General features: G+C 68.7%; 106 protein-coding genes (1 of these 106 running past the window's edge). 42 read left to right on the forward strand and 64 right to left on the reverse strand.

What is annotated here, in order from left to right:
• The first annotated feature begins 148 nt into the window (after nt 1-148).
• The gene (locus ACGFIF_RS29755; protein ID WP_393159022.1) at nt 149-952 is read left to right on the forward strand and encodes an Rv2578c family radical SAM protein; all 804 of its coding nucleotides are present in this window, start codon (nt 149-151) and stop codon (nt 950-952) included.
• 497 nt (nt 953-1,449) lie between these two features.
• On the opposite strand, the gene ACGFIF_RS29760 is transcribed toward ACGFIF_RS29755, so the two are convergent.
• Nucleotides 1,450-2,259, reverse strand: a complete 810-nt coding sequence (locus tag ACGFIF_RS29760; RefSeq protein WP_393159024.1) for an FAD-dependent monooxygenase — start codon at nt 2,257-2,259, stop codon at nt 1,450-1,452.
• The gene (locus ACGFIF_RS29765) at nt 2,165-2,662 is read right to left on the reverse strand and encodes an FAD-dependent monooxygenase (RefSeq protein WP_393159026.1); all 498 of its coding nucleotides are present in this window, start codon (nt 2,660-2,662) and stop codon (nt 2,165-2,167) included. Before ACGFIF_RS29765 ends, ACGFIF_RS29760 begins: the two co-directional genes overlap by 95 nt.
• A gap of 101 nt (nt 2,663-2,763) precedes the next feature.
• Here ACGFIF_RS29765 and ACGFIF_RS29770 point away from each other — a divergent pair, with 101 nt between their 5' ends.
• Complete coding sequence (locus ACGFIF_RS29770) at nt 2,764-3,306, forward strand: TetR/AcrR family transcriptional regulator (protein ID WP_393159027.1); 543 nt, start codon at nt 2,764-2,766, stop codon at nt 3,304-3,306.
• A gap of 120 nt (nt 3,307-3,426) precedes the next feature.
• On the opposite strand, the gene ACGFIF_RS29775 is transcribed toward ACGFIF_RS29770, so the two are convergent.
• Together ACGFIF_RS29775 and map are read right to left on the reverse strand one after the other, a co-directional pair.
• Nucleotides 3,427-4,260 (reverse strand): SAM-dependent methyltransferase, encoded by an 834-nt coding sequence (locus ACGFIF_RS29775; protein WP_393159029.1) that lies wholly within the window; start codon nt 4,258-4,260, stop codon nt 3,427-3,429.
• 167 nt (nt 4,261-4,427) lie between these two features.
• Nucleotides 4,428-5,195 (reverse strand): type I methionyl aminopeptidase, encoded by a 768-nt coding sequence (gene map, locus ACGFIF_RS29780; protein ID WP_393159030.1) that lies wholly within the window; start codon nt 5,193-5,195, stop codon nt 4,428-4,430.
• A gap of 59 nt (nt 5,196-5,254) precedes the next feature.
• On the opposite strand from map, the gene ACGFIF_RS29785 reads away from it, so the two are divergent.
• From ACGFIF_RS29785 to ACGFIF_RS29795, 3 genes are all read left to right on the forward strand, one after another.
• Nucleotides 5,255-5,533, forward strand: coding sequence for a helix-turn-helix domain-containing protein (locus ACGFIF_RS29785; RefSeq protein WP_393159032.1), 279 nt, complete (start codon nt 5,255-5,257; stop codon nt 5,531-5,533).
• A 63-nt stretch (nt 5,534-5,596) separates the two neighbouring features.
• Nucleotides 5,597-6,763, forward strand: coding sequence for a CapA family protein (locus ACGFIF_RS29790; protein WP_393159033.1), 1,167 nt, complete (start codon nt 5,597-5,599; stop codon nt 6,761-6,763).
• 244 nt (nt 6,764-7,007) lie between these two features.
• A complete protein-coding gene (locus ACGFIF_RS29795; RefSeq protein WP_393159034.1) occupies nt 7,008-7,562 on the forward strand; it encodes an rRNA adenine N(6)-methyltransferase family protein in 555 nt (184 codons plus the stop codon).
• Between the two features lie 48 nt (nt 7,563-7,610).
• Here ACGFIF_RS29795 and ACGFIF_RS29800 read toward each other — a convergent pair whose 3' ends face one another.
• Together ACGFIF_RS29800 and ACGFIF_RS29805 are read right to left on the reverse strand one after the other, a co-directional pair.
• Nucleotides 7,611-9,347 (reverse strand): ABC transporter ATP-binding protein, encoded by a 1,737-nt coding sequence (locus tag ACGFIF_RS29800; protein WP_393159036.1) that lies wholly within the window; start codon nt 9,345-9,347, stop codon nt 7,611-7,613.
• Entirely contained in the window at nt 9,344-11,065 is a 1,722-nt protein-coding gene (locus ACGFIF_RS29805) for an ABC transporter ATP-binding protein (RefSeq protein ID WP_393159037.1), read from the reverse strand. Before ACGFIF_RS29805 ends, ACGFIF_RS29800 begins: the two co-directional genes overlap by 4 nt.
• Before the next feature lie 165 nt (nt 11,066-11,230).
• On the opposite strand from ACGFIF_RS29805, the gene ACGFIF_RS29810 reads away from it, so the two are divergent.
• Nucleotides 11,231-12,196 (forward strand): glycerophosphodiester phosphodiesterase, encoded by a 966-nt coding sequence (locus ACGFIF_RS29810; RefSeq protein ID WP_393159039.1) that lies wholly within the window; start codon nt 11,231-11,233, stop codon nt 12,194-12,196.
• Nucleotides 12,197-12,279: 83 nt separating this feature from the next.
• Here ACGFIF_RS29810 and ACGFIF_RS29815 read toward each other — a convergent pair whose 3' ends face one another.
• Nucleotides 12,280-12,624, reverse strand: coding sequence for a PspC domain-containing protein (locus ACGFIF_RS29815; protein WP_393159040.1), 345 nt, complete (start codon nt 12,622-12,624; stop codon nt 12,280-12,282).
• A 143-nt stretch (nt 12,625-12,767) separates the two neighbouring features.
• Here ACGFIF_RS29815 and ACGFIF_RS29820 point away from each other — a divergent pair, with 143 nt between their 5' ends.
• Nucleotides 12,768-13,109 carry an MmcQ/YjbR family DNA-binding protein gene (locus tag ACGFIF_RS29820; protein WP_393159042.1) on the forward strand — a complete coding sequence of 114 codons (342 nt, stop codon included), beginning with the start codon at nt 12,768-12,770 and terminating at the stop codon, nt 13,107-13,109.
• On the opposite strand, the gene ACGFIF_RS29825 is transcribed toward ACGFIF_RS29820, so the two are convergent.
• Nucleotides 13,084-13,656, reverse strand: coding sequence for a DsbA family protein (locus ACGFIF_RS29825; protein WP_393159044.1), 573 nt, complete (start codon nt 13,654-13,656; stop codon nt 13,084-13,086). The two genes, ACGFIF_RS29820 and ACGFIF_RS29825, sit on opposite strands and share 26 nt — an antisense overlap.
• Nucleotides 13,657-13,956: 300 nt before the next feature.
• Entirely contained in the window at nt 13,957-14,517 is a 561-nt protein-coding gene (locus ACGFIF_RS29830) for a GNAT family N-acetyltransferase (RefSeq protein ID WP_393159045.1), read from the reverse strand.
• 231 nt (nt 14,518-14,748) lie between these two features.
• On the opposite strand from ACGFIF_RS29830, the gene groL reads away from it, so the two are divergent.
• Nucleotides 14,749-16,374: a chaperonin GroEL gene (gene groL, locus ACGFIF_RS29835; RefSeq protein ID WP_132212196.1), complete on the forward strand. Its 1,626-nt coding sequence runs from the start codon at nt 14,749-14,751 to the stop codon at nt 16,372-16,374.
• Nucleotides 16,375-16,559: 185 nt separating this feature from the next.
• The gene (locus ACGFIF_RS29840; protein ID WP_393159046.1) at nt 16,560-18,818 is read left to right on the forward strand and encodes an MMPL family transporter; all 2,259 of its coding nucleotides are present in this window, start codon (nt 16,560-16,562) and stop codon (nt 18,816-18,818) included.
• Nucleotides 18,819-18,822: 4 nt separating this feature from the next.
• Here the strand turns inward: ACGFIF_RS29840 and ACGFIF_RS29845 are convergent, their stop codons facing one another.
• Nucleotides 18,823-19,332, reverse strand: a complete 510-nt coding sequence (locus tag ACGFIF_RS29845) for a putative immunity protein (protein ID WP_393159047.1) — start codon at nt 19,330-19,332, stop codon at nt 18,823-18,825.
• A gap of 83 nt (nt 19,333-19,415) precedes the next feature.
• Nucleotides 19,416-20,381, reverse strand: coding sequence for a glycoside hydrolase family 6 protein (locus ACGFIF_RS29850; RefSeq protein ID WP_393159049.1), 966 nt, complete (start codon nt 20,379-20,381; stop codon nt 19,416-19,418).
• 281 nt (nt 20,382-20,662) lie between these two features.
• Between ACGFIF_RS29850 and ACGFIF_RS29855 the strand changes: the two genes are divergently transcribed.
• Nucleotides 20,663-21,595 (forward strand): GNAT family N-acetyltransferase, encoded by a 933-nt coding sequence (locus tag ACGFIF_RS29855; protein WP_393159050.1) that lies wholly within the window; start codon nt 20,663-20,665, stop codon nt 21,593-21,595.
• Nucleotides 21,596-21,723: 128 nt separating this feature from the next.
• Nucleotides 21,724-22,179, forward strand: a complete 456-nt coding sequence (locus tag ACGFIF_RS29860; protein WP_393159052.1) for a hypothetical protein — start codon at nt 21,724-21,726, stop codon at nt 22,177-22,179.
• A 2-nt stretch (nt 22,180-22,181) separates the two neighbouring features.
• Here ACGFIF_RS29860 and ACGFIF_RS29865 read toward each other — a convergent pair whose 3' ends face one another.
• The 13 genes from ACGFIF_RS29865 to ACGFIF_RS29925 all read right to left on the reverse strand — a co-directional run bounded on the left by ACGFIF_RS29865 (nt 22,182) and on the right by ACGFIF_RS29925 (nt 37,069).
• Nucleotides 22,182-23,372: an epoxide hydrolase family protein gene (locus ACGFIF_RS29865; RefSeq protein WP_393159054.1), complete on the reverse strand. Its 1,191-nt coding sequence runs from the start codon at nt 23,370-23,372 to the stop codon at nt 22,182-22,184.
• 46 nt (nt 23,373-23,418) lie between these two features.
• Nucleotides 23,419-24,141, reverse strand: coding sequence for an FHA domain-containing protein (locus ACGFIF_RS29870; RefSeq protein ID WP_393159056.1), 723 nt, complete (start codon nt 24,139-24,141; stop codon nt 23,419-23,421).
• Nucleotides 24,138-25,415: a VWA domain-containing protein gene (locus ACGFIF_RS29875; RefSeq protein ID WP_393159058.1), complete on the reverse strand. Its 1,278-nt coding sequence runs from the start codon at nt 25,413-25,415 to the stop codon at nt 24,138-24,140. The genes ACGFIF_RS29870 and ACGFIF_RS29875 overlap by 4 nt, the downstream gene beginning before the upstream one ends.
• Nucleotides 25,416-25,442: 27 nt before the next feature.
• On the reverse strand, nt 25,443-26,483 hold the full coding sequence (locus tag ACGFIF_RS29880) for a protein phosphatase 2C domain-containing protein (protein ID WP_393159059.1): 1,041 nt from the start codon (nt 26,481-26,483) through the stop codon (nt 25,443-25,445).
• A complete protein-coding gene (locus ACGFIF_RS29885; RefSeq protein WP_393159061.1) occupies nt 26,480-28,840 on the reverse strand; it encodes a tetratricopeptide repeat protein in 2,361 nt (786 codons plus the stop codon). The genes ACGFIF_RS29880 and ACGFIF_RS29885 overlap by 4 nt, the downstream gene beginning before the upstream one ends.
• Nucleotides 28,837-29,961 carry a hypothetical protein gene (locus ACGFIF_RS29890; RefSeq protein WP_393159062.1) on the reverse strand — a complete coding sequence of 375 codons (1,125 nt, stop codon included), beginning with the start codon at nt 29,959-29,961 and terminating at the stop codon, nt 28,837-28,839. Before ACGFIF_RS29890 ends, ACGFIF_RS29885 begins: the two co-directional genes overlap by 4 nt.
• Entirely contained in the window at nt 29,958-30,935 is a 978-nt protein-coding gene (locus ACGFIF_RS29895) for a glutamate ABC transporter substrate-binding protein (protein ID WP_393159064.1), read from the reverse strand. The genes ACGFIF_RS29890 and ACGFIF_RS29895 overlap by 4 nt, the downstream gene beginning before the upstream one ends.
• The gene (locus ACGFIF_RS29900; RefSeq protein WP_393159065.1) at nt 30,932-32,260 is read right to left on the reverse strand and encodes a hypothetical protein; all 1,329 of its coding nucleotides are present in this window, start codon (nt 32,258-32,260) and stop codon (nt 30,932-30,934) included. Before ACGFIF_RS29900 ends, ACGFIF_RS29895 begins: the two co-directional genes overlap by 4 nt.
• A complete protein-coding gene (locus ACGFIF_RS29905) occupies nt 32,257-33,723 on the reverse strand; it encodes an AAA family ATPase (RefSeq protein WP_393159066.1) in 1,467 nt (488 codons plus the stop codon). The genes ACGFIF_RS29900 and ACGFIF_RS29905 overlap by 4 nt, the downstream gene beginning before the upstream one ends.
• Nucleotides 33,720-34,292, reverse strand: a complete 573-nt coding sequence (locus tag ACGFIF_RS29910) for a hypothetical protein (RefSeq protein ID WP_393159067.1) — start codon at nt 34,290-34,292, stop codon at nt 33,720-33,722. Before ACGFIF_RS29910 ends, ACGFIF_RS29905 begins: the two co-directional genes overlap by 4 nt.
• A 30-nt stretch (nt 34,293-34,322) precedes the next feature.
• Nucleotides 34,323-35,597, reverse strand: a complete 1,275-nt coding sequence (locus ACGFIF_RS29915) for a toxic anion resistance protein (protein WP_393159069.1) — start codon at nt 35,595-35,597, stop codon at nt 34,323-34,325.
• 109 nt (nt 35,598-35,706) lie between these two features.
• On the reverse strand, nt 35,707-36,162 hold the full coding sequence (locus ACGFIF_RS29920) for a dihydrofolate reductase (RefSeq protein WP_393159071.1): 456 nt from the start codon (nt 36,160-36,162) through the stop codon (nt 35,707-35,709).
• A 115-nt stretch (nt 36,163-36,277) separates the two neighbouring features.
• Nucleotides 36,278-37,069, reverse strand: coding sequence for a thymidylate synthase (locus ACGFIF_RS29925; protein WP_393159073.1), 792 nt, complete (start codon nt 37,067-37,069; stop codon nt 36,278-36,280).
• Nucleotides 37,070-37,163: 94 nt separating this feature from the next.
• Here ACGFIF_RS29925 and ACGFIF_RS29930 point away from each other — a divergent pair, with 94 nt between their 5' ends.
• Nucleotides 37,164-37,820 carry a peptidyl-tRNA hydrolase gene (locus ACGFIF_RS29930; RefSeq protein ID WP_393159074.1) on the forward strand — a complete coding sequence of 219 codons (657 nt, stop codon included), beginning with the start codon at nt 37,164-37,166 and terminating at the stop codon, nt 37,818-37,820.
• Here ACGFIF_RS29930 and ACGFIF_RS29935 read toward each other — a convergent pair.
• Genes ACGFIF_RS29935 through ACGFIF_RS29950 form a run of 4 tightly spaced genes read right to left on the reverse strand, consistent with a single transcriptional unit; the run spans nt 37,799 to nt 39,809 of the window.
• A complete protein-coding gene (locus ACGFIF_RS29935; RefSeq protein ID WP_393159076.1) occupies nt 37,799-38,389 on the reverse strand; it encodes a dihydrofolate reductase family protein in 591 nt (196 codons plus the stop codon). The genes ACGFIF_RS29930 and ACGFIF_RS29935 overlap by 22 nt on opposite strands.
• A gap of 2 nt (nt 38,390-38,391) precedes the next feature.
• Nucleotides 38,392-39,000 carry a dihydrofolate reductase family protein gene (locus ACGFIF_RS29940; RefSeq protein ID WP_393159077.1) on the reverse strand — a complete coding sequence of 203 codons (609 nt, stop codon included), beginning with the start codon at nt 38,998-39,000 and terminating at the stop codon, nt 38,392-38,394.
• Nucleotides 39,001-39,003: 3 nt separating this feature from the next.
• The gene (locus ACGFIF_RS29945) at nt 39,004-39,474 is read right to left on the reverse strand and encodes an SRPBCC domain-containing protein (RefSeq protein ID WP_393159078.1); all 471 of its coding nucleotides are present in this window, start codon (nt 39,472-39,474) and stop codon (nt 39,004-39,006) included.
• Nucleotides 39,471-39,809 carry an ArsR/SmtB family transcription factor gene (locus tag ACGFIF_RS29950; protein ID WP_393159080.1) on the reverse strand — a complete coding sequence of 113 codons (339 nt, stop codon included), beginning with the start codon at nt 39,807-39,809 and terminating at the stop codon, nt 39,471-39,473. The genes ACGFIF_RS29945 and ACGFIF_RS29950 overlap by 4 nt, the downstream gene beginning before the upstream one ends.
• Nucleotides 39,810-39,933: 124 nt before the next feature.
• On the opposite strand from ACGFIF_RS29950, the gene ACGFIF_RS29955 reads away from it, so the two are divergent.
• Genes ACGFIF_RS29955 through ACGFIF_RS29965 form a run of 3 tightly spaced genes read left to right on the forward strand, consistent with a single transcriptional unit; the run spans nt 39,934 to nt 41,311 of the window.
• On the forward strand, nt 39,934-40,158 hold the full coding sequence (locus tag ACGFIF_RS29955; RefSeq protein WP_132212221.1) for a hypothetical protein: 225 nt from the start codon (nt 39,934-39,936) through the stop codon (nt 40,156-40,158).
• Nucleotides 40,158-40,649 carry a Clp protease N-terminal domain-containing protein gene (locus ACGFIF_RS29960; protein WP_393159082.1) on the forward strand — a complete coding sequence of 164 codons (492 nt, stop codon included), beginning with the start codon at nt 40,158-40,160 and terminating at the stop codon, nt 40,647-40,649. The genes ACGFIF_RS29955 and ACGFIF_RS29960 overlap by 1 nt, the downstream gene beginning before the upstream one ends.
• Nucleotides 40,649-41,311, forward strand: coding sequence for a DUF998 domain-containing protein (locus ACGFIF_RS29965; RefSeq protein ID WP_393159083.1), 663 nt, complete (start codon nt 40,649-40,651; stop codon nt 41,309-41,311). The genes ACGFIF_RS29960 and ACGFIF_RS29965 overlap by 1 nt, the downstream gene beginning before the upstream one ends.
• Here ACGFIF_RS29965 and ACGFIF_RS29970 read toward each other — a convergent pair.
• The 6 genes from ACGFIF_RS29970 to ACGFIF_RS29995 all read right to left on the reverse strand — a co-directional run bounded on the left by ACGFIF_RS29970 (nt 41,308) and on the right by ACGFIF_RS29995 (nt 45,437).
• Entirely contained in the window at nt 41,308-42,831 is a 1,524-nt protein-coding gene (locus ACGFIF_RS29970) for a multicopper oxidase family protein (RefSeq protein WP_393159085.1), read from the reverse strand. The two genes, ACGFIF_RS29965 and ACGFIF_RS29970, sit on opposite strands and share 4 nt — an antisense overlap.
• The gene (locus ACGFIF_RS29975) at nt 42,828-43,235 is read right to left on the reverse strand and encodes a hypothetical protein (RefSeq protein WP_393159086.1); all 408 of its coding nucleotides are present in this window, start codon (nt 43,233-43,235) and stop codon (nt 42,828-42,830) included. The genes ACGFIF_RS29970 and ACGFIF_RS29975 overlap by 4 nt, the downstream gene beginning before the upstream one ends.
• Entirely contained in the window at nt 43,232-43,597 is a 366-nt protein-coding gene (locus ACGFIF_RS29980; protein WP_393159087.1) for a hypothetical protein, read from the reverse strand. Before ACGFIF_RS29980 ends, ACGFIF_RS29975 begins: the two co-directional genes overlap by 4 nt.
• Nucleotides 43,598-43,654: 57 nt before the next feature.
• Nucleotides 43,655-43,999, reverse strand: a complete 345-nt coding sequence (locus ACGFIF_RS29985; protein ID WP_393159089.1) for a hypothetical protein — start codon at nt 43,997-43,999, stop codon at nt 43,655-43,657.
• Nucleotides 44,000-44,068: 69 nt separating this feature from the next.
• A complete protein-coding gene (locus tag ACGFIF_RS29990; protein WP_393159090.1) occupies nt 44,069-44,287 on the reverse strand; it encodes a hypothetical protein in 219 nt (72 codons plus the stop codon).
• A 115-nt stretch (nt 44,288-44,402) separates the two neighbouring features.
• Nucleotides 44,403-45,437 (reverse strand): LacI family DNA-binding transcriptional regulator, encoded by a 1,035-nt coding sequence (locus tag ACGFIF_RS29995; RefSeq protein ID WP_393159091.1) that lies wholly within the window; start codon nt 45,435-45,437, stop codon nt 44,403-44,405.
• 139 nt (nt 45,438-45,576) lie between these two features.
• On the opposite strand from ACGFIF_RS29995, the gene ACGFIF_RS30000 reads away from it, so the two are divergent.
• On the forward strand, nt 45,577-46,290 hold the full coding sequence (locus tag ACGFIF_RS30000; RefSeq protein ID WP_393159093.1) for a copper homeostasis protein CutC: 714 nt from the start codon (nt 45,577-45,579) through the stop codon (nt 46,288-46,290).
• Nucleotides 46,287-46,550 (forward strand): DUF4031 domain-containing protein, encoded by a 264-nt coding sequence (locus ACGFIF_RS30005; protein WP_393159094.1) that lies wholly within the window; start codon nt 46,287-46,289, stop codon nt 46,548-46,550. Before ACGFIF_RS30000 ends, ACGFIF_RS30005 begins: the two co-directional genes overlap by 4 nt.
• Before the next feature lie 46 nt (nt 46,551-46,596).
• Here ACGFIF_RS30005 and tuf read toward each other — a convergent pair whose 3' ends face one another.
• Entirely contained in the window at nt 46,597-47,784 is a 1,188-nt protein-coding gene (tuf, locus tag ACGFIF_RS30010; protein WP_393159095.1) for an elongation factor Tu, read from the reverse strand.
• A 325-nt stretch (nt 47,785-48,109) separates the two neighbouring features.
• On the reverse strand, nt 48,110-50,491 hold the full coding sequence (locus ACGFIF_RS30015) for a hypothetical protein (protein ID WP_393159097.1): 2,382 nt from the start codon (nt 50,489-50,491) through the stop codon (nt 48,110-48,112).
• Nucleotides 50,492-50,688: 197 nt separating this feature from the next.
• On the opposite strand from ACGFIF_RS30015, the gene ACGFIF_RS30020 reads away from it, so the two are divergent.
• A complete protein-coding gene (locus tag ACGFIF_RS30020) occupies nt 50,689-51,573 on the forward strand; it encodes a Gfo/Idh/MocA family protein (protein ID WP_393159099.1) in 885 nt (294 codons plus the stop codon).
• On the opposite strand, the gene ACGFIF_RS30025 is transcribed toward ACGFIF_RS30020, so the two are convergent.
• Entirely contained in the window at nt 51,557-53,818 is a 2,262-nt protein-coding gene (locus ACGFIF_RS30025; protein WP_393159101.1) for a PQQ-binding-like beta-propeller repeat protein, read from the reverse strand. The genes ACGFIF_RS30020 and ACGFIF_RS30025 overlap by 17 nt on opposite strands.
• A gap of 93 nt (nt 53,819-53,911) precedes the next feature.
• Nucleotides 53,912-54,223 carry an ArsR/SmtB family transcription factor gene (locus ACGFIF_RS30030; protein ID WP_393159103.1) on the reverse strand — a complete coding sequence of 104 codons (312 nt, stop codon included), beginning with the start codon at nt 54,221-54,223 and terminating at the stop codon, nt 53,912-53,914.
• 88 nt (nt 54,224-54,311) lie between these two features.
• Between ACGFIF_RS30030 and ACGFIF_RS30035 the strand changes: the two genes are divergently transcribed.
• The 6 genes from ACGFIF_RS30035 (at nt 54,312) to ACGFIF_RS30060 (ending at nt 64,433) form a co-directional block, all read left to right on the forward strand.
• On the forward strand, nt 54,312-55,496 hold the full coding sequence (locus tag ACGFIF_RS30035; protein ID WP_393159105.1) for an MFS transporter: 1,185 nt from the start codon (nt 54,312-54,314) through the stop codon (nt 55,494-55,496).
• 69 nt (nt 55,497-55,565) lie between these two features.
• Complete coding sequence (locus ACGFIF_RS30040) at nt 55,566-56,477, forward strand: MurR/RpiR family transcriptional regulator (RefSeq protein WP_393159107.1); 912 nt, start codon at nt 55,566-55,568, stop codon at nt 56,475-56,477.
• Nucleotides 56,474-59,152, forward strand: coding sequence for a family 20 glycosylhydrolase (locus tag ACGFIF_RS30045; RefSeq protein ID WP_393159109.1), 2,679 nt, complete (start codon nt 56,474-56,476; stop codon nt 59,150-59,152). Before ACGFIF_RS30040 ends, ACGFIF_RS30045 begins: the two co-directional genes overlap by 4 nt.
• A gap of 10 nt (nt 59,153-59,162) precedes the next feature.
• A complete protein-coding gene (locus ACGFIF_RS30050) occupies nt 59,163-61,988 on the forward strand; it encodes an alpha-L-fucosidase (protein ID WP_393159111.1) in 2,826 nt (941 codons plus the stop codon).
• 31 nt (nt 61,989-62,019) lie between these two features.
• Complete coding sequence (locus tag ACGFIF_RS30055) at nt 62,020-63,024, forward strand: hypothetical protein (protein ID WP_393159113.1); 1,005 nt, start codon at nt 62,020-62,022, stop codon at nt 63,022-63,024.
• A complete protein-coding gene (locus tag ACGFIF_RS30060; RefSeq protein WP_393159115.1) occupies nt 63,021-64,433 on the forward strand; it encodes a hypothetical protein in 1,413 nt (470 codons plus the stop codon). Before ACGFIF_RS30055 ends, ACGFIF_RS30060 begins: the two co-directional genes overlap by 4 nt.
• Here ACGFIF_RS30060 and ACGFIF_RS30065 read toward each other — a convergent pair.
• The 5 genes from ACGFIF_RS30065 to ACGFIF_RS30085 form a co-directional block, all read right to left on the reverse strand.
• Nucleotides 64,410-66,449: a HelD family protein gene (locus ACGFIF_RS30065; protein WP_393159117.1), complete on the reverse strand. Its 2,040-nt coding sequence runs from the start codon at nt 66,447-66,449 to the stop codon at nt 64,410-64,412. The two genes, ACGFIF_RS30060 and ACGFIF_RS30065, sit on opposite strands and share 24 nt — an antisense overlap.
• Before the next feature lie 39 nt (nt 66,450-66,488).
• A complete protein-coding gene (locus ACGFIF_RS30070) occupies nt 66,489-67,286 on the reverse strand; it encodes a phosphatase PAP2 family protein (RefSeq protein WP_393159119.1) in 798 nt (265 codons plus the stop codon).
• Nucleotides 67,287-67,427: 141 nt separating this feature from the next.
• The gene (locus ACGFIF_RS30075) at nt 67,428-68,330 is read right to left on the reverse strand and encodes a carbohydrate ABC transporter permease (RefSeq protein WP_393159120.1); all 903 of its coding nucleotides are present in this window, start codon (nt 68,328-68,330) and stop codon (nt 67,428-67,430) included.
• Nucleotides 68,327-69,268: an ABC transporter permease gene (locus tag ACGFIF_RS30080; protein WP_393159121.1), complete on the reverse strand. Its 942-nt coding sequence runs from the start codon at nt 69,266-69,268 to the stop codon at nt 68,327-68,329. Before ACGFIF_RS30080 ends, ACGFIF_RS30075 begins: the two co-directional genes overlap by 4 nt.
• Nucleotides 69,269-70,891: an ABC transporter substrate-binding protein gene (locus tag ACGFIF_RS30085; protein ID WP_393159122.1), complete on the reverse strand. Its 1,623-nt coding sequence runs from the start codon at nt 70,889-70,891 to the stop codon at nt 69,269-69,271.
• A 47-nt stretch (nt 70,892-70,938) separates the two neighbouring features.
• Here ACGFIF_RS30085 and ACGFIF_RS30090 point away from each other — a divergent pair, with 47 nt between their 5' ends.
• The 3 genes from ACGFIF_RS30090 to ACGFIF_RS30100 are packed head-to-tail and all read left to right on the forward strand — an operon-like array spanning nt 70,939 to nt 73,710.
• Entirely contained in the window at nt 70,939-72,012 is a 1,074-nt protein-coding gene (locus ACGFIF_RS30090; RefSeq protein ID WP_393159123.1) for an exo-alpha-sialidase, read from the forward strand.
• Nucleotides 72,009-72,974 (forward strand): dihydrodipicolinate synthase family protein, encoded by a 966-nt coding sequence (locus ACGFIF_RS30095; RefSeq protein WP_393159124.1) that lies wholly within the window; start codon nt 72,009-72,011, stop codon nt 72,972-72,974. The genes ACGFIF_RS30090 and ACGFIF_RS30095 overlap by 4 nt, the downstream gene beginning before the upstream one ends.
• Before the next feature lie 25 nt (nt 72,975-72,999).
• Nucleotides 73,000-73,710, forward strand: coding sequence for a FadR/GntR family transcriptional regulator (locus tag ACGFIF_RS30100; RefSeq protein WP_393159125.1), 711 nt, complete (start codon nt 73,000-73,002; stop codon nt 73,708-73,710).
• On the opposite strand, the gene ACGFIF_RS30105 is transcribed toward ACGFIF_RS30100, so the two are convergent.
• The 3 genes from ACGFIF_RS30105 to ACGFIF_RS30115 are packed head-to-tail and all read right to left on the reverse strand — an operon-like array spanning nt 73,699 to nt 78,531.
• Nucleotides 73,699-75,351: a DNA repair helicase XPB gene (locus tag ACGFIF_RS30105; protein ID WP_393159126.1), complete on the reverse strand. Its 1,653-nt coding sequence runs from the start codon at nt 75,349-75,351 to the stop codon at nt 73,699-73,701. The two genes, ACGFIF_RS30100 and ACGFIF_RS30105, sit on opposite strands and share 12 nt — an antisense overlap.
• Nucleotides 75,352-75,386: 35 nt before the next feature.
• Nucleotides 75,387-77,672: a helicase-associated domain-containing protein gene (locus ACGFIF_RS30110; RefSeq protein ID WP_393159128.1), complete on the reverse strand. Its 2,286-nt coding sequence runs from the start codon at nt 77,670-77,672 to the stop codon at nt 75,387-75,389.
• 34 nt (nt 77,673-77,706) lie between these two features.
• Entirely contained in the window at nt 77,707-78,531 is an 825-nt protein-coding gene (locus tag ACGFIF_RS30115) for a GNAT family N-acetyltransferase (protein ID WP_393159129.1), read from the reverse strand.
• Nucleotides 78,532-78,596: 65 nt separating this feature from the next.
• Here ACGFIF_RS30115 and ACGFIF_RS30120 point away from each other — a divergent pair, with 65 nt between their 5' ends.
• Complete coding sequence (locus tag ACGFIF_RS30120) at nt 78,597-79,370, forward strand: alpha/beta fold hydrolase (RefSeq protein WP_393159130.1); 774 nt, start codon at nt 78,597-78,599, stop codon at nt 79,368-79,370.
• Here ACGFIF_RS30120 and ACGFIF_RS30125 read toward each other — a convergent pair.
• The 4 genes from ACGFIF_RS30125 to ACGFIF_RS30140 form a co-directional block, all read right to left on the reverse strand.
• The gene (locus tag ACGFIF_RS30125) at nt 79,357-79,728 is read right to left on the reverse strand and encodes a DUF427 domain-containing protein (RefSeq protein WP_393159132.1); all 372 of its coding nucleotides are present in this window, start codon (nt 79,726-79,728) and stop codon (nt 79,357-79,359) included. The two genes, ACGFIF_RS30120 and ACGFIF_RS30125, sit on opposite strands and share 14 nt — an antisense overlap.
• 70 nt (nt 79,729-79,798) lie before the next feature.
• The gene (locus ACGFIF_RS30130) at nt 79,799-80,584 is read right to left on the reverse strand and encodes a metallophosphoesterase (protein WP_393159133.1); all 786 of its coding nucleotides are present in this window, start codon (nt 80,582-80,584) and stop codon (nt 79,799-79,801) included.
• 7 nt (nt 80,585-80,591) lie between these two features.
• The gene (locus ACGFIF_RS30135) at nt 80,592-81,827 is read right to left on the reverse strand and encodes an Nramp family divalent metal transporter (RefSeq protein WP_393159135.1); all 1,236 of its coding nucleotides are present in this window, start codon (nt 81,825-81,827) and stop codon (nt 80,592-80,594) included.
• A gap of 98 nt (nt 81,828-81,925) precedes the next feature.
• Nucleotides 81,926-82,543, reverse strand: coding sequence for an SIMPL domain-containing protein (locus tag ACGFIF_RS30140; protein ID WP_393159136.1), 618 nt, complete (start codon nt 82,541-82,543; stop codon nt 81,926-81,928).
• Between the two features lie 16 nt (nt 82,544-82,559).
• On the opposite strand from ACGFIF_RS30140, the gene ACGFIF_RS30145 reads away from it, so the two are divergent.
• A complete protein-coding gene (locus tag ACGFIF_RS30145; RefSeq protein ID WP_393159138.1) occupies nt 82,560-83,468 on the forward strand; it encodes a DUF6454 family protein in 909 nt (302 codons plus the stop codon).
• On the opposite strand, the gene ACGFIF_RS30150 is transcribed toward ACGFIF_RS30145, so the two are convergent.
• Nucleotides 83,461-84,924 (reverse strand): restriction endonuclease, encoded by a 1,464-nt coding sequence (locus ACGFIF_RS30150; protein WP_393159140.1) that lies wholly within the window; start codon nt 84,922-84,924, stop codon nt 83,461-83,463. The two genes, ACGFIF_RS30145 and ACGFIF_RS30150, sit on opposite strands and share 8 nt — an antisense overlap.
• A 153-nt stretch (nt 84,925-85,077) precedes the next feature.
• Between ACGFIF_RS30150 and ACGFIF_RS30155 the strand changes: the two genes are divergently transcribed.
• Nucleotides 85,078-86,697, forward strand: coding sequence for an AMP-binding protein (locus tag ACGFIF_RS30155; RefSeq protein ID WP_393159142.1), 1,620 nt, complete (start codon nt 85,078-85,080; stop codon nt 86,695-86,697).
• 3 nt (nt 86,698-86,700) lie between these two features.
• Here ACGFIF_RS30155 and ACGFIF_RS30160 read toward each other — a convergent pair whose 3' ends face one another.
• A complete protein-coding gene (locus ACGFIF_RS30160) occupies nt 86,701-87,582 on the reverse strand; it encodes a LysR family transcriptional regulator (protein WP_393159143.1) in 882 nt (293 codons plus the stop codon).
• Between the two features lie 87 nt (nt 87,583-87,669).
• Here ACGFIF_RS30160 and ACGFIF_RS30165 point away from each other — a divergent pair, with 87 nt between their 5' ends.
• The gene (locus tag ACGFIF_RS30165; protein WP_393159144.1) at nt 87,670-88,839 is read left to right on the forward strand and encodes an MFS transporter; all 1,170 of its coding nucleotides are present in this window, start codon (nt 87,670-87,672) and stop codon (nt 88,837-88,839) included.
• Here the strand turns inward: ACGFIF_RS30165 and ACGFIF_RS30170 are convergent.
• From ACGFIF_RS30170 to ACGFIF_RS30180, 3 genes are all read right to left on the reverse strand, one after another.
• A complete protein-coding gene (locus ACGFIF_RS30170) occupies nt 88,813-89,769 on the reverse strand; it encodes a R2-like ligand-binding oxidase (protein ID WP_393159146.1) in 957 nt (318 codons plus the stop codon). The two genes, ACGFIF_RS30165 and ACGFIF_RS30170, sit on opposite strands and share 27 nt — an antisense overlap.
• A 118-nt stretch (nt 89,770-89,887) precedes the next feature.
• Nucleotides 89,888-90,478, reverse strand: a complete 591-nt coding sequence (locus tag ACGFIF_RS30175; protein WP_393159148.1) for a TetR family transcriptional regulator — start codon at nt 90,476-90,478, stop codon at nt 89,888-89,890.
• Between the two features lie 55 nt (nt 90,479-90,533).
• The gene (locus tag ACGFIF_RS30180; protein WP_393159150.1) at nt 90,534-91,463 is read right to left on the reverse strand and encodes a TauD/TfdA dioxygenase family protein; all 930 of its coding nucleotides are present in this window, start codon (nt 91,461-91,463) and stop codon (nt 90,534-90,536) included.
• Nucleotides 91,464-91,580: 117 nt separating this feature from the next.
• Between ACGFIF_RS30180 and larE the strand changes: the two genes are divergently transcribed.
• Nucleotides 91,581-93,050 (forward strand): ATP-dependent sacrificial sulfur transferase LarE, encoded by a 1,470-nt coding sequence (gene larE / locus ACGFIF_RS30185; protein ID WP_393159152.1) that lies wholly within the window; start codon nt 91,581-91,583, stop codon nt 93,048-93,050.
• 125 nt (nt 93,051-93,175) lie between these two features.
• A complete protein-coding gene (locus ACGFIF_RS30190) occupies nt 93,176-93,559 on the forward strand; it encodes a cold-shock protein (protein ID WP_393159153.1) in 384 nt (127 codons plus the stop codon).
• Nucleotides 93,560-93,608: 49 nt separating this feature from the next.
• Here the strand turns inward: ACGFIF_RS30190 and ACGFIF_RS30195 are convergent, their stop codons facing one another.
• Nucleotides 93,609-94,346, reverse strand: coding sequence for a TetR/AcrR family transcriptional regulator (locus ACGFIF_RS30195; protein WP_393159154.1), 738 nt, complete (start codon nt 94,344-94,346; stop codon nt 93,609-93,611).
• A 120-nt stretch (nt 94,347-94,466) separates the two neighbouring features.
• Between ACGFIF_RS30195 and ACGFIF_RS30200 the strand changes: the two genes are divergently transcribed.
• Nucleotides 94,467-95,984, forward strand: a complete 1,518-nt coding sequence (locus tag ACGFIF_RS30200) for an MFS transporter (protein WP_393159155.1) — start codon at nt 94,467-94,469, stop codon at nt 95,982-95,984.
• Between the two features lie 7 nt (nt 95,985-95,991).
• Here the strand turns inward: ACGFIF_RS30200 and ACGFIF_RS30205 are convergent, their stop codons facing one another.
• On the reverse strand, nt 95,992-97,902 hold the full coding sequence (locus ACGFIF_RS30205; protein WP_393159157.1) for an MFS transporter: 1,911 nt from the start codon (nt 97,900-97,902) through the stop codon (nt 95,992-95,994).
• An 84-nt stretch (nt 97,903-97,986) separates the two neighbouring features.
• Between ACGFIF_RS30205 and ACGFIF_RS30210 the strand changes: the two genes are divergently transcribed.
• Entirely contained in the window at nt 97,987-98,856 is an 870-nt protein-coding gene (locus ACGFIF_RS30210; RefSeq protein WP_393159159.1) for a DUF3027 domain-containing protein, read from the forward strand.
• Nucleotides 98,857-99,094: 238 nt separating this feature from the next.
• Here the strand turns inward: ACGFIF_RS30210 and ACGFIF_RS30215 are convergent, their stop codons facing one another.
• The gene (locus tag ACGFIF_RS30215) at nt 99,095-99,775 is read right to left on the reverse strand and encodes a TetR/AcrR family transcriptional regulator (RefSeq protein WP_393159160.1); all 681 of its coding nucleotides are present in this window, start codon (nt 99,773-99,775) and stop codon (nt 99,095-99,097) included.
• A gap of 87 nt (nt 99,776-99,862) precedes the next feature.
• On the opposite strand from ACGFIF_RS30215, the gene ACGFIF_RS30220 reads away from it, so the two are divergent.
• Nucleotides 99,863-100,600 (forward strand): NAD(P)-dependent oxidoreductase, encoded by a 738-nt coding sequence (locus tag ACGFIF_RS30220; protein ID WP_393159161.1) that lies wholly within the window; start codon nt 99,863-99,865, stop codon nt 100,598-100,600.
• A gap of 267 nt (nt 100,601-100,867) precedes the next feature.
• Here the strand turns inward: ACGFIF_RS30220 and ACGFIF_RS30225 are convergent, their stop codons facing one another.
• The 4 genes from ACGFIF_RS30225 to ACGFIF_RS30240 form a co-directional block, all read right to left on the reverse strand.
• Entirely contained in the window at nt 100,868-101,773 is a 906-nt protein-coding gene (locus ACGFIF_RS30225) for a nucleotidyl transferase AbiEii/AbiGii toxin family protein (protein ID WP_393159719.1), read from the reverse strand.
• Between the two features lie 2 nt (nt 101,774-101,775).
• On the reverse strand, nt 101,776-102,747 hold the full coding sequence (locus tag ACGFIF_RS30230; RefSeq protein WP_393159163.1) for a type IV toxin-antitoxin system AbiEi family antitoxin domain-containing protein: 972 nt from the start codon (nt 102,745-102,747) through the stop codon (nt 101,776-101,778).
• 164 nt (nt 102,748-102,911) lie between these two features.
• Nucleotides 102,912-103,049, reverse strand: coding sequence for a hypothetical protein (locus tag ACGFIF_RS30235; protein ID WP_393159165.1), 138 nt, complete (start codon nt 103,047-103,049; stop codon nt 102,912-102,914).
• Nucleotides 103,050-103,224: 175 nt separating this feature from the next.
• Entirely contained in the window at nt 103,225-103,530 is a 306-nt protein-coding gene (locus tag ACGFIF_RS30240) for a DUF2530 domain-containing protein (protein ID WP_393159166.1), read from the reverse strand.
• A gap of 80 nt (nt 103,531-103,610) precedes the next feature.
• On the opposite strand from ACGFIF_RS30240, the gene ACGFIF_RS30245 reads away from it, so the two are divergent.
• Complete coding sequence (locus tag ACGFIF_RS30245; protein WP_393159168.1) at nt 103,611-105,083, forward strand: NCS2 family permease; 1,473 nt, start codon at nt 103,611-103,613, stop codon at nt 105,081-105,083.
• Here the strand turns inward: ACGFIF_RS30245 and ACGFIF_RS30250 are convergent.
• A complete protein-coding gene (locus ACGFIF_RS30250) occupies nt 105,076-106,161 on the reverse strand; it encodes a hypothetical protein (protein ID WP_393159170.1) in 1,086 nt (361 codons plus the stop codon). The genes ACGFIF_RS30245 and ACGFIF_RS30250 overlap by 8 nt on opposite strands.
• Nucleotides 106,162-106,268: 107 nt before the next feature.
• Between ACGFIF_RS30250 and ACGFIF_RS30255 the strand changes: the two genes are divergently transcribed.
• Genes ACGFIF_RS30255 through ACGFIF_RS30265 form a run of 3 tightly spaced genes read left to right on the forward strand, consistent with a single transcriptional unit; the run spans nt 106,269 to nt 109,492 of the window.
• Nucleotides 106,269-106,718, forward strand: coding sequence for a MarR family winged helix-turn-helix transcriptional regulator (locus tag ACGFIF_RS30255; protein WP_393159171.1), 450 nt, complete (start codon nt 106,269-106,271; stop codon nt 106,716-106,718).
• A complete protein-coding gene (locus ACGFIF_RS30260; protein ID WP_393159172.1) occupies nt 106,715-108,058 on the forward strand; it encodes an MFS transporter in 1,344 nt (447 codons plus the stop codon). The genes ACGFIF_RS30255 and ACGFIF_RS30260 overlap by 4 nt, the downstream gene beginning before the upstream one ends.
• 30 nt (nt 108,059-108,088) lie before the next feature.
• Nucleotides 108,089-109,492, forward strand: coding sequence for a mycothione reductase (locus ACGFIF_RS30265; protein ID WP_393159173.1), 1,404 nt, complete (start codon nt 108,089-108,091; stop codon nt 109,490-109,492).
• Here the strand turns inward: ACGFIF_RS30265 and ACGFIF_RS30270 are convergent.
• The gene (locus ACGFIF_RS30270) at nt 109,475-110,932 is read right to left on the reverse strand and encodes an LLM class flavin-dependent oxidoreductase (RefSeq protein WP_393159174.1); all 1,458 of its coding nucleotides are present in this window, start codon (nt 110,930-110,932) and stop codon (nt 109,475-109,477) included. The genes ACGFIF_RS30265 and ACGFIF_RS30270 overlap by 18 nt on opposite strands.
• Nucleotides 110,933-110,965: 33 nt before the next feature.
• Between ACGFIF_RS30270 and thpR the strand changes: the two genes are divergently transcribed.
• A complete protein-coding gene (thpR, locus tag ACGFIF_RS30275; RefSeq protein ID WP_393159176.1) occupies nt 110,966-111,529 on the forward strand; it encodes an RNA 2',3'-cyclic phosphodiesterase in 564 nt (187 codons plus the stop codon).
• Between the two features lie 47 nt (nt 111,530-111,576).
• Nucleotides 111,577-112,097, forward strand: partial view of an iron uptake transporter permease EfeU gene (gene efeU / locus ACGFIF_RS30280; protein ID WP_393159177.1) — the 5' portion only. The gene runs 322 nt beyond the window's last position; only the first 521 of its 843 coding nucleotides appear in the window; the start codon lies at nt 111,577-111,579; the stop codon falls past the right edge of the window.

Raw genomic sequence — 112,097 nt, forward strand, 5'->3', positions numbered from 1 at the left:
CGCCAAGACCCCTGAATCGTCACCGATGTCCTGACACATCGAGTGTCACCGATGTCCTGATGCAGAACTGTCACCTATGTCCTGAGACATCACAGTTGTGCACAGGGCCGACTTGAAGATCTGGGGAACATATGTTCGACTGTGCTGCATGAGATGGGCTGGTCAGCAGGTCGATGCGGAGACCCCGGGGACGTTGCCGGGGCTCGGGTCGATCGCGGGTCTGGTCCGGTCGGTGACCACACCGGAGTTCCGCGGGATCACCTTCCACGAAGTGCTGGCCCGCTCCGCGCTGAACTCGGTGCCGGGGACGTCGCTGCCCTTCAACTGGACGATCAATCCCTATCGCGGCTGCACGCATGCCTGCCGCTACTGCTTCGCCCGGCCCTCACACCGCTATCTCGAGCTCGACCAGGGGGAGGACTTCGACCAGCAGATCGTTGTGAAGACGAACGTGGTGGAGGTGTTGCGGCGCGAGTTGGCCCGGCCGTCCTGGGCCGGCGAACAGGTTGCTCTGGGCACCAATACCGATCCCTACCAGCGGGCCGAGGGGCGGTACCGGCTGATGCCGGGGATCATCGAGGCATTGGCCGGTTCGGGGACGCCGCTGTCCGTGCTGACCAAGGGGACGTTGCTCCGGCGCGATCTGGAGCTACTGGTGGCGGCGTCCTCAGAGGTGCCCGTCGGCATCGGTATCTCGCTCGCGCTGGCGGACGAGGAGCTCCGCAAGCTCGTCGAGCCGGGTGTCCCGTCGGTCCGTGGTCGGCTCGACCTGATCCGTGCCGTCCGCGAGGCCGGTCTCACCTGTGGCGTCATGGTCGCGCCGGTCCTCCCGTGGCTCACCGATTCGGCCGAGCAGTTGGATTTCCTCCTCGGTCAGCTAGCCGAAGCCGGTGCAACCGGCGTCACCACACTGGTGCTCCATCTGCGACCCGGGTCAAGGAATGGTTCATGACCTGGCTGGCCGGCGAACGCCCTGACCTGGTCGCCCGCTACCAATCCCTCTACGCCCACGGCGTCAACGCCGCCCCGAGCTACCAAAACGCCTTCGAAGCCAAGGTCCGCCCCCTACTCGACAAACACGGCTTCGCCCAAAGCTCCCGCCACCGCGCAGACCCAATGAACCCCTCGGACCCCACCACCACCCGCGTCCGCACCCCCCGCCGCCGCACCCCGGCCCGCCCTCCCCGCCGCCCCGCCCCGCTCCCACACACCACCCCAGACCTCGACCAACAAACCCTGTTCTAGTCGGCCTGCTCCACCCCCACCTCCGCAACCCGCGCTCATCCCGCAGGTCCGCTCGCACGTCCGCCGGGTCCGCTCTCCCGCACGTCCCCCGGGTTCGCTCGTCCCGTGTGGTCGTGCCGGGTGCTGTGCTCGCGTGTTCGCGGTTGCCTGCTGCTCTTGCGCGTTCGCGCCGCTCGCTCGCCGGATGCTCCCACCCTCGATGGCTTATCGGTTGGTGGCTAGTTCTTCGTAGTCGGGTAGCTGTAGGGCGCCGAGTGCCTTGCCGAGGCCGTTCTGGGACCATGCCAGCTTCTGGATGGGAGTCGGCAGCTTGACCAGGGTTGCTGTTGCCCAGGGCACCAGTCGTACGGCGGTTCGGCTTGCCGGGATCACTGACCTCATCGTCTTCACCGCGGCTGCGCGACTGAGTTCGACGTACCGGCTGATCTTCTGCTCGTAGTTCCGGAGCCCGGCTGGGAGGTCGTCTCGAGTGGACGCGAGTTCGCCTGCCAGCACGTACGCCGTGACCGCGGCCAGGCTTGTCCCGCCGCCGATGGCTGGTCCGGGACTGAAGCCCGCGTCCCCGACGAGCGCGACCCGGCCGCGCTGCCAGCTGTCCAGGGTGATCTGGTTGATGGCGTCGAAGTAGAAGTCGTCGGCCGTCGCGAGGTGCTCGAGCAGCTGCGGCACCCGCCAGCCGTAGTCGCGGAACTCGGCCTCGACGATCCGCCGCTGCTGATCCTGGTCGCGATAGTCGAACCGCAATTCCTCGGGCTTGCGGAACAGGAAGGCCGCGCGGGCCTGCCCGGTCTGGTGGACACCGTAGGTGCTGACGATCCGGTCGAGGTCGACATGGACCAGCATCCGGTTGCCCAGGTCGAAAAGATCGGGCAGTGAGTACACCGCGAGGTAGCCGCCGAGCGGGCGCCGCAATCCTTCCTCAGGGCCGAAGGCGAGCCGGCGGACAGTCGAGTGCAACCCGTCGGCACCGATCACCAGGTCGAACCGGCGCGGTGCCGCGTGCTCGAACGTCACGTCGACGCCCGTGCACGGTCGCGATCGAGTCGCCGAACAGATACTCGATGTCCGCGCGGGTCGCGTCGTACAGGATCTTCGTCAGTTCGCCGCGGAGGATCTCGACGTGCTCGTCCGAGATGCCGGCGCTCAGGCGGTCGACGTTCACGTCGATCGGACGCCCACGGCGCCGCTCCAACGTCATGATCGTGGTCCGGGTACGCGCCTCGTGGATCTGCTCCCACAGGCCCATCCGCCGCACCACCTCGACACCCGAACCAAACAGGTCGACAGCGTGCCCGCCGAGGCCGTGCCGCAGCGCCGGGGTGCGTTCGACCACCGTGGGCTCGAAGCCGAAGCGACGCAGCCAGTACGCAAGCACCGGGCCGGCCACACTTGCGCCCGAGATCAGCACTCTCGCCATGACGGGACCCCTTCCATTTTGTTTACTTAACGGAAGGTAAGCAAACGAGGAGCGGTCTTGTCAATGCCTTACTTAACGGTAGGTCAGTTAAACTTGCCGGCATGCCGAGAGCGCGCAGCGCAGACACCAAGGAGAGGATCCAGCAGGCCGCGCTGGACTTGTTCAGCGCGAAGGGGGTGCAGCACACCAGCCTGAAGGACATCGCGGACCGGCTGGGGATGACCAAGCCGGCGCTCTACTACCACTTCAGCTCGCGCGACGATCTCGTCAGCAGCCTGGCGAAGCCGCTGATCGACGACTTCGACGCGTACGTCGGTGCGATGGAAGCCGATCCGCCGGACGGGCGCCGGGAGCTGCTCGGGTCGTTCTTCGACCTCACCTACCGGCACCGCGGTTTGCTGCTGCTCGCGATCCGCGATCTGTCGGTGCTGCAGGAGATGCATCTGACCGAGCACGTCGAGGGCTGGCGCCGCCGGATCATCGCCCTGCTGATCGGCGAGTCGCCGTCACTGGCCGACCAGGTGCGCGGCATGGTCGCGATCGGTGGACTGTCCGACTGTGCCGTCGCCTTCGAGGGCGTCGACGTCGACGCCCTCCGGACGGCCGCAATCGACGCGGCGTACGACACGTTGCGGAGCGACTGAGTCAGTCAGCCGACGACACCTTGCGGAGTCAGTCAGCGAGTCGCCGCTCCGTCGCGCACTCGTTGGTTCTCTGCGCGGGATGTGAGTCGACCGTCGGTTGCGGTCGACTCACAGCGGCGGCTAGGGCTTCTGGGCGACGCCTACCCACAGGCTGCAGGAGACGTCGGTGAACTCACCGTTCTCGACCAGTCGCTCGGTCTCCGCGTCGGGGTGCCAGCGGAACGGCGCGGACACGCCGGGCTCGACCAGTTCGAGTCCGTCGAAGAAGCGCGCGACCTCGTCCTTGCTGCGGACCTGCGCGTCACCGCCGTCGGCCTTGTAGACCTCGATCGCGCGCTCCCACAGCTCGGGCGCGAAGTCCGGCGTGCAGTGCGAGAAGATCAGGTACGAGCCGGACGCGAGCGGCTCGAGCAACTGCTGGACCAGGTCGTACGGCTTGAGCGCGTCGGGCAGGTAGTGGAAGACGCCGACCAGGCTGAGCGCCACCGGCTTGCTCAGGTCGAGAACGTCCTTGACCTCAGCGGATTCGAGGATCGACTGCGGGTCGGTGACATCGGCTTCGAGGTAGGCGGTCTTGCCCTCCGGGGTGCTCACCAGCAGCGCTCTGGAGTGCGCCAGCACGATGGGGTCGTTGTCTGCGTAGACGACCCGAGCTTCAGGGACCACCTGCTGCACTACCTCGTGCAGGTTGGGGCTGGTCGGGATGCCGGTGCCGACGTCGAGGAACTGGGTGATCCCCCGCTCGGCGACGTACCGGGCGGCGCGGTGCATCCACATCCGGTTCGAGCGGGCGGCGGTACGGAACCCCGGGAACGCCTCCAAGAGGTGCTCGGCCGCCTGCCGGTCGATCGCGAAGTTGTCCTTGCCGCCCAGGAAGTAATCGTAGACACGGGCGCCATGCGGCCGATCGAGGTTCAGTCGGTCGTAGACCTCGGCGTCCTGCGATTCATTCATGAAGCTTCCCATCCCCAGTACAGGTTGGCGTCGAAAAGGCATCGTAACCGGCGAACAACGGTCGGTGACACCAACCGGAAGAAAACTGTCGAACTACTTGATGGAGCAGCAAGCCGGGGGAGCGCACGACGAAGGTGCGCGCGACGTAGGACCGTGCGTACTGGGGACTACAGCAGGGTGAGGATTTGGGGGCCGTCCTTGGTGATGGCGACGGTGTGTTCGGCGTGGGCGCCTCGGGTTTGGTCGGCGGAGCGGAGGGTCCAGCCGTCGTCGTCGATGACGTAGGTGCTGCCGGGGCCGCTCCAGAACCAGGGTTCGATGGCGAAGACGTGACCCGCGCGGAGCTTGAGGCCGCGACCCGGCCGGCCGGCGTTGGGGATGTGGGGGTCCTCGTGCATCCGCCGGCCGATGCCGTGGCCGCCGAAGTCGAGGTTGGTGCCGATCCCGGCCGCCTTGCCGATCCGGCCGATCGCGGCGCCGACGTCACCGAGCCGGTTGCCCGGAACGGCCGCGGCGATCCCGGCGGCGAGCGCCTCCTCGGTGGTGGCGATCAGCTCCAGGTCCTCGGCGCGCGGCGTACCGACGCAGAAGCTGATCGCGGAGTCCGCGCACCACCCGTCGACCGAGGCGCCGCAGTCGATGTTCAGCAGGTCGCCGTCCTGCAGCGTGAGGTCTCCGGGCGGACCATGCAGTACGGCGTCGTTCACCGACGTACAGATGACACCGCTGAACGGGCTGGTCGCGAACCCCGGCTGGTACCCCTCGAACAAGGACACCGCCCCGGCCGACCGCAGGACGTCGCGAGCCACACCGTCGAGTTCGCGCAGCGAAACCCCTACCGCGGCCTCCTTCTTCACCGCGGCGAGCGCACTGGCGACGACGCGGCCTGCCGCGCGCATCTGCTCGATCTCCGCCGCGGTCTTCAACTCGACCATGCCAACTCCTCGACCTCTGCGTCTTCCCGGATAACTATACCGGTACTATTATCACGGTCATGGTTCGACCACCTCTGTCCAGTTGGGACCGCGAGCGGGGCCGGCAACTCGGCCGACTCCTCCGGGAGGCTCGTGGTGAGCGCAGCATGGTCGAGGTGGCGGCGGCCTGTGGCGTCTCCGTCGACACCCTGCGCAAGATCGAGACCGGCCGCATCCCGACCCCGGCTCTGTTCACCGTCGCCGCCGTCGCCGCGACCCTGGAGATCTCGCTCGACACCCTCGTCGAGGCCTGCCAGGACAATCCGGCCACCCAGGACGATTCCAACCTGATCGCCTAGCGAACCAAACGGACGGGCGGGGCGTCTCCAAAGCAACTGGGGGTTGACGCTTGGGGGCACGGAATGGCGGTACGACGACGGGCTGTGCTGGGCGCGATGCTCGCCGGAGCCGGAGCACTCGCAACGACGGGATGTATCGCGGACACAGCCGCGGACACCGGTCGGGGCACTAGCCCGGCAACCGGGCAGAAACCCAACCCGGACAAGGCGAATCAGAATCAGTCCGACGAGCTCACCCTCGTGGCCACCGGCGACGTACTCCTGCACGAACGTCTCTGGACCACCGCGAAACGCGACGGCCGCAACGGCGACTGGGATTTCGCGCCGGTGATGAGCAGCGTGAAGCCGATCGTTCAAGACGCCGACCTCGCGGTGTGTCACCTCGAGACCCCGCTGGCTCCGCTCGGCGGCCCGTACCGCGGCTACCCGCTGTTCCAAGGGCCGCCGCAGATCGCCGCAGCGCTCAAGCAGACTGGGTACGACGTGTGCACCACCGCGAGCAATCACAGCTTCGACGGCGGTGCGGCCGGCGTGGACCGCACACTGAAGACGCTCGAGCGCGCCGGCCTCCGTCACGCCGGCACGGCCCGCACGCCGGCCGAGGCTGAAACTCCAACGATCGTTGACGTTCGCGGCGTGAAGATCGCGTTGCTCAGCTACACGTACGGCTTCAACGGCCTGCCGTATCCCGACGGCGACACGTGGCGCGCCGGCAAGATCGACGTACCGGCGATCAAGGCGATGGCGAAGAAGGCCCGTGACGCCGGCGCGGACGTCGTCGTTGTCAGCTGTCACTGGGGCACCGAGTACTCGAGCAAGCTCAACGACCAGCAACGCGAGGTGGCTCCGCAACTGCTTGCCGACAGCAACATCGATCTGCTGCTCGGTCACCATGCCCACGTCGTCCAGCCGATGGAGCAGCACAACGGCAAGTGGGTCGCGTACGGCCTCGGTAACCTGATCGCCGCCCACCGCGAACCCAGCACACCCAAGGCCGAGGGACTCCTGGTCCGCTTCACCTTCCAGCGATCCGGCGATCGGTGGACCACCTCGAACGCCGAGTACGCACCGCTCCTGATGACGGATGCGCTGCCCGTTCGCGTTCTCGACGTACGACGTGAGCTTGCCAAGACCGGCCTGGCGGCTGCTCGCCGTACCCGGCTGGAACGGGCGGAACGTCGTACGACGGCCACCGTTCTGTCACTCGGAGCTACGCCAAAAGCCCTGTGAAATCAGGATCGAAAGGCTTGTCTGCCCAGCACGCGCTGGAAAAATGAGCGCGGTCTGCGAGGAGGCGCACCGATGGGCATCCGACAGCTCCGCCGATGGTTGGTCCTACTGGTCGTAGTCGCGCTGCTGGGCGGGGTGACGACTGTCCCGGCCAGGGCCCGGTCGCGCGGTGAAAATGCTTTGAGAGCGGGCGGTTCGGGGGCTAGGGTCGGCCGCATGAGTACGTACTTCGTGATGGTCCGTCGTGCCCGCCTACGGGCAGGCGAGGGGTGCCTGGGGATGGCATCCGCTCGATAGTCGTTGGGCCCAACGAGTCGTGGACGCCGCCGGAGTCAGACCCGGTGAACTCGTCCTCGACGTCGGAGCCGGACTCGGTGCGCTGACCGCACCGCTGGTCCGGGCCGGAGCCCAGGTGGTCGCCGTCGAACTCCACCCTGGTCGTGCCGACCGATTGCGTCGGCGGTTCGCGGACGCGCCGGTGACGGTGGTCCGTGCCGATGCCGCCGATCTGCGGTTGCCGTCACGACCGTTCCGGGTGGTGTCGAGTCCGCCGTACAACGTCTCCACCGCCTTGCTGAAGCGCTTGCTGGCACCGGGTTCCCGCCTGGTGTCGGCGGATCTCGTGCTGCAGCGGGCGGTGGCGAACCGGTGGTCTCGCGGTGACGCACCTGGTGCGAACCGGTGGTACCAGCAGTACGACCTGTCGATCGGTCTTCGCCTTCCCCGTAAGGCTTTCACCCCACCGCCCCATGTCGATTCAGCTGTCCTCGTGCTGCGGAAACGCCGTACCCGACCCTAGGAAACGCAGAACCCCCCGACCACTGGGCCGGGGGGTTCTGACGTTCGATCAGCCGTGCCAGGAGTTCCAGAGCGCGGCGTAGGAGCCTTGGCGGGCGACCAGCTCGTCGTGGCTGCCCAGCTCGCTGATCCGGCCGTCCTCCACCACCGCGACCCGGTCGGCGTCGTGGGCGGTGTAGAGGCGGTGGGCGATCGCGATCACCGTCCGGCCCTCCAGTACGGCGGCCAGCGAGCGCTCCATGTGTCGTGCTGCTCGCGGGTCGATCAGCGACGTGGCCTCGTCCAGCACCAGCGTGTGCGGATCGGCCAGCACCAGTCGGGCCAGTGCCAACTGCTGCGCCTGCGCCGGCGACAACGCCAGCTGACCGGACCCGACGCGCGTGTCCAGACCATCCGGCAACGCCTCGGCCCACTCGCGGGCGTCGACTGCCTCGAGTGCGTTGATCAGCTCGTCGTCAGTCGCTGAAGGCCGAGCCATCGACAGGTTGTCCCGCAGGGTGCCGACGAAGACGTGATGCTCCTGCGTCACCAGTGCGACCTGCTTGCGCAACTCGTCCAGCGGCAGCTCGGTCATCCCGACCCCGCCGACCGTCACCGAACCCGTCCGGGGCGGATGGATCCCCGCGACCAGCCGGCCGAGCGTCGACTTGCCCGCGCCGGACGGACCGACCATCGCGACCCGCTCACCCGGCTGGATGGTCAGATCGACGCCGTGCAGGACGTCGCGGCCGTCGACGTACGAGAACCGCACGTCCTTCGCCTCGACGAGCTCGCCCGAAGGCGCCTGACCCGACGGTGTCCGATCGTCCTCCACGTCGCTGATACCCAGCAACCGAGCGAACGCGGCACCACCGGACTGCAGCTCGTCCAGCCAGGACAGCAACCGGTCGACCGGATCGATCAGCTGGTTCACGTACAGCACCGCGGCCGTGACCGCGCCGAGTGAGACGTGCCCGTTGATGTGCAGCCAGCCGCCGAACAGCAGCGTCCCCACCACCGGCACGAGGTAGCCGATCTCGGCGACCGGGAAGTACATGGTCCGGAGGAACAGCGTGTACCGCTCGGCCAGGTAGGAGCCGCGGATGTCGGCATCGGTCCGGCGGACGCGTTCGTCGTACCGCCGCAGGGCCTCGACCGTGCGCGCACCCTCGACCGTCTCGGCCAGCGAGCTCGTCATCTGTGCGTACGCCGCGTTCTCGCGCAGGTACCCGTCCTTCGCGCGCCGCAGGTACCACCGCGTGCTGATCCAGAGCAGCGGGGTCATCGCGAGCAGCGGCACCAGCACCCAGACGCCGACGAGCATCGTCGCGGCGACCGTGAACAGCACGGTGACGAACGCGATGATCGTCTCCGGTACGGCGAACCGCACCGTCCGCGACAGGGTGTCGACGTCACGCGAGGTGCGTGACAGCAGGTCGCCGGTGCCGGCTCGCTCGACGGTGCCGATCGGCAGCGCGAGGGCGTTGTCGACGAAGTCCTCCCGCAGCTCGGCCAGCACCTGCTCGCCGAGCGCGAACGACTTGAACCGGGCCCACCGGGTCAGCAGCGACTGCGCCACGATGAACACCGCGATGACCAGGATCACCTGGTTGACCTTGGCAACGGTCGTGCCGCTCTGGACGTCCTCGACCAGACCGCCGATCAGCCGTGGCGCGGCCAGACCGGTGATCGCGGCCAGCCCGTGCAGCAACAACGCGACGAGCAACGTGCGCGGATGCCGCCGGGCCAGCCGGCGCGCGTGCCGACGGATCTCAGCAGGGCCCGCTACGGGCAGGATCTGCCTCATGTGAGCACCTCCTCCTCTTCCGTCTCACGGGTCACGGTCTTGCGGTAATAGGGCTCGGTCTCGAGCAGCGTGCGGTGTTTGCCGGTGGCAACCACTCGGCCGGCGGCGACGAAGATGACCTCGTCGACCCGGTCCAGCAGCGGCGGGCTCGCGGACAGCACGACGGTGGTGCGACCGGCTCGGTGGTCGCGCAGCCGGTCCGCGATCCGCGCCTCGGTGTGCGCGTCGACCGCGGAGGTCGGCTCGACCAGGACGAGCACGGACGGGTCCGCCAGCAGGGCCCGGACCAGCACCAACCGCTGCCGCTGTCCGCCGGAGAACGAGCGGCCCTTCTCCTCCACCTCGGAGTCGAGTCCGTCGGAAAGTGCGACCAGCACGTCGTCGGCCGACGCTGTACGCATCGCAGCCATCAGTTCGTCATCGGTCCGACGGTTGTCCGGGTCGAGCTCCTGGCGCAGTGTGCCGGTGAACAACTGGGAACCGGTGTCGCTCACCAGGATCCGCGCACGCACGTCCTCGCGCGTGGCGCTGGCCAGAGTCACTCCGCCGTACCGCACCTCGCTGGTGTCGTCGTACCGACCCAGGCGGTCCGCCAGCTCGTTGTAGGTGTCCGGCTCGGCCGCAACGATCGCAGTGAGCCGTCCGTCGCGGGCGCGGATGCCGGAGACCGGGTCGACCAGGTCGCCACCGTCCGGCAGCCGCACCGGCTGGACCGGATCGGTGACGTCGGGCTTCAGCGCCAGCACGCGGATCACCCGGCGCGCCGCGACCAGGCCGCGCATCAACTGGTTGGCGAAGTCAGTGGCTGTGCGCAGCGGCAGCACCAGGAACGTCGCGTAGCCGTAGAAGGCGACGAGCGAACCCGCGCTGAGGTCACCGCGCAGCGCGAAGTGCGCACCCAGACCGACCACCAGCACGACGAAGACGCCAGGCAGCAGCACCTGGGCAGCGTCCAGCACGGACTGGATCCGTGCCACCCGCACACCGGCCTGCCGGACCTGCTGCGACTCGCCGCGGTACCGACGCGAGAACGACTCCTCGCCACCGATGCCCCGCAGCACCCGCAGACCCGCCACGATGTCGGAGCCGAGCGAGTTCAGCTCGCCGACGGCCTCGCGTTGCGCGGACTGCCGCTTGTGCAGCGGCCGCAGCATCGGGCCGAGGCAGAACAGCATCACCGGTACGCCGATCAGCACCACCAGGCCGAGCGTGGTCGACGTGGAGAGCAGGATCGCGGCGACCACGGCGAAGGCGACGATCGAGCCGGCGAACCGGGCCGTGACCTCCATCAGGTTGCCGACGTAGGCCAGGTCGCCGGCGCCGACGCTGACCACCTCGCCGGTGGCCAGATGCTTCGGCAGGGTCGCACCGAGGTCGGCCGACTTCCGCGTCACCACCTGGACCGTGCGATAGGCGGCGGTCAGCCAGTTCGTCACCGCGAACCGGTGCCGCATGATGCCGGCCAGCGCCTGCACGACACCGACCGCGAACAGCGCCGCGGTCCACTGCAGCAGCCGCTCGCCGTCGCGCGCGGCGATCCCCTGGTCGATCGCCAGGCCGAGGATCGCCGGGATGAACGCCTGTGAGCCCATCCACAGGATGCCGAACGCCATTCCGCCGGCGAGCGTGCGCGACTGACCGCGCGCGACCCAGAGCAGATAGCGGGCCGGCGAGCGGTGATCGGGAACGCCGGGATCGGCGAGCGGGAGTTGTCTCATAGCCTTCTCAGGCTAGGTGCGGCCACCGACAGCCGCATGCGAATTAATCGCGCCTGGCCCGGTCACCGGCGGTGCCGCCGCGGTCTCCCCGCGCATCAAAAGACCTTCATCTTGCGTTGGGCAACGAGTCTCCGGCCCGCCATGTGCGCCGCCTGTCCTGGAACCATGCTGGTGATCGCGCATCGGGGAGCGAGTGGCTACCGCCCGGAACACACGCCGGCGGCGTACCGCCTGGCTGCTGACCTTGGAGCCGACTACCTGGAACCGGACCTGGTCGCCACCCTCGACGGCGTCCTGGTCTGCCGGCACGAGAACGAGATCTCCGGTACGACGGACGTCGCGGACCACCCGGTGTTCGCGGACCGGAAGATCACCAAGATCGTGGACGGGACCGCCGTCACCGGCTGGTTCGTCGAGGACTTCACCTACGCCGAGCTGCGGACCTTGCGGGCGCGGGAGCGAATGCCCGCGCTCCGTGCCGGCAACACGGCGTACGACGGGCTGGAGACGATCCCCACCTTCGACGAGGTGGTGGCGCTGGCCCGGCAGGAGTCACAGCGGCTCGGCCGGCCGATCGGCGTACTGCCGGAGATCAAGTACCCGGCGTACTTCCGGCGGGTCGGACTGCCGTTGGAAGAGCTGTTGACCGAGCGGATCCTGACTCTGGGGCTGCGGAACGACGAGATCATGGTGCAGTCGTTCGAGCCGACCAGTCTGCGCCGGTTGTCGGTGATGACGCGGGTGCCGCTGGTGCAGCTGGTGGACTCCGAGAGCGCGCCGAACGACTTTCTGCGGACCGGCGACGGCCGCACCTTCGCCGATCTGATCGAACCGGCCGGGCTGCGCGAGGTCTCGACGTACGCGCACGTACTGGCGCCGCACAAGAACCTGGTCATTCCCCGCCGGTCCGACGGCTCACTGGGCGAACCGACCCGTCTGGTCGACCAGGCGCACCGCGCCGGCCTCGCGGTCCAGGTCTGGACCTTCCGCGCCGAACGGCGCTTCCTCCCGACCGACACGGACTTCGCCACCGAACTCTCGGCCTTCACCCGACTGGGCATCCAAGGCCTCTTCGCCGACCACCCGGACCAGGCCCTGGCGGCAGTCCGCAAGACCGCACTGAACGTGTAGACGTGCGGCAGGGTGCGATGAGCCGGATCACCCTGCCGCACGCCGGCGGTGGTCGCTGCGCCCGGTTGGCGCAGCAGTAGAGGTCACGCCGCCGGGGGCTTGTTGTTGGTGTTGGTGTCGTCGTAGATGCGGGAGGCGATGTCGGCCTCCGGGCTCGCGGGCTGGTTCACCGACTGCTGGACGTTCTGCCAGACGGCCTTGCCGTCGGACTCCGGGATCACGACCCAGGCGACCACGTAGCCGATCAGGGCGGTGCCGCCGGTCAGCAGGGTCAGGCCGACGATGCCGAGGCGGACCAGCGTCACGTCGATGTTCAGGTACTCCGCGATGCCGCCGGAGACACCCGTGAGCATCCGCTGTTCGCGGGAACGACGGAGGACCTTGCCGGACAGGTTGGAGAACGGTGCGTTGGGGTTGGAGTTCGTCATGGCTCCACTCTCCCGCCTGGAGGCCCCCCGCCGCATCAGGATCGGTACCGACCCGACCCTGGCCGGACCCCGGGGCCCTCCGGCCCGGGGCCCTGACGACTTTCGGCCCGCGGAATGTCGGTGGCCGCGCGTACGGTCGGGGGATGGACGTCGATGTGCTGACGAAGGTCGTGCTCGGGCTGCCGGAGGTCGAGGAACACGAGGGCTGGGCGGGTCAGCCGGTCTTCAAGGTGCGGAACAAGAGCTTCGCCTACATGTCCGCGGACGGCGCCAGGCTGCTGCTCAAGGCCCTCCGCGAGGAACAGGAGGCGCTGGTCGCCGAGGACCCGGACGTCTACGCGCCGTCCTGGGCCTCCGGCCGGTTCGCCTGGCTCGACGTCACCATCGAAGCCGCCGACGACCAGGAGCTCCGCGAGCTCGTCACCGAGGCCTGGCGGCTGAGCGCCCCGAAGCGTCTCGTTAGCCAGTTGGACGCAGCACAGTAGTCAGATCCCGGAACCATGCCCGCGGCCGCAGACCACTGACCGACTGACCGAGCACGTTCCACGTCGGCGTGCCCGTGACGCCGTTGGCCCTCGCCTGGCGCTCGGACCGGTCCAGGGCCTCGTACGCCGTACCGTCGGCCAAGGCGGTCCGCAGACGTGCCCCGCTCCCGCCGGCCGCCTCGGCCAGCGTGGCGAGCAGGTCGACGGATGCGACGTCGTGGCCATGGGCGAAGTACGCGGTGAACACCGACTCGGCGAATCGCTGCGCGACCCTGGGCCGGGTGCTGTTGAGCCACTCGTGGGCGGCCAGCGCAGGTCGCGTGGTCGGCCTCCGGGCCGGCCGGCGCAGCGGCAGACCGGCCGCCTCGGCCTCACGCGCCAGGAAGTCGTACGACGGCCCGGCCGGCTTGCCGCCCGGCCGGATCTCGGGGTGGAGGCGGATCGCGTGCGCGACCACCTCCAGCCCGCCCTCCCGCAGGATCCGGTTCCGGTCCTGGGCCACGTAGCTGGAGGGACAGGCGAAGTCGAACCAGTGCTCGACAACCATCAGAACTCCTCGAAATCTCAACTCTGTGCGCGAGTCACGACGCTGTGGAGCCCGCTGTGTGCCGACGTCCGGTAGGCCGAGGATGATGCCGGCATCGCGGTGGAAGGTCTCGCGGAGTCTTCGCGGTGCCGAATCCGGCGCGGCGATCCGCTCGACGGCTCCGCCCGAGCTCACCAGCTACCGCCGCACAGTCAGGACACGCTGCCGCACTGTGATCGGTTCGCAGAGGTGCTCGCGGCCGAACCTCGGCCCGTCCGTCTACATGGTTGAATCTTAATCTTCAACACAAGGCAGCCAGGCCTAGAGGTGCTTGCGGACGAGGACCCAGCGGTCGCTGGTACGGCTGACCTCGGTGAAACCCGCGGTGAGGAACGCCGAGAGCGGGCCGCGGTAGAGGTCCGCCGAGGAGGCGCGGCCGGCGGTCGAGGTGTCGACCGCGCAGCCCTCGATCACCGCGGCGCCCTGCGACCGGGCGAACTCGACCGCGCCGAGCGCGAGCTCCCCGGCCAGGCCTTGGCGGCGGTGGCCCACCGGCACGACGAAGCACGTGATCACCCAGGCATCCGGGTGGTCGGTCCGCCAGTTGGGCGACACCTCCACTCGCGGGTACGCCGTCCGCGGCGCGACCGCGCACCAGCCGACCGGCGTCGTGCCGTCGTACGCGAGGACACCGGGCGGGACATCGGCCGTGCAGACCTGCTCGCGGAGGTCGCGGCGGTTGCTCTCGCGGGTGGCGGTGTCCCACTGCCGTCCGCGCAGGCGGAAGTACTGACAGAAGCAGCGGGCCGGATCGCCGCGCTCACCCATCACCGCGGCGACGTCCTGCCATGCGTCCGGACCGGCTGCTCGCACGTCCACCATGGGCCTACGGTAGCGAGGGGCTGGCTTGCACTCGTTTGGGGCGAGTGCTAATACTTGGTTAGCACTCCATGGGTGAGAGTGATAAGACTCGCTGCCCCGGAGTGTGCAAGAAGACGGCCTCGATGAGGTGCCGGAGCGTGGCGGGACGTGACCGCCGCGGTGTGGCGCCGTCCGTCGCGGGCATCCGGCCGGCTGAACCACAAATACTCGACGCGGGAGGACTCGCGGAGAATGCCCAAGCTGATTTCTTTCAATGAAGAGGCGCGCCGCGGCCTCGAGCGGGGTATGAACACCCTCGCCGACGCCGTCAAGGTGACGCTTGGCCCGAAGGGCCGCAACGTCGTCCTGGAGAAGAAGTGGGGCGCCCCCACGATCACCAACGACGGTGTCTCCATCGCCAAGGAGATCGAGCTCGAGGACCCGTACGAGAAGATCGGGGCCGAGCTCGTCAAGGAAGTTGCGAAGAAGACCGACGACGTCGCTGGTGACGGCACCACCACCGCCACCGTGCTGGCTCAGGCTCTCGTCCGCGAGGGTCTGCGCAACGTCGCGGCCGGTGCCAACCCGATGAGCCTGAAGAAGGGCATCGAGAAGGCGACCGAGGCCGTCAGCGAGCAGCTGCTGGCGCTGGCCAAGCCGGTGGAGACCCGGGAGCAGATCGCCGCGACCGCGTCGATCTCGGCTGCCGACAACCAGGTCGGCCAGATCATCGCCGAGGCGATGGACAAGGTCGGCAAGGAAGGCGTCATCACCGTCGAGGAGAGCAACACCTTCGGCCTCGAGCTCGAGCTCACCGAGGGTATGCGCTTCGACAAGGGCTACATCTCGCCGTACTTCGTGACTGACACGGAGCGGATGGAAGCGGTCCTCGACGACCCGTACATCCTGATCGTGAACAGCAAGATCTCCAGCATCAAGGACCTGGTCCCGGTGCTGGAGAAGGTGATGCAGACCGGCAAGCCGCTGGCCATCATCGCCGAGGACATCGAGGGCGAGGCCCTGGCCACCCTGGTCGTCAACAAGATCAAGGGCACCTTCAAGGCCGTCGCCGTCAAGGCGCCGGGCTTCGGTGACCGCCGCAAGGCCATGCTGGTCGACATCGCCGTCCTCACCGGCGGCGAGGTGATCTCCGAGGAGGTCGGCCTCAAGCTCGACTCCGTCGACCTGGAACTGCTCGGCCAGGCCCGCAAGATCGTCGTCACCAAGGACGAGACGACCATCGTCGAGGGCGAGGGCGACGCGGACCAGATCGCCGGCCGGGTGAACCAGATCCGCGCCGAGATCGAGAAGTCGGACTCCGACTACGACCGCGAGAAGCTGCAGGAGCGGCTGGCCAAGCTGGCCGGTGGCGTTGCGGTGATCAAGGTCGGCGCGGCCACCGAGGTCGAGCTGAAGGAGCGCAAGCACCGCATCGAGGACGCCGTTCGCAACGCAAAGGCGGCCGTCGAGGAGGGCATCGTCGCCGGCGGCGGCGTGGCCCTGCTGCAGGCGTCCGTGATCGCGTTCGAGAAGCTGGAGCTCGACGGTGACGAGGCCACCGGTGCCGCCATCGTGCGGTCCGCGGTCGAGGCGCCGTTGAAGCAGATCGCCGTGAACGCCGGCCTCGAGGGCGGCGTCGTGGTGGAGAAGGTCCGCAACCTCGAGCCGGGCTGGGGCCTCAACGCCGCCACCGGCGAGTACGTCGACCTGATCGCCACCGGCATCATCGACCCGGCCAAGGTGACCCGCTCGGCACTGCAGAACGCGGCCTCGATCGCGGCCCTGTTCCTCACCACCGAGGCGGTCATCGCCGACAAGCCGGAGAAGGCCTCGGCCGCTCCGGGTGGCGCGCCCGACATGGGCGGCATGGACTTCTGATCCACTGAGGTCCAAGAACACAGCATCACAAGCGGTCCCGGGCAAACGCCCGGGACCGCTTGCTGTTGTCCGTTTGAACACCTTCCGTGACTGAACGTGCCCGGTCGTGACGGGTTGTCAGGGCCTCCGAGGGCGCCGTACTGTCGAATCTGGGTGTCCGGGGGTGGGCGCCCGGGGGGTACGACATGCACGCGTTTCTGGAAGGTCTCGGCCGGGGGGCCGCTCGCCACCACTGGCCGGTGATCGGTGCCTGGCTGGTCATCGTCGTCGGGCTGTTCGTGCTCCGGGCGTTCTTCGGCGGCACCTATGTCAACAACTACACCGTGCCCGGGAGCGAGTCCTCGGCCGGTCTGAACGTGCTGAACAGCGACTTCGCGAAGCAGGGCGGGTACTCCGGCTCGATCGTGTTCCACTCGTCGTCGGGGAAGGTGTCCGACCAGGCCGCCGCGGTCAAAACGGCGATGACGAACGTCGGCGGTCTCCCTGATGTGGTTGCCGCGACCGATCCGTTGGCGACTGAGCCATCGCCGTACGTCTCCAAGGACGGCACCGTCGTCAACGCGCCGGTCTCGTTCTCCGTGGTGCCGGCGTCCCTCGACACCGACTACCTCACCGAACTGGACACGGCGGTCAAGCCGGCCCGCGACGCCGGGCTCGAGGTGGAGTACGGCGGCGGCGCCGGGCAGATCGGGAAGCAGGCCGACGACCAGCTCTCGGAGGCGATCGGTCTCGCCCTGGCCCTCATCCTGCTGTTCCTGATGTTCCGGTCGATCGTGGCCGCCGCGCTGCCGCTGGTGTCGGCGGTCTTCAGTGTGGGCGGCGGTCTCGCGATCCTGGGGCTGCTCGCGGCGGTGAAGGAGTTCCCGGTCTCGGCCCCGACCGTTGCGACTCTGCTCGGCTTGGGTGTCGCGATCGACTACGGGCTCTTCCTGGTCTCGCGGCATCGCGAGCAACTCGACAACGGCATGGAGGTCGAGGAGTCGATCGGCCGGGCCGAATCGACCTCCGGCGCGGCCATCCTGGTCGCCGGTGGCACGGTGGTCATCGCGATCCTCGGCCTGTACGTCTCCGGTGTACCGTTCGTCGGCGCGCTCGGACTCTCGTCGGCCATCCTGGTCGCGGTCACCGTCCTGGCTGCCCTGACGCTGATCCCGGCACTCCTCGGTCTGGCCGGGCTGCTGGTGCTGAACCGCGCCGATCGGAAGCACGTCGTCGAGGAACGTGCGCTCGAGGCCGAACTGGAGCCCGAGGCCGCGGCAGCACATCGCGCCGAGGAGCGGGCCATCCGCGACGCGAAGCACGAGCAGAGCGCCTTCGCTCGTTGGGGACGCCGGGTGAGCGATCGCCCGTGGTCGTACGGCACCGTCGCGACCCTGTTGCTGCTGATCCTGACCATTCCGTTGCTCTCGCTCAACCTGGGCCAGTTGGATGCCGGCACCGACCCGGCCGAGGACTCGAGCCGGAAGGCGTACGATCTGATCGCGCAAGGCTTCGGCCCGGGCGCCAACGGGCCGCTGACGGTCGTCGTCTCGCTGCCGTCCCAGGACGCGGCCGCCGACCAGACGCTGCTGACGAACCTCGCCGGCGACCTGCAGAAGACGCAGGGCGTCGCCGCGGTCCAGCCGCCGACGACGAACCCGGCCGGTACGACGGCTGCCATCAACGTCGTCCCGACGACCTCACCCTCGTCGGCCGAGACCGAGGACCTGGTGAACCGGATCCGGAGCGATGTGCTGCCCGGTGTGGGCGGGACGACCTACGTCGTCGGCACTGTCGCCGGGTACGTCGACTTCACCGAGAAGGTCGCCGGGCGGATGCTGTGGCTGATCGGGGCCGTGGTCCTGCTGGCCCTCATCCTGCTCACGGTCGCGTTCCGCTCCGTCGTGATCGGGCTGAAGGCCGCGATCCTGAACCTGCTGTCGGTCGGAGCGGCGTACGGCGTCATCGTCGCGGTCTTCCAGTGGGGCTGGGGATCGTCGCTGGTGGGGATCGAGGAGACGGTCCCGATTCCGTCGTTCGTGCCGATGCTGATGTTCGCGATCGTCTTCGGCCTGTCGATGGACTACGAGGTCTTCCTGCTGTCCCGGGTCCATGAGGCCTGGGTCGCGACCAACGACAGCCACCGTGCGGTCGCGATCGGGATCGGCGCGACCGCCCGGGTGATCACCACCGCGGCGGCGATCATGATCGTCGTCTTCCTGAGCTTCGTCCTCGACGACGACCCGACCGTGAAGATGCTGGCCGTCGGCATGGCCGTCGCCGTCCTGATCGATGCCAGTGTGGTGCGGATGGTGCTCGTTCCGTCGGTGATGACGCTGCTCGGCGACAAGGCCTGGTGGCTGCCCCGCTGGATGGACCGGATCATCCCCGACATCCAGCTCGAAGGCGCTCCGGAACCGCCGCCGCAGCCGCGCGAGACCACCGGTGTCCCACCGGCGCCCTGAGCCGTCAGTCGCGAAGTCCCTTGTCCAGTTGGTGATTGAGCGTGCTCAGCCGGGTGCGACCGGGGTCACGCGCGGGCCACCGCCGTACGACCTTGCGAACGAGCGGCGACGCGTGCTCGATCGCCCAGCGGATCTCCTCGTCGCCGAGGGCAGGGTCGTCGGTCGCGAGCTCACGGGCCTGCGCCATGGAGACTGCCGGACCGAGGACGTGATTGAGCTGGTGCGGGGATTCCAGGTCGTGGATGTAGGGAGCGCCGGCCGCACCGACCGCGGCGCGGGCAGCGGCTTTGGCCGCCGGATCGCCTACTTCGCCTGCGGCCTTCTGAGCCGCCCACGCACATGAGCGCAGCTGAGCTGTCCGTTGGCCTCCGAGCGCATAGGCGCGGGCCGCTTCGATCGCCTCGCGCGGGCGGGTGTCGGTGGGAGCCTTCGCCTCGAACAGCGGCAGCGCCCGCTCCGCGCAGTCGACGGCGAACTGGGTGACCGCACAGCGGCCTTCATCGGTCAGCTTCATGCGTATCAATCGTATCTTTGAAGCCAGGGGTGGAGACTTCTCCAGCACTGGCTGCCAGGGCGTGCTGGAGAAGTCTCAAACCATCATGTGCCGGAGATCAGGCGCTTGGCCAGCGCGGCCGAGAACGTTCCGGCCGGGATGCCCTTGCCGATCCCGCAGTCGCCGTCGGAGTCACCGGGGACCTTGAGCCAGAGCAGCAGGTCCGCGCCGCCGCCGACCTGGGACGGGACGCCGAGCTTGCGGCCGGCCGGGTTGCACCACTCGCCGTTCGAGCCGTTGCCGTTCCGGCTGGTGTCGACGACGAACTGGGTGCCGCCGCCGAGTGCGGTCCTGATCGCGTTGCCCTTCGTCACCGACTGCTCGGTGGTGTAGTAGTTCGACACGTTCAGCGCGAAGCCGCGGATCTTGCCGACGTCGACCAGCCGCAGCCGCCGGGCCATCTCACCGGCCTCGATCCAGTTGGTGTTGCCGCCGTCCATGTAGGCCCAGGTGTTCGGGTTCTTGTTCGCGATCTGGTTGGCGGCGTACTTCAGCAGCTCGATGCGGACCCGCCGCTGGTTCTCCGGCATGCAGTCGAGCTGGGCCAGTGCGTCCGGCTCGATCACGACCACAGCCGGCCGGTTGCCGATCCCGTCGGCGAACTTGGCGATCCAGTCCCGGTACGCCGCCGGCGAACCGGCACCGCCACCGGAGTGACCGCCGCAGTCGCGGCCGGGGATGTTGTAGGCGACCAGGATCGGCAACTTGTCGGCCCGGTCCGCGGCGGTGGTGTACGACGTCACCGCCGCCGTGATGTCGCCGCTCCCGTTGCCGAACCAGCGGCCGCCGGCCTGGTCGGCGATCTTGGCCTTGATCTCGGTCTCGCCCGGGTGCTGCTTCACGTAGGCGGCCGGGTTGGAGTTCGGGTCGACGTAGAAACCGCTGGTGAGCTCGACCGGATTGCCGGTGGCCGGCCGAGGTTCGGCGGCCAGCCCGGGCGCGGGCTGGCCGCCAAGAGTGAAGAGTCCGGCGGTGAGCAGGCCGAGTGCGGCCGTGCGGATGGGGGACATTGCGGTAGGTCCTTCCGTCAGAGGCGGCGGTGACTACTCAACGTGTCCATGACGTTACCTCGGGAGACGGCTAGCTGTTCGCGTCGACCTCACAGAACACATCCCAGGTGTGAAATAACGGTTGGACCATGACCCCGGTCAGGCCCTAGTGTCTGGCGCGGCGAGAATGATCCTGAGTGGAAGGAGTGACCGATGAACACACTGACTTGTTTCCCGGCGCGCCCGTCCCGCTCGCACAGCTCGCACTGAGCGGAGCAGTCGCGCCTCCTGTTGGAGGATTCGTGAACATCCGCACCACTGTCGAGGCCGACCTCGACACCATCCTGGCCCTGATCGAGCGGCAGTCGGTCAACACCGTCACGCTCGATCGCTACCGCGACATGATTGCCGACCGCACCTACCGGCACGACTGGACCTGGGTCGTCGAGGAGGCCGGCAAGATCGTTGCCCTCGCCATCTGGTGGGGCCCGCCCGAGCACGACCACCCGTTCAGCATCGACGGCCTGTACTACGCCGGCGACGGCGACCCGGTGCCGGCCTGGACGGCGCTGATCGAGCACACCATCGAGTCCCGTCCGGCGGATGCCGAGCCGCCGGAGTACCACTTCTTCCTGCCCGGCGACTGGAAGGACCAGCCGGATGTCGTCGCCGAGCTCGCCGTACGTCGGCAAGCCGCCGAGGCGGCCGGGCTGACCGGGGTCACCGAGCGGCTGCGGTACGAGTGGAAGCCGGAGTACGGGCTGCCGTCACGGTCCACCAGGCTGCGGTTCGAACCGGCTGACGACGAGGCCTTCGTGGACGTGTTCCGCCAGGTGTCCGAAGGCAGCCTCGACGCCGCCACCGCGCGGGAGATCGCCCGGCTCGGTGCCGACGGCGCGGCCCGGGAGGAACTCGAGCTGTACAAGTCGATGCGGGGCGACCGGGCCTGGTGGCGACTTGCGTACGACGCCGATGGGAAGCTGATCGGGTTCGCGATCCCGTCGGCGAACCAGGGCGGGATGACGGTCGGATACCTCGGCGTACTGGCCGAGCATCGCGGTCACCGGTACAGCGACGACCTGCTCGCCGAGATCACGCACATCCTCGCGGAGCTCGGTGCCGAGCGCATCGCGGCGGACACCGACTTCGGCAACGTCCCGATGGCCCGGAGTTTCGAACGCCTTCATTACCGGAACTTCGCAGTCCGCGTGGTGTTGCACTTCCCGGCGAACTGACGCCGGCTCTCGGCGCGCCCAACTCGGGCGCGCCGAGGGGAAGACGGTAACGGCTCTGACCCCTATGCTCCCTGACATGTCAGAGAGCTCCGGCGGATGCCGGGGACGGGGTCCGGGGAGGACCGGCGATGCGTGACATCGCGCTCATCCTGCATGTCGCGGCAGGGATTGTGGCGGTGCTGTTCGGCCCGTTGGCGATCGTGATCACGTTGCGCCGCCGCGGACTGAACTGGGCCGGCGAGATCTATCACTGGGCGATCGCGATCGTCTGCCTGACCGCCCTCGTGATGGTCCCGTACGACTGGGCCGGGCTCTGGTTCTTCTGGCCGATCTCGATCGCGTCGTACCTGTTCGTCTATCTCGGTCAGCGGGCCGCGGAGGCGCCCGGCGGGCTCTGGTACCGCGGGGTGCTGCGCGGGTACGGCGGCGGCTGGATCGCCTTGTGGACAGCGATTCTGGTGGTCAGCGCACCCCGGCAGCCGTGGTCGTGGGTGATTCCGATCGTGGTCGGCTCCGTGCTGATCGAGTGGATGTGCTTCAAGCCGATGCCGGACTGGACCAAGGAGGTCCAGCCCGGCAACTGAGGTCAGCGCAGCGGACCGAAGAACAACCGGAGGTCGGCGGCCAGCAGGTCCGGCACCTCCATCGCGGCGAAGTGACCGCCGCGGTCGTACTCCGTCCAGTGGCTCATCTTCCCGGCCGGGTCCGCCAGACTCTTGATCGCCGTCTCGGCCCCGAACACCGCAACCCCGGTGGGCGGTCCCGCAACGTCACCCCACCCCTCGGAATCGCCTTCGGCCTGATGAGCGGCGTACGCCTTCCAGGCCTGCATCCCCTCGTACACCGCATGCGCCGACGAAGCGCCGGACCCGGTGAACCAGTACAGGCTGACGTTCGTGAGCAGCTGATCCCGGTCGACCGCCTCTTCGGGCAGCTTGTGGATCGGGTCGGTCCACTCGGCGAACTTCTCCACGATCCACGCGAGCTGCCCGATCGGCGAGTCGTTCAGCGAGTAGGCCAACGTTTGCGGCCGGGTCGACTGCAGCACCAGGTAGCCGAAGCCCTCATCCATCATCTGGTTGAACCGCTCGGCCCGCGCCCGGTCCGACTCCGACAATCCTTCCAGCGGCAGCGGATCCCCGAACGGCGCACCCGCACTCACCCCGGCCAGATGTACGCCGACAACGTGAGCCGGATCCACCATCGGCAGCATCCCCGCGACCCCGGACCCGGCGTCCGTCCCGTGCGCGGCGTACCGCTCGTACCCGAGCCGGCTCATCAGCTCGGCCCACATCTGCGCCACCCCGAACAGGTTGAACCCACCCGGCCCGAGCGGCGTCGAGAACCCGTACCCGGGCAGCGACGGTACGACGACATGGAACGCGTCGGCCGCATCGCCGCCGTACGCCACCGGATCGGTCAGCCGGCCGATCATCTGCTGGAACTCCACCGGCGAACCCGGCCAGCCGTGGGTCAGGATCAATGGCAGCGCATCCGGCTCGGCCGACCGCTGGTGGAAGAAGTGGATCCGCTGCCCGTTGAGCTCGGTGATGAACTGCGGGATCTCGTTCAGCGCCGCCTCCGCGGCGCGCCAGTCGTAGCCGTCGGCCCAGTACGCCGCCAGCTCCTTCAGGTAGCCGACCGGAACGCCTCGGCTCCAGTCGTCCACCGCGGGCGTGGCCGGCCAGCGAGCGCCGGCCAGCCGCGCCGTGAGGTCGTCCACCTCAGCCTGCGGAATCTCGACCCGGAAGGGCCTGATCTCTGCTGTGTTCGTCATACCCTCACGCTAGAAACAATTGCGGCGAGGACTCTTCCGCAATAGCTCAGGCTTGGCCGGCTTTTTCCTCCGGGGTGGCCTTGCGGACGACCAGACGGGTCCAGGCGCCGACGTAGACGCGGTCGTCGGAGTTCAGTTCGCGACGCTGGCCCGGGACGATCGGGTCCTCGGGGAGAGGACCGGAGGCCGGCGCCACGTAGGTGCCGTTGGAGGACTGGAGGTCCTCGACCCACCAGCGGGTGCCGTCGGTGGTGAGCTGGGCCTGGCGGCGGCTGACCCCGGTGTCGTCGCCGCAGTCGATCTCCGGATGGATGTTCCGGCTCTTCGACGGGCGGCCGATCAGCACGCTCTTCTCGGTCAGCGGGATCACCACCGGCAGGCCGGGCGACGGACACGGGTCGTCACTCTGCTGGACCTCGTACCAGTCGGGGTCGACCCAGCGTTCGACGACCCAGTCGGCGGTCGCCACCGGTGCCGGCGGCACCGCGGGCGGCGTTCCGAGGTCGAGCGACGACGTCGGCCGCGGCATGGTGCCGGTGGTGAAGTCGTAGCCGCAGCTCTCGCAGAACAAGGCGTCCACGGCGGCAGACTCCGAGCAGTTCGGGCAGGTCTGGGTCGTCGGCGCCGCCGCCGGTGCCGGAGCCGCGACGGCCGGTGCCGGGACGGAGGCCGCGGCCGGGGTGGCCGCGGCGCCGATCGGCAGACCGCAGACGTCGCAGTAGTCGGTCGAGGTGGACGGGTGCCCGCTCGGACAGCTGACCGTGGTCATTTCTTCACCCGGGTGGTCTTGGTGGAGGCGGTATCGAGCGCCATCTCGTCGGCCTTCTCGACGGTCCGCTTGAGTCGCACGGTGCCGGTGTCCTGGTCCTCGATGTCGACCACCTTGCGCAGCCGCGTGGTCGCCTCCTCGTTGCCGGTCTGGGCGGCCAGCTGGACCGCACGTCCGAGCTTGGTCGTCGCGGTCGCGGTGTCACCCGCGGCCTTCGCGGCCAGGCCTTCCTGGATCGCCTCGGCCAGCTCGGTCTGCCCGGTGTAGTGCGCGACCTCCGGGCTGATCCGCGTGGTCAGCGCCTCGTCCGCGGACCACAGCGCCTTGACCAGGCCCTGCGCGACCACGTCGTCGCCGAGCGCCAGCTGCACCCGTGCGGCCAGCTGCTCCTGCCCGATCGCCTTGGCCGCCAGGCGGATCGCCACGTGGTAGTCACGCGACTCGTCACCCCACGAGCCGGTCGGGTACGAACTGGTGAGCGCGTTGACCGCCGTACGACGTGAGGTCAGGTCCTCGACCGTGGGGGCGACCTGGCGGACGAACAGCACCTGTGCGCCCTGCGGAGCCCAGACCCGCAGATCGGCCTGCGCGACACCGCGGCTCATCGCGTTCTGGATCAGTTTGGAGAACTCGGCCGCCAGCTGGTCCGGGGCCGGGATGATGTCGACCGTCCCGAGCAGCGCGGTCGCGATCCGCCGTACCTCGTCGACCTGCCAGGCGACGCCGACGCCGCGGCAGTCGCACTGGAACTGGCCGGTGACCGCCTCGATGGTCTGGGTCAGCACCGCGGGCGTCTCGTGCTGGTTCTCGCCGTCGGTGAGCAGGATGGCGTGCTTCTGGGTCAGCGACGGCACGGTCGCGAACACCCGGGACGCCAGCCGCAGCCAGGTGCCCATCGCGGTCCCGCCGTCGGCGTAGAACCGGGACACGGCGTCCTTCGCCGCCTGCCGGGTGAACTGGTCCATCTTCACCATCACCGGCTCCGGCGACGGCGGGAACGCCAGCTGGGCCCGGTCGTTACCGGAGATCACCGCGAACCAGACCCCGTCCAGGATCTGGTCGAGCGCGGTCTGTGCGGCGTGCGCGGCGGCCCGGACGCCGTCGGCGCCCATCGAGCCGGAGGTGTCGACGATGATGATCTCGCCCGCGTCACCGCTGCCGGACTGCCCGGCCGCACCGGCGCCGCTGCAGTCCACCGTGACGATGGCGTGCACGTCGGTTCCGCCGTCGGGCAGGAACTCGTTCTGGTAGACGGATGCGGTGAACTCGGCCATCTGTCGGCGTCCTTTCTGCAAACCTGATTAGAGCCGCGCCAGGGCGACGGTGATGTTGTCCTGACCGCCCTGGGCGTTGGCCCAGTCGACCAGGGCGGACGCGGTGGCCAAGGGCTCGCCACCGTGCGCCGCAGCGGTCTGACGTACGAGGTCGGCCAGCGGTGCCGCCTCCGAGCAGTAGTTCCACAGCCCGTCCGAGCAGACCACGAGCCATCCCGGCCCGGCCACTTGGAGGGTCGTCGTCCGGGGTGTGTGGTCGGGGGCGTCCTTGCCCAGCCAGCGGGTGATCGCGTGTGCGTGCGGACCGGACTCGGCTTCGGCCCGCGGGATGCCGGTCGCGATGAGTTCGGCGGCCCACGAGTCGTCCACGGTCAGTGCCACCGCCTCGGCGTTGTCCGGGAACCAGTACGCGCGGCTGTCCCCAACCACGCCGGCCACCAGCAGACCGTCCTCCAGCACAGTCGCCACGAACGTGCACGACGCCGGGTTCGGACTGTCCGGACTCGTGTTGTCGAGTACGGCGTCATTGGCCGCATCGGCAGCCGCCTTGAGCCGGGCCGCGATCGCACCGCTCCGGGACGACTCGGTGCCGATGCCCTGCGCGTGACCGGCCTCCAGTACGTCGCGAGCGGCACGCGCGGCGGCCAGACTGGCGACGTCCGAGTCGAGTGACGAGCTGACACCGTCGCAGACGACCAGGAGAGCCCTGCTGCCCGGCTCGGCGTCGGCCGCGAGAGCCATGGCGTCCTCGTTCCGGCTGTGCCGGATACCTCGGTCACAGACCCCGGCCACCCACGGTGCGGGCTGCTCGTCGAAGTGGTCGCGCGGCTTGGCGGCCTTGGTGCCGCAGGTCTCGCAGTAGCCGTCGGCACCGACCACACCCCCACAGGACTGGCACGGGCTGACCGGGGTCGTGTTGATCTCGACCGTCGGCTCGGTGTCCGTGTCCAGGGCCGGTGTGCTGGGCGCGGTCGGCTGGAGCTCGGCCCCACAGGCCTCGCAGAAGCGGTCGGCCTCGGACACCGGGCCACCACAGCTGGGGCAGACCGTCTGGGTCGTACTCGTCATCGCAACGTCCATCCTCGAACTTCGTTGGCCTGGTCGACCAGGGCGATCCGTTCCGGCCGGCTCTGCGCATGGTCCGCCAGCTGACGGTAGGTGGCCTCGAGCCCGTCCCGCAGGGCCGGCTCGGTCGCCTCCTGTCCGTCGATCCGCAGCCCTTCCTGCGGACCGGACTGCTGAACCTCCGCCAGCGCGGACCGGAACACGTTCGCGGCCAGGGTGGCCCGGTCGACCGGGTCGATGGTCAGCGACTCGATGCTGTCCATCGCCTCGGCCAGCGCGGGCAGGCCACGCCCTGATCCTGCCAGCAGACCGGCTCGCTGGCGACGAGCCCGGACATACGCGCCGCTGGTCCGGGGCACCAGGTCGAGTGCCGCGATGGCACCGTCCAGGTCGGAGCGCTTGGTGCGGATGTCGGCCAGCCCGAACGCCGACGGTGCGATGTAGTTGGCATCGGTCCGGGCACAGGTGAGGTAGAGGCCTTCGGCAACGTCGTACTCCCCGCTGAGCTGGCAGGCGATCGCCAGGGCGAGTTTCGGCCCGAGCTCACCCGGCACCTGGCCGTAGACGGCGTTGAAGGCCGACTGGGCTCCGGGGGCGTCACCACGGGCCAGCGCGACCAGTCCGGCCATCCAGACGGCACGCCACTCCCAGGGGTCCTCGGCCAGCAGGTCGGAGACCGCTGTGTCGACCATGTCGTAGCGGTACTCGCCCACCTCGAGTGCGGCCTCGGCGATCTCCAGCAGGACCTGCGGTGAGGATTCCGGTGCGTCCACAAGCAGCTCGAGCCGCTTGGAGGAGTCCGGCACGCTAACCGTCTTCAGCCAGCCTGCCTGCTTGTCGCTGTCGTCCGCTGCCAGCGACGGCAGCTGCTGCCACGGCAAGGCCTTCTCGCCCAGTCCGGCCGTCTTGTCGCCGGGCGTGCCGAACAGCAGCGACGACGCCGAGTGCTGCGCTGCCTTGTTGCCCTGCTTGTCCGCGACGACCTCACGCAGTACGCCGAGCAGCTGCACCCGGAACTCGTCCGCGGTCTGGAAGCGGTCCGCCGGGTCCTTGGCGCAGGCCTTCAAGAGCAGCCGGTAGACCGAGTCGTACTTCTGGAACAGGGGTACGTCGCTCACCGGCGGCAGCGACGTGACGAACCGGGACTGGTAGCCGCGGAACTCCATCGCCAGCACGCACAGGGTCCGGCCCAGCGTGTAGATGTCGGAGGCGATGGACGGGCCGACCTCGGCGACCTCGGGGGCCTGGAAGCCGACCGTGCCGTAGATCGCGGAGTCCAGGTCGTCGATCCGCCGGACGCCGCCCAGGTCGATCAGCTTGACCGCGTCACCGACCTGGATGATGTTGTCCGGCTTGAAGTCGCAGTACACCAGGCCGAGGTCGTGCAGGTACGAGAAGGCCGGCAGGATCTCCAGGATGTACGCGATCGCCTGGTCGATCGGCAGCGCGTCGTACTCGCCCTTGTTGGCCGCCATCCGCTGCTTGAGCAACGTCTTCAGCGAGGTGCCGCCGACGTACTCCATCACGATGTAGCCGGCACCCTCGTGGGTGACGAAGTTGTAGATCTCCACGATCAGCGGGTGCTCGACCCGGGCCAGGAACTGCTGCTCGGCGATCGCGGCCGCGACGGCGTCGGGGTCCTCGGAGTTGAGCAGGCCCTTCAGTACCACCCAGCGGTCGGACACGTTCTTGTCCCGGGCCATGTAGATCCAGCCGAAACCACCGTGGGCCAGGCAGCCGGCCACCTCGTACTGGCCGCCGACCAGGTCGCCCGGGTGCAGCTTGGGCGAGAACGAGAACGGGCTGCGGCACTTGGGGCAGAACCCGTCGGTGCGGCCCGGCTGGTCGCCACGGGACCGGCCGACCGGGTTGCCGCAGTTGGGGCAGTTCCGGCGGTCCTCCGGGACCATCGGGTTGACCAGGATCGCCTTGCTCGCGTCGATCGCGGGGATCGACGGGACGTGGGTCAGGCCCGCGCCGAGGCGTGCACCGCGCAGCCGGGTGGACGACGTACCGAGCCGGCGGGTCAGCTTCGAGCCGGCCGCCTGTGCGCGCGCAGAGCCGAGTGGTGTCGAGGCGAGCCGGTTGGACGCGCGGGAGACCGTCGACGGGCTGCTGATCGGGTCCGGAGCCGTCGAGCCGTCGGGAGCGGGCGACCCGCAGACATCGCAGTACCCGTCGACGAAGGTGCCGGTGCAGCCGGGCTGCGTGCAGGCACCGGACGCCGGACTCGGACTCGAGCCCCCCGTCGCCGTCGCCGTCGCAGTGCCGGACGACGCGGGCGAGCCGCAGACGTCGCAGTACCCGTCCAGGATCGTGCCTGTGCAGCCAGGCTGCGTGCAGGCGGTGGTCGTCGTCATCTGGTCCCTCCGGTGCTCTCCAGGTAAGCCTGGTACGCCGTGACGAGTGCACCGAGCCTGGCCAGGTCCACTGGCTCCGACTCGATCGCTGCCCGTCCACGCCGGTACAACTCGGCAAGATCCTCATTCGCTGGTGCGACCTTGGCCGCCTTCACCTGGTACGCGTCCAGCCGGGCGGCAAGCTCGTCACGCCGGTCCAGCGCCGAACCGTACGCCGACTGGGCCTGACTCAGCGCACGTCGTACGGCGTCCAGCCGGGTCAGGTACTTCTCCAGCTCGGCCGGGGTGTTCGGCACCGCCCCGATCGCAGTCACATCCGGTACGGCGAGACGTGGGGCCGGCGTGACCGCGGCGACGGCCCGATCGGCGATCGCCCGTACCGCGATGCCCTGCGCTTCCAGCTCGCTGCGCAGCGACCGGGCCCGAGCGACATCGGCCGCACGCTCCTTGCGGGTCGCCGCGCCGACGATCAGGTCGCGCTCGGTCCGGGCCGCGTCGATCTCCAGCGGACCGATCAACCCGCCGATGTCCGCGCCGCGTTTGTTGCGCTCGGCAAGGTCGGTGAGGCGTCGGTCGAGATCGTGGTGTTCGGCGATGGCCGCGTTCCGGGTGCCGGCCGGCTCGCGGGTGACCAGGTCGTTGATCCGCTCGACCTGCGCCCGCAGCTGGCGCAGATGCGCGGCGAGATCGGCGTCACCCGGCTCCAGTGCGAGCTTGGCCCGCAGGCTGGAGGCCAGCGCGTCCGACAATTTGCATGCCTCAGGCAATGAAACGGCGAGTGACCCGCCGGCGCCGCCGGTGTCCAGACCGCCCCAGATCAAGGTGGAGATCCGCTCGGTCTCAGTCGCTCCGACCCGTCCGGAGTCCCACGTGATCAGGATCAGCTCGTACCGGTCCGACACCGCCTTCCACACCGCCATGCTGAGTACGACGTCCGCACTCAGCGCATCCGCGTCGGGGGAGTGCAGCGCGGCCTGGTCCAACTCGTCCAGCTCCGCCTTCCGGCGGTCCCGCCACGTCCCCAGCGCGTCGAGGAACGACAGCAGCTCCGTCGCCGGAATGCTGCTCCCGATCCTGCCCGGCGGCGCCGGTGCCGAGGCCGTCGGCGTACGAACCGTCATTGCCCGGGGATCCGGCCGTAGACGGACGGGGGCGGCGACGTCAGCTCGCCGAGGGCGGGCATCAGCCACTTGTTGTACGACTGCATCCAGGTGCCGTCGGCCTTGATCTGTGCGAGCACCTGGTTCACGAACCTCACGAAGTCCTGGTGCTTCAGCGACATGCCGAGACCGTACGGCTCGTCGCTGATCCTGTCGTCGAGCACCTTGGCGTAGGGGTCCTGCGCGACATCACCGGCGAGCACCGTGTCGTCACCGCTGATGCCGTACGCCTTGCCCGACTGGAACAGTGCGAGACAGCCGGTATCGGTGTCGGCGGTGATCGGCACCACCTGCGGGTTCTCCTTCTTCAGGTTGTCGAGACTGGTCGAGCCGGCCGGAGCGCAGATCGTCTTACCGTTCAGGTCCTTCAGTCTTTTCGCCGTCGAGTCGCGCGGCACCAGCGTCTTCTGCCCCGAGTGGTAGTACTCGGCGGAGAAGGCGATCTGCTGCCAGCGCGAGCAGTTGATCGTCATGTTCCGCGCGACGATGTCGACCTGTTCCTTCTGCAGCACCGGGATCCGCTGCGGGCTGGAGATCACCCGCAGTTCGACCGTGCCCTGGTCGGTGCCGAAGATCGCCCGCGCGACGGCCTTGATCATGTCGATGTCGAAACCCTCGATCTGACCGGTGACCGGGTTGCGTGAACCGAGGTTGAAGCTGTCCGCGGACACCCCTGCGATCAGTCGGCCGCGGGCCTTGATCTTCGCCATGTAGGAGTTGGGCGGCATGGCACCAGGCGGCGGCATGGCGCCTTCGGGCGTGTACGACGCCACCGGGACTCCGCAGTCCGGCTGAGTGGCCGGCGGTGCGGGTGCCGCCTCGGAGGGTTGCACCTTCGGTGGGATCTCCGTGGCGGCGTAGTCACCGGAACCGCAGGCGGTGGCGGCGAGCAGGATCGCGAGCGAGGCCGCGACCGGGGCGAGCAGCTTCTTCATCGGTACTCCTCCAGTCGCTGCGACATCCCCCAGGCCACCAGCAGCGCGGCCGCGATCCCGATCGGCAGACCCAGCCAGCCGATCGGCGGCAGACCGTTGCGGGCGTTGGTCAGCGCGGTGCTGACGTCGCTGCTCGTCGTCTTCAACCGGCTGCTCGAGCTGTCGTCGAACTCGGTGAACGCGAGCACGGAGTTCGCGTCCGGCGTCTTGCCGACGGCCAGCGCGACGGCCGCGTCCCATTCACCCTTCGTGTCGTGGCTCCGGACCGACTTGTGCACGTCGTTGTAGTCGTTCCACTGCGATCGCAGTCCCGCGTCGTTGAGTTTGCCCAACTGCTCCGCGACGACCGCGGCCGAGGCGTTGTAGGCCTTGTCGAAGGCGTCGCCGGAGCCGCGGGCGATCAGCGTGAGGCTCTCGTTGGACCTGGCGTCGTACGCGGCGATCCTGGCCCGGGACAGCGCGAGCGTGCGGTCGTAGGAACCCGAGCGGGTCTCGTCGGCGTTGCTGGACGCGTTCGCGAGCGCGAATCCGCCGATGACCGTGGTGAGCAGGACAAGGACGGCACCCGCCGCGATCGGGACGTTGACATAGCGATGGGTACGACGGGCCAGCCAGCGCAGCGTGACGCCGAAGACCACCAGCGTCAGCAGACCGCCGACCAGGACCCAGATGTTGGCCTGCCCGATCCCGTCGAACTCGGTGTCGACGCGTTCCTCGTTGGCCTGGACCAGAGCCTTCACCAGCGGCAGCGAGTCGTCCTGCAGTACGGCGTTCGCGTCCCGCAGGTACTGCGATCCGATCGGCAGGCCCTGGCGGTTGTTGGCCCGGGCCTGCTCGATCAGGCCGCCGTACGTGAGCAGGGTCTGGTTGAGCGCGCCGAGCGCGTCCTTGTCGGCGGGCTGCGCGGTCGCGGCGTCGGCGATCAGCCGGGCGGCTTCGTTCAGCGACTCGACGAAGTGCTCGCGCTGCGCGGGCGGCTCGAGACCGCCGACCAGGAAGGCGTTGGTGGCGTCGGCGTTCGCGCTCACCAGGTTGGTGTGGATCGCCTGGATCCGGACCAGTTGAGCGGCGTTGGCCTCGGCGCGGCTGAGGGCGCCGTCGGCCTGGCGGAAGCCTTGGGCGGCGGCCAGGCCGAAGACCACGCTCATGGCCGCGGCCAGGATCAGGAACGCACGCATCCGGCCCGGCGTGCCGTCGAACCACTGGGCGATCGGGCCGCGGGGGCTGGGGGCCTGGGCAGCCGGCTGTTGCACCGCCGGCGGGGCCGACTGCTGGGCCGGCGGGGACCAGGCCGCGGGCGGCGGCGCACTCTGGGTCTGGGTCACGCCTGTTCTCCTTGCTCGGACTGATCCTGCTGCGCTGCCGCCGCCTGCTCCGGTTCCGCTGCTTCCGTCGGGTCGGCGGTCTGCACGGGCACGGTGCGATCAGGCTCGGTGTCTTCGGCCTCGGTGTGCTCGGGATCGGTGTGCTCGGCCTCGGTGTGTTCGGGCTCGTCGGTGAGGTCTTCGGCGAGGATCTGACGCAGCTGGTCCCTGGTGGGTGCCGTGACGTCGCGGAGTCGCCAGGCGTGCCGGCCGATCGCGGCCTCCAGCACGTTCCGGGCGAACCGGCCGTTGCCGAACGACCGGTCCCGCGGGGTCGCGGCGAGGATTTCCCGGAACTTCGCCAGCGCCTCCGGGATCAGCTCGTAGTCGGCCCCCTCGGCCAGGCCGGTCAGGATGTCGGTCAGCTCGTCGTCGGTGTAGTCCTCGAACCCGATCGTGGTCCGGAACCGGCTGGCCAGCCCCGGGTTCGCCGCGATGAACGTCGCCATCGGCTCCGGATAACCGGCCACGATCACGACCAGGTCGTCGCGCCGGTCCTCCATCTCCTTGACCAGGGTGTCGACCGCCTCCCGGCCGTACTGGTCGGCGCCGAAGTCACCCGCGGTCAGGCTGTACGCCTCGTCGATGAACAGCACCCCGCCCGCCGCGGACGCGACCACGTCAGCGGTCTTCGTCGCGGTCTGGCCGAGATACCCGGCGACCAGCTCGGAGCGGTCGACCTCGACCAGCTGCCCCTTGGACAACAGACCGAGTGCCTTGTAGATCCCGCTCACCAGCCGGGCCACGGTCGTCTTGCCCGTCCCGGGATTGCCCACGAACACCAGGTGCCTGGTGATCGTCGGACTCTTCAGTCCCGCCTCGGTCCGCAGCTTCTCCACCCGCAGTACGGCGACCTGCCGGTGAACCTCCCGCTTCACCTTGGCCAGCCCGGTCAACTCATCCAGCTCAGCCAGCAGCTCTTCCACCGTCTTCACCGGCTCTTGCTCGACGGCGGGCTCGGCCGCGGTCGCCTTCTTGCTTTCTACAGCCGGCTTCTCCGGGGCACCTACCTGAAGTGGTCGCGCGCCGGCCGCCTGCAACTGAGCTGCTGCAGCAACAGAAGCATTCCCAACCACTCGCATGGTCGGCTCACCAAGCGTGCAAGCCGCGGACGCGACCTCCGCCAAAGCCTCTGCGTAGGCAACCTTCTCGGCCGATCCCGCAGTGACCAGCTCAGTCAGCACCGCAGTGGGCGCACCACGCCAGCGCCTGCCTCGCACAGCCGCGTCGAAGAAGTCCTGTGTCGTCGCACCAGGGGTCACCTTCGCCCAGTCCGCGGGCGCACCCGGAGCGGACTCCGCCAGCGCCGCGGCCAACGACAGCGCCTCGGCGCGAACCTGATCCTCCGAGACCCCGGCACGAGCAGCTACCGCCAGCAGTCCGGTGACTGCTTGCTGGAGTGACTTGCCCCCCTCGCCGCTCATGCTCCTCCTCGTCCTGCCGGTGGTTCCAGTGGTCCTGCGTCGGGCGGTGGTGTCGACGGAGTCGGGCCGAGAGCCAGGCCGCCGCCGGTCGAGCCGGTGCCGAACTTCTCCTGCAGGAACCGGCCGTGGGCGATCAGCGCCGCCGCGTCGGCCCGGTTCACCGCGTCGAACACCTTGTCCATCGTGGAGCCCAAGAGGTCCAACTGATCGATCAGGATCATCAGCGACGTCTTGCCCTTGTCGACCGGCCGGGTGTCCGCCCACTGCCGCGGCAGCCGCAGATACCCGCCGATCGCCTCCGGCAGGTAGTCGGTCGCGGTCGCCATCACGGAGTACGCCTGCGCGCTGCCGCCGAGGTTGCCGAGCCGCGGGATCGTCTCCCGGACGACTCGGACCACCCGCGCGACGCGCGATGCCACCACGGCCGGTACGGCGCCGTCGGCAACCAACTGCTCGACGCGCGTCAGTGACGCGAGCAGATCGTCGGTGGTCGGTGGACGGGGGACCGGGGCAGGCTCGGGCTCCACCTTGCGGCCGGTCAGCCGCGCGAAGAAGTCACCGAGTGCCATTCAACTCCCGTCCCCCGCTCCCCGTTGGTCTCAGCGACCGAGGTCGAGATCGAGGCTGCCGTGGACGACCCGCTGGTCCTGCTGCGCGACCCGGTCCAGGTACGCGCGGGACTTGGTCACCTCGGACTCCAGCGTCCCGATGGTGGCCGCCATGTTGTCCAGCGCCTCCACCTTGAACGTGTCGATCGCGTCCATGGTCGCGTAGATATTCGCGAAGGCGGCCTGCAGTTGCGGCAGCCCGATCGTCGCCGACGCGGCCTGCTGCTGGATCGCCACCGAGTTGTCCCGCAACATCTGCGAGGTCCGCTCGATCATCCCGCTGGTGGTCGTGTTCAGCGCGCTGATCTGGTCCAGCACCAGCTTCTGGTTGCCCAGCGCCTGCGCCACGATGACCGCCGTACGCAGGGCCGAGACCGTGGTCGTCGACGCGCGGTCGACACCCTTGATCAGCTCGATGTTGTTCTTGATCACGATGTCGATGGCCAGGTAGTTCTGGATCGACACGGCCAGCTGGGTGAGCAGGTCCTGATGCTTCTGCCGGACGTAGAACAGCACGTCCTCGCGGAACGCCTTCGCTTTGTCCGGGTTGGTGGCCTCCAGCTCGGCGATGGCCGCGGACAGGCGGGCGTCGAGCCGCTCGGCGACGTACACGTACTGGTTCAGCCGGCCCATCGCGTCCCAGAGCTGCTGCTTCTCCAGGTTCAGCGCGGCGTTGTCCTTGCCGAGCTCGTCCTGGCCGTTGCGCAGCGCGTGCAGGATGCCCTCGAGGTGGCTCTGCGCGCTCTGGTACTTGCGGAAGTAGTCCTCGATCTTGTCCCCGAACGGGATCATCCCGAGCAGCTTCTTCGGGCCGGTGGCTTCCTTCGGGTCCAGGTCCTCGACCGTACGGCGAAGCTCCAGCAGCGTCTTGCCGACGGTCGAACCCTCGGACAGACCGCCTTCCTGCAGGGCCCGGACCGGTGACTTGAGCAGCCGGTTCGAGCTGTCCGCGGCGGCCCGGATGTCGACGTCGCCCATGCTCCGGACGTCACTGGCCTTGGCGGCGAACTCCGGCGAGCGTGGCTCGGCCGTCATCAGCGCGGACAGAAAGGTGTCCACCTTGGCGTCCAGCCCGGGCAGCGCGGCCGGGTCGACCGCGGGCGCCATGGTCGGCGCGGCCGTCGCGGCAACCGGCTGTGACGGTGGCGGCGCGGTCAGTATCAGACCGGGCGCGGTCGCCGTCGGCGGCTGCAGCGGCTGAGCCTGCGCCGCCGGTGCCGCGGCAGCGGCTCCAGGTGTGGCTGGTGTGTTGTCGGCTTCGGTCATCGTCGTTCCCCTCCGCTGCGTCCCCCGGCAGTTGCGCTGTCACCTCCGTGACGCGCACACAATCTACGCGGTTCCAGGTCCCCCTGGCGCCCCCGTTGCCTACTCGTTGTTAGCGACGCCGGTAGCTGACGAAGGTGAAGCCGTCGTGGGGCTCGCGGGTGGTTTCGGTCCAGAGGGTGGGGTCGACGGTGGGGAAGCTGACGTCGCCGGCGGGGGACTGGGCTACTTCGGTCAGCTCGAGGCGGTCGGCGTACGGGAGGGCCTGGCGGTAGATCTGGCCGCCGCCTGCCACGTAAATATCGCCGTCAGCCTTGAGCGCCTCCTCGACACTGTGCACGACCTCGACGCCGTCGGCGGACCAGTCGGGTTGCCGGGTGACGACGACGGTACGGCGGCCGGGCAGCGGGCGGCCGATCGAGTCGTACGTCTTGCGGCCCATCACCAGCGTGTGGCCGAGCGTGAGCTGCTTGAAGTGCTGCAGGTCCTCGCGGATCCGCCAGGGCAGGTCGTTGTCCCGCCCGATCACGCCGTTGGCGCCGACCGCGGCGATCAGGATCACGGTCATGGGGCCTCCCGGCCTGGACTGAGGAGCGCAGGGAGCGAAGCGACTGGAGCGACGAGGGAAGGCCGGGAGCCAAAGCCCCATGACCGGCCGCGCGGCAGCGCGGCATTCAATGCCGTCATACGGCGATGGGCGCCTTGATCCCGGGGTGCGGGTCGTACCCGACCAGTTCGACGTCCGCGATCTCGTAGGCGTCGAACTGGTCGCGTGGTGTCAGCTTCAGCGTCGGCAGCGGCCGGGGCTCCCGGGTGAGCTGGAGCCGGGCCTGGTCGAGGTGGTTCAGGTACAGATGCGCGTCGCCGAGCGTGTGGACGAAGTCGCCGACCTCGAGCCCGGTCTGCTGCGCCACCATGTGCGTCAGCAGCGCGTACGACGCGATGTTGAACGGCACCCCGAGGAAGATGTCGGCCGACCGCTGGTACAGCTGACACGACAGCCGCCCGTCGGCGACGTAGAACTGGAACATCGTGTGGCAGGGCGGCAACGCCATGTCGTCCACATCCGCCACGTTCCAGGCGTTCACGATGTGCCGGCGGGAGTCGGGGTTGGTCTTGATCGACTCGATCACGCCCGCGATCTGGTCCACGTGCCGGCCGTCCGGCGTCGGCCAGGACCGCCACTGGTAGCCGTACACCGGTCCGAGCTCACCGTCGGCGTCGGCCCACTCGTCCCAGATGGAGATGTTGTTCTCGTGCAGCCACTTGATGTTGGTCGAACCGCTGAGGAACCAGATCAGCTCGCCGATCACCGAGCGCAGATGCAGCTTCTTCGTCGTCACCGCCGGGAAGCCGGCACGGAGGTCGTACCGCGACTGGTGCCCGAACACACTCAGAGTGCCCGTCCCGGTCCGGTCGCCCTTCTGCACCCCGTGGTCCAGCACATGCCGAAGAAGCTCGAGATACTGCTGCATGCCGGTCACGCTACAACCCGCCGCGGACAGTTCAGACCGAGGCACGACCGACGGGCGGGGAGATGTCCGCTAGGCGGACTGACAGACTCGGCGCGTGGACGAGGAGTACGTGCTGACGCTGGTGGTGCGGGTCGAGAAGGCTGCGCGGCCGGGGCAGACGGATGCGTTGGAGACGGCGGCGCGGGCAGTGCTCGCGATCCTGGCGGACGAGCGGTCGGCCGGTGAGGGGGAGTGGGCCGAGGCGATGCGGGCCTGGCAGGACGCCAGGATCCGGAAGGTGGTACGACGGGCGCGTGGTGCCGAGTGGCGTCGCGCCGAGGCCTTGCCGGGGATCACCGTGACAGGCGAAACAGCTGAGGTGCGGGTGTTTCCGCCGGTGCCGCTGGACGCCGTACCGAAGGATCTCGCCAAGCTTCAGGTGACGGGCACCGACTTCGAGGACCCGGACGGCCTGGCGGCGCCGGAGCCGGAGATCCCGATCCTGTGGATCAATCCGGGGCTGACGATGTCCAGTGGGAAGGCGATGGCCCAGTGCGGCCATGCGGCGCACCTCGCCTGGCTCGCGCTGTCAGCGGCGGGCCGGAAGGAGTGGGTGGCGGCGGACTTCGCCTTGGCGGTGCGCACCGCCACCCACGGGCGCTGGCGGGAACTGCTGACCAGCGGTCTGCCTGTGGTCCAGGACGCCGGCTTCACCGAGGTGGCGCCGGGCTCGCGGACCGTCATCGCGGATCATCCCTTGCTGACGCGGTAGTGCAGGTGGGTGACCCGGTCGCCCTCGACGACCTTCGGGTCGTCCAGCAGGACCTGCGCGCCGACGTAGTCGCCGAAGAACCGGACGCCGGTGCCGAAGACCACCGGAGCGATGTTGTACGCGATCTCGTCGACCAGGCCGGCCGCGAGCGCCTGGCCGGTCAGGTTGCCGCCGGTGACCGAGACGTCGCCGTCGCCGGCGTGCTTCCTGGCCTGCGCGATCGCTTCCTCGATCCCGTTGACGAAGGTGAACGGCGCGTCCGGGAACGGCCAGTCGGTCGGGGCCTCGTGGGTGACCACGAAGACGTGGTCACCGACCGCGGGGACCCCGTTCCAGCCGTTGGTGATGTCGAACAGGCGCCGCCCGATCACGCAGGAGCGGATCTTCGGCCAGGTCGCGTTGATGTAGTCGGCACTCGCCTGGCTGACCTGGAACGGGCGGCCCGGGTCGCTGCCGTAGACCTCGACCGGACCGTTGTAGTACCAGTCGAACAGCGGGCCGACACCGTCCTCGGTGTCCGCGACGAAGCCGTCCAGCGATACCACCGCGGAGGCGATGACGTTTCCCATGATCACTTCTCCTTCTTGACTCGATAAGTGAGGTGCTGGGCGGCCGGGGTCGAGATCGACCTGACCAGATCCAGCGAGTACGTCGGTGCCGCATCGGCCGGGAACAGCCGGGTCCCGTCACCCAGGACGACGGGTGCGACGTGCAACTGGACGATGTCGGCCAGCCCGGCCGCGAGCACCTGGTGGCAGATCTGCCCGCCGCCCATCACGTAGACGTCCTTGCCGCCGGCAACCTCGCGGGCCTGGCCGACCGCGCTCTCGACGCCGTCGGTGACGAAGTGGAAGCGGTCCCCGAGCCGGGTCTTGTCCGGTGCCTTGTGAGTGACGACGAAGATCGGCGGATTCACCTCGCCGGTCGGCTTGGCGCCGTACCCCATCTCGTCGCTCCAGCCCTGCGGGGCGTCGATGATGTCGAACAGGATCCGGCCCTGGATGACGGCACCGGTGGCCTCGAAGGCCTCGTCCAGGACGTTGCGGTCCTCGGCGGTGCCGTTGAAGACCCACTCGTGCAGCGCCTCGCCGCCGTCGCCGAGTCCGTTGGCGAGACTGACGTTGGGCCCGGCGACGTAGCCGTCCAGGGAGACCGAGATGTCGACGACAACCTGGGTCATCGCTCAGCCCTCCTTCGCGACCAGCTCGGCGAGCCGGTCCATCGAGTCGCGGATACCGGTCTCCATCCCGTACTCGACGAACGCGTCGCGGCTCTCCACCGACGAGAACACCGAGTGCTGGTGCAGCCGGACGCCGGTCTCGGTCGGCTCGTACGTCGCCTTCTCCAGGCAGACCTCACCCGGAGCGCCCTCCCACTCGAACGTCTGGATGATGAGCTTGTCCTGCTCGACGGTGTGGAAGACACCGCGGAAGGCGTACTCACCGGACTCGTCCTTGTGGATGTAGCGGTAGCTGCCGCCGGCGCGGACGTCGTACTTCTCGACCGTCATGTCGAGGCCGCGCGGGCCGAGCCAATCGGCGACCAGGTTCGGATCGGTGGTCACCTTGAACAGCTGCGCCGGGGTGGCGTCGAACTCGCGGGTGACCTCGACGAACGGGGTGTCGGCGGGTGCGTTGATGGTGGTGGCGTTCATTTCTCCTGCTCCTTCACGGTTCTCAGTACTGCGTCCAGGCGGCGGAACCGCCGTTCGGTCTCCAGCCGGTACTCGTCGATCCAGCTGGTCAGCGCCTCGAGGACGGCCGGCTCCAGGTGACAGGGGCGGCGCTGGCCGTCCCGGGTCCGCGAGATCAGCCCGGCGGCCTCGAGCACCTGGATGTGCCGCGACACCGCCTGCTTCGTGATCGGGAACGGCTCGGCCAATTCGTTGACGGTGGCCGGACCGCGCGACAGCCGCGCGATCATCGCGCGCCGGACCGGGTCACCGAGAGCGGTGAAGGCCCGGTCGAGCTGCTCGTCGTCAACTGCCATCTTTATCAACCATTCCTTTGATCAACCGATGTGTTGACTATAGGAAGGCGATCGGCGGGGCGTCAAGGGGGCCGGTTGAGCAACTTTGGTTGACAAGACGGGTTTGTCAACTTAAGTTGCTTGTATGACCGAGTTGGTGGATCCCGAGGACCCCGCGGCCGGCCTGGCCGCGGTGGTGGCGCTGCGCCGGCTGGCCGACCGGCTGGAGGACAGCCAGGTGGAGCAGGCGATGCGGGCCGGCTGGAGCTGGTCCGACGTGGCCGAGGTGCTGGGGGTCACCCGGCAGGCCGTTCACAAGAAACACGCCAAGCGGCTGATCGCCGCGGGTGTCGCCCTGAGGAGGCGCTGATGTCGTCCGATGCGAAGGACGTTCGCACCATCCTGGTGCGTGGTGCGCGAGAGGTCGCCCGGCGGGACGGGTCGCGGACGGTCGAGGCCGAGCACGTGCTGGTCGCGCTCGCCGCGATGGAGGGCAACCCGGCCGCGCGGCTGCTGGCCGATGCCGGGTTGACCGAGGAGGCGATCCGGGCGGCGCTGGATCGCGAGTGGGAGCAGAGCCTGGCCATCGCCGGGATCGCGGTCCGGATCGGACTGTTGCCACAGGCAACACCTGACCACAGCCGCGATCCGCAGATCGGTGAGTCGGTCCGGCTGCTGCTCAAGCGGGCGCTGGACGCCCACCCGAGGGTCGGCGGGACCAGGATCGGCTCGGTCCGCATCCTGGTCGGCATCCTCGACACCGAACGCGGCCGCGTGGCCCGCGCCCTGGACGCCGCCGGCGTCGACCGCGCCACCCTCCGAGCCCGCGCCACCGAAGCCCTGACCCAAGGCGCCCACTAGTGCCCGCCCCGAACCATTCGCAGGCGTCCGTCGACCTGACAGCGGGCGCGCGGCTGACCACCAATCGCCTTGTTTCGTGCGGTTTGCTCGCCGGTCCGGTTTTCATCACCGCCTTCCTGATCCAGGGTGCCTTCAAGGGATCGGGTTACGACGCTCTGCGGCACCCCGTCAGCTCACTTGCACTCGGGGCAAACGGCTGGATACAAGTAGCCAACTTCCTGGTCTGCGGCGCGTTGACGGTCGCCTTCGCCGTCGGACTCTGGCGCTCCGGCATCCGGGCCGGCGCGGTGCTGATCGGCGTCTGGGGAGTCGGCCTGATCGGCGCCGGGCTGTTCGTCACCGATCCGGTGAGTGGGTTCCCGGTGGGTACGCCGGCCATCATCGACTACACCACGGTCGGCGCACTACACGACGGGTTCTCACTACCCGGCTTCCTCGCCCTGGCCGCGGCCCAGGTCGTCCTGTCCCGCGGCCGGGGCTGGAAGTGGCTCACCTATTCATTGCTCAGCGCAACAGCTTTCATGGTGTGCTTCCTGCTCGCCGGTTCCGGTTTCAGCCAGACGGCGTCACTGGTCGACGTCGCCGGGCTCTTCCAGCGGCTGACGGTGACGATCGGCTGGGCCTGGATGTTCGCGCTGGCGCTCCGCATCCGCCGTACCTAGACCGTCTCGAATCCCGCCATCATCGCCATGTCCTCGTGCTCGAGGTTGTGGCAGTGGATCAGGTACTTGCCCTTGTGGGCGGTGAACTTGACCAGCACCTCGACCACCTCGGCCGGCCGGACGTCCACGGTGTCCTTCCAGCCGGCGTCGTACGGGCCGGGGCTCTTGCCGCGGCGGCTCAGCACCTGGAACGGCGCGAGGTGGACGTGCACCGGGTGGTGGACGTCGGTGACGAACGTCCAGATCTCGTACTGGTCCAGCTTCACCTGGGCCTGCATCACCACCGGGTCGAACGCCTTGCCGTTGATCGTCCAGCCCTTGTGACCGCCGGCGTCACCACGGCTGAACTTCCACTTCCGCCGTACGGCGCCCGTCGGTTTCGGCAGGACGGCGTACGACGAGAGCTTGGCCGGGATGTGGCTGTCGTCGGTGGCCTTCCGGGCGACCTTGAAGCGCAGGACGTTGGCGTTTCCGTCCAGCTTGTTGACCAGCGTGACCTCGTCACCCGGCTTGTACTGGGAGAAGTCCACGATCACGTCGAAGCGTTCGGCCGGCGCGATCACCAGGGTGTCGTGCTCGACCGGTGCGTCGAGCAGTCCGCCGTCGCTGCCGATCTGGACGAACTTCGCCGGACCCTTGTCGAACGCGAGCTCGTAGCGACGCGCGTTGGCGGCGTTGAGGATCCGGAAGCGGTAGCGGACCGCGTCCACCTCGTGCACCGGCCACGGCGCACCGTTGACGAGCGTCACGTCGGCGACGACACCTTCCATGTACGCCGACTCGACGCCGGGCCGGTCCTTCGCGGCCGGGTAGAGGAACGAGCCGTCCTCGGCGAACGCGCGGTCCGCGATGACCAACGGGATCTCGCGATCGCCCGCAGGTAAGGGCATACGGTCCTCTTCGTCGTCGCGGATGAGGTGGAAGCCGAAGAGGCCGCGGTACACCTGGGGAGCGGTGTAGTCCATCCGGTGGTCGTGGTACCAGAGTGTCGCGGCCCGCTGCGTGTTCGGGTACGTGTAGAGGCGGCTGCCCGTCTTCACGTCGCCACCGGTCATGTTGTGGTGGCCGCCGTGGCCCTGGTGGTCACCAGGCGGCATGAGCAGGTCCAGTGGCCAGCCGTCACTCGCAGCCGGGGTGTGACCGCCATGCAGGTGTACGGCGGTCGGTACGTCGAGCTCGTTGACCTGCTCGATCACAGTGGTCCGCCCACTCCATACGTCGAACGTCGGGCCGGGCAGGAGGCCGTCGTACCCGAGGACCTCGGTCTTCAGGCCGGGGAGGATCTCCAGACTCGCCTTCCGCTGTACGACGCGGTAGTAGTCGGCAGCCGCGTCCGTGCGGACCGGCTTCTTCACCGGCGGGATCGGGAGTGGGACCTTGAACGGCTCGGGCAGCTTGGCCTGGCTGCGCAGGAGCTCCCCGGCCTGCGACGGCGACGGGTCGAGACCGCAGTTGGTCAGGGTGAGTGCGGCACCGGTGCCGCCGGCAACGGCCAGGAAACCACGGCGGGACATCGTCATCGCTTCGCCTCCTGGCGACTTTGGCGGGCGGCCGGACGGAAGGACCAGACAGTCATCCACACAACGGCGACGACGATCGCCGTACCGAGCGGGACATGGACGGCGAAGTTCTGCAGGTAGCCGAAGGTCAGCTGGACGAACTCAGCGAGGAACAGGATGACGGTGAGCAGCAACGGCCAGATCCGGCCGCCGCCGGCCAGCCAGTAGAAGATCGCGGCGACGAACTGGATCATCGACACCATCCACAGCGTCGAGCCGATCGGTCCGTGGACGTTCATCGCATCGACCTCACCGGACAGGAAGTACCCGGCCAGGATCGGCTGCGCCACCACCAGACCGGCGTGCAGCAGCAGGGTGATCCGTAAGGTCCACAGGGATGCGCGTGGCCGTCGTACCTTGGTCATGCCGTCACCTGCTGTTGCCGCCGGGTCCAGAACGCGAAGGCGACCACGGCGCCGACCAGGGTGATGCCGAGCGGGATGTGCAGGGCCAGGTCGCGGCTGTAGCCCATGCCGATCTGGACGCTCTCGCCGATCAGGACCAGCAGCGACACCAGTGGAGCCGCGAGCCGGCCGCCGGACCGCCACCAGATCGTTGCTACCAGCAACTGGACGATCGCGATCGTGGCGACCGCCATCCCGACCGGCTCGTGGATCCGCAGTGCACCGCCGGAACCGTTCAGGTAGACACCCGCGACGACGGGTTGCAGGCAGATCGCGATCGCGTGGGTCGCGGCGACCAGCCGGAGGGCGGCAAGGGACTTCATGTAGACAGACAATAGTAGTCTGGCTACATGTAGAGCAATCAGGTATTGCCCTGAGGGCTAGGTGAGGTGCCCCAGGGGTGCGACGGTGATACCGGCCCGTTCACAGACCCAGGTCGGGTCGGGGCCGAGCTCGGGCTCGATCCGGAGCTCGTGGTCGTTGAGGTCGTCGCACGCCGTACACCGCGGCCAGCGGACGCCGGAGTCGACCAGCCGGTCCTGGACGTCCTGTGCGACCAGGCCGGCGATGTGCTCCGCGCCGTCCGGCCACTGGTCCAGCCACCACTGCCGGCCGGCCACCGCGTCCTCGAGTACCGACACCATCACCGCATCGTCGAATCCCCGCGCGGCCAGGTCGTGCAGCACCATGGCGCGGGCGGTCAGCAACACCCCGGGCTCGTTCATCGCCCTTCAGGGTGCCACGCCGGACCGACAAAACCCCACGCCACCGGCGGGTGGCGTGGGGTTCTGTGGTCAGCCGGCCGTGCAGGCCGGGGTGGGGTCGATGCGGTCGGCGAGGCGGAGCTCGCGTTCGGCAGCGGTCCGGAGTACGGCGCTGATCCGGGCGCGGACCGCGAGGGTGCGGCGCGGGGCGGGCTCGTCGTACGGCTGCTGCGGAGCGTTCGGAAGAGCCGACTGCGCCAGGTTGCGAGCGTTCTCGACAGCGGTGTTACCGGCGATGAAGTACGTCATGGTTCTGCTCCCTTCCTGAGAGCGTGTTCGGTCGGCCGGCGGCCGGTCGGCCGTCGGAGGTCGTGGTTGATCAGCCCAGGAACCCCGAGTGGGTCCTAGGTGTTCTGTGTGGTTGTCAGCGTTTCGGTGCGGGCCCGCTGCTGGCGCGGACGATCAGTTCGGTGGGCATCAGGACCTGGCGTTCGGTCGTCGCCGGGTCCAGCAGGATCCGGCCGACGTTGCGGCCCTTGTCCTTGATCGGCTGGTGGACCGTGGTCAGCCCGGCCGGCTCGGCCGCCGGGATGTCGTCGAATCCGGCCACGGTCAGATCCCGTCCGGGAGTCAGGCCGCGGACCTTCATCGCCTCCATCGCACCGAGCGCCTGGACGTCGCTCAGCCCGATGATCGCGGTCGGCCGGTCCTGGGAGTCGAGCACGTACTCGGCTCCCTTGAGACCGGAGGTGAAGGAGTTGTGACCGCCGGAGACGATCCGCATCTGGGCATCCGGCATCGCCTTCTCCAGGCCCTGGATCCGCGCTTCGCAGTCGCTGCAGCCGACCTCGTCGAAGGACAGCTCCACCGCCCCGCTGGTCACTTCGGACTTGTCGACCAGGACGACGATGTCGCGGTGGCCGAGCCGGGTCAGGTGCTGACCCAGCTTCGCGGCCGCCTCGACCTCGTCGATGGCGACCCAGGACAGGCCCGGGTGGTCGCCACGATCGGTCGAGACCGTCGGGATCCCGCGCGCGGTCAGGATGTCCACTGCCGGGTGGTCGCCCGGCACGCAGAAGATCGCCGCCGCGTCGATGGCCGCCTGCTGCACCGCGTTGCTGCCGCCGACGATGTCGGCCGAGCTGAGCGGCATCAGCAGCAGGCTGGTGCTGAACTCCTCGGCGACCTCGGCCAGGCCGGCCAGGAAGCCGACCGCGTACGGGTCCGAGAACGCGTACGCCAGCTTGTCGGTGAACAGCACGCCGATCGCACCGGCCTTGCCGCTCCGCAGCGCCCGGGCGGACGCGTCGGGGCCGGCGTAGCCGAGCTCCTGGGCCTTGGCCATGATCCGCTCGCGCAGCGCGACGGACAGTTGGTCAGGCTTGTTGTAGGCGTTGGAGACGGTCGACGGGGACACCCCGACGGCCTGCGCCACGGTCTTGAGCGTGACTCCTGCCATCTCGCGTCTCCTCTCCTTCTCGGGATCTTCTGAATCGATCTTCTAGATCGATCTAGAAAAACGATACAGAAGGTCTCTGGGGAGTGCAAGAGGATATTTCCGGCCGCGTCGGCACGGCCGATGCAGGATGATGGCGGGCATGGGGTCGTTGCTGGAGGTCATCGCGCTGCATCCCGCGGATGCGGAGGCGGCACAAGAGGGTGGGGCGGACCGGCTCGAGCTGTGCGCGTCGATGGAGGCGGACGGACTGTCGCCGTCGGTGTCGACGGTCAGTGCGATCCGGCGCTCGACCGATCTGCCGCTCCGGGTGATGCTGCGGCTGTCGGACTCCTTCACCACCAACGGCGCCGAGCTCAACCGGCTGACCGCGATGGCGCAGTCCTACCTGTCGGCGGGCGCGGATGGATTCGTTTTCGGCTTCCTGACTCCGGACAACGAGGTGGACGTCGAGTCGGTGGCCGCACTGGCCAGCACGTTCGCCAATACGCCGTGGACGTTTCACCGCGCGATAGACGCCGTACTGGAGCAGCGGGCTGCCTGGCGCGCGCTGCGGACGCTGCCGGGGCTGGACTGTGTGCTGACGGCCGGGTCGTCGCTCGGGGTCGGCACCGGGCTGGACGACCTGTGCAAGTTGGCCAAGGACGATCCGGCCGTGGCGAAGGTGATGATGGCGGGCGGCTCGCTGCAACCGGAGCACGTGCCGTGGCTGTACCAGAGCGGCGTACGGCGCTTCCACGTAGGCTCGTCGGTCCGCCAGGACGGCTCGTGGACGAAGGCGTACGTGAACTCGCGCTTCGTCCGGGCCTGGCGCAACCTGCTCGACGCCCAGGACAACCGGGACGCCGACGCGTGATCCTGATCGACCCACCGGCCTGGCCTGCCTGGAACAGAGTCTGGTCCCACCTGGTCAGCGACGAGTCGTACGACGAGTTGCACGCCTTCGCCCGGGCAGCAGGCATCCCCGCCCGCGGCTTCGACCGCGACCACTACGACGTCCCCAGCGACCGCTACCACGACCTCATCGCCGCCGGCGCCGTACCGGTCTCCAGCCGAGAGCTGGTCCGCCGCATCACCGCTGCCGGCCTGAGACAACGCAAACGACGCACTGCCTAGGACATGAACAGGCGCCCGGATCCTTGGGGGATCCGGGCGCCTGGGTTCAGTCCAGCAGCTCGGTGACTGTGCCGGCGGCTACGGTGTGGCCGCCTTCGCGGACGGCGAAGCCCAGGCCGAGGTTCATGGCGATGGGCTTCTCCAGTTCGACCGTGAGGTCGATCGTGTCGCCGGGCATGACCAGGGTGATGTCACCGAGGTCGATGCCGCCGGACACGTTCGTCGTACGGAAGTAGAACTGCGGGCGGTAGTCCGCGGCGAAGGGGGTGTGGCGACCACCTTCGGCTGTGGACAGGGCGTGCAGCTGGGCCCGGAACTTCCGGTGCGGTTGCACGCTGCCCGGCAACGCCACCACCTGGCCGCGGCGGACCTCGTCGCGCTTCACGCCACGCAGCAGCACCGCCGCGTTGTCGCCCGCCTCCGCGGACTCCAGCGACTTCCCGAACGTCTCCAGCCCGATCGCCGTACTGGTGACCGTCGGACCGAGCCCGACCACCTCGACCGTGTCGCCGAGCTTCAGCGAACCACGCTCGACCGCACCGGTGACCACGGTGCCGCGGCCGCTGATGGTGAGCACGTTCTCGATCGGCATCAGGAACGGCTCGCCCAGCTCACGGTCCGGGATCGGCACGTAGCTGTCGACCGCGTCCAGCAGTTCCCCGATCGCGGCGGTCCAGTGCGGGTCGCCCTCGAGCGCCCGCAGTCCGGAGACGCGGACGACGGGGACGTCGTCGCCCGGGAAGCCGTACTCCGACAGGAGTTCACGGACCTCCAGCTCGACCAGGTCGAGCAGCTCGGGGTCGTCGACGGCGTCCGCCTTGTTCAGCGCGACCACCAGGTACGGCACACCCACCCGGCGCGCGAGCAGTACGTGCTCACGCGTCTGCGGCATGGCGCCGTCCTGTGCGGAGACGACCAGGATCGCGGCATCCACCTGGGCGGCGCCGGTGATCATGTTCTTGACGTAGTCGGCGTGCCCGGGCATGTCGACGTGCGCGTAGTGCCGGGTGGCGGTCTCGTACTCGACGTGCGAGATGTTGATGGTGATCCCGCGCGCGACCTCCTCCGGCGCCCGGTCGATCCCGTCGAACGCGACGAACCGGTTGACGCCCGGGTCGCGCTCGGCGAGCACCTTGGTGATCGCGGCGGTGAGGGTGGTCTTGCCGTGGTCGACGTGACCCATCGTTCCGATGTTGAGGTGCGGCTTGGACCGCACGAACTGGCTCTTGGCCATGACTGTCTATTTCCTTTGCAGGTCAGAAGATTCGATCGAGCCAGGACCCCCGGCTCCTTCCGCGGCGCTGTCACCGCACGGGAGGGGTCCGGTGAGCGGTCCACCCTCCTCCGCGGGTCCTGGTCAGCAGGAAGAGGGTCGCCCTCGCTCATCGGCAACGCAGTGCGCGCCGGTGAACAGAGCTGAATCGACTGACGCCGCCCACGTGGGAGCGCCCGTCAGGCCGGTGCCTGACAGGTTGTGCTCGAGAACCACGCGGAACATGTGCATCACGGTAGGCAGTAACGCTGCCTGCGGCAACGGAATTCCCGGGTGGGCCAAGCGCTCAGTTGAGGGCGAAGAGGCGGGTGCCGTCGGAGAAGACGGGGCGGGCGCCGGCGACTGTGACGGCTGGTTTGTTGCAGGTGACCTCTTCGGACTGGGCGACCGATTCCGCGGTCGGGCCGGCCAGGATGGGGCGGGGCTGGATGCCCGTGGTGCCGATCATGACCGGGGAGCAGCTGCCGTTGGTCTGGGGCATCAGCGTGACCACTCGGCCGTCCGGCAGCAGACCGAAACCGGCCCGCGGGTACTCAGGCTGTTGCAGCTTCGGCGGCACCTCCAGCAGGTGGTGCCACTGCGGCGTCCCGTCCGCCGGGCTCACCGCGGACACGTCGTACGTCTGGGGCTGGCCGGGATCTGTCGCGTTCCGGCAGGTGATCAGCACCAGCGATGCGTGGGTGGCGGCGAGCTGGGCGTCGCAGGAGGAGGCCCCGAGTCGTGGCCGTGGTGTGCCCGGCACTGGCGTCGCCCAGCTGACGCGGCCCTCGCCGACGTCGACGGCCCACTGGTAGAGCGTGCCCCCGGCTCCGCCGGTCCAGATGAGTCCGGACACCTCACGAGTGTCAGGTACGGCGACCAGGTCACCGACCCAGGTGGCCGGGTCCAACTCGGCGCTCAGGTCGAACTGGTTGCCCAGGTTGACCTCCCAGCGCTGGTCGCCGTTCTTCAGGTCCAGACCGCGCACGACGGCACCGTTGCCACCACATGCGTCGACGACGACGGCCTGGTCACCCATGAGCTCGCCCTGGGTCACGGTGCAGTGCAGCTGCGCGCGCCAGTGCGTCGGACTGCTGACGCCATGCGCCACGACGTAGCTGTCCTCTGCCACCAGCAGCTGGTTCGCGTCGACCGCGAGAGCCGTGCCATCGGTGTGGACCTCGGTGAGCACCTCCCCGCTCACCGCATCCAGTACGGCGTACGTCGGCAGGTCGATGCCACTCGGTGCACGGGTCCCGGCGTACGGGAGATGGGCTGCGAGGGTGCGGCCGTCACCGGAGACCAGGAGACCTCTGGAGCCGCTGTCGGCCGCGTCGTCGACGTCGGCGCGGGAGTACCGCCACCGGATCTGGCCGGTGTTCGCGTCGGACATGACGACGCCGTCCGGACGCAGTTCGGCGACGCCACCCGCCGTACCGGCGATGGCGCCGCTGGCCGGCACCTCGCGACTCCAGGCGAGGGCTCCGTCGAGTTGGACCGGTTGCTGTTCGGGTTTGGTGGTGGTCGTGGTGCTGACCGTGTTGGCGGTCTCCAGCCGGGCCTGGACGAACGGCTCGCCGGCGGACACCACGATCCAGGCGAGCAGTGACGCGCACACCACGGTCACCCCGAGACTCAGCAGGCGCGGTGGACCTTGCGCGTACGCCGGTGTGAGCCGCAACCGTCTCGCCAGGGCCAGCAGCGCACCGGCGAGCACCAGAGCCACCGACGCGAGCAGGAGGTACGGCCAGCGCTCGGACATCGCGGCACCGGGCTGTGCCGCCGGCCAGCGCCACCAGCAGAGGCCAACCGCGATCAGCCCGACGACGGCGAAGGCCAGAGCGGGGACGGTGACCAGTCGCGGCTGGGCCCGGCGGAACCAGGCACAGGCCAGTCCGGCGGACAACGCCGTACCCGCGATGGGGGCCCAGACCGGGAAGCCGCCGACCTGCTCCGGGGCGGCCGGCCACTTCGGAGCCGCGCCGAGGCCACGACCGAGCAGGACCGACGCGGCCACGACCGCACCGAGGGCGGCACCGAAGTACACGATCGGGATCAGCCCGCCGATCGGCCGGGCGGCCTTAGGGCCCAAGGACTCGACCTCCCGGGAGATGTTGTCCCGGGCCGCCTGTTCCCACTCGTCGTGACCTCGGTCGGTGGAGTACAACCTGGTCTCGGCCAGGCCCTGCAGGAACGTCATCCGGCCGCGGGCGAAGTCCCGGTCGGCAATGTGCGCGTACTCCTGCCGGATCCCCGCGGCGTACTCGTCGTACCGCTCGGGGGACAGGCCGAGGATGCGCAGGTCGGCGTCGCAGAGGACCGCGCCGTTCGCGTCGTCCGGCTCGCAGTCGTGCTTGGCGGTCAGCCGGACCAGCCGGCCGACCTCCTCGACCCGCTCGGCGTCGACGCCGTACGCGGCCAGTTCGAGCTCGGCCAGCTGGGCCGAGACCTCCTCGTTCTCGCCGGGGTCGGCCTGCGGGTCGTAGATCGCGTCGTGGAACCAGGCGGCCAGCCGGACCGTGTCGGCGTCCGCGGCGGAGCCGGCGAGCTCGTCGATCGTTTCCAGCACCTCGGTCAGGTGCCGTTGGTCGTGATAATGGCGATGTTGCTCTGCGTAACGAGCCAGCAGATCCTCGCCCAACGGCTGCGCGTGCGGCAGCAGGCGATTCCACTGGTCGCGCAGGTCCATGGCTGGGAGTCTCGCACCCGGTGGGAGCCTGGGCCGACCGATCCGGGGCTCCCGGATAGTCTCGTGGCCAAAGCGATATCGGCTCGTCACCTGACCGGCGCGATGGGTGCGCCGGGCATCGAGTCCCACCGATGCAATTGCGGTCCAGATCACACCGATCTGGCCTTGTGGTGAGGTGGCAAGGATCTGGAGGTTCGATGCGATTCGGCTTGGTGGGCACCGGTCCGTGGGCGAAGCTGACGCACGGACCGGGTTTGCGGGCGGCGGCGGCCGCGGAACTGGTCGGGGTCTGGGGCCGGGATCCCGGCAAAACCGCCGCGGTCGCGTCCGACCTGGAGGTCCAGCCGTACGGCGACTACGCGGAGTTACTGGAGTCGGTCGACGCGGTCGCGTTCGCGGTGCCGCCGAAGGTGCAGGCCTCGATGGCACTCGAGGCCGCTGCCGTGGGCAAGCACCTGCTGCTGGAGAAGCCGGTCGCGGACTCGCTCGACGACGCCCGCGCGCTGGCCGACGAGGCCGCGGACGAGGGGATCGCGTCGGTGGTGTTCTTCACCCACCGGTTCGAGGCGCCGAGCCGGCAGTTCTTCGCCGAGGTGCAGGCCAAGAGCGGGTGGAAGGGCGGCTGGACCCGGATGCTGGCCGCACTCGATGCCCCGGACAACCCGTTCACCGACTCGCCCTGGCGGCGGGAGCAGCGTGGTGCGCTCTGGGACGTCGGGCCGCACGCGCTGTCCAACCTGATGGCCATGCTCGGGCCGATCACCGACCTGACGGCCGTCGGTGGTGAGGGCGATCTGGTGCATCTGGTCGTCCGGCACGAGTCGGGTGCGACCAGTACGGCGAGCCTGTCGCTGTTCGCCCCACCGGAGGGCAGCAACTTCGAGACCGGCGTCTGGGGAGAGCCCGGTACGGCGATCCTGCCGGACGGCTACTGGCCCCCGGAGGAGTCGTTCCAGCTCGCTGTGGAGGAGCTGGTCGCTGCTGCCGAGTCGGGCGAGTCGCATCCGGTCGATGTCGCCTTCGGGACCCGAGTGGTCGAGCTGCTGGCCGCTGCCGAGGAGCAGCTCAACGCAGCGCGATGACGGTGTCCGAGCCGGAGACGAGGACGAGGTTGCCGATGGCGCGGACGTCGCGGCTGCAGGAGATGCCGCTGGGGAGGCGGACCTGGCGGAAGCCGGTCCGGCTGATCACGTTGGCCCAGCAGCCGTCCCAGCCACGGCTGAGCGAGATCACCCGGCCGTCGGCGGTGACGGTGACCTTCATCCGCGGACTGACCGGTGCGGTCGTCTGCCAGGCCATCTGACCGGTGGTCGCATCGATCGCGGTCACCACCGTCCTGCCGCCCTCCATCTTCCTGGAGACCGGGCAGTCCACCACGATCAAGTACCGGCCGGCCGCGTTCAGCAGGGTCCTGCAGGCCCAGGTCCCCGGCACCGGCCACCGCCACTTGGTCTCGCCGGTCCGCGGCTCGATGGCGGTCAGAGCAGCGGGTACGTCGGAGTCGCCGCCGGGCTCGGCAGCGACGACCAGACCGGCCACGACGACGGGACGGCGGTAGTTGTCGCTGGACTGCTTGGTCCACAGCTTCTTGCCGGACTTCAGATCGAGGCCGACCATCTCGTCGGTCTCGTCACCGCAGCTGCGGCCGAGGAAGGTGACCACGGTGTCGGTGGTCGCGACGGCGCCGATACTCGTGCAGCGGCCGGGCTCGAACGTCCACCGGTCGCGGCCGTCCGGGTCGACGCCGCGCAGCTTGTCGGAGCCGCGGGCGACGCGTTCGCCGGTCAACAGCGGTTCGGCCTGCTGGATGAGGTGGTCGCGGGTGCGGCCCGGCCAAGCGGCTTTGCGCTCGCCGGTGTTGGCGTCGAGGAGCAGATAGCCGACGTCGGCGAACTCCGCGAGCACGTAGTCGCCATCGCCGGTCGCCACGATCGCCGGCTTCTCGTCCGAGTCGGACCGGCTGTAGCGCCACCGCAGTACGCCGGTTGCCGCGTCGAGCATCTCGACCACACCGGACAGTCTGGGGATGGCGATGCCGTATCTGGTGCCGATCGCCTCCTCGGCGCCTGACCCCGCCATCGACTTGCTGACCCACGCGAGGCCGCCGTCCAGGGTGGAGGCCGAGGCCTTCCCGGCTGGGCGGCGTGCATCCTCCACGCGCTCGTTGGAGCTGAGCACGTAGTTGCGTGCCAGCGGCTGGATGATCAGCAGGAGGACGAGTGCGACCACTGCAGGGACTGCTAGCCAGGCGAGTTGCTGGCCGAGGTTCCTGGACGGCAGGAAGCGGGCCGTCCTGGTGCGGAGCAGTGAGGCGATCAGGGCGGCTGAGCCGGCCAGGAGGAGTAGGAGCAGGGCCGAGATGAGCAGCGGGACTCGAAGGCCGACGCCCACTGCTGGGTTGACTCTTGGCATTTGAGCCCAGGCGACGAGCAGTCCGGTGACGGCAACGGCGACGACGGCGCCTGAGATGAGTCGTGCGCGCTGGCTCGCGCTGCGGGCGCATCGGAACAGTACGGGTGCGCTGAGGAGCGCGACGGCGGCCAGTGCGACGGTAGGCCAGCCGACCTCGTCCTCAGTGGCCGGGACTTCCCAGGAGGCGCCGGACGCGGCGATGGCGACCACTGCGGAGGCGATCGCGCTGAAGGTGGCTGTCGCGGTGAGTGCGGCCTGCTGCCACCCACGCCAGGGGGCGGGGAGCTCGCTGTCCAGTCCGGCGAGCTCTGTCTCGAGGTTGACGCGTGCGACCGGGCTGAGGCGTTGCCGCGCGAGTTGGGTCCGGTAGAGGTGGCCGTCGAGTAGTTCGCGGACCTCGTCGTACCGGTGCTCGAGTGCGGACTTCCGGTCGGTGGCGTCCCGCCGTACCTCTGCGGTGTGGACGGCGTACCGGCTGGGGTCGGCGGCGAGGATCGCGTTGACGGCGTCGAGCAGTACGTCGCCGTTGGCGTCGCGCCGGGGTGGTGCGTAGGCGTCAGGCGGTGGTGCGGCCAGGTCGCCGGTGAGGCGGATCAGGCGGGCGACCTCGGCGATGCGGATGGGCGGTACGCCGTACTGGGGGAGGACCTCCTCGGCCAGCCGGGCGGAGGACTCGGCGTCCTCGGCCGGAGTGCCGCCGGGCTCGTGCACGGCTCGGTGGAACCAGGCGGCCAGGCGCACGGAGGTGGGGTCGGTGGCGAGCTGGATGAGCGAGTCGAGCGCGGTCAGGACGATGTCGAGGTAGTAGTCCCGGTACGCGCGGCGATTCCGGTCGACGTACCGGGCGACCAGCTCGTCCGCAAGCCGCGCCGAGCCGGGCACCAACCCGTCCCACCTCGCCCGCAGCTCCACCACCGCAACAGTTTGCCAGCCGCACCCCCACAGCAAACGCTCGATCTCCCCACCGAGACCTTGCGGTTCCCGCCCAAGCCCACGTCGGCGCGCGGCCTAGCGGCGGGCGGTGAGGATGCCGGAGAGAAGGCCGGGGTAGAGGGTGTCGAGGTCTTCGCGGCGCAGTGAGCTGATCCGCCGGGTGCCTTCGGTGTGGGTGGTGAGGACGCCGGCCTCGCGCAGGATGCGGAGGTGGTGGGCGCGGGTGGAGGCGGTCACGGGCAGCTCGATCTCGCCGCATGCGATGCCGTCGGGGGCGTCGGCCAGCGCCCGGATGATCTGCAGCCGGACCGGCTCGCCGAGGGCCTGCAGAACCGCCTCGACGCGGATCTCGTCCCGCGCCGGCTGCGGTAGCGCCTTCCTGGTCATGAGTCCATCATACGACGCTTGTCGAAGTTCGATGAACTTCGTAGTACGATCTACGTCGAACTATCAATCCTCGTCCGGAAGGTCCTCGATGTCCGCACGGATCTACCTGCTCGGCGCCGGGGCGTTCGCGGTCGGCACCAGCGCGTACGTCGTGTCCGGCGTACTGCCCGATGTCAGCTCCGAGCTCCACGTCTCGCTGACGGCCGCGGGCCAGCTGGCCACCGCGTTCTCCCTGGCGTACGCCGTCGGTGCGCCGATCCTGTCCACGCTGACCGGCCGGTGGGAGCGCCGTACCCTCCTGATCGCCGCACTCGTCCTGGCCGCGCTGGGGAACCTGATAGCCGCGGTGGCCACCAACTACCCCGTGCTGATCGTCGGTCGGGTTGTCGCAGCCTTCGGGGCCGCGGTCTACACGCCTGCTGCCACTCTGTTCGCGACTGGCCTGCTGCCACCGGAGGAGCGGGGTAGAGCCGTCGCCATCGTGTTCGGTGGCCTCACCTTCGCCTTGGTGCTCGGCGTACCGGCCGGCACTCTGCTGGGCCCTGTGCTCGGCTACAAGGGCGTCTTCGCGCTGATCACCATCGTCGCCGTGCTGGTTGCCATTGCTGAGCGCGCCGCACTGCCGAAGGTGGATGCGCCTCCTGTGGTCAGCCTGCGGGAGCGATTCGCCGGCGTGACTGATCGCCGGGTGCAGACCGTGCTGGCGATGTCGGTTCTTGGAGTCCTCGCCGCGTTCAGCGTCTACATCTACATCGTGCCGCTGCTGAAGGAGACTGTGCACCTGGGCGGCAATGCAGTGGGGTTCTTGCTGCTGGTCTACGGATTGGGCGCCGTGGTGGGTAATCTGCTCGGCGGCCGAGCGACTGACCGCTTCGGCAGTCTCCGGACCCTGTGCGGCGTACTGGTCGGCAGCATCGTGATGGTGGCGACGCTGGACCTGTCTGCGACGACTATGGTCGGTGCTGGTGCCGCACTGTTCCTCTGGGGCATGTTCACCTGGGCCTTCAACCCGCCGATCCAGAACCTGCTGCTGGAACTCGGTGGTGGCCTGCTGATCTCGCTGAACGCGTCTGCGATCTACCTCGGCGCCGGACTGTCCGCAGTGGTCGGCGGACTGGTCATTCAACTGGTCGGCATCACCTACCTGCCTCTGGTCGCGGCAGTGCTCGACGTGGTCGTACTCGGCCTGCTCGTCACCCTGCGGCGCGACCCGGCGCTCCAGCGGGTCGAGCACCTGGAGGAGGAGCCGGTCCTGGCTGTCGCCGCGGACTAGCTCTTGACACTGCCCTGCGTCTGACGCAGTGTTTCACCGATCCGCCCCATCGGTGAATGGATGATTCACGTGCCCGAGCCTGCTCCGCAGCCGCCGTCGGATATCGCCGACCGGGTCCGGGCGACGTTGCCGCGGCTGACCGGTGCGCTGCGGCTGGTGGCCGACACCGTGCTCGCCGAGCCGGAGATCGTGGCCGAGCTGTCCACCGCGGCGCTGGCGGAGCGGGCCGGGGTGTCGCAGGCGAGCGTGACCCGGTTCGCGCAGGCGATAGGGCTCGCGAGCCACCAGCAGCTGCGGATCGCAGTCGCGACCCAGCTCGGCCGCGCGACCGTCCCTGGCTGGAGCACCGACCTCGGTCCGGTGATCGCCGACGACGACACGGTCGCCCGGGTCGCGACGGTGGTGGCGAACGCCGACATCCGGGCCATCACCCAGACCGTCGACCAGCTCGACCTGGAGGCGCTCGACCGGGCCGCGCACGCCCTCGCCTCCGCGCGACGGATCGACGTGTACGGCGTGGGCGGCAGCTCGACCATCGCCGCCGAGCTGGAGATGCGGCTGTTCCGGATCGGCGCGCAGGTCCGGGCCTGGCCCGAGATCCACGGCGCGGCCACCTCCGCCGCGTTGCTCACCGACGCCGATGCCGTGGTCGCGATCTCCCATTCCGGCGCGACCGCCGAGGTGCTCGAACCGGTCGAGCTCGCCCGCGATCGAGGCGCGACCACGATCGGCATCACCAGCGATCCGCGGTCGCCACTGGCCGGCGTGGTCGACGAGGTGCTGACCACGGCCGTGCTCGAGACGTCGTTCCGCAGCGGTGGTCTGGCCGCGCGGCACTCCCAACTGGTCGTCACCGACTGCCTCTACATCCGGGTCGCCCAGCTGACCTCGGACCGGGCCGGCCAGGCGATCGACCTCACCGACGACATCAGCGCCGAACACTCCGTCCGCACTCGCCGCCACCGAGGAGACCGACGATGAAGTCCCGCCCCCGCTCAATCACTCCCGCCGCCCGCACGCTCCGTCGCGTCGGGGCGGCTGCGCTCGCCGCCGCTCTGCTCGCAGCCGGCCTGGTCAGTGCGCCGGCCACGGCTCAGCCCGCGGCTCCCACGCCGAAGACCATCCCCGCCTTGACCGGTTGGCAGTCTGCCGCCGGCGCGTTCCAGCTCGGCAAGGACAGCCGCGTCGTGGTCGAGCCGGCTGTGTACGACGAGGCGAGCACCTTCGCCGACGACGCGAAGGAGCTGACCGGCCGTCGCCTGCCCGTGGTCCGCGGTGGGGTGGTCCGCACCGGGGATCTGAGTATCGCGCTCGACCCAGCCCGGTCGGATCTCGGGGCTGAGGGCTATGAGCTCACCGTCGGGAAGACCGTCACAATCACCGCGAAGACCGACGCCGGCGCGTTCTACGGCACCCGGACCGTCCTGCAGTTGCTCAAGGCAAAGACCATCCCGGCCGGCCGCGTGATCGACGTACCGGCGTACGCCGAGCGTGGGGTCGGCGTGTGCGCGTGTCTGATCAACGTGTCGACGGCGTGGTTCGAGCGGTTGGTGAAGGACGCGGCGTACCTGAAGCTCAATCAGTTGTGGGTCGAGCTGAAGGTGAAGAGCGACACGCATCCCGAGTCGGTCGAGTGGGGCTACTACACGAAACCCCAGATCGCCGCCCTGCAACGGCTTGCGGACCGCTACCACGTGACGATCGTGCCGGAGGTCAACTCACCCGGTCACATCGAGCCGTGGATCCGCAACCGGCCGGATCTGCAGCTCACCGACAGCGCCGGCCAGAAGCAGGTCAGCCGGCTCGACATCACCAAGCCCGAGGCGTTCGAGTTCCTCACCGACATCATCGACGAGAACCTGAGTGTGTTCCGTACGCCGTACTGGCACATGGGAGCCGACGAGTACATGCTCGGCTCCGACTACGCCCGCTACCCGCAGTTGCTCGCGTACGCCCGGGAGAAGTTCGGGCCGAACGCCGTACCGCAGGACGCGTTCGTCGACTTCATCAACCGGATCAACGCGCACGTGAAGGCGAAGGGCAAGGCGCTGCGGATCTGGAACGACGGCATCACCACCGCGGCCACGGTTCCATTGGATCGCGACATCGTCGTCGAACACTGGCTCGGTAGCGGCGTGAAGCCGAGTGCGCTGCTCGCCGAGGGGCGCAAGGTGATGAACGCGGCTTACGCGCTCTACAACGTCCGCGGCGGGTTCAAGACCAACGCCCAGCAGCTCTACACCTCCGGCTGGACGCCGCTGCGGTTCGACGGCGAGACGGTTGCTGATCGCAACGGAATCACCGGCGCCAAGATCACCCTCTGGCCGGACAACGGCTCCGGCAACACCGAGAACGAGATCGAGGCCGAGGTCCGGATGCCGCTGCGCTTCATCGCGCAGGCGACCTGGGGCTCGCCGCAACCCGACCCGGACTACGCCGCCTTCAGTGCCCGCGCGGACGCGGTCGGCCGGGCGCCCGGCTTCGACAACGTCAACCGCACACCGGTTGCCGCAGGCACCTACTCACTGGCCGCCGGCGGCAAGTTCCTGGGCGCCGACGGTGAAGGCGAGCAACTCACCCTGAGTGGAGTTGAGTCCGCCTGGGACGTCAAACCGACCACCGACGGCTACTACACGATGACCAACCTGGCGTCGGGCCGCTGCGCCGAGTCCCGGCTCGGCACCCGCTACCTCAATACCCCACTCGAGCCCGGTACGGCGATCACTGCGCAGACCTGTGACACGACCAACCGCCTGCAACGCTGGCAACTGACGAAGTCGGGCGACCGCATCACGCTGGTCAACGCGATCACCCGGATGGTCGCCAACTTCGACGGTAGCGGCCTGATCCAGCAGCTCCCGGACGGCCACAGCCCAGCTCCACTCACCCTCGCACCGGTGGTCCGGTCCACGGCCGCCGTCGACCGTCAGACGGTGACCCCGGGCACGGCTGCCACGCTGACCGTCACCGTCACGAACACGACCAAGGCGACCGCTATTGGTATCACCGTCACGCCAACCGCCCCGGCCGGCTGGACCACTGCGCCTAGCAAGCAGTCCGTCGCCGCCCTCGCCCCGGGCGCCGTGAAGGAGTTGGCTTTCACCGCGACCCCACCGGCCGATGCTCCGGCCTCCACGGTCGCTCTCGGTGCGGTCACGTCGTACACCCAAGGGACTGCAACGCATCAGCTGGCAACGACGGCCGGCGTACGACTGAGTTGTGCGCCGGAGGCGATTAGTCCGGTGGCGGTGACGTACGTCGACAGCGAGGAGACGGCCGGGGAGGACGGCCGGGCGGTGAATGCGATCGACGGGAATCCGGCCACGTTCTGGCACACCGAGTGGTCCGCCGGTCAGCCTTCGCCACCGCACGAGATCCAGCTCGACCTGGGTGCGACGAAGTCGGTCTGCGCGGTGACCTATCAGACCCGGCTGAACGCGACGAACGGGCGGATCGCGGACTACGAGATCTACCTGAGCACCGACGGCACGAACTGGGGGCAGCCGGTGGCCAAGGGCACGTTCGCGAACAGCCCGGACGCCAAGTGGGTGCCGATCGCCGCGACCACGGCTCGCTACCTGCGGTTGGTCCAGTTGTCGGAGGCGAGCGGGAACCCGTTCGGCACCGCCGCCGAGATCACCGTCGACGCGAAGTGAGGACGACGTCATGCGAGCGACAGTCGTCCTGCTCGCTGCTGCCCTGGCGGCGAGTGCGTTGACCAGTGTCCGGGCCCAGGCGGCCGATCCCGACGTACTGAACGTCTCGTTCGGGGGTTCGTTCTCGAGTGGCAACACCTACACGGCCGCGACCGGTGAGGTGATGGGTGGAACGCTCACCCGTCGGTCGGGCGCCGAGTCACTCGACCCGGCCCGTGGCGTCGTCCTCGGCGGTGCGGCCGACGGCGTCCGGTTCCAGCCGAGTACGGCGCTCAGCGGTGGGGACGTCCAGCGGTCGTTCCTGACCGAGACGGCGTACACAGCGGACGCGACCCAAGCAAACCTCGCCACGATCACTGCGATCGGTGGAGCAATCTTCGGTCGCTACAACGGCACGAGTCTGCAGTACGGCTTCAGCGTCGAGAGCGGTGGTGAGTGGCGCGATGTCGTTCAGAGCGTGCCGGCGCCACCCGCGGGTGAGCAGCATGTGCTAGCGCTGGCTTATGAGGTCGCCGGTGGCGGTGCGACGCTGCATGCGTTCCTGGACGGGCAGCAGTTGCCGGCCGCGGTCAGTACTGACGGTGCCGCGACCTGGCATCCGGACGCCGGTGCGGACATCGGGCTCGGTAACGAGGTGCACCCGTCGGCCTTGCAGCGCGGGCTCGACGGCTCGATCCGGCAGGTGCGGTTGGCGACATTCGCCGGCGTCTTCAATCCGGCCGATCTGAAGCTGGCCAAGCCGGTGGTGTCGACCTCGAAGGTCAGCCTCGGCTTCGAAGGCAAGATCGGTGCTGACGGCAACTACCAGCCTGCCCTCGGCGAGCGCGCCGATCCGGCGCCATCGATCAGTGGCGGCGTCGTTCCCGAACCCGGTCGGCTCCGGCTCTCCGGCGACTCGGCGGTCAGGTGGGATGCCTCCGGGCTGCCCGCGGACAGCGGAGTCCTCGCTGAGACGGTGGTATCGCCGGACGTGCTTCGCCCCGGCGTCCAGCTGATCGACCTGCTCGGGGTAGCCCAGTTGGTCGTCGGCACCGACGACGTCGAGCTGAAGGCAGGTGGCGAGACGGTACCGATCGAGCTGCCCTCGCCGTCGGTGAAGGAAGGTGTGCGCTACTACCGATTCGGTCTGGCGGTCGAGAGCGGCGGCACGGTGACAGCTCTGGTCGACAGGGCCCCGGTGGTCGGCAAGGCCACGGGTGCGGCGAACGGTCAGGTGCGGTGGCTGGTGGGTGCGAGAGGTATGGCCTACGGCATCGGCGTGAGTACCTTCCTGGGCAAGCCGCCGGTGGAGGCGCAGGCTCTCCAGGCACTCCCGTGTGTCGTGGGCAAGCTCAGCCCAGCCAGAACGCAGCCGGTGGCGGAGGGGGAATGTGTCACCTCACTGGTGGCTAAGGCCTCGGCGATACGGCCGGACGCGCGACAGGTCGCGTGGCAGCGGATGGAGCAGACTGCGTTCCTGCACTTCGGGGTGAACACCTTCACCGGGCTGGAGTGGGGTCACGGCGACGAGGACCCGGACGTCTTCCAGCCGACCGGTCTCGACACCGATCAGTGGGCGCGGACACTGCGTGACTCCGGCTTCAAGCTGGCCATCCTGACGGTAAAGCACCATGACGGCTTCCTGCTCTACCCGTCCCGCTACAGCAAGCACAGCGTCGCCTCCAGTTCGTGGGAGGACGGCAAGGGTGACGTGGTACAGGCGTTCGTCACGTCGATGCGCAAGTACGGTCTGAAGGTCGGGCTCTATCTATCACCCGCGGACGAGAACCAGTACCTCGACGGCGTCTACGCCAACGGCAGCGCGCACACGCCACGGACCATCCCGACTCTGGTGCCGGGTGACGACCGTGAGGGCCGCGACCTGCCGCAGTACACACTCACCGCGTCGGACTACGGCGCCTACATGCTCAACCAGCTGTACGAGCTGCTGACCGAGTACGGGCCGGTGGATGAGGTGTGGTTCGACGGTGCGCAGGGGCGGATCCCGCCGGACAAGGTGGAGACGTACGACTTCCCGAGCTGGTACACGCTGATCCGTGAGCTCGCGCCCCAGGCCACGATCGCGGTCAGCGGACCGGATGTGCGCTGGGTCGGCAACGAGTCGGGACTGGCCCGGCCGGACGAGTTCAGCGTCGTACCGACGATCACCAAGCCGAACGGCTCGCCGGACTACGCACTCGGGTACGCCGCCGCCGACCAGGGCAGCCGGAAGGCGTTGCTGGCCGGCCGGGACGCGGGTGCGACCGAGCTTGCCTGGTGGCCGGCCGAGTCGGACGTGTCGATCCGTGAGGGCTGGTTCCACCACCCGGAGCAGGAGCCGCGATCGGTGGAGCAGCTCACCGACATCTACTACAAGTCGGTCGGCCGGAACTCGGTGCTGCTGCTCAACATCCCACCCGACCGCCAGGGCCGGCTCGACGATCGTGACGTCACCAGACTGGCCGAGTGGCGGGCCCGACTGGCCGCGGACATGCCTCGTGACCTGGCCCGGGAGGCCCGGGCGACCGGTGACGGTGTGAGCCCGCGGGCGGCGATCGACGGCAACCCGGACACGTCCTGGCGGAACCCAGGGACAGGCACGCTGACACTGACGCTGCCGAAGCCGGCGACGCTGCGCAGGGTCTCACTCGGCGAGGACATCCGGTACGGCCAGCAGGTCGAGAGCGGTGTGGTCGAGGCACGGACGGCCGACGGCTGGCAGCAGGTGGCGACCTTCGGAGCGGTGGGCCAGCGGCGCATCCTGACCCTGGACAGTCCGGTGACCACCACTGAGCTCCGGGTGCGGATCACACAGTCCAGGTCGAAGGTCAGACTGGCAACTGTGTCTGTTTTCTGACTCGGACCGTGGTTAGGGCAGGCTAGCGGCCATGCGTCTTCTGGCCGCGCTGCTGCTGCTCACATCCACGGTGACGGGTCCCAACGACCCCACGCCGGTTGTCGACGGCTGGAAGACGTCTCCGGTGTACGTCGAGCCGACCCAGCGCTCACTCGTCCCGGACGAGGCTGCCGAGAAGCTGGCCGATCGGGTGAAGGACCACGAGCCGGCCATCCGGATCGCCGTGGTGCCGGCTGAGGCACTCAACGACGGCCGGCGGGACCGGACCGACTCGGCCCGGGCGTACGTGGACTCCGCCGTCGACAAGCAGGGGGCGGACGGGATCTACCTGGTCGTGTTCGGCGGTGCGGTGACGTGGGGAAGCGCGGTCGGGGTCGACGCCCCGATCGCCGACATCCTGGCCGACGAGTTGCGCAAGCACAGCCGGTCCGATGCGGTCGGCACGCTCAACGGGGTGCTGGACCAGCTCGACGTACCGAAGGCCTCGTCCGGTCCGCCGGCCTGGCTGTGGCTGGTGGCGGTCCTGCTGGTGCTGCTGGTCGGCGGTTGGTTCGGACTGCGCTGGTGGAGGTCCCGGCCGGACGAGGGACCGGCGCTGTACCGGCCGTCGTACGACGTACTGCCGGATGAGGCGGACACGCTGGTGGAGCGGCGGGCGCTGGCGCGGGAGGACGTCACGCGGTTCGGGGAGGAACTGGATACGGCGGACGTGCGTCTGGACGGCGTGGACACTGCGGCGGACGTGCAGGCGGCGATGGACGCGTATGCCGACGCGGGCCGGGTGGTCGACGGGGAGCCCGACGACGAGCAGTTGCGCGGGGTGCGTGCCACGGTCGGGTACGGCCGCTGGCGGCTGGCCAGTGCGCAGGCTCGGATCGCGGGGAAGCCCGCACCGAAGTGGCGGGCGCTGTGCTTCTTCAATCCCGCGCACGGGACCTCGGTGACGGACTGGACGTACACGCCACCCGGTGGGCGGCGCCGGGAAGTCCCGGTCTGCGCAGCCTGTCAGGACCGCCTCTCGGGAGTGACACGATGAAACGCCTGCTCGGAGCGATCGCACTGGTCGCGGCCGCCGTTCTGCCGGCCGCACCGGCCCACGCGGCCGAGGACCCGGACGCCTACATGAACACCGTGGCCGGACACCTCGGTGAGCCCGGTGTCTGGGTCGACCCGGATGTCGACGGGTTGACGGCGTCAGAGGCCGCGGCGCTGGACCGAGCCGCCAAGGGGGCCGGAGCGCCGATGCGGATCGCGGTGATCCCGGCCGCGAAGATCAACGTCGCCAAGTCCACGTACTACTCGACCCCCGCCTGGGAGGGTGAGGAGATCGCCGACCAGCTGTACGACCGGGTCGGTGTCGAGGGTGTGTACGCCGTCCTGGTGGACGCGACCTCGGAGTCCAAGGGCCGCGGGTTCCACGCCGTGCAGCGGGCCGACCACGGGCCGACGTACCACGTGGAAGACGCGGTGAACCAGGCGGTGGACTGCTGTGCGCCGGACTACGACGACATGCTGGTCAGGTTCATCGAGCGGGCGCAGGACGTGGACAAGCCGTTCTACGTCGACGCTGCGCCGTACGCCGGTGGTGTGGGCGGACTGATCGGGCTCTGGTGGGGTGTGACCGCGCTGAGTGCCCGGCGGACGCGGCGGAAGGACGAGAACGAGCACCTCGAGCTCACCCGGCCGCTGCTGACCGAGGAGATCATCGCGCTGTCGCAGCAGGTGTCCGCGTTGCCGACGACGTCCGACCCTGCGCAGTCCAAGCTCTCCAAGGACGTCCTCGACACGGTCGAGAAGGCTCGCCACCGCCTGGACGAGGCCAAAGGTGACACCGACATCGAGGCCGTCACCACGCTGCTGGGATCTGCCCGCTACGGACTGGTCTGCCTCGATGCGGTTCGCGCCGGGCAGCCGATCCCGGAGCCGACGGCGCCCTGCTTCTTCGACCCGCGTCACGGGCCCAGCGCGGCCGCGGTCGAGTGGCAGCCGGAGCGGGGGAGCGTCCGCGAAGTCGCCGTGTGCTCGGCCTGCAAGCAGCGGGCCGACGCCGGGGAGGAACCACAGGTCCGGATGGTGGAGCAGTGGAACGACCACCTGCGGCCGTACTGGATGGCCGGCGAGGACATGGCCGCGTACATCGACGGCTACTGGTCGCAGGGTGACGGCCGCCGCTGGTGGTTCCCCGACGACGAGGCGCGCCGTACAGCGGACCGGATGCGCAGCCGCTGGCACTCTCGTCGCCCTGGTGCCCGGCTCAGGCTCTGGAGCTCGGACGTGGGCAGCTCGGTCAGCAGTTGGTCGTCGTCCTCATCCAGCGGCTCAGATGACGACGGCTGGTCGAGCGGGAGCTCGAGGAGACGCTCCTGGTCGTCCCGCACCCGTTCCAGCGGCGGAGGCTCGTCCCGCCGCTCGTCGCGGCGCTCAGGCGGCTCCCGCGGTTTCTAGGACCACTGGCAGGTCCTCACTGTGCAGGACCGCCAGCGAGGTGACCGCACGGGTGAGGCAGACGTAGAGGCGGCGGAGGCCGGTGCGTTCGTCGGCCTCACCCGCGACGATGCCGGCCGGCTCGACCAGGACCACGTGGTCGAACTCGAGACCCTTCGCCAGTGAGGCCGGTACGACGTCCAGATGCGCATCGACGTCGTCCTCGTCGCCCAGCACCGAGAACACGATTCCCTTGTCCTGCAGGCTCGTCCGGGTCGCGGTCACCAGGGCGTCCGGCACGATCAGTCCGATGGATCCGAGGCGTTTCGACACGTCCACGACCGTCGAGATGGCGGCGGTGAGGCTGTCCGGTACGCGGGTGATGGTGAGCTCACCGCGTGCCCGCCGTACCGCGGTCGGAGGAGCCAGGTGTGGTGCGATCTGCGGGAGGAGGCGGGCGGCGTATTCGATCACCTGACCGGGCACACGGAAGCCTGCGGTCAGCTCCTCGGTGTGGGCGCCGGTCTTGCCCAGGTGCTTGAGCGCCTCGTCCCACGACGGCGTCGCCCACGGTGTGGTGCCCTGTGCGATGTCGCCGAGGACTGTCATCGAGCCGGTCGAGCACCGACGCCCGACCGCCCGCAACTGCATGGCCGACAGGTCCTGCGCCTCGTCCAGGACCACGTGCCCGAGTGACGGCGTACGGTCGACCAGATCGGCGACCTCGTCGATCAGGGTCGCATCGGCCACGGACCACTTCGCGGCACCGGCCGACCGGGGTGCCTTGTCCCAGAGCAGCAGCGCCTGCTCCTCGGCCGTGAGGATCCCGTCCGCGTGCTCGGCGAGCAGCTCCGGGTCGGTGAACAGCCGGAAGACCAGCTTGGCCGGGTCCACAGCCGGCCAGAGCGACTCGGCGTACTGCTTCACCGGACGGCTTCGTGCCACCGCGTCCTGCACCCGGTCGTCCGGGGAGTCACCGGCCGCCTCCATCCGCAGCAGTACGGCGTGCGCCAGCCGCTGCGGCAACATCGACCGGCCGGCGCCGTACCGGACGCCACGGGTCCGCAGCTCGTTGACCAGCTCCTCCGCCTGGTACGCCGCAACCCGCCAGCGATGCGACCCGCGCGGGACCACCAGCGGCTCCTTCGGCAGCTGCACCTGCGACCAGACGGCCCGGTGCAGCACTTCGGCCATCCGGGCATCGCCCTTCAGTACGTCGACCGCCGCGGCACCCGGCCCGGCGACGCGCACCCGCGCGACCAGCTCCTCGACGGTCGTCTGCTTCGCCTCGATCTCACCCAGCGCGGGGAGGACGTCACCGATGTAGCGGAGGAAGCTGGCGTTCGGCCCGACCACGAGCACTCCGGCCCGGCTGAGCTGGTCCCGATAGGCATAGAGCAGGTACGCCGCCCGGTGCAGGCCGACCGCGGTCTTCCCGGTCCCGGGTGCTCCTTGGACGCAGATGGTGTCTTCGACTCCGGCGCGAACGATCACGTCCTGCTCGGGCTGGATGGTCGCGACGATGTCCCGCATCGGGCCCGAACGCGGGCGCTCGATCTCGCCCTCAAGAATTGAACTAGTCAGGATGTCGCTGTGCTCGTCGGCCGCGGCGGCCGAGGTCAGGTCCTCGTCCTCGAAGGCGGTCATCTCGCCGTGCGTGAAGCCGAACCTGCGCCGGATGCCGACACCCATCGGCTCGGTCCGGCTGGCCCGGTAGAACGGCACCGAGATGTCCGCCCGCCAGTCCACCACCAGCGGCTCGCCCCGGTCGTCGTTCACGTGCCGGCGGCCGATGTGGAACGTTTCTTCGGTCGGCTCGAGATAGTCCAGCCGGCCGAAGAACAGCGGGACCTCGGGGTCGTCCTCGAGCTCCTTCATCCGCCGCCAGATCGCGGCCCGCAGGAACTCGGTGTTCACCCGGTCCGCGCTGTGGATCTCCAGCGCACCGGTCTTCTCCCGCATCACCGCGAGCGCGGCGCGCGAGGTCTTCAGGTAGTCCTTCTCGGCCTGGAGGATGTCGGTCGTTTCTGGGGGCACAGCGAACCTCCGGCAGGGGGTGTGGGAAGCCTCGCCACGTTACTTGAGCACCCGGCGGAGGGAAACCGAATTACGGGTGCGCAGCCGGTCCTCGTGCAGGCCGGGGCGGAGCAGCAGCGGCAGGCTGACCGCGAGCAGGAGCAGTGCCACGATCCCGTCCAGCCAGTAGTGATTGGCCGTCACCACGACCACCCCGAACGTGATGATCGGGTGGGCCAGCCACAGCCAGCGCCACTTCGAGCGGGCGATCAGGATCATCGACAAGGCGATCAGCGCGGCCCAGCCGACGTGCAGGCTGGGCATCGCGGCGAACTGGTTCGCCACCCCGCCGGAGCGCTCGGCGCCGTAGACCGACTGGCCGAACTGCAGGCCGGTGTCGATGAAACCGGGCATCATCCGCGGCGGCGCGAGCGGGAACACGATGTGCCCGATCAGTGCCAGCGCGGTGACCGACACGATCGTCCAGCGGACGTGCGTGTAGGCCCGCGGCCGCCAGATGCTCAGCCAGAGCAGAACGGCGGCGGTCAGCGGTGCGTGGACACTGGCGTAGTAGAGGTTCGCTCCCTCGACCAGTTGAGGAACCTTCAGCGCCGCCTGCTGGATCGAGGCTTCGTTCGGCAGGTGCAGCCAGTTCTGCAGGGCGAGGATCTCGCGGGCGTGGTCGAACGCGGAGCCGGTGTGCTTCGCGGCGATCTGCCGGCCGAGACTGTAGACGAGAAAAAGGGTGGCCAACAGGACCGCTTCCCGTACCACCCGCCAGACAACCGGGCCGGACCTCGTGTCCCGCCCCTCGCCGTCCCCACCGATCCCCACCCGCTCCAGCGCCTGTGTCCCCATGGTTTTCGACGGTACCTGGCGTTCCCTCAGGATTTGCCCAGGCGCAACCCTGGCGTTGCCCTGGGCAACCCCTGGTGACGCTCAGGGCCACCGTTCGTGACGTGTCCGTCACGTCGTCGCGATCAGCTCTTGACGGTCGAATCAGCCCTTCACGGCGCCGGTCAGCACACCCTTGGCGAAGTGCCGCTGCAGGAACGGGTAGATGATCAGGATCGGCACGATCGAGACGACCAGGATCGCCATCTGGATCGACGCCTGCGGTGGGAGCAGTTCGGTACCGAGCTCGGCACTGCCCAGTTGGGTGTCGTTGATGACATACGTGCGCAGCACCAGCTGCAACGGCCACAGCTTGCTGTCGTTCAGGTACAGCAGGGCACTGAAGAACGCGTTCCAGTACGCCACCGCGTAGAACAATCCGATCACCGACAACACCGCCTTCGACAGCGGCAGCACGATGTAGCCGAACGTCTTCAGCTCACCCGCGCCGTCGATCCGGGCGCTCTCGGTGATCTCGTTCGGCAGGTTCATGAAGAACGCGCGCAACACGATCACGTTGAACGCGCTGACCATCGTCGGCACGATCAGCGCCCAGATGCTGTCCAGCAGCCCGACCCCCTTGACCACCAGGTACGTCGGGATGATGCCGGGGGAGAACAACATGCTGAACAGGATCACCAGCAGGATCGGCCGCCCGGCCGTGAACGACGGCCGGGACAGCGCGTAAGCGAGCAGGCAGGACACGGTGAGGCTGAGCGCCGTACCGACCACTGTCACGAACACGCTGACGAACAGCGCCTGGGTCACCACACCGCCGGCGAACAGCGACTGGTAGGCGGCGAAGCTGACCGACTCCGGGAACAGGACCAGCCCGCCGGACTCGTTGATCTGTTTGTTCGGCGCCACGCTGGTCGAGATCACCCCGACGAACGGGACGATCACCACCGCGCAGAACACCAGCAGGACGAGCCCTTTGAAGGCCCGCATCGGCCAGGACGGCATCGGTACGCCGTTCACGATTCTGCGCTGCCCGGTCGTGGTCGTCATCGCTGGTACACCCCCTGCTCGCCGAAGATGTGCGCCACCTTGTTCGCCGCCAGCACCAGCGCGACGCCGACGAGGCCCTTCACCAGCCCGACCGCGGCGGCCACGCCCCACGCACCACCGATCACGCCGTTGTTGTAGACGTACGTGTCCAGTACTTCGCTGATGTCCCGGCCGACCGCTTGTTGCTGCAGGATGATCTGCTCGAAGCCGACGGTGAGCGAGTCGCCGAGCCGCAGGATGAACAGCAGGATGATGATCCCGCGCAACCCCGGCAGCGTGACGTGCCACAGCTGCCGCATCCGGCTCGCGCCGTCGACGCTGGCCGCCTCGTAGAGCTGGGAGTCGATCTGGGACAGCGCGGCCAGGAACAGGATCGTCGCCCAGCCGGTGTCCTTCCAGATGATCTGCGACGTCAGCAGCACGTGGAACAGCTCGGAGTTCCCGATGATGTTGATCGTGGCCAGGTCGTGCGACCGCAGGTAGTTGTTCAGCAACCCGCTGCCGCCCAGCATCTGCTGGAACAACGCGACCACGATCACCCAGGACATGAAGTGCGGCAGGTAGAGGATGCTCTGCGCGATCCGTTTGATCCGCTCCGAGAACAGTGAGTTCAGCAGCAGCGCGAGCAGGATCGGGGCCGGGAACACGAAGATCGACTGCAGGCTGGTCAGGATCAGGGTGTTCTTCAGCGCCCGCAGGAAGGCCGGGTCGCCGTTGAAGATCACCCCGAAGTTCGCCAAGCCGGACCAGTCGCTCCCGCTGATGCCGAGGAACGGCTGGTAGTCCTTGAACGCGATCACGTTCCCCAGCAGCGGCACGTAGTGGAACGCGATGATCAGCGCGGTCCCGGGCAGCGCGAACAGCAGCAGCACCCGGTCCCGGAGCAGCCGTTGCCCCAGGCTCAGCTGCCGCGGTCGCGTTTTGGATCGCTGGAGCATCTACTTCCCTGCCGCGTCGGTGAAGGCCTTCTCGAGCTCGGAGCGCATCGTGTCGCCGCCCGAGGACTTCCAGGTCTGGACCGCCGCCGTCCAGTCCGACACCGGCTTCTTGCCCTGCACGATCTGGCCTTCCAGGTCGGTCATCGTCTTGGCCAGCTGCGTCTGCTTCTTCGACTGGGTGTCGGAGTAGAGGCCGTACGACGCGTCGTACACGAGCCGCGACGCCACCTTCGCCTGGATGGCGTGCTGCTTCTGCGGTACGTCGGGCTTGCCCGCCCAGTAGAGCGCCAGCGCGGAGTCGCTGATGTACTGCAGGCCGATACCGGTCTCGACCACCCCGGTCTTGGTCGGCACCGGGTCCGTGCCCTTCAACGCGTAGTGCCGGCCCGCGACGCCGTACTTGCGAAACAGGTACTCCTCGGTGCCGAACGGTGCGGCCATCCAGTTGGCGATCTTCAGCAGGGTGTCGGCCGAGTGCTTGCTGTCCTTGCTGAACGAGGTGATGTTGTTCAGCGCCGAGCCCATCCAGGGCGCGCCTTCACCGCCGTCGAAACCAGGGACGTCGAGCATGTTCACCGCGAACGCATCACCGGCGGTGTTGTCGGAGTAGTACTGGTTCCAGGCGACGAAACTGTCGTAGTCGAAGGCGGCGATCCCGCCGTTGAACCACTGCTTGCGGGCGCTGGCCTTGTCGTTGAACGCGTCCGGGTTGATCACACCGGCCGCGACCATCTTGCGGCCCGCCTCGAGCGCCTCGAGCTGCGCCTCGTGCTCGTACATCGAGGTGAACTTGCCGCCGTCGGACTTCCAGACGTTCGGGATCTCGAGCATCTGCCGGATGGTCGACAGCGGCACCCGGGTCCAGGCCCACTTGTTCTGCTTGGCCGCGGTCATCTCCTTGGCCAGGTCGAAGAACTCCTGGAAGTTCTTCGGCGCCGGGTCCTTGATGCCCTTCGCCGCGAGCAGGTCCGCGCGGTAGAGCGGCAGTGAGGTCCGGGACATCCCGCGCGGCACCGGGACGCCGTAGATGGCGCCGTTGAAGACGCAGCCCTTCCAGTACTCGGTCGGGATGTTGGCCAGGAACGGGTACTTCTTGACCGCGTCGCCGGACAGTTGCTCGGTCAGGTCCATGCACTTGGCCTTCACCAGGCCGGGGATCTGCACGGTGTCGACCGGGATGTTGAGGATGTCGGGCAGGTCGCCGCCGGCGATCCGGGTGGCGAACTTGTCCTTGTACTCGTCGTTCGACGCCATGCTGATCTGCAGGTCGGAGCCGAGCCGCTCGTTCACGGCCTGCCAGAACTGGTTCTTGTCCAAGGCCGGCGGGATCGCACCGGGGATGTTGGTCATGAACGTGATCGGCTTGCCGTCGCCCGGCGCCTCGGCGATCGCCCGGACCGGGTTCGCCGGGTACTTCAAGAACCCGTCCAGGACGATGTCGGTCCCGGGCAGGTCGGGCGTGATGTCGCCGTACTTGGTGTAGGTCGGCAGTTTCACGGCCAGGTTGGCGGCGGCCGAGTTCTTCTTGTCCGAAGCACACCCCGCCAGCAGCGGCGTACCGGTGACCGCGACAGCGGCGGCGGCCAGACCACCGCCGAGGAATGTTCTTCTGCTGACTGGCATGAGGCCTCACTTCCATCGGAGGGCCACACCATGACATAGTACGTCCTATGTCTTCAAGAGTCGGCGCGGAGGAAATCGCCCTACCGGTGTTCGATCCGGCCGGTAGCGGCTACCACACGTTCCGGATCCCGTCGGTCGTGGCGCGGGGCGAGCTGGTGCTCGCCTTCTGCGAGGGACGGCTGCACGGATCCGGCGACGCGGGCGAGATCGAGGTCGTGCTGCGTCGCTCACTCGACGGCGGACGGACGTGGCTGCCGCTGCAGGTGGTGTCCGCGGTTCCCGGCAAGACGTGCGGGAACCCGGTGCCAGTGATCGACCCGGCCAGCGGGGACATCGTGCTGGTCACGGTGCAGAACGGCGCTCACGCGGTCGAGATGTCGCTTGCTCGCGGCACCGATCCGGAGTCCGGCCGGCGGGTGTTCGTCCAGCGGTCGGCCGATGACGGTGCCACCTGGAGCGACACGATGGAGATCACGTCCCAGGTCAAGCTTTCCGACTGGGGTTGGTACGCGACCGGGCCGTGCCACGGGATCACGCTGGCCAACGGGCGTCTCGTCGTACCGGCGAATCACTCGTTCGTGCCCTCGGAGCCGGTCGACGACCTGATCCGGTTGAACGGCGGGCACTGCATCGTGAGCGATGACGGTGGGCACACCTGGTCGGTCGGGTTCGTCGATCGCAACGACGGCGCCGAGATCAACGCGAACGAGACGACCGTCGCCGAGTTGCCGGACGGACGGTTGTACTTCAACGCCCGCAACCACCGGGGCACCGGACCGGCCCGAGTGCATGCGTGGTCTTCGGATGGCGGTACGACGCTCGATGCGCCGTACACCGGGATCCCGGAGGTCACGGCGCCGGGGATCCAGGGCAGCGTGCTCGCGCTGCCTGACGGGCGGTTGCTGCTGTCGACGCCGGTCGACCCTTCGAGTCGTCGGGAGCTGACGGTGTTCGTGAGTGACGATGCCGGCCAGTCGTGGCGGCCGGGGGTCGTCGTGCACCCCGGGATGGCCGGCTACTCCGATCTGGTTCTGCTGCCCGACGGTCGTATCGGGATCTTCTACGAGGCCGGTGAGACGTCCTCGTTCGCGACCTTGCAGTTCGCCACATTCGCCTTATGACGTTGGGAGACCCCTTGACCGACCCCGCCCACGACGCAGCCCAGTTGACCGGCGTCGTACCGCCGCTCGTCACCCCGCTCACACCCGAGCTCGACGTCGACACCGCATCGCTGGCCCGGTTGATCGATCATCAGCTGACCGGTGGCGTGGACGGGGTGTTCGTGCTCGGCACCTCCGGTGAAGGCACGTTCCTGACCGACGAACAGCGGCAGGTCGTGCTGGAGACCACCATGGCTGAGGTGTCAGGTCAGGTGCCGGTGCTGGCCGGTGTCATCGACACGTCGACCGCCCGGGCCGGTGCGCACCTGTCGGCCGCGTTGAAGGCCGGTGTGGACGGTCTGGTCGCGACCGCGCCGTTCTACGCCGCCACGCATCCGGCCGAGATGGAGCGGCACTTCGTCCGGCTGGCCTCGCTGGCCGGCGACACGCCGCTGTACGCGTACGACATCCCGCCGCGGGCCGGGGTGAAGCTGCCGGCGTCGTTGATGATCGAGCTGGGTCAGCGCGGTGTCATCGCTGGTGTGAAGGACTCCAGCGGGCAGGAGGCGAGTCTGCGTCGGTTGGTGCTGGACCGTCGGGACGCCGGGCTGACCGGGTTCGCGATCATGACCGGGTCGGAGGTGACGGTCGACTCCTCGCTGGCCTTCGGCGTCGACGGCGTCGTACCAGGGCTGGGGAACGTGGATCCGGCCGGGTACGTGCGGTTGTACGACGCGGTGGCCGCAGGGGACCTGACTGCGGCGCGGGCCGAGCAGGACCGGCTGATCCGGCTGTTCGAGATCATCGACGTGGCGGACCGGAGCCGGATGGGGGCGAGTTCGGCCGCGCTGGGTGCGTTCAAGGCCGGGCTGTACCTGCTCGGCGTGATCGCGTGCCCGGTGACGGCGTACCCGTCGATCCCGCTCGACGAGGCCGAGATCGCCGCAGTCCGCCCCCTGCTGGACCGAGCCGGATTACACTGAGCGGTCCTAGACGAGGAGGCCGGCAGTGACAACGGGTGGGCTCAGCCGGGCACGCGGTGCGGCGGGAAATCAGTCCTTCATCCGCGACCAGATGAAGTCGTACATCCTGGAGCGCGGACTGAAGGCGGGTGACCCGCTGCCCAACGAGCAGGAGCTGATGGCTCAGCTCGGTGTCGGCCGGCACCCGTTGCGTGAGGCGATGAAGGCACTGCAGGCGGTCGGCATCATCGAGATCCGGCACGGCTACGGCACGTACGTCGGCGAGGTGTCACTGCAGTCGCTCGAGGACGGGCTCGCGTTCCGGATGTCGCAGTCGATGGCCGGCGACCTGCGCGACGTCCAGAACGTTTTGGAAGTCCGCCAGGCCATCGAGGTCGGCCTGGCGGAGGACGTGGTGGCGCATTTCAGTGCGCACGGGTACGACTCGTTGGAGTCGATCGTCGAGCGGATGGAAGCCAAGGCCGAGTCCGGGGAGTACTTCCCGGATGAGGACTGGGCGTTCCATCAAGCGTTGTACGAGCCGCTGGGTAACGCGTTGGTGATCGACTTGCTCAGTGTTTTCTGGCGCACGTTCGCGCAGGTCGACGTACGTTTGCCGGGCGCCCGCTACTCACCGGCTGACGCCGCTGCCTGGCACCGCGACCTGCTGAACACCTTGAAGACCGGTGACGCTGACGCGTTCGCCCGCTCCATGAAGCAGCACTTCCACGGCATCCACACTCGCCTAGGCGAATAAGTTCTCCGCGTCCACGATCGTGTACGCATAACCCTGCTCGGCCAGGAAACGCTGGCGGTGGGCGGCGAACTCGGCGTCGACGGTGTCGCGGGCGACGATGGAGTAGAAGCGGGCGGTGCGGCCGTCGCCCTTGGGGCGGAGGACGCGGCCGAGGCGCTGGGCCTCTTCCTGGCGGGAGCCGAAGGTGCCGGAGACCTGGATGGCGACGGACGCCTCGGGCAGGTCGATGGAGAAGTTGGCGACCTTGCTGACCACCAGCCGGTTGATCTCGCCCTGGCGGAACGCCTCGAACAGCCGCTGCCGTTCGCGGACCGTCGTCTCGCCCTTGATCACCGGGCACTCCAGCCGCTCGCCGAGCTCGTCCAGCTGGTCGATGTACTGACCGATCACGAGCAGCGGCTCACCGTCGTGGTGCTCGGCGATCCGCCGTACCAGCCTCGACTTCGCCGGGGTCGACGCGGCCAGCCGGTAGCGGTCCTCCGGCTCCGCGGTCGCGTACACGAACCGTTCGGTCTGCTCCAGGTCGACCCGCACCTCGATGCAGTCGGCCGGTGCGATCCAGCCCTGCGCCTCGATGTCCTTCCACGGTGCGTCGTACCGCTTCGGGCCGATCAGCGAGAACACGTCGCCCTCGCGGCCGTCCTCGCGGACCAGGGTCGCGGTCAGTCCGATCCGCCGCCGGGTCTGCAGGTCGGCGGTCATCCGGAAGATCGGCGCCGGCAGCAGGTGCACCTCGTCGTACACGATCAGGCCCCAGTCCCGCGCGTCGAACAGCTCCAGGTGCGAGTAGACGCCCTTCCGGCGGGTCGTCATCACCTGGTACGTCGCGATGGTCACCGGGCGGATCTCCTTGCGGGCACCGGAGTACTCGCCGATCTCCTCCTCGGTCAGGCTCGTGCGCTTCAGCAGCTCGTCCTTCCACTGCCGTGCGGACACCGTGTTCGTGACCAGGATCAGCGTGGTCGCGGATGCCTGGGCCATCGCAGCCGCGCCGACGATCGTCTTACCGGCACCACAGGGCAGTACGACGACACCCGAGCCGCCGTGCCAGAACGAGTCCACTGCCTGCTGCTGGTACGGGCGCATGTCCCAGCCGTCCCGGACGAGCTCGATCTTGTGCGTCTCGCCGTCGACGTACCCAGCCAGATCCTCAGCGGGCCAGCCGAGCTTCAGCAGGGTCTGCTTGAGGTGACCGCGCTCCGACGGGTGCACCAGCACGGTGTCGTCGTCGATCCGCGCACCGAGCATCGGCTTGACCTTGGCGCTGCGCAGTACCTCCTCCAGCACCGGCCGGTCGGTGGTGACGAGCACCAGACCGTGCTGCGGGTGCTTCTCGAGCCGCAGCCGTCCGTAGCGGTCGAGGGTCTCCGCGATGTCGACCAGGAGCGAGTGGGGGACGGGGTAGCGGCTGTAGCGCAGCAGAACATCAATCACTTGCTCGGCGTCGTGGCCGGCCGCCCGTGCGTTCCACAGTCCCAGTGGTGTCAGCCGGTAGGTGTGCACGTGCTCCGGGGCTCGCTCCAGCTCAGCGAACGGCGCGATCGCCTTCCGGCAGTCGGTTGCGTCCGGATGTGCAGTCTCGAGCAGAAGCGTCTTGTCCGACTGCACGATCAGAGGACCGTCTGTCACTGCATCTCCCATTCACCGATGTCCGACCTTCCATTGTGCCTCAGGGGTCAACTGACCGGCCTGGCGGTGGAAATGCGGTGCAGCGCGTAGGTCCTGGGTTGGTCGGCGCCCTCGTCGTACGCGGTGAGCCAGCCGTCGGCTACCCGGACGGGTTCGACGATGCGTTCGGAGGCGGTGCCGTTGTGGTCGACGTACGAGATCCAGGTGCGGGTGTGCGCCTCGGCCGCGTTGGCCAGGACACCGATGGTCTCGGCCGGGGCGGTGGGCTCGACCAGACCTTCGTCGGCCGGTCGTTCGGCGGCGAGCCGATCGCCGGCCCGAACCTTCTCGATCACGGCCTTCACCTGGTCGTCCGTGAGGTCGAGCGGGCTGTCGGCGAAGTCCCGGCTGGTACGACGACGTGGAGCGTCACCACGACGTGTCGCCGCACCCGTCACGTGCACAACCCCGTCGAACGTCTCCGCAAGCGGTGCAAGACCTGCCTCACGCAACCGGCTCAGCACGATGTCCGGCGGCGATGGCGACACCACCACTGTCGGAGCCAGGCGACGGAACCGGAGACCCGGCAAGTTCGAGTTGAGCAGGTGGGTGAGCACGTCCTCGTCATCACAGCGCAGGTACGTCGACGCCGTACCAATCCGCAGTACGCCGTGACGCCGGGCAACGTCGTCGATGAGGTAGGTGAGTGGCTGGGGGACCGGTGTCCGTGAGTGCTCGGCCAGCCACTTGTGCAACTGATCCGCGGTCCGGCCGAGGTCGAAGGCACGTCGCACTGAGCTCTCACTGAACCTGTAGACCGCTGCGCCGCCGTGCGACTCCACGTCGGCCATGGCAGACAACTCGTCCTGCACTGTGCGGACCAGTGGGCCGGGAGCTACCGCGGTGAGGTCGGCCTGGAGGAGCACCTCCGACACCGGCTCGGGGACCAGCGAGCGGATCGCGTCGGCCAGGTCGTCAGATGTGGGTTCTGCCTCCAGCAGCGGTCGCGCGTGCTTCGCGAGCGCGCCGAGGCCAGTCAGACCGAGTAGTGCGGCCTCAGTGATGGTCCACTCGACCAGGTCGTCGCGGAACTGCCCACCACGTCGTGGCCGGTGCCAGGCGACCCAAGTGACCACGGACTCGGCGGCGGGCGCCGTACCGAGTTCTGCTTCAGCCAAGGCTTGCAGGGCGAGCACACGAACCTCTGGGGCCAGCAGCCGTTCCAGGTCGGGTGCCAGTGCGTTGATGAGTCGCTCGCGTGCTGCGGCCGTCGCACCACCACTGTCCCGCCGGCCGATCAGTCCGATCGCTCTCATCCCGGTGAACCAGGCCATGACGAGCTGCGCCCAGCGGTGTGCGAGGTCCTGCTCCAGCCAGTCGTCGTACGAGCTCGTCGGCAGCCAGAACTCGTTGGTGCCTACCTCCACGGCGGCAACGAGTCCCGCGGCGTACGCGATCTCCAGCACGGCTGCGGCCGTGTGGTCCTCCGCACCGATCTTGCCGGCCAGGTTGCGCAGCTCACGCACACCGATGCCGCCAGTGCGCAGGACTGGCGGTGGCTCGGTGCCGAGCTGCTCCAGTGCACGGTCAACCTGCCGCACGAGGTCGAGTGCCGCGCCTGCTGCCGCACGGTCTGCGATCGCTGCCGACACCTTCTTGCCGTCCAACGGTGGCGGCGCAGGGCGGGTCGACGCGAGCACCCGTCCACCACGAAGGTGCAGCCCGATCTGCCGCGGCAGCACGACAGTGTTGGGGTCCTTCGGTACGACGAGACCGCGCGCGAGCAACCGCTCGACCGGCGTACGGGCCGACGCGATCGTCACCGGCCGCTCGGCCTTCTCCACCGAACCGGTCGGCGGACCCCAGGTCAGCTTGTCCAGCACCTCACGGGCATCCGGACCGGCCTCATCGATCAGCTTGTCCAGATCACCGAAGTGCCTGGTGGTGATCGGCCCCAGACCGGCCGGTGTCGGGCCGAGCAGCTCGTGGACGGCGCGGATGGGCCGGAGGTCGTCCTCGGTACCCCACACCAACGCCAGCTCGAGCAACTCGGCCACCCGCGGCCGCACGACCTCAGCCGATTGAGCCACTCCAGTCGCCAAAGCCGCCAGATCCACCGGCTCCGGCAGCGCCGACAGTGCCTCCAGCAAATCGACACCGAATTCGTCGAGCCGGTTGATCGCCCGCGCGGCCGACGCGTTGGTCGTCGCCCGGGCCGCCAGCTGACTGGTGTCCGCAGGGATCGGCATCGCCAGGTCCGGACGCCGCTGCAGTAACTGACCGAGCGCAGCGTCGTCCCAGGTACGTAACGCCTCCGCGAGGGTACGTGGGCGGCTCCGCTCGGTTGTGCTCATCCCTACAACGGTACGGCCCTGTCCCTACCGACCACTACTCGGCGGCTCCTGCGGTGCCGATGCGGTGGAAGCCGACGCGTTCGTAGACGGCCGCGACCGCCTGGTTCTCCGCGGACAGAAGGACGAGTTCGACGTCGTTGGCGAAGGCATGCTCGACCAATACGGACGTGACGGCCGCGGCCAGGCCCCGGCGACGCTTGGAGGGCAGCGTGGCGACTCCGACGATCTCCGTGGTGGAGCCGACCGGCTGGTGTTGCCCGCTGGCGACCAGGCCGTCGTCGGTGAACGCGGCCGCCGACACGGTGACGCCGTCGCGAACCCGGCCCAGTACCGCGTCGATCATTTCGTCCGGCATCTCGGCCGCTTTGGCGTCGCGTTCGGCCGGTCCGGCCGCGCCGATCGCCGTACCGGGGTCACCGAAGGCGAGTGACGCGACTGCCCGGGCCTGCCGAAGGACAGCCTCCTCCGCGGGCAGGATCTCGCAGCGCGCCGCGGCGGTCGCCGGGCGGAACTCGTCACGCTCGAGCACGAGCAGGGGGTGTTCGATCACGGTCAGCCCGGCCGCGGCGGCCGCGGGGCCCAGCGACGGGCAGGTCTCGACGACCCATTCGAAGCTCAGCGGGATGCCGAGCTCCTCGCACCGGGATCGCACCGCCTCGATGTCGGAAGGCTCGATGGTCAGACCGGAGCCCGGGTCCGGGCGGGCGTAGTACGGCCAGACCGTCGTACTGCGAAAGAGCGTGAACGGCCCGATCTGCTCGGCGATCGCGTTGGACAGCGGGACCGCGTGCAGGTATTCGTCGACTCTGGTGATCATCGCGAGGCAGTTCATCACCCCGGCGAGACGGGCGCCAGGCATTATGTCGAAGCTCGCACCCCGGCTCCGACGTTCCCCTCGTCAGCGACGACACGAGGAGGACTGACATGCAGACGGTGACTTCGGCGGACGGTACGACGATCGCGTACGAACGCCAGGGCAGCGGGCCACTACTGGTCCTGGTCGCGGGCGCGCTGTGCGATCGAGGTGCGCTGCGCCCACTGGCCGACGAACTGGCCAAGGACTACGACGTGGTGACCTACGACCGGCGCGGCCGCGGTGACAGCGGCGACAACAGGTCGTACCTCGTCCAGCGCGAGGTCGACGACATCGGCGCGCTGCTCACGGCCCTCGGCGGTACGGCGGCTGTCTACGGCCACTCGTCGGGCGCAGCGCTCACCGCCGTGGCTGCGGGGACGGGCCTGCCGTTCACGCAGGTGGTGCTGCACGAGCCGCCGTACGGGCCGGACGACGTCGACACCGGGGACGAGGGCGCGCAGGTGATCGAGTTGATCGCCGCCGACCGGCGTCGCGAGGCCGTCGAGCTGTTCCTGATGCTCGCGGGGATGCCGAAGGAGGCCGCACTCGAGACCGCGGCCGCGCCGGGTATGGCGGACCTCGCGCCGACGCTGGCGTACGACTTCGCCGTGATGGACCACGCCTCACCCGGTGGGCGAGTACCCGTCGACCTGCTCGGCCGGATCACGCAGCCGACCCTCGTCCTGGCCGGGACCGCGTCGCCGCCGTTCATGGTCGACGCGGCGCACCGGATCGTGAAGGAGTTGCCGGCCGCGACACTGTCCGAGCTGACCGACCAGGATCACGTCGTACCGCCGGAGATCCTCGCGCCCGTGCTGCGCGAGTTCTTCAGTCGGCGATGATCTCGATCGACACCCGGTCCGGGTAGAAGGCCAGGTACTCGCGGATGTCGGCGACCGCGTCGTACGGCTGCTCGTAGGTCCACACCGCGTTCACCCCGGCCGCGCCGGCGGGGAGGACGCTGTAGTACGACGCGTCGCCCTTGTACGGGCAGTAGGTCCGGTGCTCGGTGCGCTCGAGCAGCGTCAGGTCGACGTCCTTGCGCGGGATGTACTGGACCGCGGGGTAGCTCGCCTCCTGCAGCGACAACGCGTCCCGGGTGTCCGCGATCACCTGCTCACCGGCCTTCACCACCACCCGATCCGGGTTCTTCCCCACCGTGATCGGGTGGTCCGGACCAGGAATCTTCTTCTCCGCCATCAACGTCTCCCAAGGGGCGCGGTTCGCCGTCAACCTTTCAACAACCCGGGATGGTGGGGTGGCATTCCCGCTAGAGCGGTTCGAGTTCCACCACCAGGCAGGGGCCGCCGTCGAAGGCGCCGCCGTCGATGCCGAGGACGAGGTCGTCGGCGTACAGGAGAGGCTCGGTCAGGTATGCCGGGTCGATGCCGAGCTGGTCGGCGACGATGCTGTGGCCGTGCACGATGCGGTGGCCGCCGAGGTGCCGCAGCATGATGGACGCCACCTCGGACCCGTTCGGGCCGCGGAAGGCGTACCGCGACGTCATTCGCCGCCAGATCTCCCACCAGACCACGATGTCGTCACTGTGCAGCTCGGCGCTCGCCGCGGCGTTGATCTGATCGATCGAGTCGCCCCACTCGACGTACTCCGCGGTGTCGGAGTGCATCAGCAGGTGACCCGCGTCCAGTCCGAGCATCGGCTGGTCCAGCAGCCAGGCGACGTCGTCGTCGGTGAGCAGTTCCTGGTCGCGGTCCTGGCCGCCGTTGAGCACCCAGGACCGTTCGAAGCTGCGGGTGGTGATCCCATCGTGCGGGACGAAGGTATCGCCGAATTTGTGCATCCCGAGCGCGAGGATCTCGTGGTTGCCGAGCAGCACCCGGATGTCCCCGGCCGGCGCCTGCTCGATCAGCTTGCGGACCATGCGGAGTACGCCGATCCCGTCCGGGCCGCGGTCGAAGAAGTCGCCGAGGAACCACAGCCGGGCGTCCAGGCCGGGCCAGTTGCCGTCGGCATCGGTCAGCCCGGCCGCCCGGAGCGAGGCCGCGAGCTTCTCCGGGTGACCGTGGATGTCACTCACCGCATAGACAGCTGTCATCCCGGCGTCATCCCCTGAACGTCAGCACGATGAGTACGACGTTGAGCACCGAGACGGCGGTCGCTACCAGGCATGCGGCGAGAGTAGTCGCCCACCGGTTGACGAAGTCGCCCATGACGCGCCGGGACGCGGTCAATCTGACCAGCGGCCAGAGTGCACACGGGATCCCGAAGCTCAGCACCACCTGGGAGACCACCAGGGCCCGGCTGGGGTCGATGCCGATCGCAAGGATCAGCAGCGCCGGCAGCAGCGTGACCAGCCGCCGGACCGCGAGCGGGACGTGGCGTCGCCAGAATCCCTCCAGGATCACCGAGCCGGCGTACGTGCCGACCGATGACGACGCGAACCCGCTGGCCAGCAGGGCAAGCGCGAACAACAGCGCCGGCACCTCACCGAGCCGGACGCCGATCGCACTGTGCGCGGCGTCGAGCGAATCGGCGCCGGTGCCGTCGAGCGCGGCCGCGGCGACAACCACCATCGCGAGGTTCACCGCGCCGGCCAGCGCCATCGCGACGGCCACATCCAGCCGGGTGGCCCGTAGTACGCGAGTCTTGCCTTCCTCCGAACGCAGGGTCTTCCAGTGCCGGTCGGTGACGAGGGCGCCGTGCAACCAGATCGCGTGCGGCATCACGGTCGCGCCGAGCATGCCGGCCGCCAGCACCAGCGACTCGGTGCCGTCGAGCCGCGGCACCAGGCCGCCGATCACACCGGCCGCGGACGGCTCCGACTGCACCGTGGACACCACGAACCCGACCAGTACGACGGCGAGCAGCCCGATGATCGCCGCCTCGAACGGCCGCTGCCCCCGCTTCGACTGATAGATCAGCAACCCGAACGACACCGCGCCGGTGATCACACCGCCGAGCAGCAGCGGGATCCCGAACAGCAGGTTCAGTGCGATCGCACCGCCGACCACCTCGGCCAGATCGGTCGCGATCGCCACCAGCTCGGCCTGCGCCCAGAGGCCGCTCGATGTGGACCGCTTGAAGTGGTCACGGCACAACTGGGGGAGCGTCCGCCCGGTCGCGATACTCGCCTTGGCCGCCAGATACTGCACCAGGACGGCCATCAGGTTCGCCCCGACGACCACCCAGCAGAGCAGATAGCCGTACGTCGCCCCGGCCGCGATGTTGGTCGCGAAGTTGCCCGGATCCACGTACGCGACGGCCGCAACGAAGGCCGGTCCGAGCAGTAACAGCCCGGACCGGTTGAGTTGCCGCCTCCACGGCGCCGGCGCATACATGAGAGAAGTCTCTACGACGGTGCAAGCAACGCAACCCCAGGCCGCGGTCAGGTGCCGACGCGGTCAGGTGCCGGGAGACTACCTCACTAGACCGGAAATCAGGCCCAGGAGAAATGCACCTCGAGCGAGACGTGAACGGAATGGTCTCCAGGTGTGATGTTGATGGCGGAGTCGAAGGCCGCCTTGCCGGCCAGCGGCACGGCTTCGTGCAGCGGGATGTGGCCGCGGGTCTCGGAGATCGACGTGACGGAGCCGAGGGAGTAGCCGGCCAGGGCGGCGAGCTCCTCGGCCTTGACCCGGGCCTGGCGGAACGCGAGCTCGCGGGCCCGGGTCAGCAGCTCGGTCTTGTCCTCGATGTCGAACTCGAGTGCGTTCAGGCCCAGACTGTTGCCACCGGCATCCACCGCCGCGTTGAGCAGCCGGCCGAACCCGGTCAGGTCCTTCGTCGTCGCGGTCAGCATGTGCGAGCCGCGGTAGCCCGGCGACGTGCCGTGCTCCCGGTACTCCTGGTAGACGTTCACGGTGGTGGTGGCGAGGTCGGACGCCTCGATGCCCTGTTCGCGCAATGCGGCGATGACCGCGTCCGTCCGTTGCCCCACCTGCGCGACGGCCGTGGCGACGTCCGGCGCGACATGCTCGACGCTGAACGAGATCCGCAGTACATCCGGCGGCGCGCTCACCTGCCCCGACCCGACAACACTCACCCCTGTGTCCATGCAGGCAGTCTTGCACGTGAACGAGCGCAGCGAGTTCGCCATCCAACGCTTCCCCTGGCCATCGGAGTCTGATCACCTGGTGTCGGCCCGGGCGTTCGAGGCGACCACGCGCAGTACGGCGTGGACTCAGGTGGCGCGGATCCCGCTGCGCTTCCCGACGTACCATCCGCAAGGGTTCGCGCTGGTGGGTGACCTGATCTTCCTGTCCAGCGTGGAGGTGACCGAGGCGCCGGTGCGGTATCCGCAGCCGGTGGACGGGTACGACCGCAGCCCGGGCAAGGGGATCGGGCACCTGTTCGTGCTCGATTGGCAGGGCAAGCTGCTGAAGGACATCCGGATCGGCGAAGGTACGGCGTACCACCCGGGCGGCATCGACTACGACGGGCAGAACGTGTGGATCCCGGTCGCGGAGTACCGGCCGAACTCGCGCGCGATCGTCTATACCGTCGACCCGAAGACCTACCGCGTCACCGAGCGCTTCCGGGTGAAGGACCACGTCGGCGGCGTCGTCCGCGACCGCACCACCGGCAAGGTCCACGGCGTCAGCTGGGGCTCCCGCACCCTCTACAACTGGACCACCACCGGCCGCCAGTTGCAGTCCACGCCGAACGAAAGCCACCTCCTCGACTACCAGGACTGCGACTACGTCTCCCGCGGCAAACAACTCTGCGGCGGCGTCACCGGTCTCCCCACCGCCACCGGCGGCACCTACGACCTGGGCGGCCTCGCCCTCCTCGACCTCCGCACCAACCGCATCCTCCACGAGATCCCCTTCCCCTACTTCTCCCCGGCCGGCCACAACGCCACCCGCAACCCCGTAGCCCTGGAAACCACCCCCACCAAACTCCGCCTCTACACCGCCCCCGACGACGGCGAAGACCCCACCGGCACCGAAATCCAGGTGTACGAATCCCCGCTCAGCTAGCGCGGCGGATGATTCGGGCCGGGATGTCGTGGAGGTGGCAGAGGGAGAGGAGGGTGGTGCCGTCGATGAGTTGGAGGGGTTTGCCGGTGGCGAACTGGTAGCTGGACGGGCCGAAGCCGCTGGTGGTGATGAGGATGCCTTTGGTGGCGCCGGCGTCGAGGACGGTGCCGAAGAGGTCGCGGACGGCGGACGGCGGGACGGTGCGGGTCCAGAGCTTGGCCTGTACGACGAACTTGCCGCCGGTGATCGGCCGTGGGTCGTAGGCCACGCAGTCGATCCCGCCGTCGTGACCCCGGCGGAACAGTCGTGTCTCCAGGCCCATCCGGGCGAGCAGGTTCTGCACCAGGTGCTCGAAGGACTCGGGGCTCAGTTCGAGGAGGTTCGGCCGGCTGTCGATCTCGCTCAGTACGTCGACCGGCTCGATCGTCCGTGGATCCGCCAGGTCGAACTCCAGCACCGGCTCCACCGGCTGCAACTCCTCCGGGTGCCGTGACACCTCCGCCGAGAAGTAGTGCCGCACACACGCGACCGGGTCCAACTGGTCCAGGACCAACGCCTTGAACTGCTCCCGCGTCGCGCGCAACGTGATCAGGCACGGCCGCACGGTCTGCCCGGTCGGCAGGTCCACCGACTCGACCATCCCGTTGAACACCACCGTGTCCACCACGCCGTACCGGTCACTGCCGAACACCAGATGCAACGCCCGCAACGCCAACTGGGCAACGAGTTGCTGGTAGAGCACCCGCATTTCCTGTGAAGGCCGCGGCACCGAGATCACCGCGTCCCGATCCCGGTCGTACCGGTACGAAGCCTCGGCGGGTACGACGCTCACACCCGGCAACTCCCACTCGACCGCGAGCAGCGTGGACTCGGGCACGTACCCGACCCGTCGCCGACGGGGGAAGTCGAGCGGCTCGGCCACCCGATCCAGCGCCTTCTGGAAGTACTTGCTGACCGCCGCGCGGTCCCGGTTCTCCACTGCCCGTTGGTACGCCTCGATCCGGGCATGCTGCTCCGCGGTCGCCTCGTCGAGCCGGCGCTGTTGCTCGACCTGGTCCCGCACCGCGCGAGCCACCCGCTCACGCCGGTTCTCCTCGAAGGCCCGGTGTCGCTCGATCGCCTCGGCGAACCGGTCCTCGGCCGCGGCCAGCCGGCACGCGTACCGCCGCTCCGCGCCCCACCAGCGGAAGCGACCCGGCGAGTGCGGCACGAACGCCGCCCAGACCGGGCCCGGATGCGGCTCGAGATCGGCCGGTGACACCGTCGGCGGCGCCCGCCGGGGCGCCCGTTTCAGGGTCTGCAGATCGGTGCCGTGGACATCGATCGCGAGTGCGTCGGCGAGCACGTTGCCCAGGGCCCGGACGCGCTCGACCACCGCAGCGGTTCGCTGTGCCGCCTCCGCGGTACGTCCCGGCGGCCGATCGCTGCGGGCCTGACCTTCCAAGGAACGGCCCATCGCCTCACACCTCTCTACATCAATGTAACCGGCTCGCCACGCTCAGCGACCGATATGACGGAGAGTTGGTAAGGACATTGCTTGCCGTCCACCCCCTGTTTCCTGCCGCACGTGCAGTTGCTCGCGCGCCCACGGCGCGTGACGATGGCCGTTATGAACCTGCCTTCCTATGCGTCCGGGGTGTCCGAGGTTCCGTTGCTGGGTGAGACGATCGGCGCGAATCTCAGACGGACGGTCGGCAGGTACGGCGATCGCGACGCGCTGGTGGAGGTCCAGACCGGAAGGCGCTGGACGTACGCCCAGTTCGGCGCCGAGGTGGACCTGGTCGCGCGCGGCCTGCTGGCCCACGGGATCGCCAAGGGTGATCGAGTCGGCATCTGGGCCCCGAACTGCGCGGAGTGGACGATCACGCAGTACGCGACCGCGATGATCGGCGCGATCCTGGTCAACATCAACCCGGCGTACCGGACCCACGAGCTGGCCTACGCGCTGAACCAGTCCGGCGTCCGGCTGCTGATCTCGGCGACCGAGTTCAAGACCAGCGACTACCGCGCGATGGTCGACGAGGTGCGCACGGACTGCCCGGCGCTCGAGGAGACCGCCTACATCGGCACCGGCGACTGGGACGAGCTCAGGGCTTCCGGCGATCGCGTCACCGAGGCCGAGCTGCACACTCGCGAGGCGGAGTTGGCCTTCGACGACCCGATCAACATCCAGTACACCAGCGGCACCACCGGCTTCCCCAAGGGCGCCACGCTGAGCCACCACAACATCCTCAACAACGGGTTCTTCGTCACCGAGACGATCGCGTTCACCGAAGCGGACAGGCTGTGCATCCCGGTGCCCTTCTACCACTGCTTCGGCATGGTGATGGCCAACCTCGGCTGTACGACGCACGGCGCCTGCATGGTGATTCCCGGGCCGGCGTTCGACCCGGCGGCGACGCTGAAGGCGGTCCAGGACGAGCGGTGCACCGGCCTGTACGGCGTACCGACGATGTTCATCGCCGAGCTCGGGCTGCCGGACTTCGCGTCGTACGACCTGACGTCGTTGCGGACCGGGGTGATGGCCGGATCCCCGTGCCCGATCGAGGTCATGAAGCGCTGCGTCGCGGACATGCACATGGCCGAGGTGGCGATCTGTTACGGCATGACCGAGACGTCACCGGTGTCGACGCAGACCCGTCGCGACGACGACCTGGATCGCCGTACGTCGACCGTCGGGCGGGTGATGCCGCACGTCGAGGTGAAGCTTGTCGACCCGGCCACCGGCCTCGTCGTCCCCAGGGGTGAGCCCGGTGAGCTGTGCACCCGTGGGTACTCGGTGATGCTCGGGTACTGGGACGAGCCGGAGAAGACCGCGGAGGCGATCGACCAGGCGCGCTGGATGCACACCGGCGACCTGGCGGTGATGCGCGAGGACGGGTACGTGAACATCGTCGGCCGGATCAAGGACATGGTGATCCGCGGCGGCGAGAACGTGTACCCGCGCGAGATCGAGGAGTTCCTCTACACCCACCCGGCCGTCGCCGACGTCCAGGTGGTCGGCGTACCGGATGCCAGGTACGGCGAGGAACTCTGCGCCTGGATCAAGCTCAAGCCCGGCGCCGACCCGCTCGACGCGGCCGCGATCAAGGAGTTCGCCACCGGCAAACTGGCCCACTTCAAGATCCCGCGGTACGTCCTCCTGGTCGACGACTTCCCGATGACGGTGACCGGCAAGATCCGCAAGGTCGAGATGCGCGAGAAGTCGGTCGAGCTCCTCGGGCTCTGATGCTCAGTCTTCCTTGAGGTGGGCGGCGAACGCCTGCAAGGAAGGAGTGTCCTCACCGCGGCGCCAGACGAGGCCGAGGGCTGACTCGGGGACGCCGGTGATCGGGATGTTGACGATGTCGGCGCGGCGGTTCTGTTCGGCGCTGCGATGGCACAGCAGCATGCCGCCGCGGTCGGCGGCGATCAGCGACAGGCCTTCCTGGAGGGTGCGGTACTCGGGGCCTCGGTGGATCAGGGCGCCTGCCGGTGTCTGGGTCGGAGCCTGAGCCTGACGCCAGTAGCCGGGTGCCGGGCCCGAGATCGCGATGAGTACGGAGTCCGCGAGGTCTTCGAGGTCGAGGCGGTCACGGTCGGCCAGTGGATGGCGGGTCGAGACCGTGAGGGTCTGCGGCTGCCGGGAGAAGACCGGGCCGAGCACGAGATCGTCCTCGGCGACCGGCAGCATGACGACGGCCGCATCGATCTCACCGCGTCGCAGCGCGCCGAACGGATCGTTCAGCGGCAGCTCGCAGGTCTCGATCAGGCAGTTCGGGTTCTGCGACTGGAACACCGACACCGCGGCCAGGATGATGTCGTTCGCCGTTCCCTGGAAGCCGATCCGGAGCTTGCCCTTCACGTCGTTGGCGAAGGCGCGCGCGTTCTCCACCACGCGTTCCAGCGCGGTGTACGCCGGCCGCAGCGAGGTGAGGAACTCCTTGCCGAGCGGAGTCAGCGCGACCCGGCGGCTGGTCCGCTCGAACAGCGGCCCACCGATCCGGCGTTCCAGCGACTGGAGCAGCTGGCTGACCCGACTCTGGGAGAGGTAAAGGCGTTCCGCCGTACGGCCGAAGTGCAGTTCGTCGGCCAGCACCAGGAAGCACTCCAGCTCGCGGATCTCGACCGCCATCCGGCACCTCCATCGATTAGCTCAGCTAATACAAGCATGACCACATCGCCGTTGTTCCGCACCCCCGGACTCCCGAAGTCTTGAGGTATGACGACGATCTGCGCCGACCAGGTAGCACCCAGGACACAGGGCTGGGCTGCTCCCGTCGCGATGGCGGCCACCGTGTTCACCGTTGTGACCGCCGAGCTGATGCCGGTCGGCCTGCTCACCCCGATCGGGTCCGCGCTGCACGTCAGCGAAGGAACGGCCGGCCTGACGCTGACCGTGACCGGCGTGGTCTCGGCACTCGCGGCGCCTGTGCTTCCTCTCCTTCTCGGCAAGCTCGATCGCCGGAGTGTGCTGGTCGGCCTGATGGCACTCCTGGGTGCGGCCGGGCTCCTCGCTGCCCTCGCTCCCGGCTTCGGGTTGCTGGCCGCTGCCAGGGTCCTGATGGGGATCTCGCTGGGTGGCGTCTGGCTGCTCACCGTCGGCCTCGCGCCACGGATCGTCCCGCCGCACGCCGTCGGACCAGCGACCTCGCTCATCTTCAGCGGCATCGGAATCGCTTCTGTGCTTGGCATTCCGGCCGGCGCGTACGTCGGTGAGCTGATCGGTTGGCGCTGGGCTTTCGCGGCCGTCGGCCTGCTCTCCATCGTGCTGTCCGTCGCCCTGGCGTTCCTGCTGCCTCCACTTCCCGCCGCTGCAGCAGTCAAGGTCGGCGACGTCCTGGCGGTCCTCAAGATCAAGCAGGTCCGCGTCGGACTGGCCCTGGTCGCACTCGTTGTCACCGGCCACTTCTCGGCGTACACCTATGTTCGTCCGCTGCTGGAGAAGCTCGCCGGCATCAGTCCCACGCTGATCGGCAGCCTGCTCCTCGCGTACGGCGTGGCCGGCGTATTCGGAAACTTCCTCACCGGGTCGATGCGTCCGGCTCGCGCCATGACGTTCATCGCGGCAGGCGTCGCGGCCGCGAGCCTGGTGATGCCGTTCCTCGGTACTACGCTCACCGGAGCCCTGATCCTGTTGCTGGTCTGGGGTCTCGCGTACGGCGGTACGAGCGTGAGCACCCAGGCCTGGGGTCACGCGGCGGCACCCAGTGCGCCCGAAGCATCGTCCGCCGTACTCGTGGGGGTGTACAACGGCTCGATCGCGCTGGGTGCCTTCACCGGCGGTCAGGTCGCTGACCACGTCGGTACGACGACCGTCACCTGGCTACCCGCTCTGCTGGCGACCGCGGCGCTGATCGTGGTGCTAACGAACCGCCGCCAGCGCGGCTGAGTCCTCGTCGCCGAAGACGTCCTCGAGTTTCTCCGGGGAGTAGTCGAGGTCGATCCCGGCGACGTCCGCGCCGACCGCCGACTCGATCGCGCCGAGGCGGCGGGTCGCGCGGTCGCCGGCGTACGCCATCAGCGCGGCCGGGTTGATCTCCGGCGGCAGCTCGGGGGAGTTGTCCATCGCCCACTGGATCTGGGTCAACGCGTGTGGGAGCAGTTCCTCCATCGTGTCGGTGACGACCGTCCAGTTGGACGCATCCGCGGCGACGTGGCGGCGGCAGGTGAAGGTGCCCCAGGCCATGTGCCGGCGTTCGTCGTCGCCGATCCGGCGGATCAGTTCCTGCATCCCGGGCAGGACGCCGCGCGACGTACAGAGCAGGTTCCACGCGTGGTAACCGGTGAGCGCCAGCGTCCCTTCCACCACGTGGTTGTAGGTGACACTCGCGCGGACCTGGTTGGCCGGGGACGGATCGTCGGCCAGTGACTTGAGGGCGACCGGCAGGGCCTCGTAGAAGATCGCGCGGTAGCCGGGGTTGTTCTCGACGTAGTGGTGCAGGTCCTCGGTGATGCCGACCGCGTCCAGCCAGAGCCGGAAGACCGCGGTGTGCTTGGCCTCCTCGAAACAGAACTGGGTCAGGTACATCTCGTCGCCGAACCGCCCCTCGGCCGCCATCGCCTGCAGGAACGGCTGCAGGTCCTCGGTGACCGCCTCCTCACCGGCGACGAACTGGGCGCAGAGCAGCAGGGCATTCTCTCGATCGTTACTGCTCAGCTCCTGCCAGTCCTTGGCGTCCTGGCTGAAGTCGATGTCACGCGGGTTCCAGAACTTTCGGTTGCCCTTGTCGAACAGCCGCAGCGGCAGTGCCTCCCAGTTGAGACCGCCGGACTTCAGTGAGCTGAAACCCTTCCGATGAAGGGGATTCGTCGTGGTCATGGGGCCTCCCGGCCTGGACTGAGGAGCGGAGGGAGCGAAGCGACTGGAGCGACGAGGGAAGGCCGGGAGTCAGGGCCCCATGACCCTGCCGGCGCCGAAGGCCCGGCCATGAGCACCGTCATACCTGCCTCCTGCTCTCGGACAGAAAGGGACTGAGGACGCGAGCCAGCTGCGCCGCCACCGCCGCCGGGGGAGGGCCTGGCGTGACGATGTGGCTGAGGACGACGCGCAAAGCGACGTCGACGCAGCTGGTCGCGTCCTCCGGTGGTACCTCCGGCCAGTGCTCCCTGACGTGCTCACCCAGCCGTAGGTGGGCCACCTCCAGCACCTGCTGCCCCCGTGTGGTCAGCAGTTGACTGGCCTGGTCCGATCCCGGCTGGCCCAGCGCCGCCTTCACCAGCGGGTTCTCCCCGGCCAGTGCGAGCGCCCGCTCGACCGCGGCCCGCAAACCGTCGATCGGGTCGGAGTGCTCGGCGAGCGCCGCGTTGACGTCCAGCAGGAACCGCTCGGTCTCGCGGTTTGCCACCGCTTGCAACACGCCCCACTTGTCGCCGAACTCGTTGTAGACGGTCTGCCGGGACACACCGGTACGACGGGCCACGTCGTTCATCCGCAGCCCGTCGTACCCGCCGGCCACGATCGCGTCGTACGCGGCGTCCAGCAGCTCGTCGCGCAGTCGGCGCTTGGTCCGGTCGGCGAACGAGTCCATGAGGCCGATGGTTTACATTTCTGCCTCGAATGTCAAGAGATCGGACAGAGTGTCCTCAGTTGTCAAGTGACGAGAAGTGCTCCGCGTCACCGGTCCGGGGCGTACTGCGGACGCCGTCGATGCTGACCGGGATGTCGCCGGCCAGGGTGATCCGGTGCAGTCGCCGCGGCTGGTCGTCGTAGTCCGCGACGCCGTAGTGCTGGGTCGCCCGGTTGTCCCAGATCGCCAGGTCGCCGGGCTGCCACTGCCAGCGGACGGTGTTGTCGAGGTTCGTGATGCGGTTCTGCAGCAGCTGGAACAACGCGGTCGTCTCGGCGGAGGTGAAACCGACGAAGCGCCGGACGAAATGACCGAGGACCAGTGAGCGCTCGCCGGTCTCGGGGTGAACGCGGACGACCGGGTGCTCGGTCTCGAACAGCTTCGAGACGAACTGCTTGCGGTGCTCCTCGACCTTCACGTCCACCCCGCCGATCCGGGTCTCGTCGACCCGTCCGGCGTAGTCGTAGACGTTGCTGTGCACGGCCCACAGCCGGTCCACCAGAGCCTGCAGTGCGACGGGCAGATTCGCGTACGCCGTGACGGTGTTGGCCCACGTGGTCGCGCCGCCGTACGCGGGCAGCGTGACGGCGCGGAGCAGACTGATCGCCGGGATCCGGTCGACGAACGTGACGTCGGTGTGCCAGCTGTTCGCCTTGCCGTAGTCGGAGTCGATCGGCAGCACGTGCTCGGCGCCCTCGAGGCTATTCGAGGTCGGGTGGGCGAGCGTCGGCGTACCGAGGAGCTTGGCGAAGGCGAGCTGGCCGGCGTCGTCGAGGTGGTGCTGCTCGCGGAAGAAGATCACCTTGTGGTCCAGCAGTGCCTGCCGGATCGCGCTGACGGTCTGCTCGGGCAGGTCGCCGCCGAGGCGGACGTTGCCGATCACGGCGCCGATCGCGCCACCGGCCTTGCTGACGGTGATCTCAGGTGCTTCCAGCTGAGTGGTCATGGCAGGCTCCTTCGGAGTGACGTGGTTAATAGACATAATCCAACTGATTTAGTGCACATTGCGGCCGTTTCGGGATGCGAGACTCGGCACCGGTGCGGAGCACGTAGGGTTGGGGACGTGTCAACCGCCGAGATCCAGCCTGCCCCCGCCACGTTCGATGTGCCGGAACTCGTGGTCGGGTTCGACCTGGACATGACGCTGATCGACTCCCGGCCGGGGATCCAGGCTGTCTGGGACCTGCTGGCCGCCGAGACCGGCGTACCGATCGACACCGACCTGGTGGTGAGCCGGCTCGGGCCGCCGCTGACCTGGGAGATGGCGAACTGGTTCCCGCCGGCGCAGGTCGACGCGATGGTGTCCCGGTACCGCGAGCACTACCCGTCACACGCGATCACCGGCAGCCTGCCGCTCCCCGGTGTGCTCGAGTCGTTGGCCGCCGTACGGGCGTTGCGCGGCCGGACGATGGTGGTGTCGGCCAAGTACACGCCGTCCGTCGTGCTGCACCTGGAGCACCTCGGGCTGGACGTCGACGAGCCGGTCGGTGATCTGCACGGTGCCGAGAAGGGCATCGCGCTACGGGAGCACCAGGCGACGATCTACGTCGGCGACCACACCGCCGACATCGACGGTGCACACGCTGCCGGTGCGGTTGCGGTGAGTGTGGCGACCGGGCCGTTCACCGCAGACGAACTTCGGGCGTACGGCGCTGACGTCGTACTGAACGACTTGACCGAGTTCCCGGCCTGGCTGGACGCCTACGTGCTCGAGCAGCGGCTGGACGCGTTGATGCGGCGGTTGTCGAGCTACCGGAACATGGTCGTCGCGTTCAGCGGCGGTGCCGACTCGGCGTTCCTGCTGGCGGCCGCGGCGCGGGCGATCGGCCCGGCGAACGTGATCGCCGCGACCGCGGTGTCGCCGAGTCTTCCGGTGGCCGAGCTGGAGCCGGCCGCGCGGTTCGCCGACAGCATCGGCGTACGGCATGTCACGCCGCACACGCACGAGATGGACCGCGAGGGCTACCAGGCCAACGCCGGCGACCGGTGCTACTTCTGCAAGGCCGAGCTGGTGGAGACGCTGCAGCCGATCGCGGACGAGTTCGGGATCACCGCGATCGCGACCGGGACCAACGCCGACGACGCGATCGCCGGCTTCCGGCCGGGGATCCGGGCCGCCTTCGAGCGGGGTGCGATCACGCCGTTGAAGGACGCGCGGCTGACCAAGACGCAGATCCGCGAGGCCTCCCGGAGCTGGGGTCTCGAGACCTCGGACAAGCCGGCCGCCGCCTGTCTGTCGAGCCGGATCGCGTACGGCATCCGGATCACGCCGAACCTGCTGGCCCGGGTCGACCGGGCCGAACAGACGGTCCGTTCACTGCTCACGCCGTACGGCGTCGAGAACGTCCGGGTCCGCGACGTGGGGGAGACGGCGAGTATCGAGATCGACGCCCGGCTGCTGGAGCAGGTGGACCATCAAACGCTTGTCGACGCGGTCGTGGCCGAAGGATTCCCGGCCGCTCAGGTCGATCCGCGCGGCTTCCGATCCGGGTCGATGAACGAACGGTTGAAGGATCCGGAGAAGTACCGGTAGTGGTGCGGAATCATCGCCGCGTCAGATAATTTTCCTGAGGCGCCGCGGCGCTGGTTCACGTACGCTGGGTAGCCGATCGGGCAGCCCGCCCGTCCTGTTCCGACGATTGACAACAAGAGGTTCTCGTGCCCGTTGGCAAGGTCAAGTGGTATGACTCCGAGAAGGGGTTCGGCTTCCTCAGCAAAGAGGAGGGCGGGGACGTCTACGTTCGCAACGACGCCTTGCCCGCCGGAGTGACGAACCTCAAGCCGGGCCAGAAGGTCGAGTTCGGTGTCGTCGAGGGACGCAGGGGTGAACAGGCCCTCCAGGTCCGGCTGATCGACCCGCCGCCGTCGGTGGCGAAGGCGATGCGGCCGAAGCCGGAGGAGATGCAGCTCGTCATCGAGGACCTGATCAAACTTCTCGACAACCTCGGCGAGGGGTACCGCCGCGGCCGCCAGCCGGACGGCAAGGCCGCCCGCCAGGTCGCCACCGTGCTGCGCGGCGTCGCCGACAAGCTGGACATCTAGGCCGTGTCTGATGGTCCCCCGCCTACTGCGCGGGACCATCAGACACGACCTAGCCCCGGCGGTCGATCAGGGACTGGATGCCGTCCAGTACGGTGTCCAGCCCGAACGCGAACTCACCGGAATCGAAATCGACGCCGTACTCGTCGGGCGCTTCCGGATGCGCCAGGCCGGCCGCGATCGCGGGGAAGCGGTCCGGATCGGCGAGCATCGTGAGCCGGCGGGTGTAGAGCCTGTCCGCCTCCAGCGCTGCCTCGTCGGTCAGCATGTGCGCGGTGATCTGCACCGCGCCGCGGACGTAGATGTTCACCAGCAGCATCGACGACAGCCGGTCCTGCGGCGTCAGCGGCGTTCCGTCGAACGCGGTCAGCGCCGATTCCATCCACGCCAACTGGTTCGGTGACAGCGGCGGCTCGGTCACCGGGATCTGCAGGATCCACGGGTGCTGCTGCAGGCCGAGCCGGAAGGCATCGGCCCACGCGGTGATCCGCTCCCGCCAGTTCGGTTGATCCATCGCAGGCGGTTCGCCGAACGCGTGGTCCAGCATCACGACGTACAGGTCGTCCTTGGAGTCGACGTACCGGTAGAGCGACATCGTGGTGAAGCCGAGTTCGGCCGCCACCTTGCTCATCGAGACCGCGGCCAGCCCGCCGGCGTCGGCCAGTTTGACCGCGGCCCGGCCGATGTCGCTGATGTGGAACGCGGGCTTCGGCCCCGGCCGTTGCCGCCCTTCGATCCCCCAGAGCTGCTCCAGCACCCGCGGCAGCTCCACCGGCGTCTCGTCGCTCATCGTCGCCCTCTCTCCATCGGCTGCCCCGAAGTCTATCTGTTTACATCATAGACAGATGCCGCTAGTGTCTGTGTATGGCGCACACAGTGTGCGTCGTACACAGATCTCTGAGGGGTAGTCATGGGTACGACTGAACGTGCGGGACGGAAGGAATGGATCGCGCTCGGCGTGCTCGCACTGCCGCTGCTGCTGGTCTCGATGGACGTCTCGGTGCTGTACTTCGCGGTCCCGTTCATCAGCGCGGACCTGGGGGTCTCGGCGACCGAGCAGCTGTGGATCTTCGACATTTACGGGTTCGTGCTGGCCGGGCTGCTGATCACGATGGGCTCGCTCGGTGACCGGATCGGGCGGCGCCGGCTGCTGCTGTTCGGTGCGGTCGCGTTCGGGCTGGCATCGGTCGCGGCGGCGTACGCGCAGAACCCGGAGCAGTTGATCGCCGCCCGGGCGATCCTCGGCATCGGCGGTGCGACGCTGATGCCGTCGACGCTGGCACTGATCCGGAACATGTTCCACGACCCGGCCCAGCGGTCGAAGGCGATCGCGTTCTGGAGCGCGGTGATGATGGGCGGGATCTCGCTCGGTCCGGTCCTCGGCGGGTTCCTGCTCGAGCACTTCTGGTGGGGTTCGGTGTTCCTGATCAACACACCGGCGATGGTGTTGCTGCTCGTGCTCGCGCCGATGCTGCTGCCGGAGTTCAAGGCATCGAACGCAGGGCGCTTCGACCTGATCGGGTCGGTTCTGTCGCTGGCCGCCGTACTGCCGGCGATCTGGGGGATCAAGGAGCTGGCGGCGCACGGGATGTCGATGCTGCCGGTGGTGGCGATCGTGGCCGGGCTGATGTTCGGGGCGATGTTCGTGCAGCGGCAGCGGACGGCGCCGTACCCGATGATCGACCTCGGGATGTTCCGCAGCCGGGCGTTCAGCGGTTCGCTCGCGGCCAACACGATCGGGATGCTGGCGCTGGTGGGGAACGCGGTCTTCATGACGCAGTACCTGCAGCTGGTGCTCGAGATGGGCCCGTTCGAGGCGGCGCTGTGGTCGCTCCTCCCGTCGGTGGTCGTCGGCGGCGCGGCGCCGCTCGCGACGGCACTGGCGCAGCGGTTCGATCGGGCCTACGTGATCGGTGGCGCCTTCGTGCTGGCGGCGTCCGGGTACGGCGTACTGACGCAGGTCGGCTCATTGGCCGTGATCCTGATCGGATCCGGGCTGCTCGCGGCCGGACTGGTCATGGTGATGTCCCTGGTCACCGAGGCCGTCGTCGGATCCGTCGCGCCGGAGCGTGCCGGGTCGGCCTCGGCGGTGATGGAGACCTGCAGTGAGTTCGGGGGCGCCCTGGGCATCGCCATCCTCGGCTCCATCGGTACGGCGGTCTACCGCGCCGACCTCCCCGCCGACGCCGCGGCTCCCGTCCGCGAAGGCCTCCCGGCCGCAACCGCCGCGGCCGCCCACCTACCGCCAGAACTGGCCGGGACCGTCCTGGCGACAGCCCGCCACGCTTTCACCCACAGCCTGAACGTCGTGGCCCTGGTCGGCACTCTGCTCCTGCTCACCACAGCCATCGCCGCCACCCTCACCCTCCGCGGCACCACCCCCGCGGAAGAGCAGGCATCAACTGAGGACCTCCAACCAACAGCCTGAGCTTCAGCTAGCGCGGCGGCCTGCGGGATGCATCCCCGGGCCGCCGCCGGTTGAACAGCCCTCGGTCCCGCTCGACGGTCGGCTCCTCGGCCCACGGGGCCTGGTCCTCGACCGTCTCCTCGTCGTCCTCGTCCGGCTGACCGCTCCACCAGCGGCCCATCGGCTGGTCCGGGCGCGACGTGGCCGGCTTCTGATCGTCGAACTTCAGTTCCACGGTTGGCTCGTCGTACCGCTGTGAGCTGCGTTCGCGGTTGGCGCGTTGCTCGGCGACGCTGGTGGTCAGGATCGTGCGGCTGGTGCTCGTCGGCCGCTCGGGCTCCGGAGCCTCGTGACCACCACCGGGACCCGCAGGCTTCGGCTTGAGTGGGCCCGGGGTCGGCCGGCTGGACGGCTTCATGCGTACGACGAGGATGACGACTGCCAAGAGCACGGCCGCGAGGAAACCGAAACCGAGACGGGGGATCAGGGGCATGACGATCCCGCAGCCGCCGCCGATCACCCAGGACAGCTGCAGCACGGTCTCCGAGCGGGCGAACACCGACGTACGCACGTTCTCTGGCACGTCCCGCTGGATCATCGCGTCCAGCGAAAGCTTCCCGAGCGAGCTGCACAACCCGGCGATCAGGCCGAGCGCGATCAGGATCGGGAACCCGTAGAACACCGCCACCAGGATCGCGACCGTCGCGTCCGCCAGCAGTACGACGAGGACGACGGCCTCGGGTTTTCGGGCCTTGAGCAACGATCCGACGAGGGTGCCGAGGCTGTTGCCGAGGCCTGCCGCCGCGATCACGGCACCCGCGGCGAGCGCGCCGTCGATCCCGCTGACCGGCTCGTCCCGGAGCAGGAACGCCAAGTACATGGTCAGGAACCCGGACACGAACCGCAGCCCGAGGTTGCACCGGATCCCGCGCGCCACCGCCGCCGTGATCGCCCGCCGTCGCGCGTCGCGTCCCGCCGTACCGGTCATCTCGCCGGCCGGTGAGTCGACCCGGCTGGGCAGCCGGATCGCCAGCACCAGACCGATCGTGTAGACGAGTGCGGCCCAGCGCAGCGACCACTCCGGCCCGATCGACGCGAACGCGGCCGCGATCCCGGCGCCGAGGGTCGCACCCGCGACACCGGCCAGCGAGATCCGCGAGTTCGCGGTGACGAGGGTGATCTCCTTCGGGAGCAGCCGCGGTACGGCGGATGCCCGCGTCACGCCGTACGCCTTGGAGGCGACCAGGCACCCTAGGGCCGCCGGGTACAGCCAGGGCGAACTGGAGCCGTCCATCGAAGCCGCGAGGCTCCAGACCAGGAACCCGCGTAGCCCGAGCGTCGCCCCGATCGCCCACCGGCGACCGTGCCGGAACCGGTCGAGGATCGGCCCGATCAGCGGCGCCATCAACGCGAACGGCGCCATCGTCAGCAGCAGGAACAAGGCGACCCGGTCGCGTGCCTGCTCACTCGGCACGGCGAAGAACACCGTCCCAGCCAGCGAGACAGCGAACGCGGTGTCACCGGCTGCGTTCACCGCGCCGAGCTCGATCAGCCGCGACAGCCCGGACTCACCGGCGCCCTGCGCGCTGGTCAGCCCGCGGATCCGCCGGCCGGTGGCCCGGCCGACCTTCCCGCCAACCACGGCCGTCTTCCGCGACGCGGAGGCGACCCCGGTGGCGCCGACCTTGGAGGCCTGGCCCACCTTCTTGCTTGCGGTCCCGAGCTTCTCCTTCGCGCCGCTGAGCCGCTCGGTGGTGCTCTTCCCGGCCGGCGTGTCACCGGGCGTCTGACCAGGCTTGTGGCCGGGCTTGTCGCCGGGCGTCTGACCGGGCTTGTCAGCAGGCGTCGGGCGGGGCTTGTCACCAGGCGTCCCGCCGGCAGGTTTCGCGCCGGCTGCACCAGGCGTCGCCTTCCGGTCGGCGGGGTCTGGGCTCTGCATGGAACCATCCTGCCTCCTGCAGGGGACAGACCGTAGTCACGGCGCGTTCGGACCAGCTTCGCGGGCGTGCGAGAATGGGCGATTGTGACTCCCGTCAAATCTCCGGAACCGGTTCGAGCCAAGCCCGACGCCATCTGTGTCGCGGCGGTCGAACCTGCCCGCGAGGCCGCGGTCGCCGAGGCCGGCGCCGCGCAGATCGGCGAGCACCTCGGTCATCTGGTCGAGGGTGAGCGCCTCGTCACGCATTACTTCGCCTCGACCCACCCCGGGTACCGCGGCTGGCGGTGGGCGGTCACCCTGACCCGCGCCTCCCGCGCGAAGACGGTCACCGTCAACGAGGTCGTCATGCTGCCCGGCGACGAGGCGATCGTCGCGCCGGAGTGGGTGCCGTGGTCCGACCGGGTCCAGCCCGGCGACCTGCGCCCCGGCGACCTGTTCCCGACCCACGCGGACGACCCGCGCCTCGAGCCGGGCTTCACCGACACCGGTGCGCCGGAGGACGTGCTCACGGTCGTCGAGGAGCTCGGACTCGGCCGCGAGCGCGTGCTGTCGCAGTACGGGCGGGAAGAGGCAGCCGACCGCTGGTACGCCGGTGACTTCGGTCCGTCCTCCGCGATCGCGCAGGCCGTTCCGTACAAGTGCAACGCATGCGGCTACTGGATCCGCCTGGCCGACAGCCTCGGTCAGGCCTTCGGTGTCTGCTCGAACGAGATGGCCCCGGGCGAGGGCCGGGTCGTGGCCTACGACTACGGCTGCGGCGCCCACTCCGACGCGGTCATCGACCTCCCGGACCAGCCCTCGGCCGAACACGCCTTCGACACCACCGGCTACGACAACCTCGAACTGGCCGCCGCCGAGGCCGCCGAAGCCGACGCCGTACAAGCCGAGGTAGAAGCCGCCGCCGAACCCGAATCCGACGACGAGGTCGAGGTCGAGGAAGACCAGTCGAACTGACGCCGCGAAAGGACACCGCCTCCGACGGCGACTGTTCCTTTGCCGCCTCCGGCGGAGCCGCGGACTCGCATCACGGGTCGACGTGATGGGCGGGACAAGACAACTGATCCCCCCACCCGCTACGCGCGCTCCTTCGTCACGTGCTCGCGACCGCTCCCGCCCACCCGGTTTCGTTGTGCGAGCTGTCGCCCGCGTCTTGACGGGCCCGTCGCCCGCCCGCCTGCCGCGAGTGCCCGCCCTAGATCTCGTCGGGGTGTAGTGCGTCGAGGATCAGGGTGAGGCCGAAGTCGAACTCGTTGGCGTAGTCGTAGCCCGGCTTGAGGGCGTGTTCGGTGATGACCTCGGCGAGGTGCGGGTAGGTGTCGGCCGGCAGGACGCGCAGGATGTCGCCTGCGACCTCGTCGAGTTCGGTGGAGTTCGCGAACGGCAAGCTCAACTCCTGGATGACGAACCCGTAGAGATAACTGTCGATCACCGAGACCGCGTGCGCGGCCATCCCGACCGAGAACCCTCCCGCTCGGAGTGCGCCCAGTACGGCGTCGTGGTGGCGCCAGGTCGCCGTGGCCGGGACCGGGCCGGTGCGGGAGTCCATCAGGCCGACAGCCCAGGGATGGCGCCGGAGCACCGTACGCGCGGACGCGGCACGCTCGCGCATCGCCTCCTTCCAGCCTGTGGTCGAACCCGGAAGCTCGATCTCGCCGAACACCGCATCGACCATGCCGTCGAGGATGTCCTCCCGGCCGGCCACGTGGTTGTAGAGCGACATCGCCTCGACGCCCAGCCGAGCGGCGATCGCGCGCATGGTGACCCCGGCCGCACCCTTCTCGTCGGCCAGCGCCATCGCAGTCGTGACCACCCGCTCCCGGCTGAGCGGCGCCCGCGCCGATCTCGCCCGCCGGTTGGTGCTGCGCTCGGCCATAGCTGCTTCCTCCGCCACTACTTGACTGACTTACGGTGTAAGTCTAGCGTGACTTACACCGTAAGTTCGATCGGCAGGGGTGGAGATATGAGCACGGACCAGATTCGGAAGGTGTGCATCGTCGGCGCCTCGGGGAAGCTCGGGCGGTACATGGTTCAGCACGCGCTGGACCGCGGCTACGAGGTCGTCGGCGTATGTCGCGAACGCAGCGTCCCGAAGCTCGCCGCCTTCGCGGACCGGATCACGATCGTCCCCGGCCCCACGAACGACCGAGAGGTGATCCGGAGGGCGGTCGCCGGCTGCAACGGCGTACTGACCGTGCTGGTTCCCTGGGGCGTCCATCAGTACTCGTCGGGTACGGCGCAGGCGGTGCTCGACTACGCCGACCCCGACGCACGCCTCGTCTTCTCATGCGGCTGGCACATCACCCGGGACGGCAAAGACCAGTACTCCTGGAAGTTCCGTGCGGCCGTCCGCATCGCCACCTGGCTGGCCCGCCTCGTACGCGTCGTCGAAATCGACGACCAGGTAGAGGCGTGCCGACGGATCTTCGCCAGCGACCGGCGCTGGACCATCGTCCGCGGCAGCGACCTCGAAGAGGGCGAGAGCCAGGGCCTACCCGCCTGGAGCCAGCACGTCGGCGACCCAATCCTCGCCAGCAACCTCACCCGACGCGTCGACTTCGCACTCTTCATGGTGGAGTCCCTCACCAACGACACCCTCATCCACGAGGCCCCAGCCATCGTCAGCCGCCTCTCACCCAGCGCCCAAGCCCACCCCGGCAACACTCAAGCCTCCAACTCTGCCTCTGACAAGACGCCCTAGACCGCCGACGCAAGCGAGCGACACCAGCGCGGAAAGAACACCGCCTCCGGCGGCGGCTGTCCTTTGCCGCCTTCGGCGGGCCGCGGACTGATGTCGCGGGTTGATGTGATGGGCGGGCGGACTGGTGTCGCGAGCGGGTGCGATGGGCCCGCAGGACTGGGTGTTGTGGTTGCCCCACGCAACCGATTGCACGCGCTCCTGCGTCGGCCGCTTGGCGAATGTCCGGGGCGTTGGACCGTTGCCGACGGCCATCTGCTGTTACCGCATTCAGTCGAGCCAGCCGTCTCCTGGCCGCCAACGACCAAGGTCGCGCGAGCCCTCAAGGACCGGGTTCAGGCAGTTCCCGACGAGTTTCAGTGCCGCCTCGATCGTGTGGAGCTTCTCGTCGATCTTTGTCCTGCGGGCGTATGGCCCGTAGCCGGTTGGCCATTGGGGCCCCGGAGACACCATCTCGTTGGGTAGCTCTACTCCTCGTCGCCTGCTCTCCGCGCGCAGTGCTTCCGAGACTGGCTTCGCCTCGAACTCGCATGTCGACACGATGAGTGCCAGATCGATCAGGTCGCGGTATCGCGTCGAGGGCGTCTGGAGGTCGCCATAGGGCTGGTACATCGCGCAGACCTTGTCGGCTACCTGGTCAGTTAGCGGGTACACCACGATCTCGGGGAGATCGGCCAGGCCGGGGACATCGACGACGGGTTTGGGCCTGATCCGCTCGGGTGCCGACAGCAGATGGAGTTCGCGGGCAAGGTCGATGGGGAAGGCGCCGTACTTGGCGCCGATGTAGGCGGTCACACTGAGCTCGACCACAGGATTGGTCCGGCTGTAGGACACCCCGTCCTCGATGACAAACGTCAGATGATCCCCCTCGCGTGGAGCAGTGAGAGCCCGAAGCTCGGCGATCGCCTCTGCAGGTGACAGCTCGCCCAGGTGCAGAAGATCCAGATCCTTGGAGAACCGGGCCTTCGCGAGTCGCATCAGCAGACTCGCCCCACCCTTGAGCACCCACTGTCCGTCAGGGAAGGAGAAGATCAGCGCGAGGAACCGCTGGAACAGGAACTCCCGCCGAAGCTCCTCCAGCGACCGGGCGCGGGCCTTGGCTTCGCGTTTGAGTCGGTCCTCGAGCGCCCTTCGAAACGCAAGCACAGTGGCGTACTGTGGCGACCCGTTGATCATGCTCACGCGCTGTCCTCCTGTGCTGCAGGGCCGACGTCGGGCGCCTCAATCGACTCGCTGATCGTACGGGCGAGTTGTGACAGCTCGGCGATCTCGCTGTACTGCTTCGCAAGCCGTTGTATGGCCGGGGATTGGAGCTGACGCGCTAGGTCGGCGACAGCCTTTATGGCCGGCGGGTTCCTGATCTGCTCACTCATCTGCGCAAATGGCGCGATCGCACTCTGGATGGCTGCGAGCTGGTCATGGAGGCCCTGCATATCTCCGGATGTCTTGGGCGTTTCGACGGCCGTGCGGAGCGATCGCCCACCGGCGAGTTCGACCGCGCGACCGATCGGCACGGACACGCCGGACTCCTGGAGAAAGCGTGCCAGGAGAGCTTCACCATCACCCATCCGTGCACCGTATTGGTGTGCGTGCTGTCGAAGTGCAGTGGCGAGTTGCTGATCGTCGACTTGCTGCCGCGTGAGTGCATCCCGCACCACGCGGGCGAGGTGCCCGCCGTCCACATGAGCGGCCGCGAGGTCGCTAACGGTGCGGACCACGGTGGTGACCGGAAGACCGTCCACCACAGTCCACTCCTCCGGAGCGAGCCAGCCGCGGTGGATCCGGACGCCCAGCCGTCGGGTCTGCCTGCGTTCACTGCTGGTGAACTCGTACTCGTCCGCTTCGAGATCCCCGAGCATGTGGATCGCAGCGGCAGATCGGTGGGAGACCACAACGGGAGCTTGATCACGAAGGCGTTCTCCGGCCCGGCGCGCTGGGTCGAGCGCAAGCCACGCTGCACGGAGATCGTCGAGCGGTGAAGGCGGTGCCCCAGTCACCCGGTAGACACCGTGTGTCATGCGCTCAAGCGCGCCCTGATTGGTCAGCCGTGCAAGGGCCTGAGGGGACACGCCAACGGTGCGCGCCTGAGCGGTCGTCAGAAGCCCCCACTGTTCGGCTGAAAGATCCGCCAGATCGAGCACAGCAGGCATCGTTCCTCCTCTCCGATGCTGCAATAATACCCCAGAGAGATACTTTTGCAGTAACTAGACGGAGTAATTCTGCACCTGGGTGGTAGCACGCCAGGTGGATCGTCGGCGGACTCGACCGGCCAACCGCCCGTTGATCACGACCCTGAGTACACGTCGGGGCTCGGCTACCACGGCACGTGGTCGAGCTCGTCGACCCAGAGCTCGTCGATCGTCGCGTCGGTGAACTCCCGCGAGCCGGTAGCGGTCGCCAAGCAGGCGACGAAGGAGCCCGCGCAGCCGCATCGCGGGCGATAAGCCCGCAAGTCGGGTGGGTGGGAGCGGCGGCGAGCACGCGACGGAGGAGCGCGCGTAGCTGGTGCGTGGGGCAACCACCGCAGTCCTACCCGCAAATCACCGCGACCCGGGACGCGAGTCCGGGCCGAACAGAACAGCCGCGGCCGAAGGCCGTGTCCTTTGGCCGAAGGCCGGGTTCGAGGGTCAGTCTTCGATGGCGCTGCGGTGGCCTGCCTGGATGGCGGCCCAGCGGCGGCGGCAGTAGACGAGGCCGATCAGGCCGAGGCCGAAGCCGGCCACGGTGACCCACAGCCACCACTCGAGGCCGTCCTTCTTGAGTTCGTCGCGGAAGATCAGGACGACGACGAAGGCGACCGCCCAGGCGATGATCCCGGCGATGACGCTGGGGATGCCGGACAGGTCCAGCGGCTTGACCTCGGCGTGCACCAGTTCGCCCCGGGCCAGCTGGCTGGTCGGGTCGTTCCGCTTGGTCGGCTTCTCGGCTGCCACGGCTCCACCTTAGCTCCCGACTTCGACGAGGTTGCGGTTAGTGCTCGCAACCAGCCGGTGGGAACTGGCACCATTCGGTCATGAGCTCGCCCCAAGCCGCCACCGCCCGCGATCGAGCCAACGTCGTGGACTCGTTCTTCAAGATCAGCCAGCGTGGATCCACCGTCAGCCGTGAGGTCCGCGGCGGTCTGGTCACGTTCTTCACGATGGCCTACATCGTGGTGCTGAACCCGCTGATCATCGGCACCGTCAAGGACGGCGCCGGCCAGTACGTCGGCGGCGGCACCGATCCGTCCGTGTCGATCGCGAAGATCGCCGTCGCGACCGCGCTGGTCGCCGGGGTGATCACCATCTTGATGGGCCTGGTGGCGAACTTCCCGCTCGCGCTGGCGACCGGGCTCGGCCTGAATGCGTTCGTGGCGTTCTCGATCGCGACCAAGATGACCTGGGCCGACGCGATGGGCCTGGTGGTGCTGGAGGGCATCATCATCTTGATCCTGGTCCTGACCGGGTTCCGAAAAGCCGTGTTCGAGGCGGTCCCGGTGCAGTTGAAGGTGGCGATCAGCGTCGGGATCGGCCTGTTCATCGCGTTCATCGGGTTCGTCGACGCGGGCTTCGTCCGGCGTCCGGCGTCACCGACCGCACCGCCGGTCGAACTCGGTGTCGCGGGCAACCTTCGCGGCTGGCCGGTACTGGTGTTCGTGATCGGCCTGATCCTGATCGTGACGCTGTACGCACGCAAGGTGAAGGGTGCCATCCTGATCGGCATCCTGGCCTCGACGGTGCTGGCGATCATCGTCGAGTCGATCTTCACCGTCGGCGTGCGCACCGCCGACAACCCCGACGGCTGGGGCCTGACCGTGCCGAAGTTGCCGGACGACTGGTTCAGCAAACCGAACCTGGACACCATCGGCGAGTTCAGCCTGTTCGGGTCGTTCGAGAAGGTCGGCGTGGTGGCCGCGCTGCTGCTGATCTTCACGCTGATGCTGGCCGACTTCTTCGACACGATGGGCACGATGACCGCGATCGGTGCCGAGGCCGGTCTGCTGGACAAGGACGGCAACCCGCCGAACGCGCAGCGGATCCTGGTCGTCGACTCGGTCGCGGCCGCCGCCGGTGGTGCCGCGTCGGTGTCGAGCAACACGTCGTACATCGAGTCCGCGTCGGGTGTCGGCGAGGGCGCCCGGACCGGGCTGGCGAGTGTGGTGACCGGGATCTGCTTCCTGATCTCGATGGTGATCGCGCCGCTGGTCACGCTGGTGCCCTACGAGGCCGCGACGCCGGCGCTGATCCTGGTCGGGTTCCTGATGATGACGCAGGTGAAGGGGATCGACTTCGACGACCTCGAGGTCGCGTTCCCGGCGTTCCTGACCATCATCCTGATGCCGTTCACGTATTCGATCACGGCCGGTATCGGCGCCGGCTTCGTCACCTACGTCCTGCTCAAGCTGGTCCGCGGCAAGGCCGTCCAGATCCACCCGCTGATGTGGGTCGTCTCGGCCCTGTTCGTCATCTACTTCGCGATCGGCCCGCTGGGGGACTGGCTCACGTAGGCACCTGGGTCCGGGCGCGGAGCTGGAGGTACTCCGCCCGCGCGGTGAACAGGTCGCGGAGCTCGGCGCTGATGGTGTCGAGGAATTCCTCGCGGTACGACGAGTCCGTCAGCAGCGCGATCGAGTAGTAGAGGCCGGTGAAGTTCGCGATGCCGATGGCGACCTTCACCAGGCCGGCGCTGATCACCATCGGGTGACCGAGCAGCTGTACGTCGTGCGACCAGGCGCCGGCGTCGATGCCCCAGCTCTCGTAGATGTGCCGATTGATCGCGAGCATGCCGAAGGCAACGAAGAACAGCCCGACACCGCTGCTCACCACGAACGTCTGCACCCACTGCCGGATCACCAGGCTGACGCTGAGGTTCAGTCGCTGGAGCCGGCGCAGCGGCGGGCCCGAGTCGGCGTCCTGCTCGATCGCGTCGAGTTCCTTCGGCAGCCGCACCATCAGAAACAGGGTGCTGAGCAGGGTGAAGGCGGCCACCGACAACAGGATGAACGCGACCGGCATCCCGGTGAACACCTGCCACATCTCGGTGTTGATGAACAGGACCAGTGAGAAGACCAGCAGGAGCGGCAGTGCTCTGACCATGCTGGCGATCGAGTCGGCCAGGTCCCCGGCCAGCCGGCGCAGGCTCCAGTACGTCGTCGCGATCAGGCCGTAGCCGATCACGACGTACACCACGCCGAGGAGCACCAGGTTGCCGAAGGCAACGCCGAAGAACTGCCGGAACTGCCCCTGGGTGACCACCGGCAGCAGCGCCGGGAGCAGCACGAAGACGGCCAGTTCCGGGATGCCGAAGCGGGTCGGCAGGGACCAGAACGGACGGCCGCGGAATCCGTTCAGCAGGCCGAAGCCGCCGATCAGGACCGCCAGCGCGACAAGTGCGGCCAGGATGTTCTGCCAGACCGGCCAGTCGAGGTCGGTGGCGCCGAGCACCTCGGCCAGGAACACCAGCACCAGCAGCGGGGTGGCCCGGGTGAAGATGTCGTGCGTCGGCGAGAAGTCCTCGATGAACAGTGGCAGCCCGGCCCGCCGGAACCGCTGCTCGTACCGCTCCAGCTCAGCAGGTGTCCCCATGTCCGCGAACCCTAGCGGTTCGCCGGCGCGTCGTACCTGCCTGACCGGGAATACCACCCGCTGGTCAAGCGTTTTCGTTAGCAAAGGTAATGAGTTAAGGTAACGATATGCCCGAAGTCGTAGCCCAGCAGGTGAAGAGTGACGTCGGGCTGGCGAGTGCCCTGCGGTCGTCCACGCTCCGGCTGTCCCGGCAGCTCCGGCGGCAGCGCGAGCCCGGTCACGACCTCACCGCCAACCAGCTCAGCGTGCTCGGCGCGCTGTCCAAGCACGACGCGATGACGATCGGCGAGCTGGCCGCGCACGAGCAGGTCAAGCCGCCGTCGATGACGCGGATCGTGTCGAACATGGAGGAGGCGGGCCTGGTCGCCCGCCGGCCCCACCCGACCGACAAGCGCCAGATCCTGGTCGAGCTGACCGGCGCCGCGGACGAGCTGATCCTGGCCAACCGCCGGCGCCGCGACGAGTGGCTACAGACCAAACTGAAGCAACTGACCCCCGAGGAGCGCGACATCCTGCGCAAGGCAGCACCTGTTCTCGAACGCCTGGCGGCTACATGAGCCCGACCTTCCGCGCGTTCAAAGTCCGCAACTTCCGTCTTTACGCCTCCGGCGCGATCGTCTCGAACATCGGCACCTGGATGCAGCGCGTCGCCCAGGACTGGCTGGTCCTGGAGCTGACCCATTCCGGTACGGCGCTCGGCATCGTCACCGGACTGCAGTTCTTACCCGCTCTACTGTTGGGCCCGTACGCCGGGCTCGTCGCCGACCGCTTCCCGAAGCGCCGGGTGCTGACCTGCACCCAGATCGCGATGAGCACCGTCGCGCTGGTGCTCGGCACACTCACCGTCACCGGCCTCGTCGAGCCCTGGCATGTGTACCTGCTGGCTCTGCTGTTCGGTGTCGGCACGGCCTTCGACGCTCCGGCCCGGCAGTCCTTTGTGGTCGAGATGGTCGGCCGCGACGAGCTGGCCAACGCGGTCGGGCTGAACTCGGCGTCCTTCAACACGGCCCGGCTGATCGGCCCCGCGCTGGCCGGTCTGCTGATCCACTGGGTCGGCACCGGCCCGGTCATCCTGGTCAACGCGGTCACGTACTTCGCCGTGATCCTGTCGCTGCGGCTGATGCGGGTCAGTGAGCTGCACACGCCGAAGCCGGCGGCCCGGGACAAGGGGATGATCCGCGACGGTATGCGCTACCTGTGGCGCCGGCCGGATCTGATGATGGTCCTGGTGACGGTCTTCTTCGCCGGCACCTTCGGCCTGAACTTCCAGCTGACGTCCGCGCTGATGGCGACCCAGACCTTCCACAAGGGCGCGGGGGAGTACGGCATCCTCGGCTCGATCCTGGCGATCGGCTCCCTGGCCGGTGCGCTGCTGGCGGCCCGCCGGGCCCGGATCCGCGGTCGCCTGGTGATCGGCGCGGCCCTGACGTTCGGCGTGATGGCGATCATCAGCGGCCTGATGCCGACGTACCTGAGCTACGCGCTCGTGCTCCCGCTGGTCGGGTTGGCCTCGCTGACCATGCTGACCACGGCGAACGCGACCATGCAGCTGGGTGTCGACCCGACCATGCGCGGCCGGGTGATGGCGCTCTACATGACGGTCCTGATGGGCGGTACGCCGATCGGCTCGCCGCTGATCGGCTGGGTCGGGCAGGAGTTCGGCCCGCGCTGGTCGCTGATCGTCGGTGGCGGCCTCACCCTGCTCGGGACGATGGCCTCGGTCCTCTACTTCTCCCGCCGCCAGGGCCTGTCCATCCGCCCGCGGCTGCTGCCCCGACCGCGCCTGGAGATCCTGCCGCAGACGGAGCTCCTCGGTGAGAAGGCGGTCGTCACCGAGGTCATCCCGGTCGAGCCGGAGACCACCCCGTCGAAGGACCTCGGCCCCCGGGTGGCGTAAGGCTCCTTGCGGTCAGGGTCACAATGGGGTGTGACTCATTACGACGTGGTGATCATCGGGACCGGCTCGGGGAACACGATCGTGAACCGGCGGTTCGCGGACCGGAAGGTGGCGATCGTCGAGCGCGGTGTGTTCGGCGGCACCTGCCTCAACGTGGGCTGCATCCCGACCAAGATGTTCGTGCACACCGCCGACCTGGCCGCGACCCCGTCGATCAGCTCCCGGTACGGCGTCGACGAGGAGCTGGTCGGCGTCCGCTGGCCGGCCGTCCGGGACCGGATCTTCGGCCGGATCGACCCGATCGCCGCGAGTGGTTCGGAGTACCGGCACCACCACGAAGACAACGCCAACGTGACCGTGTACGACGGCACGGGCCGGTTCACCGGCACCAAGGAGCTGACCGTCGACGGCAAGGACGGGACGACGAGTGTGCTCACCGGCGACCAGTTCGTCCTCGCCACCGGCAGCCGGCCGATCGTGCCGTTCATCCCCGGGCTCGAGGAGGTCGGCTACCACACCTCGAACACGATCATGCGGCTGGACGAACTGCCACGCCGGCTCGGCATCATCGGCAGCGGGTTCGTCGCGGCCGAGTTCGCGCACGTGTTCTCGTCGTACGGCGTCGAGGTCACGCTGATCGCGCGGTCGGACCGGCTGATGCGGCACGAGGACGCCGAGATCGCCGAGCGCTTCACCGAGATCGCCCAGGGTAAGTACGACGTACGCCTCGAGCACGACACCGTCAGGGTGGCCCGGCGCGACGACGGCTCGATCGCGCTCGAGATGCTCAGCCCGAAGGGCGTGGACGAGCTCGTGGTCGACGAGGTCCTGGTCGCCGTCGGCCGTACGCCGAACTCGGACACGATGAACCTGGACGCCACCGGGGTCGAGGTCGACGACGAGGGCCGCGTGGTCGTCGACGAGTACCAGCAGACCACCGTCGACGGCATCTACGCGCTGGGCGACGTCACGTCACCACACCAGCTGAAGCACGTCGCGAACCACGAGGCGCGGGTGGTGAAGCACAACCTGCTCAACCCCACCGGCCGGATCAAGTCCGACCACCGCTTCGTCCCGCATGCCGTGTTCAGCTCACCGCAGATCGCGGCCGTCGGCCTCACCGAGGAGGAGGCCAAGGAGCGCGGAGCCCCTTATGTCGTTGGGCGTCAGCAGTACGCCGACATCGCTTACGGCTGGGCGATGGAGGACACCACCGGCTTCGCCAAGATCCTGGCCGACCCGGAGACCGGCCAGATCATCGGCTGCCACATCATCGGCCCGCAGGCGTCCTCGGTGATCCAGCCGGTCATCCAGGCGATGAGCTTCGGCCTGGACGCGCACTCGATGGCCCGCGACCAGTACTGGATCCACCCGGCCATGTCCGAGCTGATCGAGAACGCCCTGCTCAAGCTGGACCTAAAGGCGGAAAGCTGAGATCACCTCGGCCACGCTGTCCAGCGTGTCGAGGTCGGGCAGGCTGATCATCACCTCGGCGACACCGGCCTCGGACAGTTCGCGGAAGCGGCCGATCTGGTCGGCGATCGTGCCGGCGTTGACGGACGCGGCGTAGCGGGCCGGGTTCTGGTTGCGCGGGCGCAAGCGGGACACCAACTCGTCCACGTCCCGATGATCCTTGCCCACCAGGGTGGTGGACAGATGCGTGAGTTCGATCGGGCGGTCGGTGAGCTCGCGAAGGTAGTCCGCGTGTTTGCGCACTGTCGCGACATCACCGAACACGTTCACGGCATCGGCATGCCGAGCCGCCACCCGCAGTGTCCGGCGTCCGCTTCCGCCGACCAGCAAGGGCAAACGGTCCTGCAGCGGTCGCGGGTAACACGTCGTGTCCGGTACGTCGAGCACCGCGCCGTGGAACGGTTTGTTGCCTGGCCCCCACAAAACCGGCAGCAGCTGCAACGCGTCCTCCAGCAACGCGTACCGCTCCGCGACCGGCGGGAACGTCCACCCGTACGCCTTGTGCTCCGCCTCGAACCACGCCAGCCCGACACCGCAGACAGCGCGCCCACCACTCAGTACGTCGAGAGTCGCGGCGATCTTCCCCAGATGCGCGACGTTCCGATAGGTGATCCCGGACACCAGAGTCCCCAGCCGCACTCGCGACGTACACGCGGCCAGGTACCCCAATGTCGTCCAGCTCTCCAGGAAGTCGTCCCACGCCCGCCCGACCTGCGGAATCTGCCGGAAGTGGTCCATCACGTAGATCGCGTCGAACCCCGCGGCCTCCGTCTTCGTAGCCACCTCACGGATCCAGGCAGCCGTCTCCGCCCGCCCGGCCTTGTGCGTGTAGCTGCTCAACTGCAGCCCAAACCGCAGTCGCTCAGGAGCCTCCGCCTGACGCACTGCAGCCGCCCCCGCGTCCACGAACGCTGACGGTACGACGCGAACCACGGCCGGCTCGAGCACGTCGTCGTACCCCTCGGTCGGCAACTCCTTCTTCACCGCGGCCCACGATCGCAACTGCGACGTCAGCACATCGGCCGGGATCCGCTTCTCCCGCGAGCGATTGCGCGCCCGGCACTCGGCGGCCGGGGTGTCGAAACCGACCGCGACACAAGGCATCCCGGCCACCCGAGCCAACTCCAGCCAGCGCAACCGTCGCTCCCGGTCGAGGCCGAGAGTGTCGATCACCGTCGTCAACCGCCGCCCGATTCGTTGCCGCACCACCTCTTCCAGCAACGCGAACGCATCCGCACTGGCGGCCAGATCGTCCTCCCCGGCCCCCACCAGCGCCCGCAGCCGATCACTCGACACGATCAGGTCCGCAGCGAACCGCTCCGCCGCCCACGTCGACTTCCCCGAGGCACCGGGCCCCACCAGGATCACCACACACGGCGACGGCAGTTTCAGCTCATCCACAAAAGCAGTTTCGCGCACCGATAGGATTTTGGGATGCGATTGTTCGTGGCCGTAGTGCCACCGATTGACGTAGTGGAGGATCTGAGCGAGTTCGTGGAGCCGCGGCGGGAGCATCCGGATGACGACATCCGATGGGCCTCGGACGAGCACTGGCACATCACGCTGGCCTTCCTGGGCGAGGTGCCGGACTGGAAGACGGACGAGTTGTCGGAGCGGCTGGAGCGGGCCGCCAAGCGGCAGAAGCCGTTCGAGTTGCAACTCAGAGGAGCAGGTGCGTTCCCGGGTGTGCCCGATGCGCGGGTGCTGTACGCCGGGGTGCGCGACGACACCGAGTCGCTCAAGCACCTGTCGATGACGACGAAGGCGGCCGCGAACCGCGCCGGCGTGGTCGTGGAAGGCCGGAAGTTCACCCCGCACATGACGCTGGCGCGCCTGCGCCGGCCGATCGACGCCACCCGGTGGGTGCGGGTCTTCGACACGTACGACGGCCCGGCCTGGACCGCGGGGAGCTTGCAACTGATCGAGTCCCGGCTCGGTGAGGGGCCGGGCCACAGTGCGGCGTACGCCACAGTGGGCGAATGGGAGTTCTTAGGTTAACCTCAGGAAGGTTAGCCGTACCTAACGCCGCACGCTGGAGTCCCGCCATGCTCGCGAACTATCTGATCGGACTCCGGGAAGGCCTCGAGGCATCGCTGGTTGTCAGCATCCTCGCGACGTTCCTGGTCAAGTCAGGGCACCGGGATCGGCTCAAACTGGTCTGGATCGGAGTCGGCGCCGCGGTCGCCACCGCGGTGGCCGGCTGGGCCCTGCTGCAGTTCATCACCGCGCTGACCGCCCGGTCGTTCACCACCCAGGAGACCATCGGCGGGATCATGTCGATCCTCGCGGTCGGCTTCGTCACCTGGATGATCTTCTGGATGCGCAAGGCGTCGCGCAGTATCGCCAAGGAGTTGCGCGAGCGGATGGGCCTGGCGCTCGAGCTCGGTGCCCGGGCGGTCGTCGTACTGGCCTTCCTGGCGGTCTTCCGGGAGGGTATCGAGACCGCGTTCATCGTGTACGCGTCGGCCGCCACCGCGACCACGGCGACCCCGTTCATCGGCGTTCTGCTCGGCCTGGCCACGTCGGTGCTGCTCGGGATCGCGATCTATCGCGGTGCGGTCCGGAT

This window comes from Kribbella sp. NPDC049174 (assembly GCF_043197365.1).
Taxonomy (GTDB): Bacteria; Actinomycetota; Actinomycetes; order Propionibacteriales; family Kribbellaceae; genus Kribbella.

Coding starts and splice junctions, on each gene's coding strand:
- ACGFIF_RS29830 (WP_393159045.1), bottom strand. CDS start 14,517: ATGGTGGACGTGCGAGCAGCCGGTCCGGACGCATGGCAGGACGTCGCC.
- ACGFIF_RS29915 (WP_393159069.1), bottom strand. CDS start 35,597: ATGACCGAAGCCGACAACACACCAGCCACACCTGGAGCCGCTGCCGCG.
- ACGFIF_RS30135 (WP_393159135.1), bottom strand. CDS start 81,827: ATGTATGCGCCGGCGCCGTGGAGGCGGCAACTCAACCGGTCCGGGCTG.
- ACGFIF_RS30075 (WP_393159120.1), bottom strand. CDS start 68,330: ATGACGACCACGACCGGGCAGCGCAGAATCGTGAACGGCGTACCGATG.
- ACGFIF_RS29825 (WP_393159044.1), bottom strand. CDS start 13,656: ATGGTTGTCGAGCACTGGTTCGACTTCGCCTGTCCCTCCAGCTACGTG.
- ACGFIF_RS30085 (WP_393159122.1), bottom strand. CDS start 70,891: ATGCCAGTCAGCAGAAGAACATTCCTCGGCGGTGGTCTGGCCGCCGCC.
- ACGFIF_RS29960 (WP_393159082.1), top strand. CDS start 40,158: ATGTCGTCCGATGCGAAGGACGTTCGCACCATCCTGGTGCGTGGTGCG.
- ACGFIF_RS29860 (WP_393159052.1), top strand. CDS start 21,724: ATGCGTGACATCGCGCTCATCCTGCATGTCGCGGCAGGGATTGTGGCG.
- ACGFIF_RS30015 (WP_393159097.1), bottom strand. CDS start 50,491: ATGGACCTGCGCGACCAGTGGAATCGCCTGCTGCCGCACGCGCAGCCG.
- tuf (WP_393159095.1), bottom strand. CDS start 47,784: ATGGCCAAGAGCCAGTTCGTGCGGTCCAAGCCGCACCTCAACATCGGA.
- ACGFIF_RS29805 (WP_393159037.1), bottom strand. CDS start 11,065: ATGAGACAACTCCCGCTCGCCGATCCCGGCGTTCCCGATCACCGCTCG.
- ACGFIF_RS29935 (WP_393159076.1), bottom strand. CDS start 38,389: ATGGGAAACGTCATCGCCTCCGCGGTGGTATCGCTGGACGGCTTCGTC.
- ACGFIF_RS29975 (WP_393159086.1), bottom strand. CDS start 43,235: ATGACCAAGGTACGACGGCCACGCGCATCCCTGTGGACCTTACGGATC.
- ACGFIF_RS29885 (WP_393159061.1), bottom strand. CDS start 28,840: ATGACGACGACCACCGCCTGCACGCAGCCTGGCTGCACAGGCACGATC.
- ACGFIF_RS29870 (WP_393159056.1), bottom strand. CDS start 24,141: ATGACCACGGTCAGCTGTCCGAGCGGGCACCCGTCCACCTCGACCGAC.
- ACGFIF_RS30195 (WP_393159154.1), bottom strand. CDS start 94,346: ATGAGCGACGAGACGCCGGTGGAGCTGCCGCGGGTGCTGGAGCAGCTC.
- ACGFIF_RS30140 (WP_393159136.1), bottom strand. CDS start 82,543: ATGGACACAGGGGTGAGTGTTGTCGGGTCGGGGCAGGTGAGCGCGCCG.
- ACGFIF_RS29985 (WP_393159089.1), bottom strand. CDS start 43,999: ATGAACGAGCCCGGGGTGTTGCTGACCGCCCGCGCCATGGTGCTGCAC.
- ACGFIF_RS30090 (WP_393159123.1), top strand. CDS start 70,939: ATGTCTTCAAGAGTCGGCGCGGAGGAAATCGCCCTACCGGTGTTCGAT.
- ACGFIF_RS29880 (WP_393159059.1), bottom strand. CDS start 26,483: ATGACGAGTACGACCCAGACGGTCTGCCCCAGCTGTGGTGGCCCGGTG.
- ACGFIF_RS30030 (WP_393159103.1), bottom strand. CDS start 54,223: ATGACCAGGAAGGCGCTACCGCAGCCGGCGCGGGACGAGATCCGCGTC.
- ACGFIF_RS29970 (WP_393159085.1), bottom strand. CDS start 42,831: ATGACGATGTCCCGCCGTGGTTTCCTGGCCGTTGCCGGCGGCACCGGT.
- ACGFIF_RS29890 (WP_393159062.1), bottom strand. CDS start 29,961: ATGACGGTTCGTACGCCGACGGCCTCGGCACCGGCGCCGCCGGGCAGG.
- ACGFIF_RS30020 (WP_393159099.1), top strand. CDS start 50,689: ATGCGATTCGGCTTGGTGGGCACCGGTCCGTGGGCGAAGCTGACGCAC.
- ACGFIF_RS29920 (WP_393159071.1), bottom strand. CDS start 36,162: ATGACCGTGATCCTGATCGCCGCGGTCGGCGCCAACGGCGTGATCGGG.
- map (WP_393159030.1), bottom strand. CDS start 5,195: ATGGTCGAGTTGAAGACCGCGGCGGAGATCGAGCAGATGCGCGCGGCA.
- ACGFIF_RS29820 (WP_393159042.1), top strand. CDS start 12,768: ATGGACGTCGATGTGCTGACGAAGGTCGTGCTCGGGCTGCCGGAGGTC.
- ACGFIF_RS30120 (WP_393159130.1), top strand. CDS start 78,597: ATGCAGACGGTGACTTCGGCGGACGGTACGACGATCGCGTACGAACGC.
- ACGFIF_RS29785 (WP_393159032.1), top strand. CDS start 5,255: ATGGTTCGACCACCTCTGTCCAGTTGGGACCGCGAGCGGGGCCGGCAA.
- ACGFIF_RS30070 (WP_393159119.1), bottom strand. CDS start 67,286: ATGGGGACACAGGCGCTGGAGCGGGTGGGGATCGGTGGGGACGGCGAG.
- ACGFIF_RS30165 (WP_393159144.1), top strand. CDS start 87,670: ATGACGACGATCTGCGCCGACCAGGTAGCACCCAGGACACAGGGCTGG.
- ACGFIF_RS30170 (WP_393159146.1), bottom strand. CDS start 89,769: ATGACCACGACGAATCCCCTTCATCGGAAGGGTTTCAGCTCACTGAAG.
- ACGFIF_RS30255 (WP_393159171.1), top strand. CDS start 106,269: ATGCCCGAAGTCGTAGCCCAGCAGGTGAAGAGTGACGTCGGGCTGGCG.
- ACGFIF_RS29810 (WP_393159039.1), top strand. CDS start 11,231: ATGCTGGTGATCGCGCATCGGGGAGCGAGTGGCTACCGCCCGGAACAC.
- ACGFIF_RS30250 (WP_393159170.1), bottom strand. CDS start 106,161: ATGGGGACACCTGCTGAGCTGGAGCGGTACGAGCAGCGGTTCCGGCGG.
- ACGFIF_RS29875 (WP_393159058.1), bottom strand. CDS start 25,415: ATGGCCGAGTTCACCGCATCCGTCTACCAGAACGAGTTCCTGCCCGAC.
- ACGFIF_RS29925 (WP_393159073.1), bottom strand. CDS start 37,069: ATGCAGCAGTATCTCGAGCTTCTTCGGCATGTGCTGGACCACGGGGTG.
- ACGFIF_RS30035 (WP_393159105.1), top strand. CDS start 54,312: ATGTCCGCACGGATCTACCTGCTCGGCGCCGGGGCGTTCGCGGTCGGC.
- ACGFIF_RS29910 (WP_393159067.1), bottom strand. CDS start 34,292: ATGGCACTCGGTGACTTCTTCGCGCGGCTGACCGGCCGCAAGGTGGAG.
- groL (WP_132212196.1), top strand. CDS start 14,749: ATGCCCAAGCTGATTTCTTTCAATGAAGAGGCGCGCCGCGGCCTCGAG.
- ACGFIF_RS30155 (WP_393159142.1), top strand. CDS start 85,078: ATGAACCTGCCTTCCTATGCGTCCGGGGTGTCCGAGGTTCCGTTGCTG.
- ACGFIF_RS30110 (WP_393159128.1), bottom strand. CDS start 77,672: ATGAGCACAACCGAGCGGAGCCGCCCACGTACCCTCGCGGAGGCGTTA.
- ACGFIF_RS30060 (WP_393159115.1), top strand. CDS start 63,021: ATGAAACGCCTGCTCGGAGCGATCGCACTGGTCGCGGCCGCCGTTCTG.
- ACGFIF_RS29800 (WP_393159036.1), bottom strand. CDS start 9,347: ATGAGGCAGATCCTGCCCGTAGCGGGCCCTGCTGAGATCCGTCGGCAC.
- ACGFIF_RS30215 (WP_393159160.1), bottom strand. CDS start 99,775: ATGGCCGAGCGCAGCACCAACCGGCGGGCGAGATCGGCGCGGGCGCCG.
- ACGFIF_RS29980 (WP_393159087.1), bottom strand. CDS start 43,597: ATGAAGTCCCTTGCCGCCCTCCGGCTGGTCGCCGCGACCCACGCGATC.
- ACGFIF_RS29850 (WP_393159049.1), bottom strand. CDS start 20,381: ATGTCCCCCATCCGCACGGCCGCACTCGGCCTGCTCACCGCCGGACTC.
- ACGFIF_RS30260 (WP_393159172.1), top strand. CDS start 106,715: ATGAGCCCGACCTTCCGCGCGTTCAAAGTCCGCAACTTCCGTCTTTAC.
- ACGFIF_RS29755 (WP_393159022.1), top strand. CDS start 149: ATGAGATGGGCTGGTCAGCAGGTCGATGCGGAGACCCCGGGGACGTTG.
- ACGFIF_RS30055 (WP_393159113.1), top strand. CDS start 62,020: ATGCGTCTTCTGGCCGCGCTGCTGCTGCTCACATCCACGGTGACGGGT.
- ACGFIF_RS29995 (WP_393159091.1), bottom strand. CDS start 45,437: ATGGCAGGAGTCACGCTCAAGACCGTGGCGCAGGCCGTCGGGGTGTCC.
- ACGFIF_RS29905 (WP_393159066.1), bottom strand. CDS start 33,723: ATGAGCGGCGAGGGGGGCAAGTCACTCCAGCAAGCAGTCACCGGACTG.
- ACGFIF_RS29895 (WP_393159064.1), bottom strand. CDS start 30,935: ATGAAGAAGCTGCTCGCCCCGGTCGCGGCCTCGCTCGCGATCCTGCTC.
- ACGFIF_RS30245 (WP_393159168.1), top strand. CDS start 103,611: ATGAGCTCGCCCCAAGCCGCCACCGCCCGCGATCGAGCCAACGTCGTG.
- ACGFIF_RS30225 (WP_393159719.1), bottom strand. CDS start 101,773: ATGATCAACGGGTCGCCACAGTACGCCACTGTGCTTGCGTTTCGAAGG.
- ACGFIF_RS29765 (WP_393159026.1), bottom strand. CDS start 2,662: ATGGCGAGAGTGCTGATCTCGGGCGCAAGTGTGGCCGGCCCGGTGCTT.
- ACGFIF_RS29865 (WP_393159054.1), bottom strand. CDS start 23,372: ATGACGAACACAGCAGAGATCAGGCCCTTCCGGGTCGAGATTCCGCAG.
- ACGFIF_RS30150 (WP_393159140.1), bottom strand. CDS start 84,924: ATGGGCCGTTCCTTGGAAGGTCAGGCCCGCAGCGATCGGCCGCCGGGA.
- ACGFIF_RS30105 (WP_393159126.1), bottom strand. CDS start 75,351: ATGGGAGATGCAGTGACAGACGGTCCTCTGATCGTGCAGTCGGACAAG.
- ACGFIF_RS30095 (WP_393159124.1), top strand. CDS start 72,009: ATGACGTTGGGAGACCCCTTGACCGACCCCGCCCACGACGCAGCCCAG.
- ACGFIF_RS30230 (WP_393159163.1), bottom strand. CDS start 102,747: ATGCCTGCTGTGCTCGATCTGGCGGATCTTTCAGCCGAACAGTGGGGG.
- ACGFIF_RS30045 (WP_393159109.1), top strand. CDS start 56,474: ATGAAGTCCCGCCCCCGCTCAATCACTCCCGCCGCCCGCACGCTCCGT.
- ACGFIF_RS30180 (WP_393159150.1), bottom strand. CDS start 91,463: ATGACCACTCAGCTGGAAGCACCTGAGATCACCGTCAGCAAGGCCGGT.
- ACGFIF_RS30220 (WP_393159161.1), top strand. CDS start 99,863: ATGAGCACGGACCAGATTCGGAAGGTGTGCATCGTCGGCGCCTCGGGG.
- ACGFIF_RS30175 (WP_393159148.1), bottom strand. CDS start 90,478: ATGGACTCGTTCGCCGACCGGACCAAGCGCCGACTGCGCGACGAGCTG.
- ACGFIF_RS30160 (WP_393159143.1), bottom strand. CDS start 87,582: ATGGCGGTCGAGATCCGCGAGCTGGAGTGCTTCCTGGTGCTGGCCGAC.
- ACGFIF_RS29940 (WP_393159077.1), bottom strand. CDS start 39,000: ATGACCCAGGTTGTCGTCGACATCTCGGTCTCCCTGGACGGCTACGTC.
- ACGFIF_RS29770 (WP_393159027.1), top strand. CDS start 2,764: ATGCCGAGAGCGCGCAGCGCAGACACCAAGGAGAGGATCCAGCAGGCC.
- ACGFIF_RS29955 (WP_132212221.1), top strand. CDS start 39,934: ATGACCGAGTTGGTGGATCCCGAGGACCCCGCGGCCGGCCTGGCCGCG.
- ACGFIF_RS29945 (WP_393159078.1), bottom strand. CDS start 39,474: ATGAACGCCACCACCATCAACGCACCCGCCGACACCCCGTTCGTCGAG.
- ACGFIF_RS30130 (WP_393159133.1), bottom strand. CDS start 80,584: ATGACAGCTGTCTATGCGGTGAGTGACATCCACGGTCACCCGGAGAAG.
- ACGFIF_RS29790 (WP_393159033.1), top strand. CDS start 5,597: ATGGCGGTACGACGACGGGCTGTGCTGGGCGCGATGCTCGCCGGAGCC.
- ACGFIF_RS29845 (WP_393159047.1), bottom strand. CDS start 19,332: ATGAAGCTGACCGATGAAGGCCGCTGTGCGGTCACCCAGTTCGCCGTC.
- thpR (WP_393159176.1), top strand. CDS start 110,966: ATGCGATTGTTCGTGGCCGTAGTGCCACCGATTGACGTAGTGGAGGAT.
- ACGFIF_RS30115 (WP_393159129.1), bottom strand. CDS start 78,531: ATGCCTGGCGCCCGTCTCGCCGGGGTGATGAACTGCCTCGCGATGATC.
- ACGFIF_RS30050 (WP_393159111.1), top strand. CDS start 59,163: ATGCGAGCGACAGTCGTCCTGCTCGCTGCTGCCCTGGCGGCGAGTGCG.
- ACGFIF_RS29950 (WP_393159080.1), bottom strand. CDS start 39,809: ATGGCAGTTGACGACGAGCAGCTCGACCGGGCCTTCACCGCTCTCGGT.
- ACGFIF_RS29815 (WP_393159040.1), bottom strand. CDS start 12,624: ATGACGAACTCCAACCCCAACGCACCGTTCTCCAACCTGTCCGGCAAG.
- ACGFIF_RS30080 (WP_393159121.1), bottom strand. CDS start 69,268: ATGCTCCAGCGATCCAAAACGCGACCGCGGCAGCTGAGCCTGGGGCAA.
- ACGFIF_RS29840 (WP_393159046.1), top strand. CDS start 16,560: ATGCACGCGTTTCTGGAAGGTCTCGGCCGGGGGGCCGCTCGCCACCAC.
- ACGFIF_RS30205 (WP_393159157.1), bottom strand. CDS start 97,902: ATGCAGAGCCCAGACCCCGCCGACCGGAAGGCGACGCCTGGTGCAGCC.
- ACGFIF_RS30000 (WP_393159093.1), top strand. CDS start 45,577: ATGGGGTCGTTGCTGGAGGTCATCGCGCTGCATCCCGCGGATGCGGAG.
- ACGFIF_RS29775 (WP_393159029.1), bottom strand. CDS start 4,260: ATGAATGAATCGCAGGACGCCGAGGTCTACGACCGACTGAACCTCGAT.
- ACGFIF_RS30200 (WP_393159155.1), top strand. CDS start 94,467: ATGGGTACGACTGAACGTGCGGGACGGAAGGAATGGATCGCGCTCGGC.
- ACGFIF_RS30125 (WP_393159132.1), bottom strand. CDS start 79,728: ATGGCGGAGAAGAAGATTCCTGGTCCGGACCACCCGATCACGGTGGGG.
- ACGFIF_RS29990 (WP_393159090.1), bottom strand. CDS start 44,287: ATGACGTACTTCATCGCCGGTAACACCGCTGTCGAGAACGCTCGCAAC.